Source organism: Gordonia aurantiaca (genome assembly GCF_039939235.1).
GTDB lineage: Bacteria > Actinomycetota > Actinomycetes > Mycobacteriales > Mycobacteriaceae > Gordonia.
Genome location: NZ_JBDUUF010000006.1, coordinates 114937 through 228908, shown reverse-complemented (window position 1 = coordinate 228908; position 113972 = coordinate 114937). Strand labels below are relative to the sequence as shown.

Below are 113972 nucleotides of genomic sequence, written 5' to 3'. Positions count from 1 at the left end.
ACCCAGCGGGACGTTGGTGGTGTAGCCGCCGTAACAGTGCGCCATCACGTACGGCGCCGGTTCGAAGGGCAGCGCCGCCAACAAGGTGTCGAAGGAGACGCCACGCCAGCGGGTCCCGAACTTCGACCATCGGGTGACGCAGTGGATGTCGGTGGTGATGTCGTCGTGGGGGAGCGCCTGGAACTCCGTCCACGACAACGACTTCGCGCGGTGATCGGCCGACTGGATGGCCAACGACCACTTGTCCAGCGAGATCGACGGCGTGGGTTCGGCCGACAGAACCGGGAAATCCACGGTCGTGTACTGGCCGGGTGGCAGCCGCCGGGCCTCGCGGTCGCGTCGACCCACGAATCCCCTGTTGACGATCGCCATGTCGCCGAAGTCTACGCGGGGATGCCGGTCCCGGTCGGGATCGCGAGCGGGTTCCGATCATCGTGAGTCGTGTGCCACCTGCGACGATCCTCGCCACCACGGCACACTCCGGTGTGCGACCATCGGGACGTACGCCGAGCCCCGAGGTGCGCATGTCCGACGATTCGTCCGTCACCACCGAGACACGGCCGACACTCGCGATCGAGGCGCGGGGGTTACGCAAGTCGTTCGGGAAGTTCGAGGCCCTGCGCGGACTCGACCTCGAGGTCCGGCGCGGCGAGGTCCACGGTTTCCTCGGCCCGAACGGCGCAGGCAAGTCCACGGCGATCCGAGTCCTCCTCGGGTTGCTGCGTGCGGATGCCGGGACGGTCCGGTTGCTCGACGGCGATCCCTGGCGCGATGTCGTCGAACTCCATCGGCGACTCGCCTACGTTCCCGGTGATGTGGCCCTGTGGCCGTCGATAACCGGTGGCGAGATGATCGACCTGCTCGGGTCGCTGCGCGGCGGGCTGGTGGAGGAACGACGCGCGGACCTCGTGGAACGCTTCGAACTCGACACCACGAAGCGGGGACGCCAGCACTCCAAGGGCAACAGGCAGAAGGCCGCGCTCGTCGCGGCCCTCGCCTCGGACGTCGAGCTGCTGATCCTCGACGAACCGACCACGGGTCTGGACCCGCTGATGGAGAACGTCTTCCAGCAAGCGGTCGCGGAAGCGAAGGCCCGCGGAACGACGGTGCTGCTGTCCAGCCACATCCTGGCGGAGGTCGAGACGCTCGCCGACCGGCTCAGCATCATCCGCGAGGGGAAGGTCGTCGAGACCGGAACACTCACCGATCTGCGCGGCCACACCCGCACCGCGATCCGCGCCGAACTCGACACCATTCCGTCCGCGGAGCGGCTCGGCGACTTCCACGACCTGCATGTCGAGCGGCACCGCCTCACCGCGACGGTCGACTCCGATCGCGTCGGGACCGCCATGGAGGTCCTCACCGCGCACGGACTCCGGTCGCTGACCGTCGCGCCGCCGTCGCTGGAGAGCCTCTTCCTCAGGCTCTACGACGACGCGGCGACCGCAGGGGAGTGACCGCACCATGGCGTCGACGTCGACCGCCGGAACCCGCCGACTCCTGCGCGCCTCGCTTCGACACGAGCGGCAATCGTTCGCACCGTGGATCATGCTGCCAACCGCGTTGTCGATGTCCTCGGTCCTCATCTATCCGTGGCTGTTCCCCGACATCGCGGACCGGAAGGCCTTAGCGGCAACCGTGGGATCCAACCCCGCGCTCGGACTCGTCTTCGGCCCCGCGTTCGACCTGTCCACCAGGGACGGGTTCAACGCCTGGCGCAGCCTGGCGCTCGGCGGCTTCATCGCGGCGCTCGGCATGATCTCAGTCGTCGTCAAAGCCACTCGCGAGCAAGAGGGTTCGGGCCAGGCGGAGTTGCTGGCCGCCGGAGTTCTCGGACGCTCCGCACGACCTTTGACCGCGCTGCTCATGGCGGTGCTGTGTTCGACGGCGATCGGGGTGGTGTCCTGGGTCGCGACCGCGCTGTGCGGCGGCGACTGGCAATCGTCGGCACTGCTGTCGGCCGGATTCACCGTCACCGGCTGGATGTTCGCCGCCATCGCACTGGTGGGTTCGCAGGTGGGGGCCGACGCCCGCGCGGCGATCACGATCTCGGTGTCGATCCTCGGAATCCTGTTCGTCATGCGGGGCTTCCTGTACTCCATCGACTCGCCCGCGTGGACGACGTGGATCAATCCCCTCGGTTGGATCGAGGAGACCAGGCCCGCGACGGGCGACCACTGGTCGCCATTGCTGCTCGGGGTGGGGCTCACGGCGATCGTCTCCGGCATCGGATTCGCGCTGCAGAACTCTCGCGACTTCGGGCAGGGGTTGATCGCGTCTCGTCCGGGGCCGGCTCGAGGCGCCGTGAAGTCACCACTCGGTCTGGCGTCACGGCTCAACCGCACACCGATCGCATCGTGGACTGTGGCTTTCGTCGGCCTCGGCGTGGTCTTCGGGTACTTCACCCGGTCGGTGCGGGGTCTGCTGACGACGAACCCGGAGCTCGCGGCGATCTTCGCGTCGGGCGCCGCGACACCGTCGGATCTGGTCTCGGCGTTCGCGACGACGATCCTGGGCATCATCGGGATCATCGCGTCGGTCGCGGGGGTGCAGATCGTCAACCGGGTGCGCACCGAGGAACTCGAGGATCGCGCGGAGTCCGTGCTGGCGACAGCCGTTCACCGGCTGCGGTACCTGGGCACCAACGTCGCGGTGGCGCTGGCCGCGTCCGGGATGTTCATGGTCATCGCCGGGGGCCTGGTCGGCATCTTCGCCTCGACCGCACACATCGGCATCGGATTCGGCGACGCCGTCCTGCAGGCCGTCGCGACGATCCCGGCGGTGTGGACGGTGGTCGCGTTCGCGGTCCTGGTCCTCGGCGGCAGACCACTCGTGCGCCCGGCGATCTGGTTGGGCGTACTCGTGTCGTTCGTCATGACGGTCCTCGGCCCGAGTTTCAAGTTGCCCGGCTGGGCCCTCGGGTTCAGCCCGTTCCACCATGTGCCGGATGTCGTTGCCGCAGGGTCGAATTCGTGGGGACTGCGGTGGGTGGGAGTCGTCGGAGTCGCCTTCCTCGCGCTCGGGTTCGCCGGGTTCCGGCGGCGGGACATCCCCTGACGCGAGAACGTGTGAGTCGCGAGGAGCGGTGACGGGCACCGCCCTTCGCTACTCCTCGTACCTGCGGACGGAAGGCCTCGTCAGCCCTGGCCGAGAGCCCGGGCGAGACGACGCCACTGCTCGCGGGGGAATGCCTTGAAGTCGGCCTGCAGGATCTGCACACAGACGTGATCGGCACCGGCCGCGCGGTGTTCGTCGATACGCGAGACGATGGCCTGCTCGTCGCCCCACGCGATGAGGGCGTCGAAGAGCCGATCGCTGACGGTCGTCAGGTCCTCCTCGGTGAAGCCCAGTCGACGAAGGTTGTTGGCGTAGTTGGGCATCGCGAGGTAGCCCTTGAGCCACTTGGTGCCGATCGCCCGCGCCTCGTCGCGGTCCTGCGTGAGGATGGCGGTCTGCTCGGGCGCGAGCAGCGGACCGGCCCCGAGCACCTCGCGCGCGGTGGCGGTGTGGTCCGGGGTCACCAGGTACGGGTGGGCGCCCCGGGTCCGGTCGGCGGCGAGTTGCAGCATCTTGGGTCCGAGGGCGGCGAGCACACGACTGTCGGCGGGTACCGGCGTCGGAGCGGCGTCGAGACCGTCGAGGAATGCACGAGTGGTGGCCAGCGGCTTCTTGTAGGTGCCGGGACCCTTCTGGTCGATCAACGGGGCGTGGCTGATGCCGAGCCCGAGCAGGAAGCGCGGCCCGAACTCGTCGACGAACCTCGCGTGCGCCGCGGCGACCTCCGCGGGCTCGTGCATCCACATGTTGAGGATGCCGGTCGCGACGACCGCCTTTTCGGTGGCGCCGAGGAGATTTCGCACGGAATCGAGCACCGGACCACCCACATCGGGGATCCAGAGGGCGGTGAACCCCAGCTCGTCGAGCTCGGCAGCGGCCTCCGCGGCCTCCGCGGCGTCTCCGTAACGTAGTGGCGAACTCCAGATTCCTACCCCGTCGAGATTCATGTCACCGACCTTACCGGTCGGTCCGGGGGCGATTCGACGCCAACGGACCCGCCGGGGGAGCCCCGGAGGACCGGACCGCGGACAGTTCGAGACGCTGATCCATCGCTGCGGTCAGCTTCCGGTAGATGTTGATGGCGACGATGCCGACGACGATCAGGACGATGCCGACCGTGGTGCTCAGCGACTCACTGACGAGCCCGGCTATGCCGACGATGAGCACGAACATCGGCACCCAGTCGAAGACGTGCAGGATCGACTTCGCCTTCTCGTCGGAGAGCCGGCCCTCACGTGACGCCGCCCGGAAGGTCGCGTAATCGGGGTAGAACTCGGTGAAGGAGATCGCGAACACCAGACCGGCGATCTGGATGATCCATCCGGTCCAGAAGTTGTTCGGGTCGTCGAGCACGGCGTCGCCGTAGGCGCCCGACGCGGCGCCCACCCCGAAGCCGATCACCCATGCCCACGTGATGACGTAGTTGATGTGCAGGAACAGGGGACTGGTCCAGAACTCCTCGGGCGTGTCCTCCTTCGCGTACTGGAGCGTGAAGGGCTGACGTATGACGATCGACCCCAACGCGAACACGACGAGTGCGATGTTGGTCATCTCGCCGCCCCACTTCTCCAGCCATTCGATCACCGGCTTGGCGGCGAACAGCGCGGTGAGCGCCATGGCGCCGAAGTAGACGACGTCGAAGACCTCGAGCAGTTTGATGCTCGTGCCCCGCTTGTGCGTGCCGATGACCAGCACCAGGGACAGTGCGAAAGCCGTCGCCGCGGCTTCCTCGAAGCGTCCCGGCCCCGACAACAGCGCCATGAGGATCCACGGCGACATTCCGGCGAAGGGGGAGTTCAGGAACTGGGTGAGAGCATGCCGCGCACCCGACATCCGGCCTGTCCTGTCCGCCTGAGGTGACCCGGCGGAGTTGTCGCGCTCATCAGTGGTCATGTCTGAATTGTGAGGTCACGGCCGCCATCGGCGCACGGTTCTTCGCGATTCTCATCACCTGGTCCCCCTAATGTGCGACCTCGTCACCGGCACCGATACCGGACCCCGCACAGCGGGCAGATGCCGCCGGCGTCCGGTTTGCGCCGAAATACGTACAACTGTGCGCCTTCGGCGACTCTTGCGTCCTGAGTGGGGGAACATGGACGTCGGGGTAGAGCAGGGCGGGGGGAGGGACTGACGGCGTGTCGGATGCGACGGACGGGATCGGCGGCGGTGGCTCGTCCGCACCGCACGCCGGGTCCGGGCCGCCCTCGGTCGACGCCGCGGTCGCCGACCGTTACCGTCTGTTGCTCGACCTCAGTCCAGACGCGATCGTCGTCCATCAGGACGGGGCGCTCGTCTATGCGAACTCCGCTGCTCTCACGTTCGCGTGTGCCGACCGCCCCCGCTCGGAGATGCTCGGACGACCCTTGAGCGACTTCGTCCATCCCGACGATGTGCCGCGGCTGCTCGCAGGACTAGAGGGCCTCGGGCCGACGATCGGGGAGTCGACGCCGCTCGAGGAGATCCTGATGATCGACGCACACGGGACGCCACGGCCCATGCTGATGACGTCGGTGCGGACGGTGTGGCTCGACCGGCCCGCGCATCAGGTGATCTTCCGCGACCTCACGGCACAGAATGGCGTGGGCCCCCGTCCGGAGCGGCCCCGCACGGCCTGGGATGCGGTCCATGATCCGCTCACCCGGCTGTACAACCGGACCGGCATCCTCGAGCGTCTCGACGAACGCATCGCAATCCTCGACGACGACCCCGCGTCGTGCCTCGCGATCTACTACATCGACCTCGACAGCTTCAAAATCGTCAACGACTCGCTCGGCCACGTGGTGGGAGACGAGGTGCTCTGCACGGTGGCCCGGCGACTCGCCGACGCGGCACCGCCCGACGGCACGGTCGGACGCGTCGGCGGTGACGAGTTCGTACTCGTGGCAACGCATTCCATCTGCAACTCGACGACCGAGATCGACCGGCAGGTCGACGCCGTACGCGCCGCGATCAACCGGCAGGTCCCGGTCAGCGTCCGGAATGACCCGCTCACCGTCCGCGCGAGCATCGGGGTGGCGACGCTCGACTCCGGCGACACCGCGACGCCGACGGACCTGCTGCGCGACGCCGACATCGCACTCGGACAGGCGCGCAAGTCCGCTCACGTGCCGTACGTGCATTTCCGTGTGCAGCACCGCGAGGAGCTCCAACGCCGGCAGCGGATCGAGGAGGAGCTGTGGCGCATCCTCGAATCCGACCCCGCACAGCTCGAGATCCACTACCAACCCATCGTGTCGACCGAGACCGGCGCCCTCGTCGCGCTGGAGGCGTTGCTGCGATGGAACCATCCCGAGCTGGGGGCGATCTCGCCGACCGAGTTCATTCCCCTCGCGGAGCGTTCCACGCTCATCGGCGAGATCGGCGCCCACGTGCTCGCCTCGGCCTCGGCGGAGGTCGCCGCGGTCGACGATCTGGACCATGTCCTGTTGAGCATCAACGTATCCCGCCGTGAGCTCACCGACGGTGAGTTCCTCGCACGCCTACGCACGATCGCCCGGGACAGCGGCCGCAGCCCCGGGTCGCTGTGTCTGGAGATCACCGAGAGCGCGTTGGCTCCCATCGACCACGACCTGTTGACCCTGCTGCACGACGTCCGGTCGCTGGGGGTGCGGATCTCGCTCGACGACTTCGGCACCGGCGCCTCCACCCTGAGCGAGCTATACCGCATGCCGGTGCAGATCATGAAGACCGCCAAGGGATTCGTCGACGCCCTCGCCGAGGGGCCGAACGCCCGCACGATCCTCTCCGGGATCGTGGCCGTCGCCCATTCGGTGGGAGTGCTCGTCATCGCCGAGGGCGTGGAGACCGTGGAGCAGGCCGACGTCGTGGCCGAGGTCGGGTGCGACTTCGCCCAGGGCTACCACTACGGACACCCGCGGCCCCTCGCCGAAGTTCTCGCCGACGTCCCGGTGATCGCGGCCACGGATGTTCCGTTCGAACGGAATTGATCACCAAAACAGATCCGATCGATACCCAGACGTGCCCAACCTGGTCCGTTCGCCGCGGCACCGCCTAGTACATTGAGCCCCGTCAGCCGTCGACGTCGACGGAGTTCAACGGGACAGCGAGGTCACGGACATGCCCCAGGTTTCCTGCTGCGGCGAATCAGCGATCGGGGCCGCGTGATGGCCGACGCGCAGGCGCGAGAGGTCGCCGAACAGCACACTGCGAAGGTCATCGGAGTCACCGTTGCGGCCGCGGTCGGCGGCTTCCTGTTCGGCTTCGACAGCTCGGTCGTCAACGGCGCGGTGGATTCCATCGAGGCGAACTTCGGGCTGGCCAAACTCATGACCGGCTTCGCCGTCGCGATCGCCCTACTCGGTTGCGCACTCGGCGCCTGGTTCGCCGGGCGCCTGGCCGATGTCTGGGGCCGCAAGCGCGTCATGTTGCTCGGCTCGGCGCTGTTCATCATCTCGTCGGTCGGCACCGGGTTCACCCAGACCATCCCCGACCTGCTCCTGTGGCGTGTCCTCGGCGGCATCGGCATCGGTATCGCCTCGGTGATCGCGCCGGCCTACATCTCCGAGATCGCCCCGGCCCGCTATCGCGGCGCACTCGCATCGCTGCAGCAGCTCGCGATCACCACGGGCATCTTCGCGGCCCTGCTGTCCGACGCGGTCCTGGCCGACAGCGCCGGCGGCGCGTCGAAGGACCTGTGGGCGGGTCTGGAGGCATGGCGGTGGATGTTCATCGTCGGCGTGATCCCCGCGATCATCTACGGCCTGCTCGCCCTGATGATCCCGGAGTCGCCGCGGTACCTGGTCGGCCGCAACCGCGATGACGAGGCGGCGCGCATCCTGCAGACCGTCACCGGCGAGGCGAATCCGCTCGATCGGGTCAAAGAGATCAAGCTGACGGTCAAGCGCGAGGCCAAGAGCTCCATCAAGGACATCACCGGGCCGTCGTTCGGACTGCACCCGCTCGTGTGGGTCGGCATCTGGCTCGCCGTCTTCCAGCAGTTCGTCGGTATCAATGCGATCTTCTACTACTCGACGACGCTGTGGCAGTCTGTCGGCTTCTCCGAGAGCGACTCGTTCCGGACCTCGGTGATCACTGCGGTCATCAACGTCGCCATGACCTTCGTCGCGATCATGTTCGTCGACCGGGTGGGCCGCCGGAAACTGCTCCTCGCCGGCTCGGTGGGCATGTTCATCGGCCTGCTACTGGCCTGCGTGGCGTTCACCCAACAGATCGGCGAGGGCGACAACGTCAGCCTGCCCGACCCGTGGGGTGTGATCGCCCTGGTCGGCGCGAATCTCTTCGTGATCGCCTTCGCCGCGACCTGGGGCCCGGTGATGTGGGTGATGCTCGGCGAGATGTTCCCCAACCGCATCCGCGGTGTCGCGCTGGGCGTGTGCACTGCGGCGAACTGGATCGCCAACTTCACCATCTCCATGCTGTTCCCGCAGATGACCGAGCTGGTCGGCCTGGGCATCATCTACGGCTTCTTCGCGTTCTGCGCGGCCGCGTCGTTCGTCTTCGTGCTGAAGAAGGTGGAGGAGACGAAGGGACTCGAGCTCGAGGACATGGACTCGGTCGCCGAGAACCGGCTGTCCAGGATCACCCAACCGAAGGTCTGACGCCGCCGATGTTCGATGTCCGCGACCTCACCCGACCGGTCGTCGCCGCACCGATGGCCGGCGGCCCGTCCACCCCTGACCTCGTGATCGCGGCGTCGGGAGCCGGGGGACTGGGGCAACTCGCCGCCGGTTACCTGAGCCCGGAGAAGCTCGCCGCCGATATCGCGACCGTCCGCGCCGGCGGGGTCGACGTCTTCGGGGTGAACATCTTCGTCCCGGAGACGAAGCCCGTCGATCTGTCGGCGGTGGCGCGCTATCGCAGGGCGCTCGCCGATCACGCGGCCGCGCTCGGGGTCGAACTGCCGCCGCTCGACGAGCTCGGTGACGACGACGATCACTTCGACGCGAAGATCGCACTCGTCTGTGATGAACGGATCCCGCTGGTGTCCTTCGCGTTCGGATGTCCGTCCGCCGACGCCGTGGCCGAGCTGCACCGGCACGACTGCAGTGTCGGGGTCACGGTGACCAGCGCCGACGACGCGGTGCTCGCCGCCGAGGCCGGAGCGGACTGGCTGTGCGTGCAGGGGCCCGACGCGGGCGGTCATCGTTCGGTGTTCGACCGGTACACCGCGCCACCCGCCGAGCCGCTCGAGGATCTTCTCCGCGCCACGCGCGAGCGGATCGACCTGCCACTGGTCGCCGCCGGCGGCATCTCGACCCGGGAGCGGGCCGACGAGGTCCGGTCGCTCGGTTCCACCGCGGTCCAGGTGGGCACGGTCTTGCTGCGGACCGACGAGGCCGGCACGAAACCCGCGCATGCCGACGCCCTGGCGGATCCGGCCCGGACCGAGACCGTGGTGACGCTCGCGTTCAGCGGCCGTCCGGCCCGTGCGCTGCGCAACCGGTTCACCGACCTGTTCTCCGATGTCGCGGTCCCCGAGTATCCGGCTGTGAACAAGCTGACCGGCGGGCTCCGGCGAGCTGCCGCCGCCGATCCGGACGGCATCAACCTCTGGGCGGGAACGGGTTACCGCGACGCCGTCGTCGAATCGGCCGCGGACACCATTCGCCGGCTCGGCTGAGATCGGGGCGACAACCCGGGCATCACGACGCCTAGACTCGGGGGACGACGTTAGGGGACGTCATGACCGAGCCACTGGTACCACCGTCGACACAACACGGCGCCGAGCGCCCGAGACAACACGGCGCCGAGCGCCCGAGACAACACCGCGCCGAGCGCCCGAGACAACACCGCGCCGAGCGCCCGAGACAACACGGCGCCGAGCGCCCAAGACAACACCGCGCCGAGCGCCCGAGACAACACCGCGCCGAGCGCCCGACACAACACGGCGCCGAGCGCCCGACACACCGGCCGCGATCAGCGATATGTCGGTTCGGGTAGGACGCTGCGATGGCCAGGCGCACGATCACCCAGCCGGTGGATCCCCCGCCCCGGGAGATCACCGACGACCTCGGTGCGGCCGGTTTCACCGATGCACGGGTGACCGGCCGCGGCGGTTTCGGCGTCGTCTACCGCTGCCGCCAGCCCTCCCTCGACCGCGACGTCGCCGTGAAGGTCCTGCGCGCCGGACGCGAGGAGACAGACCGTGTCCGGTTCTTGCGTGAGCAGCAGGCGATGGGCCGACTGTCAGGGCACCCCAACATCGTTCACGTCCTCGAGGCCGGTGTGACGAGATCCGGCCACCCCTACATCGTGATGCCGTTCCACGCCCGCGGATCGCTCGACACCCACATCCGGCGCAACGGACGACTCGCCGTCGCCGAGGTCCTCGACGTCGGCGTGAAGATGGCCGGGGCGCTGGAGACCGCGCATCGGGCGAACGTGCTGCACCGCGACCTCAAGCCGGCCAACATCCTGCTCACCGACTACGGCCAGCCCCAGCTGACCGACTTCGGCATCGCCCGTCTCGCCGACCGCGACGACACGACACGCGGCCTGGTGCTCGGCACGCCCGCCTACACCGCGCCGGAGGTGCTCCGCGGTGATCCGCCGTCGGTGATCGCCGACGTGTACGGGCTCGGTGCGACGCTGTACACCGCGCTGGCCGGCCGGCCCGCCTACGGACGCCGCAAGGGGGAGGAGCTGGTCGCCCAGTTGTTGCGGATCGCCACCGAACCCGTTCCCGATCTCCGCGACCGCGGCATTCCCGAACCCGTCTGCCGGGTGATCACCCGCGCGCTCTCCCGCGACCGGACCGAACGGTATGCAACCGCCGGGGAGTTCGGCGAGGCATTGCGGAGAGCCGGGCTCGAGATCGGTCTCACCGTTGCCGAGGTCCCGGTGCCGATGATCGACGTCGATGACCACGTGACGCCGGAGCAGCCGACGAACACCTCGATCGACACCTCGGAGTATCTGCGGCCCGGTGGTCGCGACGACGACAGCGCTGCCGGCTCGTCGCGACCACCGGTGGTCGCGACGAAGTACCGGCCACCGGTGATGGCCCATGCCATGGTCCCCAGAAACCGGTTGCTGCAGAGGCTGACCGCCGACACCCGGGCCCGACTCGTGCTGATCCACGGGCCCGCCGGATTCGGCAAGACGGTGCTGGCCATCCAGTACGCGCAGATGCTCGAGGAGAGCGAGGGCAAGACCGCGTGGCTGGCGATCGACGAGGACGACAACACCCCCGCCTGGTTCCTCTCGCATCTCGTCGACGCGATCAGCGTGGCCCTGCCCGGGCTGGGAACCGAGCTGACCCAGGCCCTCGAAGAGCATGGTGAGGGCGCCGAGCGGTATGTGCTGACCGCGCTCGTCAACCGGGCACACTCCGCCGACGAACACGTCCGGGTGGTGCTCGACGACTGGCATCGGATCACCAATCCGGCGAGCCGCGCCGTCGCGCTGTTCCTCATCGAGCACGGTTGCCGCCACCTCCAATTGGTGGTCACCAGCCGCACGCGCCTGCATCTACCCCTCAGCAGCCTGCGCGTGAGGAACGAACTCATCGAGATCGACGCCCGCGCACTGCGTTTCGACATCGATGAGTCACGCGAACTTCTCATCTCCGGCACCGGGCTGCCGATCGACGACTCCGACGTCGCCGAGCTCGAGGAGACCACCGACGGTTGGGTGGCGGCCCTGCAACTGGCCTCGCTGGCCCTCCGCGACCACGACGACCCGCGCGCCGCGATCCGCCAGTTCGCCGCGAACCATCGCGAACTCGGCGACTACCTCGCCGAGAACGTCCTCGGGAACCTCGATCCCGACCTGCTCGACTTCCTGCTGGCGACCTCGGTCAGCGAACGGATCTGCGCTTCGCTGGCGGCGGCCCTCAGCGGGCGTCGCCACACGCAACGAATCCTCGAGGACATCGAGGAACGCGACCTCTTCCTGACCCGACTGGACGCCGAGGGGCAGTGGTTCCGGTTCCACCACCTGTTCGCGGACTTCCTGCGCCGCAGGCTCGAACGAGAGGACCCGGACCGCGCGGACGGGTTACACCGCGCCGCGGCGGCATGGTTCGCCGAGCGCCGGATGCTCAGTGCCGCCGTCGACCAGTATCTGGCCGCCGGCGACGAAGCGGAGGCGATCGACCTCGTCGAGCGTGAGGCGTTCGACATGCTCGAACAGTCCAAGATGAGCACTGTGCTCGGCCTGGCGGCCAAGCTCCCGACCACCGCCCGCAGACAACGACCCGACCTGCAGCTGGCGATCGCCTGGGCACACGCACTGCTGCATCACCGCGCGGAGGCCAACGCCGCGCTCGCGTTCATCGGAGCGGGACTGCCGTCCGATCCCGACGACGACGACGAGGAGGCGGCCGACGTCCGAGCCGAGACGGCATTGATCCGGGCCGCGATGCTCGTGCTCGACGATCAGCTCGAAGGTATCGACGAGGCGCTGGAGGCGTGTCTCGTCCGCGCCGACCGGCTGCGACCCTGGCTGCTGGGCGGTATCGCGGCGATCGCGTCGTTCCGCGAGGTCCAGCGGTTCGAATACGACGAGGCGCGCGAGTGGCTGCGGTGGGCCCTGCCGCACCACCGCAGGACGAACGGCCCGTTCAGTGTGATCTACGGATACATCCTCGGTGGCGTCGCCGCGCGCGAGGAACTCGACTTCGATGGGGCCGAGGCGGCCTTCCGGCACGCGATGAGCCTGGCCCGGGCGTCCGACGAGGACCGCTCCTACGGTTCCCGACTCAGCGGGGCATTGCTGGGGGAGTTGCTCTACGAGCGGGGCGAGCTCGACGAGGCGATCGCGCTTCTCGACGACACCTATCACCTCGGGGCCGAGGGCGGGATCGTGGAGATCATCCTCGCCACCTACGTCACCGGCGCGCGGGCCAAACATGCGCTGGGACAGGATGATCAGGCCGCACGGCGACTGGACGAGGGCGAGCGTCTGGCGCAGACCCTGCACCTTCCGCGGCTGGCGGCGCACATCCCCGCCGAACGCCTGCGGTCCGGCATCGGAGCCGCGGGGCTCGCACCCGAGTCGTTTCCGGCGCAGATGCCGGACGACCTCCCCGACGCCATCGCGCAGGTGACCGCGGAGAAGACCGAGGAAGCGGCCATCCGCGCACTGCTGGCCGTCGGAACCGCCGACGCCGGCACCGAGGCGACCTCCCGCGCACGGTCACTGGCCGGCTCCATCGATCGACACCGGCGACCCCGCGCAGCCCTCAGCGTGCGGCTGCTGCTCGCCGAATGCCTCGCCGCGTCGGACGCTGCGGGGGAGGCCGAGCAGGTCCTCCGCCCGATCCTCGACGATTGTGCTCGACTGGGTCTCGTGCAGCCCGTACTCGACGCGGGTCCCGCGGTGCGGGGCCTCGTCCGCCGGCTCGGCACCACGGCGCGCGGCGACGTGGACCCGCGGATCCTGCCGTTCCTCGACCGGTTGCACGTCTCACCGGACGCGGACTGACGCCTCACGTGCCGGTTACGGTCGTACGGCGTGTCGATCGGCCTTGTCCAAGACGCGGACGACATCGGCGTAGTCGCCCCGGCTCTCGGAGTAGCGGAGGAACTTGACCCGTTCGACCTGGATCTCCGGGGAGCCCGGTCGCGTCTCGATGAGATGGACGACCTCGTCGACGAATTCGTCGAGGGGCATCCCGAATTCGTTGTCACGATGGCCGGGCATCAGGTCGGTCCGCACCGCCGGCGGCACGAGTTCGACGACCTCGACCGGGGTTCCGGCCAGCTGGAGTCGCAGCGACTCACTGAGGATGTGGATCGCGGCCTTCGTCGCGTTGTAGGTCGGGGTCACCCGCAGCGGGGTGAAGACCAGGCCGGAGGACACGGTCACGATCGTGGCGGCCGGGCGGGTCTGCAGGTGGTCGATGAAGGCCGCGATCAGGCGGATGGGTCCGAGCAGGTTGGTCGTGACCGTGGCCTCCGCTGTCTCGAGGAAACCCGCGGTCGAGGTCCAGTCCTCGGTCCGCATGATCCCGGCCATCGTCACCAGGACGTTCAGGTCTGGATGGTCGGCGAGTACCGAGGTGGCAGCGGCGTCGATGCCCTCGGGGCTGGTCGTGTCGACGCGGACCGTGTGGATTCCGGGATGGTCGGTGCGGATCCGGTCGAGCAGTTCGGTGCGGCGACCGCCGACGATGACGGTGTTGCCGCGCTCCTGCAGGCGCAGGGCGAGCGCGAGCCCGATGCCACTGGTGGCGCCGGGGATGAAGACGGTGTTTCCGGTGATGTTCATGACCTCAGTGTTCGCCCCGGCAACCGAGCCATCCAGAGCACGCTCATCCGGGGATCGACGATCCCTGGCTGTCGTCACCGTGGCCGGGCGATACTCGACGAGTGGACCGTGAAGCGCTGGCCGGGCTCCTCGTGAGCCGCCGCAACGCCCTGCAGCCGTCGGACGTGGGGCTGGCGACCGGTGCCCGCCGCAGGACCGCCGGGCTCCGGCGGGAAGAGGTGGCGCAGCTGGCGGCGATGTCCACCGACTACTACACCCGCCTCGAACAACAGCGCGGGCCACAACCGAGCACCCAGATGCTGTCGGCCCTGGCCCGCGCACTGCGACTCACCCCGGACGAGCGCGACTATCTCTACCGGGTCGCCGGGCACAGTGCACCCGACCGGTACGTCGGCACCGACTACGTGGCGCCGGGCCTGTTGCGGGTGCTCGATCGGCTGGACGGGACCCCGGCCCTGATCCTGTCGGCGCTGGGGGAGACGCTCGTCCAGAAAGATTGCGCGCGAGCGCTGTTCGGCGATGTCGGCCATCTCACGGGGTTCGAGCGGTCGGCCATCTACCGCTGGTTCGTCCATCCGGAGACCGAACGCCTGCGGTACCCGGAACACGACCGGGATCGCCAGGGTCGCGCCCAGGTCGCGGCCCTGCGTGCCGCGTACGGCGTGATGGGTGCCGATTCACGGGCCGGCGAGCTGGTCCGTGAACTGCGCCGCCGTAGCGACGAGTTCGCCGACCTGTGGGAGACGCACCTGGTCGCACGACGCTTCGAGGACCACAAGACGCTCATCCATGCCGAGCTCGGGCCCATCGAGGTCGACTGTCAGGCGCTGTTCACCGAGGACGAGGCGCAGGTTCTGCTGGTCCTCACCGCGGCGCCACGGACCGACGCGGCGAGCAAGATCGAACTCCTGAACGTTCTCGGCACGCAACGACTCACCGAGGGTTCACGTCCGGGTCGTTGATCCGACGCCCGATGGCGGACACCTGCCGCAGCTGTGCACGGGTGAGCCGATCGATGACCAGCCGGCGCACGTTCTCGACGTACCCGGGCGCGGTCGCGACGACCTTTTCCCAACCCTCCTCGGTCAGTACGGCATTGGTGTAGCGACCGTCCTCCGGGCACTGGAAGCGGCGCACCCAGTTGCGCTTCTCGAGCCGGCCCACCACATGGGACAGCCGCGACAACGAGCCGTACGACATCTCGGCCAACTGGCTCATCCGCAGGGTCCGGTCGGGCGCCTCCGAAAGGGCTGCGAGAACCTCATATTCGAAGTGGGTCAGTTGCGCATCGCGCAACAGCTGCGCATCGAGGGCGTGGGGGAGCCGGGCGAGGGCGATGGCCACCTGGATCCAGGCGTCCATTTCTTCCTCGTCGAGCCACCGCGGCTCCTGCTCGTTTGGCACGCGCGCAGTCTATCCGATCCGACACACTTGAAGCGTCACTTGACTCTTCAACTAAACGGACCTAGGTTTCACTTGACACATCAAGTGATCCTCGACACGAAGGCGGTTCCCTCCATGTCCAACCCGATCGTCCGCAGCATCGGAATTCTCCTCGCGCGCATCGCAGTCGGTGTCGTTTTTCTCGCCCACGGGCTGCAGAAGTTCCAGCAGAACGGCTGGGGCGGCCCGAAGGGCTTCTTCGAGATGATCGACGTCCCGCTTCCCGCGGTGTCCGCCTTTCTCGTGACCTGGCTGGAGATCCTGGGCGGCATCGCCCTGATCGTCGGCGTCCTGACGCCGGTCGTGGGCCTGCTCTTCGTCCTGGACATGGTCGGCGCGATCTTCTTCGCCCACATCGACAACGGACTCTGGGCGTCCGACGGCGGATACGAGTTCGTACTCACCCTTGGCGCGGCGTCACTCCTGCTGACCGTGGTGGGCGCCGGACTCTTCAGTGTCGACGCCGTAGTGGGCCGCAAGATCGGTTGGCTCGCCCCGGATTCCGCGACGCGGCGTGACACCGCCGGGGTCGCCGGCTGATCGGGTGGCCCATCCCCGGACCGGCTGCGGCGAGCAGCGGGTCCGAGCGGTGTTCGGGGTGGATTCCTCCGACAGCTCCCGATCCTGAAGAATTCTGACCATGCCCTGGATGTTGCTGATCGGCGCGATCATCGCAGAAGTGGCCGCGACCCTGTCCCTCAAGGGGTCCGAGACGATCCCCGCGCTCTACGCGGTGGTGGCCATCGGCTACCTGGCGGCATTCGCATGCCTGTCCGGCGCGCTCCGGCGCGGGATGAGGATCGGTGTCGCATACGGCGTGTGGTCCGCCGCGGGCGTCGCCCTGACCGCCGCCCTCTCGGCGGTCGTGTTCGGTGAGGCGTTCACGGTTCTCATGGGTGTCGGCGTCGTGTGCATCATGATCGGCGTTCTTCTGGTGGAGTCGGGGGCGCCCGCGCGCGTGACCGACGAGGCCGGGAAGGTCTGACATGGAGTACCTGTTTCTCGTCGTCGCGATCGTCTCGGAGGTGAGCGCGACACTCGCCCTACGGGCCGCCACCGACGGCCGGAGAGCCTTCTACGGTCTGGTCGTCGTCGGCTACGCCGCGGCCTTCGCCTCGCTGACGATCGGCCTTCGGCTCGGGCTCCCACTCGGCGTCGCCTACGGCATCTGGGCTGCCGCCGGGGTCGCGGCGACCGCGATCGGCGCACACTTCCTGTTCCGCGAACGACTGACCACCCGGATGGTGGTCGGTATCGGCGTCATCGTCATCGGCGTGTTGCTCGTCGAACTGGGAGCCGGGCACTGAACTCCGGAGCCGGGCACCGAGCCGGGAGCCGGGCACCGAGCCGGGAGCCGGGCACCGAGCCGGGAGCCGGGTACCGAGGTCACCCGAGACCGTGTCCCACGACTCGGACAAGTCGGTCACGCCGGTCACCTCACCCGGCAACCCATACCATGCCGTGCGAGACATGTCTCGGGGATCCGTGATTTGGGTCATCGGACCCAGTGCCTATTCTGAGGGGCGTGACCCCCACGACCAGCAGTCCCGTCTCCGCATCCTCGGGACGTATTCGCAATGCCGCGTTCGCGTCGAAGGTGATGTCCGCCGCCGACGCAGTGAAGTACATCCAGCCACACGACACCGTTGCCATCAGCGGTTTCGGCAGCGCTGGTACGCCCAAGGTGATGATCCCCGCGCTCGCCGACCGGATCCGTGAGGTCCGCGGCTCGGGCGCGAACTTCACCATCAATCTGCTCACCGGCGCTTCGGTGTCCGCGGACACCGAACGTGCGCTGGCCGAGATCGACGGCATCGGACTGCGCATGCCGTACCAGTCCGAGGCGACCGCGCGGAAGAAGATCAACGAAGGTCGCATGGACTACGTCGACATCCATCTGTCGCACGTCGCGCAGCAGGTGTGGACGGGTTATTACGGGACGGTCGACGTCGCCGTGGTCGAGGTGTCGGGGGTCACCGAGGCCGGCGAACTGGTCCCGTCCGCATCGATCGGCAACAACAAGACCTGGCTCGACGTCGCCAAGAAGGTCATCCTCGAGGTCAACTCATGGGTGCCCGAGGGCGTCGAGGGCATGCACGACGTGTACTACGGGACCGCGCTGCCGCCGAACCGCAAGCCGATCCCCCTGACGAAGGTCCAGGACCGCATCGGACAGCCGACGTTCCGCGTCGACCCGGACAAGGTGGTCGCCGTCGTCGAGACCAACCATCGCGACTCCGCCAGCGCGCTCACCCCGCCCGACGCGGTCAGCCAGGCGATCGCCGGTCACGTGCTCGACTTCTTCGACTACGAGGTCCGCAACGGGCGGCTGCCCGCAGACACGCTGTTGCCGCTGCAGGCCGGTATCGGCAACGTGGCAAACGCCGTGCTCGGGGGTCTCGACCGCGGCCCCTACCGTGGCCTGACCTGCTATTCCGAGGTCATCCAGGACAGCATGCTGCGCCTGATCAAGGACGGCACGGTCGCACACGCATCGTCGACCGCCCTGGCCCTGAGCGAGGCCGGTATCGAGGAGCTGACCGCGAACATCGACTTCTACCGCAATCACATCACGCTGCGGCCCCAGGAGATCAGCAACCATCCCGAGGTCGTGCGGCGCCTCGGCGTGATCGCGATGAACGGCATGCTCGAGGCCGACATCTACGGCAACGTGAACTCCACGCACGTCATGGGCACCAAGATCATGAACGGCATCGGCGGTTCCGGCGATTTCGCGCGCAACGGTTACGTGTCGATGTTCCTGAGCCCGTCAACCGCCAAGGGCGGCGCGATCTCGTCGATCGTGCCGATGACACCGCACGTCGACCACACCGAGCACGATTCCCAGGTGCTCGTCACCGAGCAGGGACTCGCGGACCTGCGCGGGCTGTCTCCGCGTCGCCGTGCCCGGCTGATCATCGACAAGTGCGCGCATCCGGAGTACCGGCCGTTGCTGCACGAGTACTTCGAGCGGGCCGAATCGCTTCCCGGCGCCGGTCACACCCCGCACCTCCTCGGCGAGGCGTTCAGCTTTCACCAGCGGTTCTGCGAGACCGGCTCGATGATGCGCTGACCGGCGGGGTCATTCGTCGGTCGGCCTGGTGCCATTCTCGCGCGGGTTGTCGAAGGTCACGTCGATCTCCTGGAAGCCCTTGTTCCGCTGTGCGCGCGCCTGCGCGGAATAGGCCCGCTCGTCGCCCTTGGTGAGGATGACGTTGTCGGTGAACGGCGTCAGCAACGACCGCGGATACAGGTGGTCGACGCGCACCGCGTTCGCCTCGAGGCAGAACACCAGCACGATCGAGGTGACGTAGAGGAACGCGAGCAGACCGAGCACGATCGCGAACACACCGTTGGTGGCACTCGCGTTGGTGATGACGCGTTCGACGTAGACCGCCCCGAAGGTCTGGATCGCCTGCCAGCACAGCGCCGCGGCCAAGGCACCGGGCAGGACGTCACGAGTGCGCAGGGCCCGCGTCGTGCCGAACCGGAACGCGACGATGAAGACCCCGGTGTTGAGCAGGATCGAACCGAGCACCGCGAACCACCGGTTGGCGACGCCGAGGTCGAGTCCGGCCGCGAAGCCGTTGACGACGGTCAGGCCGATCACCGCGAGACCAACCGTCGAGAGCAGCACCAGGCCGCGAAGTCGCGCGACGATGGGATCGGGTCGATCGTTGCGGGGGACCGCCCAGATGGTGTTCATCGCGTTCTGGGCGGCGACGGCGACACCGAGTCCGCCGTACAGCGACACCAGGACGCTGATGATGAGGGCGGGAATGCCGCCGCTGAGCTTCTCCGGTTCGCCGAGTTGCTGACCGATGACCGGGATCTGGCTCAGAGCCGACTCCAGGATCCGCTCCTGCAGGGCGGGATTGTCGGCGAGGACGATGCCCAGGATCGTCGAGAACAGCAGGAGCAGCGGGAACAGCGAGATGAACGCGTAGTACGTGCAGAGCGCGGCCAGATAGGCGCCCTGGTCGTCGAAGAACTTGTAGATGACCGCGAGCGGGAAGCCGGTCGCCGGATGTCGTCGTTGGAATTCGTCGATGCGTCCCGCCAGCGACACCGCTCACCTTCTGCTCGTAACCGGCCGCACTGCGCGGCACCCGCCGGTACGGCGGGTGTGCTGACCTTAACCCGAGATTCGTTGTGACGGCCGTAGCCGGGTCCGTGCCGCGGCGAACGGGTCCACCGACGACGCCCCCACGGCGCGTAGCGGCCGTCCGGCCTGCCACCAGACGAGACCGGCCAGGCCGTGGGGGAAGAAGCGGGTCGTGGTGGTGATCTCGGTGGTGGCGATCTCGGTGCGGTCGGCGCCGGGGCGGCCACGCAGGCGGAACTCGACGAATCCCTTGCCGCGCGAGTCGTCGTGGACGCGCAGCCGCAAGAGGTTCGGACGGTCCTCGACCACCGGATCGCCGTGCCGGGGGAGTGTCCGCCAGAGACCGTCGGGGGTACCGGTCTCCACGGTGGTCGTGCTCGACTCGAAGACCTCCTCGCCGGACCATGGGGGATCGGAGGGAATGGGTTCCGCAGCAGGCGTTCTCGCGCGGACGTCAGACCAGGTCGCCGGTGCCGCACCGCGATCGACCCGGTCGAGGGTCGCGGCGATCGCCTGACGGTAGGACGTGAGTCCGCCGGGTGGACGGGGGATGATCGTGTCGATGTCGCGGTTGCGACAGACCGCGTCACACTCGAGCGACTCGATGAGCGGCCGGGCGATCCGTCCGCGGATCGGGGTCACGAGCCGCACCCAGCGGCTCGCGACGGAGGGGGTCAGGAAGGGCAGGACCACCATGACCCGTCGACGCAGACCCGCGACCTCGGCGTAGATCTGCATCATGTCGCCGTACTCGAGCACGTCGGGACCACCGATGTCCCACGCTCGCGACCCCGGCACATCGGCGGTGGCGGCCTCGACGAGGTAATGCAGCGCGTCGGCGACGGCGATCGGCTGGATTTTGTTGCTGACCCAGCGCGGTGTCGTCATCGCCGGCAGACGTTCGGTGAGGTGCCGGATGAGTTCGAACGACGCGGAGCCGGATCCGATGAGCGTGCCGGCCTGCAGCGCGACGGTCTCGATCGGGGAGCCGACCAGGATGTCGCCGACCTCGGCACGGGACGCCAGGTGTTCGGACAGGTCGGCGCCCTCGGGATGGAGACCGCCGAGATAGACGATGCGGGACACCCCACACTGCCGCGCTGCCACGACGACGTTCTCGGCGGAGCGTCGTTCCTCGGCCGCGAAATCCCCGTCGGTACTCATCGAGTGGACCAGGTGATAGACCACGTCCACGCCCCGGAAGGCGGCCACGAGCGAATCACGTTCGGAAAGGTCGCCTTTCACCACCTCGGCACGCGGATCCGAGCTCCACGGGGCGTCGGACAGCTTCGCCGGGGTGCGGGCGAGGGCACGCACGCGATGGCCGCGGTCGAGCAGGCGGGGCACCAGGCGCCCGCCCACGTACCCGGTCGCGCCGGTGACCAGGCAGGTTCTCGTGGCGTCCACTCAGGCTCCCTCGATGTCGTCGACTCCTCCGGAGGCGATACCCCCGAGACCCCGACCGCCAAACGCGGTGCCGCCCACCCCGCCGTAGGTCGGTACCGAATCGTGGCCCGGGTGACGGGCGGATGACGCCGGGCTCAGCTCTCCTCAGCGCCCGGCACGTTCACGAACCACAGGCTCTCCTCGACGAGGCGCTCGCTCTTCCATCCGGTTCCGGTCCGCACCATCGAGTGGTGGTAGGTGCCGCCGCACGTGCTTAGCTCGCTCATCCCGACGAACTGCATCGGGTTGTAGAACATCGCACGCACGGCCGCGCGGTCGCCGTCGAAGTCATATTCGATGTTGGTGATGAAGTGCTGACTGACCGTGACGAATGCGAAACTCTCCTCGAGCCAGTCCGCGATCTCGTCACGGGACCCCGCCTTGCCGAAGGGCGTCGACGTGTAGTCGATGGTCGCGTCGTCGGTGAACACCGAGCGCCACAGTGCCCAGTCCCTGGTGTCGACGCCACGCGAATAGCGGTGCAGCACATCGGCGATCTCGAACCGGTCGGTGATCTCCTGCATGTTCATCGTCACTCCTCTTTGCTGGTCAACGCGGAAGCGCGGCCACCTTCTCGTTCAGCCATGACAACGCCCGCAACTCGGTGAGGAGCCCGATGCCGTGGCCGAGGAAGGTACCCGGCAACATCACCGGGAGGTGCTGGGTCTCGACGGTGACATCCGCGCCCTTGGCACGCCAGGAGCGGACCATGCGGTCGGTACCGCGCGGGTCGACGACGTCGTCACCGCGGTTCTGGCCCACCAGGACCGGCATCGTCGGGGCGAGGCGTCCCAGCCGCTGTTCGTCGACCGCGGTACGCCACGGCTCCTTGTCCAGATGGGCGGCGATGGGCCGGCCGTCCTTGGTGTAGAACGTCGTCGGCACGAACGGCAGCATCCGCACCACGTCGAACACGCAGTAGGAGTTGACATCTCGCAGGACGCTGCGTCCGAGCGAATTGAACACCGACAAGAATTCGTCCCGGTGTTGCGGGTAGGCGGCGATGAAACCGTTGACCACCCATCCGACGCCCCCGCCGAGCAGGCTTCCGTCACCGAGTCTTGCCAGATCGACCAGATCCGGCGCCGGCGCGCCCACGAACGCGGCGAAGACCGGGAGTTCAGGTGCGTACGACGCGGCGAGTTCGGCGGCGGAACCCGACGCGAACCCCCCCTCGGAGTAACCCCAGAACGCGACCGGTGCCTTCGCACTGACACCGAACCTCGGGTTACGCGCGACGCGGGCCATGTCGAGCATCGACGTGCCCAGGGATCGCCGGTTGAGATAGGGATGGTCGCCGGGTGTGCCGAGTCCCTCGTAGTCGGTCAGCGCGACCGCGTATCCGTTGGCGAGCAGCGCACCGATCGCCAACTCCTCGTACTCCTGTCCGTACCGCAGCAGCCGTGACGGCGCGCATTTGTCGCCCGCGCCGATGGTTCCGGAGCCGACCACGACCAGCGGCCGGTCCCCGCGTCCCTTCCATGGTTGTCGCGGCACCAGCACGCTGCCGGTGACCGCGGTCGGACGGTTGCGTGCGCCGGTGCTCGTGTACATCACCGTGGTCGTGCGGGCGTCGATGTCGGCCCCCGTGTACGGGATCACCGCGGCAAACGACGGTGCCGACCGGATCAGTGCACCGGGACGGGTGTCGAAGTGCGCGGGAGGGTCGTAGAAGCCGGGCCACGGATCGTCGGCCCAGGCGCCGCCTGCGCCGAGGACGGTGGCCGCAATGGCCGTCACGGATGCGACAACCAGCGACGACCACCCTCTTCGGCCCCCACGCACCCGGTCACTCCTCCGACGACCGACTTCACCCCGTGCTGTTCGACCCCGACTGGACATGTGTCCATTAGTCCGGTCCTGCTCCCGTTTGTCAGCGGATTCGGGAAAATTCCACGCGACCGGCGCGCGCGGCCGCAATCACCGGCGTCGAAGGCCGCGCGCCAGAGCCCGACCACTCGCCGCCGCGGCGACCAGCGCGGCGGCCCATGGGGCACCGACGAGGATCGGATCCATCCAGGCGTGATTGTTGTCGACGCGCTTGCGGCCGACTCGCGACGCCCAACCGTGGTGAGTGATTTCCGCCTTGATCCCGGTCTCGGTGATCGGATTGTCGGGCCGCCCTTCGGCGAACGACCACAGATGGGCTTCGCCCGCGGCGACCCGGTCCGCGGCGATGAGGATGAGCCAGTGCGCGGCCCGCGCCTCGCTGAAACGGTATGCCGACCTGCGGATGACTCCCGACAGGCCACTCATCGGGGTCGAAGTCCCGAACACGGGGGTCAGGAAGGCGTGTTCGTTGGAGCGTTCACGGGGACCGTGGCGAGGCTGGTCCTCCGGGATGTCCCAGTGCACGCCGGGCGCGGGACCGACCGGCAGCTCCCGGGGCACGGCGGGCCGGTCGGACGGCTCCGCATCGACGCCCCAGCCGGGTATCCGGCCGGCGAAGCCGGATGTGTCGGGGTCGTTCGGACGTTGCGCGGGGTACGCGGGCATGTGGTCTCCTAACCGGGGTCGACGACGATCACGGGCTTGATGCACTCGTCGAGCTTGGAGGAGAAGATGTGATAGCCCTCGGCAATGTGCTCGAGCGGGATGCGGTGCGTCACGATGTCATTGGGCTTGAAGTACCCGTTGCGGATGTGGTCGAGGAGGCGCGGCCATTGTCGCTTGACCGGACACTGGTTCATGTTGATCGTCAGCCCCTTGTTCATGGCGTCGCCGAACTTGACGGCGCTGAAGATCGGGCCGTACGCGCCCATCACCGAGACGGTGCCACCCTTGCGGACCGAATCGATGGCCCAGTTCAAGGCAACCGGTGAGCCACCCTGTAGCTTCAGTTTGGCCGCGGTGACGTGCTGGAGGAAGTTGCCGTCGGCCTCGGCGCCGACGGCATCGATCACCCGGTCGGCGCCGATGTTGTCGGTGATGTTCTTCAAGTGAACGACGATGTCGTCGTATTCGGCGAAGTTGTAGGTTTCCGCGAACGCGAACGACCGGGCCTTCTCGAGGCGGTATTCCAGATGATCGATGACGATCACACGTCCCGCACCCATGAACCACGCCGAACGCGCCGCAGAGAGCCCGACGGGTCCGGCGCCGAAGACGATGACCGTCTCGCCGGGACGGATGTCGGCCAGCTGCGCGCCGAAGTATCCGGTGGAGAGCGCATCGGTGAGCAGCAGCGCATCCTCGGGCTCCAGCCAATCCGGGATGACGCTGGGTCCGACGTCGGCGAACGGGACGCGGACGAATTCCGCCTGCCCGCCGTCGTACCCGCCGCATGTGTGCGAGTACCCGTAGATGCCGCCCACCGCGGTGGCGTTCGGATTCACGTTGTGGCAGTTGGAATAAAGGCCGCGCGCACAGAAATAACATGTGCCGCAATAGACATTGAACGGGACCATCACCCGGTCGCCGACCTCGAGATTCACCACCGACCCGCCGACCGCCTCGACGACGCCGATGAACTCGTGTCCGAAGGTCATGCCGGGCCGGGTGTCCGGCATCATCCCGTGATAGAGATGCAGGTCTGAGCCGCAGATGGCCGCGTGGGTGACCCGCACGATGGCATCGTCCGGATGCTCGATGCGGGGGATCGGTCTGTTCTCGACGCGGACCTTGTACGGTCCGCGGTACACCATCGCCCGCATCGTGTCGGAGGGTGTCGACGTCATGTGCCGCGGTTACCCGGCCCCATCGGTTGCAAACGTCCTGATATGTCGGTCACAGGAGATGTTGCCCCTGCGATCCGCGTTCTCGCGAAGGTGTAGAAATGGACGCGGTTCATGTCGAGAACCCCGAAAGGAACGAGCAATGTCAGTCGTGTCGTATGTGATCGCCGGTTCCGAGGCCACGGGTGGCGCCGGGATCCAGGCCGATCTGCGCACCTTCGCCCAGCTCGGCACCTACGGGGTCGGAACCATCACCTGCATCGTGTCGTTCGATCCGAAGGCCGACTGGGGCCACCGGTTCGTCCCGATCGACGCCGGTGTCATCGCCGACCAGATCGAGGCCGCGACCGTCGCGCACGAGCCCGAGGTCGTCAAGATCGGCATGCTCGGTACCCCGGCCACCATCTCGACGGTCGCCCGGGCACTGTCCTCGCGGTCGTGGCGCCACGTGGTCGTCGACCCGGTACTCATCTGCAAGGGCCAGGAGCCCGGCGCGGCACTCGACACCGACAACGCGCTGCGCGCCGAGATCCTCCCGCAGGCCACCGTGGTCACCCCGAACCTGTTCGAGGCGGCCATCCTCGCCGAGATGGACGAGCTGACCAGTGTCGACGACCTCGCCGAGGCCGCACGCCGGATCGCCGGGCTCGGCCCGAAGTACGTCGTGGTCAAGGGTGGGGTCGGACTGCCCGGTGACGAGGCGATCGACGTCTTCTACGACGGCAGCGACGTCACCGTCCTCCGTGCACCGAAGGTCGGTGACGAGCGTGTGTCCGGCGCCGGATGCGTGTTCGCCGCGGCGACCACCGCGGAACTGACCAAGGGCGCCGACGTGCTCGACGCGGTGCGCAAGGCCAAGGAGTACACCCACGCCGGCATCATCGGCCGCCTCGCCTCGACCGCGCCGTTCGATGCGGTCTGGCACGGGCAGAAGTAGACCGGAGAGACGAACCGCGTCCATCCGAGTGCACGGAAGGACGCGGTTCGTGTATCAGCGGTCAGGACGTCACCGTGTCGGCACGACCTTGCCGTTCACGGTCACCTCGACCTTGTCGGTCGCGGAATCCCAGGTGATCTTGCCGTGCTCGAAGGTGGATTCCTTCACCCCGTCCTTCTCGGTTTCATCACTGGTCGCGACGCCGAGCGGCCCCTGGGAGCCGCCCTTGCCGTCGGGCGAGGGATTGCCCTCGGCGTCGCGCGGAACGTTCCACGCGTCGCGGATCTTGCCCCAGGTGATGTAGGCGGGGGTGTCGGCGTCGTCGTCCTTCGCCGTGATCACGCCGCCCTCGAACTGCTGGAACACCACACCGTTGTCACCGGTGCCGGCGGCGTTCTCCCCGGTCAACGGAGCACCCAGGTCGGCCCTCTGCGCGTCGGTCGCGGACCCGTACTTCGCGGCGATCGACCCGGTCAGCGTGACCTTCGTGCCGTCGGGGGCGGTGAGCTCCACCTTCTTGTCATCCGCGTCGGCGGCCTCCGACTCCGCCGACGAGATGGCCGACTCGGCCTTCGACATCCCGGAGTCGACCGCCTCGGAGACCGCCGACGACGCCGATGAGGTCTCGTCGCTACTGTCATCACTGCATCCGGCAACACCGAGCGTCGCGATGGCAACACCCGCTGCGATTCCGACCAGGCGCCGCGTGGCGCTGTTCTGACTCATGATTTCCTCTCGTTGCACGGCGTTGTGACTCGAGAGCGGGCCGCGACCCGCCCATTTGCGACCCTAACGAAGACGGCGGACCGTCGTGGGCGTTCTCGGTCGGTTGTCCGAGTGGCTCCCGGGCGGGGGTGTGAGCGGTTACGGCATCCTGTAGGCAACACCATCGTCGTCCACCGGGGAGAAACAGGTGACAACAACTCCAGACCGCTTCGACGTCCTGATCATCGGAGCAGGTATCTCCGGCATCGGGGCAGCGCGATACCTGCGGACCGAACACCCGTCGAAGACGTTCACCATCGTCGAGGCGAGGGACACCGCGGGCGGCACCTGGGACCTGTTCCGATACCCGGGCATCCGCTCGGACTCCGACCTGCACACCTTCGGCTACGAGTTCAAGCCCTGGACCGACAAGCAGGCGATCGCCGACGCCCCGCGCATCCTCGACTACCTTCACGAGACCATCGAGGAGAACGGGCTGACCGATCACATCCGGTATCACCACCGCGTCGTGTCGGCGGCGTGGTCGTCAGATGAGGCACGCTGGCTGGTCGACATCGATCGCGACGACACCGGGGAGAAGGTCCGGCTCAGCGCCCGCTGGATCTTCTGCGGCTCGGGTTACTACGACTACGACGAGGGCTACAGTCCCGAGTTCGGCGGACAGGACCGCTTCCGCGGCGAGATCGTGCATCCGCAGCACTGGCCGGAGGATCTCGACTACGCGGGCAAGCGTGTGGTGGTGATCGGCAGTGGCGCGACGGCGGTGACGTTGTTGCCGGCCATGGCCGATGACGCCGCACACGTGACGATGCTGCAGCGCACGCCGACCTACATCATCCCCTTGCCGCGTGAGGATGCGATCGCGAACACGCTCAAGAGGGTGCTCGGCGACGAGCGCGGGTACGCGCTGACCCGACAGAAGAACATCTTCCAGCAGCGTGTCCTGTTCGAGCTGTGCCAGCGGTTCCCGAGCGTGGCCAGACGGATCATCCGCACCATCAACGCATCCCAACTCCCCGAGGACTTCCCGGTGGACACACACTTCAACCCGCCGTACAACCCGTGGGATCAGCGCCTGTGCGTGGTGCCCGACGCCGACCTGTTCCGCACCATCCGCCAGGGCAAGGCGTCGATCGTCACCGATCGGATCGAGACGTTCACCGAATCCGGTATCCGACTCGAGAGCGGCGCCGAACTCGAGGCCGACATCATCGTCACCGCAACGGGTCTCAACATCAAGATCATCGGAGGCATCGAACTGACCGTCGACGGGGAGCCGGTCTCGTTGCCGGACACGGTCGTCTACCGCGGCATGATGCTGTCGGGGGTCCCGAACTTCGCGCTGGCGATCGGCTACACCAACGCCTCGTGGACACTGAAGATCGGCCTGATCTGCGAGTACTTCTGTAAGCTGCTGCGCCACATGGATTCTCGTGGATACGACGCGGTGTGGGCGGAGGCCGATCCGGCCATGCCGACGCGACCACTCCTCGATTTCGGCGCCGGTTACGTCCAGCGCGCGCTCGACAAGCTCCCCAAGCAGGGTCCGAAGGCGCCGTGGGTGATGTCGATGAGCTACTACACCGACCGCAGACTGCTCCGCGGCGAGGTCGCCGACGAGAACCTGCGTTTCGCGCGGGCGCGGGAGGCCGAACCGGAGATGTCCGCCTGAACGCCGGCCCGGTTCGTCAGCGGCGACCGGGCAGCGACGGCCGGCGCCCCAGCCACTGCGAGATCAGACCCGCACCCACGCCGTGCAGAACCACGCTCGTGAGGACGGTCAGGGTCATCGTGTAGAGCGTCACGTCGGCGATCACGCCGTCGAGGTCGTTGAACTCGAGCAGGCCGAACACGATCGAGGCGGTGCCGCGCGGACCGAGGACACCGAGCAGCAACCGATCCCGGCGTCGCAGGTCCGTGCGCAGCAGCGACAGGTAGACCGGGACGATCCGCAGGATCGTGAGGGCGGCCGGCGCCAGTAGAACGATCTGCCAGACGAAGCCGAGTTCGAAGACCAACACGCAGGTACATCCGAAGACGAACCACATCGTCAGCGCGGCCAGCGCACCGACGTCGTCGACGAGGCCGAGCTGATCGTCGGTCGACCCCTCGGCACGGGCGGCCTTGTAGGCGATGCCGCACACGAACGCGGCAACGAAGCCGTTGCCGTCCAATTGCACCGAACATCCATAGGCGACCACCGGGATGAGCAGCAGGCTGATCCGGACCGACTGGGCGGTGGACAGTCCACGAGGTTCGGCGAAGGTCGTCAGGCGTGCCGCGACAAAGCCGATGACGCTCCCGGCGAGCACCGCCCACAATGCCGCGGGCACAGCATGTTCGAGTGCGTCGGCAGGCGACGACGCACTCGACCGGTCCCCGGCGAGGGTGAGGGCGAAGACGAAGAACGGGGCGATGATCCCGTCGTTGTAGCCGCTCTCCAGGTTGAGCAGATGCCGTACGCGGGTGGGGATCCGCCGATCCCGCACGAGTGCCGACGTCGGGGTGAGGTCCATCGGGATCACCACGCAGGCGATGAGCAACGCGACTCCCACCGACATCGACGGCAACAGCGCGACACCGAGAAGGGTGCACGCGATCACCGACAGCGGCATCGCGATGAACAACAAGCGCAACGACGTTCCGCGCTCACCGGCGAAGTAGCCACCGCGGACCTCGATCGCGTCGACGAACAGCAGGATCGCGAGGATGAGTTCGACGACGGGCTCGGCCGCATCCGTGTCGAGAGCGTTGCCGATGGGGTTGCTGGAGACCACACCGACGATGATCCCGGCGACGACCATGGGTACCGCACCCGAGACGCGGAATCGCGCCAACGCGCCTGCGACGAGCGACCATCCGATGATCACCACGATGGCGATGAGCACCGATGTCATCGACGACGCCCTCGTATCGACATCGATGCATGGTATCCCGACGAACCGACATGTTCACGACTCTCATGACACGTCCTGCGTAGGGTTTGCCCATGGACTTCGAAGAGGTGTTCAACGCAGTGGCCGTCGCCTTCGAGGCACTCGGCGCGGTCGCGATGGTCGTCGGTTTCGTCGTCGCACTCGTCCTCGGTGCACGGTCTCTGTCGCGCAAAGAGGGTGGGGGCGAGGCGTTCTCGGTGCTGCGGACCACGCTGGGGTCGGCGATCCTCCTCGGCCTCGAGATCCTCGTCGCCGCGGACCTCATCCGAACCATCACCTCGAAGCCATCCGTTGAGGACGCGATCATCCTCGGCATCATCGTCGTGATCCGCACCGTCTTGTCGATGTCGATCCAGATCGAGATCGAGGGCACCCTGCCGTGGCGTCGGGCGCTGCTGACGAGCGGCGGCCAGGCACTGGGCGCGGCCATCGCCCGCGACGTGGCGGCGTCGCGGGCCGCCGGGTCCGCTCAGGACGACACCGGGAACCGACGCCGGTGACTGCTGGGGGAGGTCGCGAACGCGGCGGCGAGGTTCTGGCGCATCGTGACGCTGCTGACGAATCGGCACCGCCGGGCGATGGCAGGCGAACGCTGCCGGGAAGGTGTCGGCCGAGCAGGTCCACAACACCCTCATGGCGCTCGTCGACTCGAACTTCGCAGCCGTCGCCACTACCCCGGAGTGGGTCGCGGCGGTGACCGCCGGAACGCCGCCGGCCAAGGACGACCTGCTGTTGTCGTCGATCGAGGGCCGCAACGTCTTCGGCGGCTGAGCACGCAGACCGCGATGTTGCCTATGCTGACCGTCATAGCGTAGCGTTCCCAGGAATATAGAGGCCGTCATAGTCGCGTGAGGAAGTCCCGCCATGCCCACACTCGCCGAAATCGTCTCGGGGTTCGATCCGGCAGCCGAGTTCGTCGTGCCCTGCGAATGGACTCAGGGTCGTACCGCTTACGGCGGACTGACCGCGGCGATGTCGGTGCTCACCGCGCAGCGCACCGACGGAGACCCGCTGCCTCCTCTGAAATCGGCGCACTTCCTGCTGAGTGCACCGGTGACCGACACGGCCACGTTCGCCGCGCGTCGCCTCCGCGAGGGACGATCGGCCTCGAGTGTCCACGTGGAGACAGTCAGCGGGGGACAGGTGGCCGCGCACGCATCGCTCGTCTTCGCCCGACCACGCCCCAGCGCGATCGCACATGACCACGTCGAGCCGCCGTCGGTCTCGGAGCCCGACCGGTGCCCGCCGTTCGGCGACTCGGATGCGCCGCTGCGCCCGGCATTCGTCGACAACGTGGAGATGGTGCGGGCCGGCGGCACGGTCCCGCTCGCCGGCGAGCATCCGCCGCGGTTCTTGGCCTGGGTGCGCCACCGTGGGGCGGAGGGCGTGGATCCGACGATCGCCCTGGTCGCGCTCGCCGACGCACTGCCGCCGGCGACAACCGCGGCATTCACCGAGTGGGCCCCGGTCAGCACCATGAACTGGTCGGTGCACGTCTGCACCGACCGGTTGCCGAAGCCCACCGACTGGATGCTGCTCGAGTCGCAGAGCACGTTTACCGGCGATGGCTACTCATATCAGTCGATGACGCTGTGGGACAGTGAGCTCCGGCCGATCATCCAGGGCTCACAGACCGCGGCCGTGTTCGCCTGAGGCCACCTCATCCGCGGGATTCACGCAGTGCGCGGCCTCGTTCGACGAATTCGCGGTCCTTCTCGGCGTTCTTGTCCGAGACCTTCGTGTCCCGTGCCGGGAGCTGGAGGTGCTCCTCGGCGACCATCCCGGCCTGCAGCTGGCGTCCCCGCTCGAGTTCGGCGTCGAATTCGGCGCCGAACAGCAGCGCGAGGTTGGTCAGCCACAGCCAGAGGAGGAAAACGATGACCCCGGCCAGCGCGCCGTACGTCTTGTTGTAGCTGCCGAAGTTGCCGACGTAGAGCGCAAAGGCGGCCGACGCGAGGATCCACGTGGCGATGGCGAGGACCGCGCCCGCACTGATCCACCGAAACCTTGGTTGTCTGATATTCGGCGTGGCCCAATACAGCACGGCGACGATGACGATGACGAACACCAGCACGACGGGCCAGCGGGCGATGTTCCACACCGTCACGGCGGAGTCACCGAGGCCGATCGTGTCGCCGATGCTCCGTGCGATCGGCCCGCTGATGGCGAGCATGAACGCCACCGCCGCGGCGAGGATCAGCGCCACAAGCGTCACGAGCAGCATCACCGGCCGCAGCTTCCAGATCGGCCGACCCTCCTCGACCTCGTACATCCGATTCATTGCGCGCCCGAAGGCGCCGACATAGCCCGACGCCGACCACAACGCGCCGGCGAGACCGAGGACGAGGGCGAAGCCAGCGCTCGGCGCGTCCACCAGTTGTTCCACCGGCCCGCGGAGTGTGTCCACAGCGGACGCAGGTCCGAGGCCCCCCACCATCTGCAGCACCGCGTCGACCGTCTTCTCGCCCTGACCGAAGACGCCGAGCAGCGACACCAGCGCCAACAGTGCGGGAAACAGCGAGAGCACCGAATAGTAGGTGAGGGCCGCCGCCAGATCGGTGCACTGGTCCCGACTGAACTCCCGCGCGGTCTTGCGCAGGACGAACATCAGCGACGGTGTGGTCAGATCCGTCGGTGACTCGGGTTTGCGCGGGTCGGGGTCGGCGAGCTCTGGGGCGTCCCGCAGGTCGGCGTCGGGTTCGACGTCGTGGGACGTCAGGGATCCGGACTGCCCGGCCGGGGCGTCGCCCCCACGTCCGGCCGTGCCCTGTTCTCCGGTCTTGCCCTGGTTTCCGGTCAGGCCCTCGTGTCTGGTCATGCCACGGTGTAGCCGCGCGGTTGCGGGGCCAAACACACGCACGGATCGAGGACCCGACCGATCGGCGGTAGCGTGTCTGGTGCCGTGCGTACGCGCACATCTGGGGGAGGAACCGATGCCGTCACCAGTCCGCGTCGGAGGCAAACTGATCTGCAAGAACCCGGCAGAGCTCGCAACCGTGCTCGAGTGCGTGCCGGGACACACCGCGCTCACCCGTGGCGAGCCGGGCTGCATCATGTTCGAGGTGCGTCGAACGGGAAATCCGCATCGGTTCGCCGTCGACGAGGAGTTCGTCGACCGTCGCCACCCTCAGGCGGCGATGCGGTACACGTCGTCGACGACGAGCTGGAGATCACCCTGGATGATCCGGGTGAGGGCGGCCGGAGTCTCACTCTCATAGCGGGTCAGATCGACCGGCTCGCCGAATTCGACGATCGGACGCGCGTGATCACCATCGGGGTAGGCGATGCCGGCAGAGATCAGCGAGATGTCGAGTCCGGCTCGCATCGCTCGGTGTGCGATGTGGCCGATGCCGGTGCCGAGCTTCTGCAGGCGGGTCACGTCGCCGTCGTTGCACGTCCCCTCCGGAAAGACGGCGATGCTGTCACCGCGCTTCATACGGTCGACGCACACGCCGAACATCTGACTGCCGGCCGCGGCAGCGGCGCGGACGCCGTGATCCTTGGGCCGGAAAACGGGGATACCGCCGAGCGTGTCGATCTTGCGCCGCTGTTCGGGATCCTCGAAGAGCTCGTCCTTCGCGAGGACACGCATGTGGCCGATCCGGCGGCGGATCGGAGATCGGAATCCGGCCGCCGCGAGGACGAGGGGATCCCGCTCCGAGACATGGTTGGCCGCGATGAGCAACGGCTTGCCACTCCGTGCCGCGCGGGCGAATCGATCCCGAGAGACGAACTCGACCGCGGGACGGATCCTCGCTGCGAGCATGCCGTACATCAGCCGCGCCCGGAAGCGATCCTGCTGGTGATCGCGATAGTGCGCGTATACGGCCTCAGACTGGGCGAGCTCTACATCCACCTAAGTTACGGTACCGTAAGTTAGGTGGCGAGACCATCTCAGTCCGGTATCACCACAGCACGACCCCGCAGTTCGTTGGCGCCCAGACGCCGGTACGCCTCCACGCCGTCGTCGAGGGAGAACCGTTCGACGGCCACCTCGATGACTCCGTCGCGAGCCAGATCGAGCACCTCGATCAGCTCGTCGCGGGCACCCCAATAGGGCGCCCGCACCGAGACCTCGAACGGCTGGGTGAAGAACCCGACCTTGGCCGCGGCGACACCGTCACCGATACCGACGATCACCACATCACCCATCGTGCCGACCATTCCCATCGCGGCGTCGAGCGTGGGTTGGAGTCCGACGAAGTCGAAAACCGCTGTCGCACCCTCGGTTCCGGTGATCTTCCGGACATTCGCGACCGCGTCGGCATCACTCAGGACGACCTCGTGAGCGCCGTACTCGCGGGCGAACGCGAGCTTCTCCTCGCTGACGTCGAGGGCGATGACGCGGGCAGGCGTCAGGTGTCGCAGCAGTTGGATGCCGACGTGGCCGAGCCCGCCGACGCCGATGACAACTGCCGTGGTGCCGCCGACCAACTTGGGCAACGTCGGCTTGATGGCGTGATAGGGCGTGAGGCCGGCGTCGGTGAGGGGGACGGCGGTCACCGGGTCGAGGTCGCCCAGCGGGACCAGGTGCCGCGGGGCGTCGATGAGCATGTACTCGGCCATGGCGCCGGGGTTTCCGAGGCCGGGCGGTACGATTCCGAGCTCGGCGGCGCGGCTGCAGTAGTTCTCGAGGCCGCGTGAACAGAAGTGGCAGGATCCGCATCCCCACGCGCCGTACACCGCGACCGAGGTGCCCTCCGACAGCCCGGTGACGCCTGTGCCGACCGCGGCGACGACTCCCGCACCCTCGTGCCCGAGGGTCATGGGCAGGGGATAGGGGAAGCCCTCCGCAGGCAGGTTGAGGACGAAGTCGTCGGAGTGGCAAGCGCCGGCGGCGGTGACCTTGAGGAGAACCTGGCCGGGACCGGGTTCGGGTTTGTCCACCTCACGCAGCTCCGGCGGAGTGCCCGGCTTGACGATCTGGATGGCCTTCATGCGCATACCCTTTCGATCCGGCGGACGGGGTCTGCTTTCCGGTCTACTCGGGGACGGCTCGCACCGACACCGCCTCGGACGAACTCGGCATGATCTGGTGGATGTCCCTCACACCGGTCGGCATGAATCCAGAGTCCTCCGGCTCACCACCGACCTGACGGGTTGCGCGCCGCGCACTTCACGCATTGTCTCGCGGCGGGGAGGACCTCGAGACGCTCGGCGTCGATTTCGTCTCCGCACGTCTCGCACCGGCCGTACACCCCTCGGCCGAGACGTTCGAGGGCGGCGTCGATCTCCTCGAGGCGGACCCGCGAGCGCTCGAGTTGTGCGACGAGTTGCCCGCGTTCGACGGCGAGTGTCGTGCCCTCGGGGTCGTGTTCGTCGTCGGATGCGGAGTCGGCGGTGGCCTCGATGACCGACTCGAGGCGCGCCGACAGGGATTCGATGAGCGCAGTCGTTCTGGCGCGTTCGTCGATCAGCGCGGCTTCGGTGTCGCTCATCGCGCGGTCACACCGCTCACCACTGCCAGCGGAGCAAGCCGTCGTTGGCCTGTCGGCAGGTCGCGACGCCATCGGTGCGGTATACGTAGGCGCGGGCGCCGAGCTGTGGACACTGATCGCCCAGGTTGACCTTCGGGGTTGACGAGAGTGCCTTGCTCGTCCAGGTATTGGTCAGGGCAGAGCAATACATTTCTCCGTTTGCAGAATCCTTGCCGAATTCGTGCACGTAGCAGGGGCCGCCGTCGCGCTGGACCGACGACGGCGCAGCCGACGCGGTACCGGCGCCGAAGGCCAGAAGGCTCATCGCAACAGCGGCGACGAGCGTGGATCCAAGTCGCATGCCATCTCCCAACGGTTACTCCTCTTCCATCCGGTTTCCATCCGATCTTCCATCCAAGGTCGGACGATGTGGATTGTGCCGGTTCCCACCGACAGGCCCGACGCGGTGAGGCCCTCCTACCATGCCCCGCGTCCCCCATCCGGGTCTTCGTCGTTCACATGTGCACGTTGCGGAGCCCGACCGCACCGCGGAGGCCCGAACAGTTCACACAGCCGATGCACCCGATGCAATCGCGGCACCGGAGGCACCCGATGCACCCGGCGCACCGGATACAGAACGCACTCGCGACCACTCCCGCGCTGGCGAGGACCGCGAAACTCATCAGGGTCCCGAGACTCCACGCGACGAGGGCGCTGCCCCCGGTCACCGCGGACCCGATGACGCCCGCGCTCGCGGCAGTCCCCGCGGAAGAGCTGACCCCGGCGCTGACCGCCGTCGCCGCCGACGCCGACACCGCGGCGCTCCGGGCGGTGGCGGCCGATGCCGCCACCGCCACGCTCGACGTGGTTGCGATGGACCGGACCACGCTCGGCGAGTTCTCCGCGGCCGCGGGCGCCCGGTGGCGGGCCCGATTCGTCGTGAGCAGTCGCATGCCGTTCATGTTCTCGCAATGCAGGACCTGCACACGGCATTTCGGTCTCGTCGGTACTCCGAAGAGCAGACGCCGTCACCGATCCACATGCGTTGCGGGGCCGCCCCCTGATTCAGGTGCCGCAGAACGTCTGGAACGTCGAGGTGAACTCCTCGGGCGCCGGGGTCGTGTACTTCACCCACTCGACGCGACGGTCGAACGGATGGGTGACCACCTCCAGCAACTCCTCGAACGGACCGAGGTCACCGTCGGTGGCGGCCCGCAGCGCCTCGTCGACCCGATGATTGCGCGGGATGTACAGCGGATTCACGCGGTCCATCGCGTCTGCGGTCGACGTCTCGTCGCAGCCATGCGTCGCGAGGCTCTCCCGCCAGCGGGCCACCCACGCGGCCGAGTGCTCACGCGGCAGAACCGCGTCGAGTGGACCGGGACGCCCGCGCAGCTCCTCGGCGAGTGCACGGAAGGTGCCGGTCCAGTCGGCTCGGTGTTCGGCGAGGAGGGCGAGCAGGTCATCGATGAGCTCGTGGTCGACAAAGGTGTCGGCGAGTCCCAGCTTGGCCGACAGCCCGGCGTTGAGGTGCTGATGGTAGTGCGTGTCGAAGGTCGCGAGAATCGCGGTCGCCACGGCGATCGCCTCGTCGGGTGTGGGGGCGATGATCCTCAGGAGTGTCTCGGCGAACCTCGCGAGATTCCACTTGAGGACGGCGGGCTGATTACCGAAGGCATAGCGCCCGCCGTGGTCGATGGAGCTGAAGACCGCTGCGGGATCGAAGGCGTCGATGAACGCGCACGGCCCGTAGTCGATGGTCTCGCCGGAGATCGTGGTGTTGTCGGTGTTCATGACCCCGTGCACGAAACCGACGAGCATCCACTGCGCCACGAGCGCCGCCTGACGCTCGACGACGGCTTCGAGGAACTTCGCGTAGCGGTTCCCGCCGCCCTTGACCGGAAGGTCGAGGAGCTCCGGGTAATGACGGGCGATGGCATGGTCGGCGAGAGGCTGCAGCAGGTCACCGGTGCGTACCGCGAGTTCGAAGGTGCCGACCCGCAGATGACTCGAGGCCACGCGGGCCAGTACCGCGCCGGGTTCGGGGCCTGCACGATGGACGTCTCGTCCGGTGGCGACCACGGACAGTGAGCGGGTGGTCGGGATGCCGAGCGCGTGCATCGCCTCGCTGACGAGGTATTCCCGCAGCATCGGACCGACCACCGCGAACCCGTCGCCGCCGCGCGAGAACGGCGTCGGCCCGGAACCCTTGAGCTGTAGGTCGACCCGGTTGCCGGCGACGTCGACGAGCTCGCCGACCAACAGGGCCCGCCCGTCACCGAGAAGCGGTGCGTAGCCACCAAATTGGTGACCGGAGTAGGCCGTGGCCACCGGTTTGGCGTCCGCGGGAGACGCGGAGCCGACGAGGATCTCGATCCCGTCGTCGGAGCGCAGGGCGTCCACGTCGAGTCCGAGGGACGTGGCGAGTGGTTCGTTGAGAACCAGGAGCCGCGGATCGGGAGCCTCGACTCCCTGCCACGCGACGGTGAGTTGGCTCAGTTCGTCGGCGAAGGTGCTCTCGAAACCGCCGAGCGCGGTGTTCGTGCGAGCGGGGGATGAGTCTGGGGCGGCCACACCACGAGCGTAACCACATGCAGACGAGTCGCGACCACCCCGATCGCACGCATGTGCGAACATGGACGCGTGAACGCTCAGAGAAAAGCCGGGCTGACGCCCGACGACCTGCGATCTCTGTCCGCCGGCCTGGACGCGGGCAAGCGCGTCACCGTCTACCTCCGGGACCCGATCCCCGCCCTCGGGATCGACGCCGGCACATCGGCCCGGGTGATCTCCGTCGACGGCGCCACGGTCACCGTCCGGCCGAAGGGCGTCGACGATCAGCTCCCGTTCGAGGCCGACGAGCTGTCGATCAGCCGTCCGAGCACCGGAGCGGCCCCGGCCCGCAAGCGCGCCGCGAAGGCAGCCCCCGCGCCGGCCGCTGCGCCCACGACACCCGTGCCGAGCCGAGGCGCTGCGACTCCCGGCGCCGGTGCACCCGCGGCGGGTTCGACGCCGACAGCGGCCCCTCGCACCGACTCGGTTGCCCAGGCTGCCCCGAAACCCAAACCAACACAGTCGAAGACGACTCGGCGTGGCAAGACGACCCAGGCGCCGGTGAGTGTCACCGTCACCTCGGCAGGCGAGAGCACATGGACGGTGACGGTGTCGCACGGCAGCAAGAAGGGCAAGGCCGGGGAGGTGACCGCCGATCGGGTGGCCCGGGCGATGCGCGAGCTCGGCGACGAGACGGCCATCGCTGCGGTCGACGAGGTGATCGAGTCGGCACGCGAGGCCGCCCAGCGACGTATCGAAGAACTCACCCGCGAACTGGAGAACGCCCGTGCCGCGCTGGCTCACCTCGAAGGTGATGCCATCGAGGACTGACGACGTGCTCGGCCTGCCGCATCAGTGCACCGCAGGTGAACCCACCTCACCCGGGCAGACTCCATCGAGTGCCTGTCGAACCATGGCGATGATCGTCGGGTGGCGCGGTGCGGTCGGATGTGGGCCGCGCCCTCGATGCCGTCGCGCCCGCAGACGCCGCGGTCGAGATGGCGGTTGCGAATGCCACGCGCGGCGGGGCGAGTCGTCGGCAACGGACCGAGGTGCACGACGCATCGCGTGGGGCGGTCGTGGACGCCGGTACGCTCGAAGGTGTCCGATTCCGCCGCCGAGACAACCCCCCGTCCGGTTGGGCTCGGATGACACCAGCCGGAGGAACTCATGGATGGATTGATTCTGATCGCCGTCATCGTCCTGGTGATCCTCGGGGTCGGATTGCTCGCGCAGAAGCGATCTGCCGCGAATGCGACCCGGAGCCTCGAGGACGCCAAGGCCGACGCCCGACAGGCCATCGAGCGACTGGGCGGACAGGTCTACATGCTCGTCGGCGACAACCCCGCGGCCAAGCAGGCCCTGGCAGACGCCTCCGAACGATTCACGGCGGCGTCGTCGCAGATCGAACAGGCCGCCTCGCCCGCGCAGGCGCGTCTCGCCAAACAAACAGCGCTCGAGGGGCTGTACTACGTGCGGGCCGCTCGGACCGCGATGAACCTGGACCCGGGTCCGCCGATCCCCGAACTCGAGGGCCAGCGCAGCGCCGGCGTCGTGACCGAGCACCGCAAGGTCGATTTCGAGGGCCGGCAGATCGAAGCCTCGCCGGAACCGTCCGAGAAGACCCCGAACTACTTTCCGGGTGGCCGCGTCGCGGGTCGCCCGGTCCCCGCCGGCTGGTACTCCGAACCGTGGTGGCGACCGGCACTGGTCGCGGGTGCCTGGGGCGTCGGTTCGATGCTGCTGTTCTCGTCGCTGTTCTCGGGAATGGCCGGCGTCCCGTACGACGCCCAGGCCTTCGAGAGCGGTGTCGGCGACGGTTCAGACGGCGGCTTCGACGACGGGGGCGTCAACGACAGCGGCTTCGACGGGGATGCCGGAGGGGGAGACGACGCCGGTGGTGACTTCGGTGGTGACTTCGGCGGCGGCGACCTCGGGGGTGACGGAGGCGGGTTCGACTTCGGCGGGTTCGACTTCTGACAGCGGCGTAAGACCCGCGGCCGGCACCCATCCGGGGCGTGGCACGCATCGACGACCTGCTCCCGGTGTCCAATACCGATGCCGCAACGCACCTTTCGGCGTCTGACGAACCGCAGGGCACCCGCCCCGAAACCACCCCGCGACCGAGACCGCGAGGTGTTTGGGAGACCGGGATCAGCCGAACGGATTAATCGCCCGGGTTCGCGTCGTCGCTCGAACCGGTCATGATCGTCTCGATGATGTGCTCGAGAACGCCGTCGCTCGAACCATTGCCGAGTTCGGGAGGTGTGAAAGGGAAGCCGCCCATGTCTTCTCCGATGCTGGGGGAAATGCAATCCGGAATCCGACCCCCTGCGAGTATGCAGCCCGACCGCGCGTCCGGCACCGTGATGTGCGAGTTCGTCCCGATTTTTGGCCGCCGGGATCTGCGCGACTCGCGTGTGAAGCGTTGTCGACATGACTCCGCGCGCACCCGGGGCGTATTCAGGCCGACGACCGGCAGCGCGTGGTATCACTTGACCATGCAGACGATCCTCGACGCCGTCGCGGGATCACGCCGGTTGACCGCCGACGACATGACGATCACCCTCGATCTCCTCGAGAGCTGCCTTCACGAGGTACCGGTCTACCGCTGGTTCCTGGGGGAGAAGGCCCGGGCCGACGCCTATCGATGGCTGGGCCAGGTTATGTTCGAGACGAACATCCATGGACTCCACGGAGTATTCGAGTCGGACGAACTCATCGCACTGGTCGCCGTGACCGAACCGGGCACGCCACCGGCGACGGTCTCGGATGAACTCGAGACACTCAACCGCCACTACATGACGTCCATTCCGGGCTTCGTCGACCGTTTTCGGGAATTCGGCCGGGCCTGCGTCGACGCAGCCGTACCCGGCGCCATCGACATCCCCATCAATGTCGTCCACCACGATCATCGGCGCCGCGGTCTCTCCGTCCAACTCATCGAACCCGTGCTCGACTACGCACGCCGTACAGGAGCGTCGGTGACAGGGAGCACGACTCACCGCCACATGTCGGACTTCTACTCCCGGCGAGGCGGTTCTGTGTACGCGGAGTACAGGCTCACCGGAGGGCCCACGCTGTGGATGCATCGGTGGGACCCGCCTGTTACCGCCGAATCCTGATCGGAGAGGGAACGCCCGACCCGCGACACATCGCCAACGGCCGGGATCGTCAACCCCCGCAACAAATCACCAAGCACGACGCCGGAACGGCAGGTGCACCGACCCCGGGCGGCATGGTTGTCGTGACCTACCCGCACATCGACCGATCCGTCACCTCGGCTCTGATCGGGTCAAATGACCCGGAAACATTTCGGTGACACAGGTCACTCTTCGTCATATGGTTAACCCAATGTCACTAGTCATCTAAGTGACAGAGGACGTCAGTTCAGGGTCGCCGTCACCCCTCAACTGAAAAGGACAGTCGATGAAACCGTTCAGAGGCTCGCGGGTCGCCAGACTGGTGGCCGCATCGATCGCGGTGGTCGCCGTGAGTGCATCGGTCGCAGCGTGCAGCAGCGACGACAGTGACACCAGCTCCGCGTCCCAGAGCGTCGCGGCACCCGAGGGATCGTTCCCGGGGGAAGCGGCCACCGGCGAGCCGGTCAAGATCGGACTCATCAACAACGAAGGCGGACAGGCAGTCTCGATGCCCGAGAACCGCGAGGCCGCCGAGGCCGTGGTCGGATACGCGAACGAGAACCTCGGCGGCATCGGCGGACGTCCCATCGAACTGGTCGTCTGCAAGCAGGGTGAGGACGCCAACCAGGCCCGCGACTGCGCCAACAAGATGGTGGAGGCCGGCGTCTCCGCAGTCCTGATGACCAGCAGCGGCCAGGGCAATTCGATGGTTCCGATCATCACCGGCGCCGGAATCCCGTACGTGTCCGCAGCCGGCCAGGCGTCGTCGGAGTTGACGACCCCGAACGCCTTCATGTGGACCGCCGGCCTGCCCGGTCTGCTCGGATCGATGGCCAAGTACTCCGCCGAGCAGGGCATGAAGAACGTCACGGCCTACGCCATCGACGTCCCCGCCGCCACCGCCGGTCTGCAGGCGATGGGCACCCCGGCTTTCCAGGCCGCCGGCGTGAACCTCGAGATCGTGCCGATACCGCCGGGCACCCCGGACGCCACCCCGCAGGTGAGCGCCGGACTGGACGGAAACCCCGACGGCGTGGTCGTGATCGGTGAATCGACGCTGTGCACCTCGGTGTTCAAGGCACTGAGCACCCTGTCGACCACCGCTCGGAAGATGACCATCCAGCCGTGCTCGGATCCGAAGGTTATCGAGGCCGTCGGCGCACAGAACCTCAACGGCACCAAGGTCTTCACGTCGTCGGCGGTCAACTCCGATGACCCGGAGACACAACTGTACAAGGCGATCATGGCCGAGTACGCACCCGAGACCGACACCGAGGGCTTCGCGGTCATCGGCTACCAGGGCATGCTCGGCCTGATCCGCGCCACCGGGTCCGTACAGGGATCCGACACCTCACCCGCCGCACTGATCTCGGCGATCAAGAGCGCCAAGGACGTCGTGCTGCCCGCCGGGTACGGACTCACCTTCACCTGCAACGGGCAGGCCATGCCGCAGATGCCGTCGGTGTGCGGAAGCGGGGGAGTCGTCGAGACCCTAGAGGACGGCAAGCTCGTCGATCCACAGCTCATCTGATCGGGCGGATCTTCACCACACCAGAGCGCCGGTGACCGCCGAGGGGACCAAGAGCCCCGACCGAAAGCCCTACCGGAAGTCCCTCTGACCGAAAGTCACTGATGACCCACGACATTCAGTTTCTCCTGTTGGGACTGGGCAACGGCGCCGTCTACGCAGCGCTGGCACTGGCTCTGGTCATGACCTATCGGAGCTCGGGTGTGGTGAACTTCGCCACCGGCGCCGTCGCGCTGTACATCGCGTACACCTACGCGTACCTGCGTGATGGCGAACTGCTCGTCCCCATCCCGGGGTTCGGCAAGACGATCGATCTCGGGGGACCGCTGGGATTGGCTCCGGCGATGACGATCTCGCTGGTGATCGCCGCCGCGCTCGGCGCCCTGTTGTACTTCGCGGTGTTCCGGTTCCTGCGGACCGCACCCGCCACGGCCAAGGCGGTGGCGTCGATCGCGGTCATGCTGGTCATCCAAGCCGTGCTCGCGGCACGAGTGGGCACCAGTCCGGTATCGGTCGACGCGATCCTGCCCACCGAGATAGTGGAGATCGGCGGGATCCGTGTTCCGGCGGACCGGATCTGGATCGCCGCACTCGTCGTGGTCCTCACCATCCTGCTCGTGCTGGCCTTCCGGTTGACCCGCTTCGGCCTGGCAACCCGCGCCGCGGCCGAATCCGAGAAGGGCGCGATCGTCACCGGTCTCTCACCCGAACGCATCGCCTACGCGAACTGGGCGTTGTCGACGATGATCGCCGGCCTGTCGGGCATACTCATCGCTCCGATAGTCCCGCTGATCCCGGTCTCCTACACGCTGTTCATCGTGCCCGCCCTCGCGGCGGCGCTCGTCGGGAACTTCAATGCGATCGGCCCCGCCGTCGCCGCCGGCCTGGCCATCGGGATGTTGCAGTCGGAGATGACCCACCTCCAGTCGACGGTCAGCTGGATCCCGCAGTCCGGCATGGCCGAACTCATCCCGTTGGCGATGATCCTCGTGTTCCTGATCGTGCGCGGCCGACCATTGCCGACAAGGGGTGCGATCATCCAGAACAACCTCGGTGCGGCACCACGGCCGCGAAACCTGCTCGCCGCCACGATCGTCGGCACCCTCCTCGCCGTGGGATTGCTGTTGGTCACCGATGGCAGCCACCGCGGGGCCGTCATCGCCACCTTCCTGGTCGCGATCATCGCGCTGTCGCAGGTGGTCATCACCGGGTTCGCCGGCCAGATCTCGCTGGCCCAGTTACCCCTGGCCGGCGTCGCGGCTTACATGATGGCGCGACTCACCACGCACTGGGGAGTGCCGTTCCCGATCGCCCCGCTGATCGCGGCGACGGTGGCGATGGTCGTCGGCGTCGTGGTCGGGCTGCCCGCGCTGCGGATCCGCGGACTCCCGGTCGCGGTGGTGACACTCGCTCTCGCGGTGTTCCTGGAGGCGTTCTGGTTCCGCAACAACAAGTTCAACGGCGGCATCGACGGCGCGACGGTGAAGGACCCCACCCTCTTCGGTCTCGACCTCGGGATCGGTTCGGGCAACAGCTATCCCACCATCGCGTTCGGGATTCTGTGTCTGATCGCGCTGGTGTTGGTCGCGGTGGGTGTCGCGAAACTGCGCACCAGCCGGCTCGGAGCGTCCATGCTGGCCGTCCGGGCCAACGAACGCTCCGCGGCGGCCGCGGGCGTCGACGTGTCGCGCACCAAACTGACCGCATTCGCGATCGGCGCGTTCATCGCCGGGATCGGCGGTGCGCTGATGGCCTACCAGCAGACCGTCGTCGTGCCCGAGTCCTACGGCGCCATCGCAGGAATCGGCATGTTCGCCATCATCTACCTCGCGGGGATCACCTGTGTCTCCGGCGGCATCCTCGGCGGCATCATGGGTGCCGGAGGCGTGCTGTTCGTCTTCCTCGACCGTGCGATCGACCTCGGCGACTACTACCACGTCATCACCGGCGTCCTGCTGGTCATCACGATCATCGCCAACCCCGAGGGCATCATCTCCGAGCTGCACAGAGCAACGAATTGGCTGGCAACGAACCGGCTGGCAACGAACCGGCTCCGCGGCATCATCGCCGGACGCAAGAACGTCGACACCGCAATTGATCTCACGATCCCGTCTGAATCCGCCACCGGCCCCACCCATTCCGGATGGCCACTCGGCGACGTCATCCTGTCGTCGAGGTCGGTCGGTGTGCGGTACGGCGGTGTCATCGCCGTCGACGACGTGACCATCGATGTGCGCGACGGCGAGATCGTCGGACTCATCGGACCCAACGGTGCCGGCAAGACCACATTCATCGACGCCATCAGCGGATTCGCCCACGCCACCGGCTCGGTCACACTCGACGGCGAGAGCCTGGACGGAAAACGCCCTCACGAACGCAGCCGTCACGGCCTGGGCAGGACGTTTCAGGGCATCGAGCTCTACGACGACCTGTCCGTCCGCGAGAACGTTGCCGTCGGCACCACGGCCGCGCGACACCGGCGCGGCACCCAGGCCCTCGGCGAGGACGACCTCCTCCGGCTCTTCGAGTTGTTGCACCTCACCGATGTGATCGACCGTCCGGTGAAAGAGCTGTCGCAGGGACAGCGACAGCTGGTGTCGGTTGCCCGTGCGCTGGCCGGACGCCCTCGCGTGGTCCTGCTCGACGAACCGGCCGCGGGCCTCGACAGCACCGAGAGCATGTGGCTCGGGCACCGCCTGCGCGCCATCCGCGACGCCGGGTTGACCATCGTGATGGTCGACCACGACATGGACCTGGTCCTCGAGGTGTGCGACCGAATCGTCGTGCTTGATCTCGGCAAGGTCATCGCCGTCGGGACGCCGGACGAGATCCGCCACGATCCGGCGGTCACCGGCGCCTACCTCGGAGCAGCGCACACCGAACAGGAGCTGAAGACGTGAGCACCGTGCTGAGCTGCACCGGCCTGGATGCGGGATACGACGAACGACCCCGTGTCCGGGGGTTCGACCTCGAGCTGGCGTCAGGAGAGGTGCTCGCGCTCCTCGGACCAAACGGTGCCGGGAAGACGACGGTGCTTCTGACGCTGGCCGGGCTGTTGCCGAGCCTCGCAGGCGAGGTCGTGATCGACGGCCACCGGGTGAGATCCGGGCACGCCCGCAGCGCCGCCAGGGCCGGCCTGGTTCTGGTACCGGACGACCGGTCGCTGTTCACCACGTTGACGGTCGAGGAGAACCTCCGACTGGCCGTCTCGTCGCGACGTGCATGGACGGCCGAGAAGGACTCCGTGCTCGGGACCTTTCCGCAGCTGGCGGATCGATTGAAGGTGCAGGCGGGCGCGCTGTCCGGCGGTGAACAGCAGATGCTGGCGATCGGGCGCGCCCTGGTCCGGCATCCCAAGGTCCTGCTGATCGACGAACTGAGCATGGGCCTGGCGCCGGTCATCGTCGAACGCCTGCTGCCGGTCGTGCGCGGTGTCGCCGACACGACCGGCACCGCGGTGGTGCTCGTCGAGCAGCATGTCCAGCTCGCCCTCGGCGTCGCCGACACCGCACTCGTCATCCGGCATGGACGACAGGTGTTGAACGGCAGCGCATCCGAGCTCGCCGAAACGCCGGAACTCATCGAGAACGCCTACCTCGGAGAGACGGTCCCGTCTTGACGCCCCGCTAGCGCGCGGCCACGTCGGCTCTCGGACGAGTGGATGCGAGTTGCGAGGCGATCGGCACCGACAGATCCGCGAGTTGCCGCGGATCGACCGGCAGGCCCTGTGACAGCACCCGTTTGGCGAACATGAACTCCTGCGGGCGGTTGACGCAGTCCGCGGCGATCAGCTCTCCCTCACGCAGGTAGAAGCAGGCGAACTCGCGCTCCGTGGCCGGGTCACCGCGCAGGACGACCTCGTCGTATCCGGTGTTGAGGCCGGCGATCTGGAGTTTCAGGTCGTACTGATCCGACCAGAACCACGGCAGGGCGGCGATGGCGGCGTCCTTACCGCACATGGTTGCCGCGGCGACCTTCGCCTGTTCCCCGGCGCTGGGCACGGACTCCAGCCGCAACCTGCCGTACCGTGCGTCGTCGTAGTTGGCACAGTCACCGGCCGCGGTGACGAGGGGATCGCTGGTCCGGCCCTGCGCATCGATGACCACGCCGTCGTCGACCGCGAGTCCGGCCTCCTGCGCCAGTTCGATGTTCGGCCGGACGCCGATTCCGACGATCACGAAGTCCGCCGGGATCCTCTCGCCGTCGGCGAGGTGCACCCCGGTGACGCGTCCGGAACCCTCGAATCCCTCGACCGCGGCCCTCGTGCGGATGCGGACGCCCTCGGCCTCGTGGACGCGCTGGAAGAACCCGGAGACCTCCGGCGCGGTCACCCTTTTCAGAACACGGTCGGCCGCCTCGACGACGGTGACGTCGAGCCCGAGCTTGCGAAGCGATGCCGCGGTCTCGAGGCCGATGTACCCGCCACCGACGATGACCGCGCGCGTGCTGCCCGGGACGTCGGCACGGATGGCCTCGACGTCCTCGGCGGTTCGCAGGTAGTACACGCCGGCGAGGTCGGCGCCCGGGATCCGCAGGGCCACGGGGCGCGCGCCCACGCAGAGTGCGAGCCGGTCGTAGGAGAGCGACTCACCGCCCGCGAGGAACACCCGCTGCGCGTCGCGGTCGATGCGTTCGACCCGCCCGCGTCGGAACTCGATGGCCTTCTGCTCGTAGAACTCCGCGCCACGGATGAGCAGATCGTCGATCCCGACGCTGTTCGCCAGATACGTCTTGGACATCGGCGGACGGTGGTAGGGCAGGTACGGCTCCTCACCGATCATGACGATCTCGCCGGCCCAACCCGACGACCGCAGCTGGGCACTCAGTTGGGCGCCGGCATGGCTGGCACCGACGATGACCGCGCGCCCCGTGGTCATGACTGCTTCTTCGGCGTCAGCTCGACCATCAGCTTGCTGTAGCCACGGACGAAGTTCGACTGCACGTACTCGGGCTCCTCGACGACCTTGATGTCGTCGAAGCGCCGGAGCAGCTCCTCCCAGAGGATGCGCAACTGCAGTTCCGCGAGACGGTTGCCCATACAGCGGTGCACGCCGAACCCGAATGCCATGTGGTTGCGGGCATTCGGCCGGTCGATGATGAGTTCATCGGGGCTGTCGAACTTGGTCTCGTCCCGATTTCCCGAGGCATACCACATCACGAGCTTGTCACCCTTGCGGATGTACTGGCCGTTGAGGATCGTGTCCTTCTTGGCAACCCGGCGCATGTAGGCCAACGGGGTCTGCCAGCGGATGATCTCCGAGACCATGTTGGGTATCAGGCTCGGATCGGCCTTGAGCTTGTCGAACTCACCGGGGAACTTGTTCAGCGCGTAGACACCACCCGACATCGAGTTGCGTGTGGTGTCGTTGCCGCCCACGATCAGCAGGGTCAGGTTGCCGATGAACTCCATCGGACGCTTCACGAGGTCCGCGGTCTTCGGGTCGGACTGCAGCATGCTGATGAGGTCGAAGCCGGGCGCCTCACCGGCGGCACGCCGTGCGGCCTTGTCGTGCCACAGCGCACTGAATGCTCGACACATCTCCAGGGCCGCCTTGTAGACCACGTCGGGATCGCTGGCGCCGCCGGTGGCCTCCTCGCTGCCTGCGGCGAGATCGGACCAGCGAACGAGGTTGCGGCGCTGCTCATACGGGAAATCCAGGATTGTCGCGAGCGTCCGCGCGGTGATCTCGACCGAGACGCGGTCGACCCAGTTGAACGGGGTGCCGACCGGCAGGTTGTCGAGTACCTCCTGCACGCGCTCCCGGATCAGGCCCTCCATCTCCTTGAGGTTCTTCGGCGCGACGACGCCCTGGACCGCCCGACGCTGCTCGTCGTGTCGCGGCGGATCCATCGCGATGAACATCTCGACGTCGAGACCCGGCGGGGGAGTGCCGATCACGATGAATGGTTCCGCCGAGAAGGTCTCGTGGTCCTTGTCGACGGTGAGGATGTCGTCGTAGCGGGTTATCGACCAGAACGGACCGAAACGGCTGTTCGGCTGGTAGTGGACGGGCGCCTCCTTGCGCAGGCGCGCGAAGTACGGAAGCCACTGTCCCTGCCGGTACATGAACGGGTTGCTCATGTCGATCTCGTCGAGCGAGACCTCGTCGACCGGCGGGATGGGTTTCTCCACAAAGGATTCCGGCCGCGAGTCGCCGAGCAGCCGGGCACGCGCCTTGTGGTAGAACTGGAGCCCCTGCACCTGGCGATCGATCGGGACGTTGGCCTGCACCGTTTCGACGACGCGGTCGAGGATCTGCATCAGTGGTTCTCCGATCGGCTCAGAACTGGAACTCGGGAAGGTTGACGATCAGGCCGTCATGCTCGGCCTTCAGCGCGATCTGGCACGACAGGCGCGACGTCGCCTGGCAGTCGGGATTCATCTCGAGCATCTGCTCTTCGTCAGGCGTGCGGCTGCCGGTCGCGGCCGCCCACTGCTGGTCGACGATGACGTGGCAGGTGCCGCAGGCGGCGTCGCCGCCGCAGTCGCCGTCGATTCCCGATATCCCGTTGTCGGTCGCAACCTGCATCAGGTTCTGCCCCTCGACGAACGGGACCTCCTGCTTTTCGCCGTCGTGCGTGATGAAGGTGACGGTGGCCATGACTTCCTCCTCGGGTTGGGCTGCCCCCGGTGTGACGGTCACCACTAGGTGTTGGCAGTGTCAACATTAGAATGGACCACGATGTTGTCCTTGTCAACATCCGTTGGCAAGAAAGTCGCCGGCGACGCGTTCAGCCTGGTCGGACAGTGGCCCCACCTCGGTAGAGTGACCCTCATGGCATCGGAGCGCAGCACCTACCACCACGGCAACCTTCGCAGCGCCCTCATCGACGAGGCGTGGGAGCTGGCGCGCACGAGTGCACCCGAGAAGGTGACCGTGCGGGAGGTGGCGCGTCGAGCCGGGGTGTCCCACAACGCCGCGTATCGACACTTCGCCGATCGTCAGGAGTTGATGACGTCCATCGCCGACCGGGCGTTGGCGACACTCGCCGACCTCATGCGCGAGCGGATCGCCACCGTGCCGTCGGACCAGGACCCGGTCGAGGTCGCACGCGCCAGATTCCGTGAGACCGCACGGGCCTATGCGCTCTTCGCCATCGAGGAGCCGCATCTGTTCCAGGTCGCGTTCCATGCCGAGTTCTCGCGACCCGGTGTCACCGCGGACCTCTCCGAGCGCACGGAGGGGCCGTACGCGATCCTGCACATGATTCTCGACGAGATGGTGGCGGTGGGGGAGATCCCCCCGGAGCGCCGATCCGACGCCGAGGTGATCTGCTGGGCGGCGGTCCACGGCTTCGCCGAGCTCTGCATCAAGGGCCCGCTGGGATTGCTGCCGGAGGCCGAGCGGGAGATCACCTTCGAGCGGTTGCTGAACACACTCCTACACGGACTCAAGGCCCCCGTCGGCTGACCCACCCCGGAATGCGGGACTTGCACCCAAAGGACTCGTCCCACGCCGCCGGGAGGGGTGGGTAGCGGAGTGCTGACGACGGCGCGGGACGAGCGGCCTGTCACTCGGTCTCGATCTTGACCTGCTTGCCTTCGGCCTTCTCCTCGGCGACCGGCACGCTGACGGTCAGAATCCCGTCGCGGTAGCCGGCCTTGACCTCGTCCTCGACGAAGCCCTGGGGCAGGGTCAGCGACCTGGTGAACTCGCCGTAGGAGAACTCGGAGTACCCGTCGCGGGTCTCGCGCTGCTCTCGCTTGGCGTTGATGGTCAGCGTGCCGTTGCGGATCGTCACGTTGACGTCCTTGTCCGGATCGATGCCCGGGAGCTCGGCACGGACGACGTACTTGCCGTCGGCGAATTCTTCCTCGACCTTGATCAGATGGCCGTTCGAACGGAGCAGATCAACGGAGGGAAAGCTGTTGAAGAAATCTGCGATGTTCGGGAGCAGAGAACGTGTCGCCAATTGGTTCGTGGTCATCGTCAACCTCCTATCCAGAAACAGCCTTCACCTTCTGTTCTACGCAGTTCCCGACAGGTTTCGAGGGCCCAAGGTCTCGAGGTCCCGAGCCCGTCGCCTCTACCGACGAAACCGTTCTCTGCTTTATTCCTGAAATCCGTTTCGCGAATATCCGCGCGGCGCACCCTTTCGGTCGAGATCGAGCCGATCCGATTCGCCGGGGTCGGCCCGGGTCACGAGACGGACGATCGGGCCCCACACAATGGTGCGTATGAGCGACTGGGACGACATTCCGGATTCTCTGGCGACGGAGCTGCGCCGGACCACCGCCGAATTGATGCGGCGACTACCGTCCTACGCCGACGACATGCTGGAGTACATCGTCGAACGCATCCCGGAAGTGGCGAACGACGACGAACTCCGCGGACTGACGCTCGGGTCGTGCTCGTCGAACCTCGAGGCCGCATTGTCGATGCTGCGCAACGGCATCGACGTTTCCGCGGCGGTGGCGCCGGTCACCGCACTGGAACACGCCCGGGCGATGGCGGCACGTGGGCACAGCGTCGACGTCATGCTGCGGTTCTATCGGCTCGGGCATGCGTACGCCAGTGAGCGCATCCTCGCGCGGCTCGACGACCTCGTACCCGACCCGGCGCTCACGGTCGAGCTCGTGTCGCGACTGCAGAGCTACGCGTTCGCCTACATCGACCGCATATCGAGCGAGGTCGCCGCCGAGTACATGGCCGAACTCGACCGCCTCCAGAACCGGGCTCGGGCAGCCCGTACCGACGCGGTCCGCCGACTCCTCGCCGGGGACCGCATCGATCTGCGACGAGCGGAGAGCACCCTGTCGCACCGGCTCACGGGTTGGCAGACCGCGTTCGTCTGCTGGTCCGACCGCGACGACGCGGACCTGGCGCGGGTCGGCCGAGCCGTCGGCGCCCGTCTGGGATCCGATCATCCGCTGCTCGTTCCCGACGGCACCCAGACCCTGTGGGGCTGGACGGCTACAGCGAGCGCTCCGACGATCACCCGCGCCGTTCTCACGCCCCTGGGCACACAGCTTCCCGCGTCGGTGCGGATCTCGCTGGGACGACCGGCCCAGGGACCCACCGGGTTCCGCGACTCCCATGCGCAGGCGCTGCGCACCCGCCGGATCATCGAGCTCGGTGGCCGGCAGGCGCCGGTGACGTCCTACGACGAGATCGCGTTGGTGGACGTCCTCGCCGGCGACCTGGACCTCGCCCGTGCCTTCGTATCCGCCGAGCTCGGTGCGCTCGCCACGGCGGGGCGTCGCGAGGACGAGGAACGGCAGGCCCTGCTGGCGGTACTCGACGCCCAGGGCGGCCTCGCCACGGCGGCCGACGCACTGGGGATCCACCGGAACACCGTGCTCCAGCGCGTCCGGCGCGCGGAGGAGCGGCGCGGGCGGCGGGCCACCGAACGCGTTGCCGAGCTGCACGCCGCGCTGCGGCTGGCCGACGTGCTCGGAAACGCCGTCCTGACCACCGAAGAGACCCCGAGCCCCTGATCCCCGAGCCCCTGATCGGTGTGCGGAGCGCACACGTCGGTGGGCGCTCGACCTCTGGTGGCACCATGCCGGACGTTCGTACAGTCCCGGGTCATGGCAACACCCACCGCATCGCCGGTTCGCGACGCACCCCATCAGGCGCTGCCGGATCCCGGCGAACGCATCCCCGTCCTCTCGTGGCCGATAGTCGGCATCTTCAGCGCCGCCATCGCACTGTTCGTCGGGTCGACCTGGGCGGCGGTCACCGACACGCTTCCCGCTGTCGTCACCATCCTGCTGAGCGCGACGTCGATCTTCGTGCTGTTCACCGTGCTGCACGACGCCTCGCACCACTCGGTCAGCACGCACCGGTGGGTCAACGCCGCCTTCGGTCGCGTCGCGATGTTCTTCGTGTCCCCGCTGATCTCGTTCAAGTCGTTCGCGTTCATCCACATCGAGCACCACCGGAACACCAACGACGGCGACAACGACCCGGATCATTTCGTCAGCGGCGCACCTCGCTGGCAGGTGCCCTTCCGGTTCGCGCTCATGGATGTTCCGTATCTGTCGTTCTGGTTGCGCAACGTGCGGCGCCGGCCCACGGCAGAGGTGGTGGAGACCTCGCTGCTGCTGGTCACGAGTGTCGCCGTCCTCGTCGGTTGCACACTGACCGGACATCTGTGGACGCTGGCGCTGGTCTACCTCATCCCGGAACGGGTCGCGATGTTCGTGCTGGCGTGGTGGTTCGACTGGCTGCCCCATCACGACCTGGCGGACACCCAGCAGGAGAACCGGTATCGCGCGACCCGCAATCGCGTCGGTGCGGAGTGGATTCTCACCCCGCTTCTGTTGTCGCAGAACTACCATCTCGTTCACCATCTGCATCCGTCGATTCCGTTCCACCGGTATGTGGCCGCGTGGCGCCGGAACGAGGACGCCTACCTCGAGCGCGATGCGGCGATCAGCACGGCCTTCGGCCGTGAGCTCACGCCGGAGGAGTACCGCGAGTGGAAGCAGTTGAATGCGGGACTGGCACCCGTTCTGCCGCTGCGGAATCCACCACGCGCGATCTCGAGGGCCGGTCGGTTCCATGCGCTCCCGATCGCTGCGGTGGACAGGCTCACCGCGGACAGCGTCCGGATCCGATTCGACGTGCCAGAGCACCTTCGGGACGTGTTCGCCTTCGATCCCGGCCAGCACGTGACCGTCCGGGCCACGATCGACGGCGAAGTGGTTCGACGCACCTACTCGATCTGTTCCTCACCCACCTCGGGGGACCTCTCGATCGGGGTCAAACGCGTTGCCGGCGGCGTGTTCTCGACCTTCGCCGTGGAGCGGCTGCGGGCCGGGGACGTGCTGGAACTGTCGTCGCCGGCGGGTTCATTCGGGGCGGCGTTCGATCCCCTTGCCGAAAAGTCTTATGTCGCAATCGCGGTGGGGAGCGGAATCACACCGATCCGCTCGATCCTCGAGACTGCACTCGCCCTGGAGGCGACGAACCGGTTCACCCTGATATATGGAAACCGGGACGCCGAGACCACCATGTTCCGCGCGGAGCTGGAGGATCTCGCCACTAGGCACCCGAGAAGATTGCGCATCGTCGATGTGCGGTCCCGTGACACCGACCACCCGGAGTCTCTGCGCGGACGCATCGACCGCGCCAGACTGAACCGCTGGCTCGACACCGAGATCCCGGCGGCGTCGGTGGATGACTGGTTTTTGTGTGGCCCGGTGGATATGGTCACCGGCATTCGCGACACGCTCCTCTCCCGCGGAGTCGACTCGGAGCACGTCCACGTCGAGGTGTTCACGGGCCGAACGCCCTCGCACACCGATGGTTTCGCGCGGGCGACGGTCACCGTCGGACTCGACGGCCGGCAGCGCGACATCGAACTCGCCGCCGGCGACACGGTTCTGGAGGCCACGCTCAAGTCCGGACTCGACGCACCCTATGCCTGCCTGGGCGGTGCCTGCGGCACGTGTACGGCGCGGCTCACACAGGGCACGGTCGACATGGAGCAGAACTTCGCGCTGTCGCCCGCCGAGGTGGCCGACGGGTTCATCCTGACCTGCCAGTCGCGCCCGACCAGCGATTCGATCACGGTGGACTATGAGGGTTAGTCACTCCGACAACGTCTGTGGCACGACCTGATGGTAGAGACGGTCGATGTCCTCGGGCCGTGGCGGTTCGGTGCCCGGGGTGAGCATGGCCGCCGCCCCGGCCGCGTTTCCGTAGCGCACGGCGTCGACGATCGACCACCCTCTGGCAAGGGCGACAGTTGTCGCGGCGACCATGCTGTCACCGGACCCCACGCCCGTGCCCGCGGACTCAACCGGCACTCCGGGTATCTCGTGGGCCTCTTGGTCGGTGACGGCCAGCGCACCCGCCGCGCCCAGCGAGACCAGCACGACCTGGCTGATGTTGCGGGCGATGAGGTGGCGTGCGGCGCGGATCTGCGAGGCGCGGTCGGGCAGGGGCTCACCGACGAAATCGCGGAGTTCACGCACGCTGGGCTTGATCAGGTACGCACCCGTCACCCAGTGCAGGGCGGCACCGCTGGTGTCGACGACGAGCAGGCACCCGCGGTCCCGGGAGATCCGGGACACCGCGCCGAAGAAGCCCGGTGAACATCCCGGCGGCATACTCCCGCTGACAACCAGGTGCGACGCGTCGGCAGCACAGGCGTCGATGGCCCGGAGGGCGCGGAACTCGTCGTCGGCGCGTAGATGCGGACCGGGCAGCACGAACCTGTAGCACTCGCCACTGGTCTCATCGACGACGATCAGCGACTCGCGCGTCGGTTGCTCGACCTCGATGACCCGGAGGTCGAGACCGTCGGCCTCCAGCAACGACTCGATGCGGTGGCCGGTGAATCCGCCGCTGACGATGATCGCCGTCGATGAGATCCCGAGACGCTGTGCGGTGCGGGCGACGTTGATCCCTCCGCCCCCGGGGTCGTATCGGGGTGCGCTGCACCGCATCTTGGAGCCGGGAATCAGTTGCGGGACCGTCGAGTGGATGTCCAGCGCGGGGTTCATGGTCACGGTGAGGATGTGCGGCATCGGCTCGACCTCCCGATGTGATGAACTCTGTTCGGACGCTGGGGCTTCGCTCTTGACTCTGCTCCCCATCGACGCGGGTGGAAAGAGTCTTTGGCCCTGCAGGGCATCCACGCGACACCTTATACCCCAGGGGGTATACTCCCATATGAACGTTCTCGGTCTCGCCCTCGGAGAGGAACACCCGGATGTGCTACGCGACCACCTGCACGACGTGCGGCAAGACGACGTGGGCCGGCTGCGGAGACCACGTCGACGAGGTCCGCGCACAGGTACCCGCAGGCCGGTGGTGTGACGGTCACGGAGACGCCGACACCTCCGCGGACGAGACCGACACGGGCATTCGAGAGCCGTAGACGACCTCTGCGCGGGCGGATCGTCAGCGATCCACCCGCACCGCGAGAAAACGAAACACGGTCGAAACCTCCACGCCGTATCGTGGTCGTCGCCCGAGTTCAACAAGACAGCAAGGCCTCCTCCTGGCCGGGAAAGCGGACACCTCCGGGCGCGTCAGCGTTTGCACCGAACAAGCGTCAGCGCTTGCACCGAACAAGGAGAGTTTCGTGAGCACATTCGAAGTTCCCGCTGTCGACATCAGCCCGTACACCCGGGGTGGCACCGACGAGGAGCGCGCAGCCGTCGCTGCAGCTGTCGACTCCGCCTGCCGCTCCGTGGGTTTCATCCAGATCCTGGGACACCGCATCGCTCCGGAGGCACATGCGGGCCTCATGTCGGCCATCGACGACTTCTTCGGCCGGCCACTCGAGGAGAAGTGCCGGTGGCGTCGCCCGGCGTCGGCGAACCGCGGCTACACACCTCCGAGGTCCGAGTCGCTCGCATTGAGCGCCGGCGTCCAGTCCGAGACGCGGATGAAGGACTTCTTCGAGGCCTACAACGTGGGGTCCTCGGTCTCGGACCACCCGGGCACGACATTGATCGAGCACCACTATGCCGAGAACACCTGGCCCGACGTCGACGGGTTCCGGGACCGCGTGCACGCGTGGTTCGCCGAGGCCGGTCGCGTCGCCCGGACGATGGTGACGATCTTCGAGGACGCCCTCGTCCTGCCGCGGGGCACGATCGCCGGCCTGGCCACCCACCCCATCGAGGTGCTGCGCATGAACAACTATGCGTTGCCCGAGGGCACCCATGTCGATATGAACGACGACCTCATCGGGATGGGCGAGCACACCGACTTCGGAATCGTCACCATCCTGTGCGCCGACCAGGTCACGGGCCTCCAGGTACTCCACGGCGGCCGGTGGCATGACGTCAGTCCGGCCGACGACGCCCTCCTGATCAACCTCGGTGACCTCACCACCCGCCTGACCAACGAGCAGTGGCTGTCGACGCTACATCGGGTCAAACCGCCGATCGTCGACGGGACCATCCGGCGACGTCGGTCCGCGGCCTTCTTCTTCGACGGAGACGCCGAGGCCGTGGTCGGACCGCTCGAGAAGTTCGTCGACCACGAGCACCCACGGCTCTATCGCGACGTCACCGTCGACGAACACATCGCCGCCAAGCTCGCGGGTTCACGGGCGGGCGTGCTGAACACGGCGGCCGAACGCGAAGCGGATCGGGTTCTGTCGGCCGGCGGATGAGATGTCGGCCGCACCCGGGCGTCACCGTCGGCGTTCCTCGTGAATCACCTGCGCGAAGTAGGAGTCGAGACGTTCGAACAGGCCGAGGTGCGCCTCGAGGTGGTCATCGGCCGAGTCCGCATAGACCGCAGCAGCCATCTCCCGATGCATGGCGTTCACCCCGGCAGCAACCCGTGCTCCGGCATCGGTCAGCCGCACCACCCTGGCCTTGCCGTTTCCCGGTGCACTCTCGACGCTCACCAACCCGTGGACGCGCATCTTGTTGAGCGCCTGGGAGATCGCCGGGCGGCTGACGCCGGTGCGCTCGGCGAGTTCACTGGGGGAGACCGACCCCAGCGAGTCGATGAGCTGGCAGACCTCCGCCTCCACCATCGTCAACCGGTCACCGGTGCCGTAGTCCCTGGCCAGGCGCCGGGAGCGCTGGACCTTGTCGAACACCCTCAGCATCGAGGCCGTGACCGCGGCCTCGAGGGCGGTGCGCCGGCGCGAATCGGTCATGGGTTCCTCCGAAGTCAGGACGTGCCGGCGTCGAGCACCCTATGGTTAAGTAGCTTAATCGCAGTGGGGTGATCGCCGTGGGTGAACGTCGGACTCAGGATGGAACCGGGCCGATGACCGGCACCGCATCCGGAAGCGATCAGGAGCAGATCGCGCGTGAGTCCGGCTTGTCCTCGCTACAGAAGGGTCTCTTCGGCCTGGTCGCGTTCTTCATCGTGATCCAGCCGACCTTCTGGTTCCTCGAGACGAAAATGGGTGTGCCGCACAACATCGCATCGTCGGCCCTGGTGGTCCTGGTGGTCCTCACGTTTGTCACCGCACTCACTCTTCCCTGGCTTCCGCTCCCGGATCGACGCGACCGGTCACGCTCGGACCGACTGGGGGCAATGATCATCGTGTGGGTCTTCATCGCCCTCGCTCCGAGATTCATCTGGGAACTTCCGTGGTTGTTCTTCTACGACCAGATCAAAAAGGGTGTGCTGAACGGATCCGTCTGGACCTACATGTGGTCGCCATATCTCCTCGGCGGGGACGCCCGCTACCTCAACGGCGACCCGCTGGTCGTGACCCTCGAGTGGATCGCGTTGTTCGTCGGCGTGTTCGAGCTCTACGCCCTGGTGCAGTTCTTCCGCAACGGCAAGCGCTTCACGAGCACGCAGCTGTCACTGATCATGGGCGGAATGATCGTCGAAGTGACGCTTCCGGCAGTGTATTTCGGCACCGAGATCGCGAACGAACTCGGCAACGTCGCAAGTCCCGCCGACCTGTGGATCAAGTTCGTGCTGCTCAACCTGCTGTGGTGCACCATGCCATTGCTGACCTACTTCTGGGGCGTCCGACGCCTCGCGACGCAGAATCTCTCGGTCAGGTTCTAGGTTCGGGGGACCGCGGTACCCGACGTCATTCGGATCGCGTCGATCCGCGGCGCCGGTCGGTTGGGCGCCGGTTGGTTGAATGTGACCATGACGATGTCCGGGCGATCCGGTCGCGCCATGCGCGTACTGATCTGGGTGCTCCCTCTTGCGATCTACGTGTTCTTCGTCCTGGGGCGCGAGGTTCTCGGTGGGGATGCGGGGTGGGTGTCGGTTCTTGCGATCGTGTACTCGCCGGCGGTCCTGGTGGCGCTGTATCTGCCCGTCATCGTCCAGGCATTCGATCGGGATGCACGCGAGGCGCGGAGTGTGCGGCGCTCGTTCGCGGTCACCACATGCTCCTGGTATCTGTGCGCGGCCATGGTGACCATCGCGATCCCCGACGGCGGGGATTCGGGCGACTGGTCGTCGCCGCTGATGTCGTGGACCGGGATCTCGTACTCGGCCGCGAACGCGCTCGCCATCTCTGCGCTGGCCGCGCTGGCGGTCGCAGTGGCCGCGAGCCTGGCGACCGCAGTCGCCGGGGTCGTGGCGAGCCGACATCCAGGCCCGGCCCGCGCGAACCACCCCGCAGAGAGCTGACCGCCGGCCGCGAGACCTCCGTCGCCGCTTCGGTTGCCTCGCGACCGCATCGGCGAAAGCCACGACGTGGCAGCGGTGCACCACGAAATCGCGGTTCCGATACCTGCACGCGGGTCAGACGTCCAGGACCGGCGCGTCGCTTTCGGAGAGTTGGCCGCGTGAGGTGTCCTTCAGGGCAACGCCTGATCTCCCGAGCTTGCGGGCACCGTCGACCAATGCTGCGGTGATCGCGGCAGCGGTTGCGTAGTCCAGACCGTCGGGCGGGTGGATGTTGGAGATGCAGTTGCGATCTGCGTCGGTGCGGCCGGCTCGCGGGTGATGAGTAAGATAGATACCGAGACTGTCGGCGACAGACAGGCCGGGCCGTTCACCGATGATCATGATCATGGTCTGGGCTCGCAGGGCCTCGCCGATGTGGTCGCCGAGGGCAACACGAGCCTGGGTCGCGATGACCGGGGGAGAGAGCGTGTACGCCGACCCGAAGACGTCGAGAAGCGCTTGCAGCAGTCCTCGTCCGTGGTCGGTGAGTGCGCGCGGCGACAGTCCGTCGGCCAGGACGATGGCGATGTCGGTGCCGGTCTCGGGCAGGTGCGACAGGTCCGCGGGCTGCCGCCCGAGGTCCGGACGCCGCAGGTACTCGCCACGGCAGTCCGCCCGGCTCTGGACGTGCAGGGGCGGCCCGACGTCGAGATCACCGATCTGCTCGGCCAGGTTGTCGACGTCGAGCGGTTCGTGCACGGCGTCGCGGGCCGCGGAATGGGCGGCCTTGAACTCGAGGACCCGACGCGAGGGCAGGGAATTGCCGACCCGTCCCAGCCCTATCCGCGCTCGAGTGGCGGAGCGCAGCTCGGCCCAGTGGTCTTCGACGGGTTGGCGGGCGGGATCGTTCATCGGGCCGCCGCCAGCGCACGTAGGGGAGAACTGACCAGGTCGACGGGCAGGATACGACCATCGGTGTCGGCCATGCCGAGTCCGGCCAGCCATTCCTCGAACTCCGGCGCCGGACGCAGGCCGAGCGCCTGGCGCACGTACAGCGCGTCGTGGAACGCGAGACTCTGGTAGCCGAGCATCACGTCGTCGGCGCCCGGGACCGCGATGACGAAGGCCGCGCCCGCGACGCCGAGCAGGGTGAGGAGAGTGTCCATGTCGTCCTGGTCGGCCTCGGCATGATTGGTGTAGCAGACGTCGACGCCCATGGGCAGCCCGAGCAGCTTGCCGCAGAAGTGATCTTCGAGTCCGGCGCGGATGATCTGTTTGCCGTCGTAGAGGTACTCGGGACCGATGAACCCGACGACGGTGTTGACCAGGAGTGGTTCGAGCACTCGCGCCACGGCGTATGCACGTGCTTCCAGTGTCTGTTGATCCACCGGTTTGCCGTCGGTGCCTAGGTGTGCACCCGCAGAAAGCGCTGATCCCTGCCCGGTCTCGAGGTACATCAGGTTGTGACCGACGGTGCCGCGGTGCAGTGACCGCGCCGCTTCGTCGGCCTCTCGCAGCATCGCGAGGTCGATGCCGAAACTGCGGTTGGCGCCCTCGGTACCGGCGATCGACTGGAACACGAGGTCGACCGGAACGCCTTTCTCGATCAGGTCCACGGTGGTGGTGACGTGGGACAGGACGCAGGATTGCATCGGGATCTCGAAGCGTTGCCGGATGTCGTCGAGCAGGTAGAGCAGATCCGAGGTGGCGTGAGGGGAGTCGGTTGCCGGGTTGATGCCGATCACCGCGTCCCCACATCCCATCAGCAGGCCGTCCAGGATCGCCGCGGCGATGCCGCGAGGGTCGTCGGTCGGATGGTTCGGCTGCAGACGCGTGGCGATCCGGCCCGGCAGGCCGACCGTGGTGCGGAAAGCCGCGGTCACCGTCGCAGCCGAGGCGACCAGGATCAGGTCCTGGTTGCGCATGATCTTCGACACGGCGGCAACCGTTTCCGGTGTCAGCCCCGGCGCCACCGCGGCGATCTGAGCGGCACTGTCTGTGCGAGACGAGGTTTCGAGCAACCAGTCACGAAGTCCGCCGACGGTGAGGTGTGCGATCGACTGGAAGGCCGCGCGGTCGTGCGTGTCGATGATCAGCCGGGTGACCTCGTCGGTCTCGTACGGGACGACCTGCTCGTCGAGGAAGGTCGTCAACGACACGTCCGCGAGTTGCCATGCGGCTGCGGCACGTTCGGCGTCGGACTCGGCAGCGCACCCGGCGAGTTCGTCTCCGGAGCGTCGGGGAGTGGCCTTGGCCATGAGTTCGACGAGGCCGTCGAAGGTGTAGGTCGTGCCCGATATCGACTGGGTATAGGTCATCGCAGGTCCTCCTCGGCCTGGGCGAGGGCGGCGAATTCCTCGTCGGGCGAGTTGGCAACGAGCCGATGACGGCTGTACATCGCGAAATAGAGCATGAACGCAGCGAACACCCCGAGGCAACACAGGGCGGCCACGACGTCGACGAGGAACGTCGCAATGACGGCGATGACCGCGATGACGAGCGCGAAGCCGGTGGTCACGACGCCACCGGGAGTGCGATAGGGACGCTTCATGTCCGGTTCACGGCGCCGCAGAACGATGTGGCTGACCATTATCAACACGTAACTCGAGGCGGCACCGAAGACGGCCATGTTCAGCAGCAGATCGCCTTTTCCGGTGAGCGACAGCAAGAAACCGATGATCCCCGGCACGATCAGCGCCAGCATCGGTGCCTTGCGGCGGTTGGTCACCGACAGCACCGTCGGGAGGTACCCGGCCCGCGAGAGTGCGAACAACTGGCGCGAGTAGGCGTAGATGATCGAGAAGAAGCTCGCAACGAGGCCGGCGAGTCCGATGTAGTTGACCACCTTGGCCATCGACGAACCGCCCAGGGCCTCGACCAGGGGATTCCCCGACTCTGACATCGGACCTGCGCCACCCGCGCCGGTCGTCAGGAACAGCACGGTGACACAGGTGACGAGCAGGACGCTGATCGCGGCGATGATGCCCCGCGGAACGTTGCGTTCGGGATCGGCGGTCTCTTCGGCCGCCAGCGGCACACCCTCGATCGCCAGGAAGAACCAGATCGCGAACGGAATGGCCGCCCAGATCCCGATGTAGCCGTACGGCAGGAAGGACGATGCACCGGCAGCGTCGTTGGGTGCGATGTCGGTGAGGTTGGCGACCTCGAAATGCCCGATTGCGCTGATCGCGAAGATGACCAGACCGACCAGAGCGATGGCGGTGATCGCGAACATCACCTTCAATGCCTCACCGGCGCCCGACAGGTGGATGCCGATGAAGATCGCGTACACGACCAGATAGACCCACCAGCCGTCGGTGATCCCGAACAGGTTCAGCGATTCGACGTAGGCGCCGATGAATGTCGCGATGGCAGCCGGGGCAATCGAATATTCGATCAATATCGCTGTACCCGTGGCGAATCCGCCCCACGGACCGAGTGCGCGGCGGGCGAACGTGTATCCGCCACCGGCCGCGGGGAGCGCCGAGGACAGTTCGGCCATCCCCAAGACCAGACACAGGTACATCGCGGCGATCACGACCGCGGCGATCGCGAGGCCACCGAAGCCGCCGTGTCCGAGTCCGAAGTTCCAGCCCGAGTAGTCGCCGGATACCACGTAGCTGACTCCCAGCCCGGCGAGCAGGCGCCACCCGGCGGTGCCGCCCTTGAGTTGACGTTTCGCAAGATAATCCGCAGACTCCGCGTGACTGTCCACTCCGCCTACGTGGTGGTGATGTTGGTGCGAACTCGTCGACTCGTCGACAGCCATGGTGGGCCTCCTCGGGACACGACCGGCGCCCGGTTACCCAGGCAACACCGATCCATAAACGTGACGCCCGACACTAGAAGGGCCAACGTTGCAATCGGGTTGGCCAGGAGGCCACCTGGCCGAGCGGACAGGGATCGTCGCGAAGTGGCGAGAACTCACCGATCAATATCCACAGGGAGCGTCCGGGCTGTGAGCCCGATCTTCGGCGTGCTGCCTCAGCGCAGTGCTGCGACCACCCGATCGGCCATCGCTTGCTGCCCGCGTACATTGGCGTGCATTGCCGGAAGGCTGGCCGCACCAAGGTTCGGCTCGACCCATCGCCGGTCGCCCGCGCAGGCGTCGTGGCCGGCGGAGACTTTGATCATGTCAACATAAGTTGTGCGTGTGACCGCGGCGGCGCGGCGCATGGCGTCGCCGAGGGCGAGGAACACACGATGGAGGTATTCGGTGTCTCCGGGCGTCGTGAGCAGGGCCGCCGAGCACGCCAACGAGCCCCGGGCCGGGTACATCTGCGGATACCCCACGAGGACCACGTGTGCGCGCGGCGCGGCCCGTTTGATGTCGCGCAACGCCTCCACCAGATCGGGATAGATCGAGGAATTGATCTTCTCGACCAACGATGTGCCGAACTTGTCGCGGCACGGAGTGGCCGACAACGGAGCCGCCAGCCATGCCTTCGGGCAGGCCGAGGTCGCGGTGGCGAAGAGGCTGTGGTTGTTCGCACCGATCGTGAGGGTGACCAAGCGGGTGGCCGGGCCCACCGCGTTGATCTGAGGTCCCTGCCACCGATACTGCGCCCGGGTCAGGTTGTCGGTCGACGCACCCGAGCAACTGACGTCGGTCACCGAGGTTCCGAGTCGAACGGCGACGAGTTGGGAGTAGTTCACCAATGAGTTCGAGCAGAACGTCGCCGCACTGGTCGACTGGGGAAACACGGATGCGCCCGCGCTGTAGCTGTCACCGAGGTTCACGTACGGGTCACCGTCCGCCGCTTGGGAGCCGTGAGCATGGGCAACTCCACTGGACACGGCAACAGCAGTGGCCGCCGCGATCAGCGCAGCTCGGATGCCGAGGCGCCGACGGAGACTTCGGCCGCGCGGCTGGGGCATTCAGCGACTCCAGATCGTGGTACGCAAGTGACTGATGGTGTTGATGAGACCAACTGTACCGGACTCCCGCATCTACGTGAACCGTGCGATCAGCGATGAGAACCTCGATGAACTGATCAACCAACGGCATCGCGAAGGCCCGGACATCGGTCTTGATGTAGGCCCCCTGATGCCGGCACCGGGCATGCATCGACCGACTCCCGAGAGAAAAGGCGAGCGATGGCCGCCGCACTCGGTCGTCCGCGCCGCGCCCGTGAAAATACCCAGTTGCTACCAGACGTTGTCCGTCTTCGATACGGGATGGCCACGCCGCCCGGCAGCAATCCTGACCACAGCGACGAGATCACAGAGTTTGTTGGTAAGACAAACAGTCAGCTGGTCTGGTAGCAGCTTTCTCGGCGCTCAGTGACCGCAGGAACGTCGAGTTGCGAGCCGCCATGGGGACCGTTGGAAGGGTCGACAGCCCGATAAGGACGACCCCCGGAATACAGGAAAGGTTTGGCGAGCATGTTCCGGATACCACTTGGACGGGTCTGCAAAGCGGAGGCGTTGGCGCAGATTTCCGTGAGCGCCTTTCGGCGATGCTTGCTCACGGATTCTTTCCACTCGGTTTTTCGTCACTGTGACGCTTCTATGCTGGATCCGCATCCGCTTGAAGCCTGCAGATACCGATACGCAGACGGCCGCGGTCGAGCAGTAAGCGTGGCCGACTTGCTGCTGCACGAACCTTGGGTCGTATCGCGCCACGAGGAGCTGCGTGACGCACAAGGGCACAGGTAATGCATCTCGAGTTGCTTCGCCCGGAGTCGGTCATGTTGCGACCCGAGCGAGCGCGGCCCACACATACACCAGCGCAACCTGCACGGTCACTCGAGATGACCTGGGTCGAGTCCTCGCAACTGTTTCCACTCAGCCTCTTTGAGTGCCGATAAGATACATTATGTCAAGTAGAACACTGCATATTGCATCAGATGCATCAACTCGCGCACGGCTCCGGCTCTCGGCTTGCTCGGGGCCGACCTCTACCCGGAACTGTCTCCGTTCCACAGATTTCCGGGGATCGTCGGTGTACTTGTCAGTGTTCCGGCACCGTTCCTGCTCTTATGGTACGCGCATAAAGTGCGCCACTCCGGCGCACATCTAGCCCTGCTCGACGACGGCCTTCGCGTCCGAACACCTGTCGGCAAGCAGTACTTCATCACCAAAGCCCAACTCTCCCAGACCCACGTCACGGTCAAAAGTAGACTTCAGATAGTGATTCACCCTCCACCAGACGGAGCACGCGCGATCACAATCGCCCTCATGAACTCCGGCCCCACACCGCCTCGGTTCTACACGTACTCGTCCGTTACCTCATCGACAACGGTGCGCACGTCCGTAGCACCCGGCTCTGATCAGGAGCTGGACAAGTGACCTTACTGATCGGAGCCCTTCTTACCTGCCTGGGGCTCGCACTCCTCGCCTACCGCCCCACAATCGACACCTCAGGAGCCTTCGACGAATCCTGGACCCTGAAAACGCCACGAACGCTCACCTGGTCTGGAACCCTCTGCGGAACGGGCATGACGCTGGCGTCGGCATGGCTGGCCTTCGGCGACAAAGCCGCTGTCGTCGGCGACGTACCACTGCCCCGGTCGCCATCGGCTCCGCGGATCTGTCGGCCCCCTCGGTGTGATCTTCTTTGGCGCAACAGCACTCGGCGGTATCGCAGTCATTCTAGTCAACCCAAATCACGCGCTGTTGGTGCTCTCGATCGACGACGAGCACCTGACCGTGCAGTACGCCTACGCAGACCCAAGACCGTCCACTGGGACGATGTCGTCGATCTGGAAATCAGCGGCCCGGAACGCTCCGAACTCACCTCCGAGCTGACCGTCTATAACCAAACCGGCCGCCGCAGCCTCCACCAGCTACACCTATCCAAAGTGGCCACCGGACTCTTCCCCGAAGAACTCGAGCCAATTCTCAGAGCCCGATGGCAACCCGACGACCGGACAGAAGCCTCAACGTAGCCGGGATCGTTGTGACGCTCGCTGATGAGTTGCCCCAAGCTGCACATAACCATTTCAAGTCCGCCGCCAGAATGCCACCCTGAATGTGCACCTATTGCGATGACACCTTGTTGAGCCAGAGCACGGCCGCCGACACGGGTTCCGTTTCGCCGTCAGTGTTGCCGCTGACCTTCAGCCGAAATCTACCTGCGCGAACCCACATCTCGGCGTTGACCACTCGGCCATTTGGCGTCTCAATCGCGCGACGCTCCTATGACAACGTGGTTGAATGCGATACGCGTTGACTCCGCACAGGGAAACCTTCGACTGCCAGATAGAGATCTGGCGAAGAGGTGGGTGCTCCCCCTCTTAACGCTGCCCGCCAAGCCTTTTCGCGCCGGTCCATTGATCCCGCGCGAGAAGTCACTCACTCGAGACGGTTATTCTTGCACCGTTCGTGACGCGAAGGGAACCCATGACCACTCCACCAACACCACCATCGGGCTGGTACCCGGACCCGCACGGAGGGGCCGGCTCTCGATACTGGGACGGGAGAAAATGGAGCGCAATGGCAGCGCCGGCCCCGGCGCCACCGTCATCCGCATATGGTGGTCCGGCGCAACCTCGACCAGAACCCGGCAAGCAGATTGTAGCCAAGCCGCCGCGCACCGTGATCAGCCTGCGAGACTGGCGGACAGTCGTCGTGCTCCTCATAGTCGGCGCGATCGCCGTGACGGGAGCGGTAGTGATGTATGAACAGCCGCCAGACGAAGACGCCTACTTCGCCGAAGTCTTCCCTTCAAAGTTTGAATCCATGTGGCTCCAGGAGGAGCGTTATGTCGAGCAAGGTTACGCCGCTTGCGATCTGCTGCGGGACGGGCACTCGGAACAGGATGTGGCCAGGTATTTGGGGGAACAGTACAGCGACAAGTATGAAGCTGAGGTGCCGCGGTCGGTACGAGAACAACACCAACGGCAGATCGCGGCCGCTCGGAAACATCTCTGTCCAGGCGTGTAGCCTGGGTCGTCCGCGAAAACCCCGTTGGCAAACCTGCAGCGATCGAATATGCAGGGTTACCAGTGAACCCGCTCATGTTGCATCAGACGCAGCGAACACGCTCCCGTAGGCATCCAGCCATCTCACCGGGATCCTTCGACGATCCGTCTGGACATCTTGCTGCGCGGCGCCAGTCCACACGGACCTAGCAGCAACCAGTGGTCACCGCCAGCACGTTGCGTAGCGCCTCGAGAGAATCGGCGCGCGCCCGATAGTAGACGTTCATCCCTCGGCGGTCCGGTGTCACCATGCCGGCTTTCCGGAGTTGCCCGAGGTGGTGACTGGTGGTCGCTTCGGTGAGCCCCACAGCGACTGCGAGGTCACAGGTGCAGACCCCGTCCCCGGACTCGTCGGTGAGCAGAATCGACAGCAGTTTGATACGCACCGGATCAGCCAATGCCTTGAGCCGCAGCGCGATCTCGAGTGCCGTCTCGTCGTCGAGTGGCGCCGCAGAGACCGGCGCGCAGCAGATGGGTGCGCTGATATCGACCATCGGGAGCGCCTTGGGCATACCCGCCACCATACCGAGGTTCTTGACATAAGTCGAAATAGTGCCATGCTACGAGTGCCCACCAATTAGATATATGTCTCACAAGTGGAAGGTGGCTCCCATGTCCCGGATGCAGCTCGCACTCAACGTCGACGACCTCGACGCCTCGGTCGAGTTCTACTCGAAGCTGTTCAACGCCAGTCCGGCCAAGCGCAGGCCCGGCTACGCGAACTTTGCGATCGCCGAGCCGCCGCTCAAGCTGGTGCTGCTGGAGAACCCCGGCAACGGCGGCACCATCAACCACCTCGGAGTGGAGGTCGAATCGAGCGAGAAGGTCCACGCCGAGATCGCCCGCCTCACCGGAGCAGGACTGTTCACCGAAGAGGAGATCGGCACCACCTGTTGCTTCGCCACCCAGGACAAAGTCTGGGTCACCGGGCCTACCGGTGAGAAGTGGGAGGTCTACACCGTCCTCGCCGACTCGGACACCTTCGGCACGAGCCCGCAGCATCTCGACGAGCCGACCACCATGGACGACGCCGTCTGTTGCGGAACCTCCTCGGCCACGCCCGAGGACGGACAGGTCGAGAAGGCCGCGTCGACCTGCTGTTGAGCTGCACGGTCCGAGGTCGGCCACTCGAGGACGCCGGTGGCCGACATCGTCGTGTCAGCGGCCCTCGACCGTCATCGGTCGGCTTCTGATCGACGTCGATCCCGGCACTCCACCCGACCGTCATCATCATCCTCGCGAACCATTTCCCTCGGCGCTCGACCATTCACCGCGCGCGTCCGGCCCTTGTCTTTTACACGCCGTTGCGTCGGAAGTGACGAGCCAGAAATGGTCCACCGCGAGCCTGTGCCCATGACAAGCGCGCGGGAGGGCGCACGAACGGCGGGGTCGACGAAAGAGGAGATGATGACCGAGCACTCGACGGACACGAATGGAGCGGCCCTCGACTTCCTGTCCGACTTCCGGACGATGTCGACCTTCGGCGCCACCCCGGCGGGCGGAGTCGAACGACAGGCCGCAACCACCGAGGACGGACAGACGCGACGCTTCCTAGCCGACTGGTTCGATCGTCACGGCTTCACGACCAAGGTCGATTCTGTCGGAAACATGTACGGGCTCAAGGAATTCGTACCCGGCTCCCCCTACGTCCTCGTCGGGTCACACCTCGACAGCCAACCGTCAGCCGGTCGGTTCGACGGCGCCTACGGCGTCCTCGCCGCAGCGTATGCAGCGCTCGACGTCGCCGAACGCATCGACCATGGCTCGCTGACTCCGCGGTTCAACGTCGCCGCCGTCAACTGGTTCAACGAAGAAGGCGCACGTTTCGCCCCCAGTCTCATGGGTAGCGGCGTCTACATCGGGAAATTCGACGCCGACGACACCCTCAAGCTCACCGACCGAAACGGAATCACCGTCCGCGAGGCCCTGTCGGCGATCGGTTTTCATGGCGAAGACGAACCGCCGACGGCAGTGTCGTACGCCGAGCTCCACATCGAGCAGGGCCCGGTGCTCGAGCGCGAGAACATCGCGATCGGCATCGTGACCGCCAACTGGGCCGCGCGGAAGTACACGATCAGCGTCCACGGCGAGCAGTCCCACACCGGAGCGACGCACATCGCGCAACGTCACGACGCCCTGGTGGGCGCCTCCCGCGTGGTGCTCGCCGTCCGGGAGCTGACCAGCATGTTTCCCGCCGAGATGGTGCTGGGGTCCGTCGCGCAGTTCGACGTCGAACCAAAGGTCGCCGGCGTCGTGCCGTCGAAGGTCACGATGGCCGTCGACGTTCGCTCCTCTGATGCAGACACCTTGGAGAAGGCCCACGCGCAACTGCTCGAGGCGATCGCGGAGATCAACACCGATGGAGAGGTCCACGTCGAGATCGGCTCCTCGGCACTTCGTCCGTCGACCAGTTACCAGAGTGAGGGAATCGAACTCGCCGAACGGGTTGCGCAAGATCTGGGCCTGACACACCGGCGGATGCTGACGATGGCCGGCCACGACTCGGTCAATCTCAAGGACATCGTGCCGACGGTCATGCTGTTCGTGCCCAGCGTCGACGGAATCTCGCACAACGAGAGGGAATTGACGTACGACGCCGACCTCGTCACCGGAGTCGAGATGCTGAGCGAGACCGTCGCCCGGATGGTCCGCGGCGACATTCCGGCCCCCGCCAGGGACTGAACCCAGATCACCCGCCCGGCGATGGGTTCCATCGAGCGAACCCATCGCCTGCTCCACTCCTCATGGGAGTTGCTCCCTGAGGGACATGCCGCATGGGTAGGTGATCGCGCTTCGGGGTCCGGCGACCGCGCCGCACTCAACCGAGCGGCCTCGACCCGACCGGCAGCCAGGATGTGCCACACCACCTCGTCCCGTGCGAGCAGATGATCGGCGATGATGCACCGGTGGCCCCCCGGTGATCGCCGCCGCCGTCAGCGACGCGCCCCCGCCACCACACAGCCTCGGAGCACATCGGCACGGCGCGGGTTGCGAACCCTTTCTCGCAACTCGGCGACGGCGCTCGCGAATTCGTATCGGACAAAGCATGATCGGCGTAGTTGTGAAAGCTCCGGTTGGACCACCAATCGTTGACGTCGATCGGGACATCCCTGTTCGGGGCGCCGGCCGGTGAGGCCCTCCGCCCACCAATACGCGACTCCCGCGTCTGCCGGATCCGATGCCAGGGTGTCCTGGTCGAGGCATGGATACCGCTTCGATCCGGGAGTTTCCGAACGTCGACAACCAACTCGATCCCGCTCGCCTGCAGTAGGTCAGGCACTCTTTGAAGGTCCGATTGGAGGGACCGATGGTGAAAGGCGCTCGCCTGGCCGACATGGCCCCATGGAAGAGAAATGACCGCCACCACACGGCCGTCGCGGGCGGCGTCCACGCAGATCGTCGTGTCGATGGACGGGCGCACCAGTGAGACGGACTCGACGAATTGTCCCAATTCGGCCGTGGCGCGCCGACGAACCTGATCCAATGACCGGAGAAACAGTTAGGACTGTCTGAGAGGTCGGGATGACGCACTTCTACCCGGGGCTGGCCGAGCGGGTCGCACGGCAGGCCGAGGAATTGCCCGAGCTGTACGGCGACTTCGACTTCAGCATGACCCCGGAACGCTTCACCACCGATCTGCATGTGAGGTCTGCCCTGCCGAGCCGGCTGGGCGATCGCTCGAGGTACCTGAACGATCCCCGACTCATGGAGCTGGTCCGCACGGCCACGTTCCTGGCCGATGTGCCCGCCGACCGGGTCGCGGCACTCTCCGCGGACTATCCGGTCTCGAAGCTGATCGATCTGGTTCGACGCGTCTGCCGGGAGGGCGCGGAGAACGTCCCCGAAGCACCGTCCGAGATCGGTGAGCTCATCGAGCTGATGCAGCAGAAGCCGGACTGGATCGATTTCGACCTCATCGAGGACGGCGCCGCCTACTCACGGCTCTACGCCGCGCTGGTCTCCCCCTTCATGACCCGCGGCGCCTTTCTCGCGACGTTCACCAACAGTTATGCGGCACTGCCGATGACGCTGACCGGGGCACTGTCCGGCCCCCGGGCCGCACGCCGCGTCAACGAGACAACGGCCTACTTCGCGGTCACGACACTGCCGGGAGGGCTCGAGCGGTTCAGTCCGGGCTTCGAGGCCACCGTCATGGTGCGGCTCATGCACTCGATGGTCCGCTACAACGCACTGCAGCGGACCGGACGAAGCGCCAACAGCCGAAAGCGCAACTGGGACACCGCCGTCTACGGGCTGCCGGTACCCCAGATCGATCAGTTCCCGGCGGGGATGATCGGCCCTTACCAGAAATCGGAGAAGGCGGTCAGGGCCGGCCGCGAACTCCCCTACGACGAGCGTGCGATGGTCGAGTTCCACCGATACCGCGGCCACATGCTAGGCCTTCCCGAAGAGCTGCTGCCCGGGTCCGCCCAAGAGATCGTCGACCTGTTCAACGCGCGGGCCGCGACCCTGCGATACGGGTTCGACGACAGTTGTCGCACACTTGTCACGTCCACGATGACGGCGTACCTACGACCCAACGAGACTCCGTACGACAAGGTTTCCGACGCCGTCGAGAAGAGTTACAGCAAGCTCGCTTTCGCCGCGGCGTTTTGCGAGGGCAATCTCAAGCAGGCAGCCGACATGGGTGTGAAACTCTCACTCACCGATGTCGCGCGCGCCGCGGCAACCGCGCCGTTCCTGACCAGCCGGTTCGCCGCCGTCCGCATCGCCGGCCGACTGCCGGTGCTGCGCGACGTCGCCGACCAGTACGTCACCGACCTGGTCCGACGACGCCTCGACGACTATGGGATCCCGGAATACACCACGGATTCCCGCGAGTACACCCTTTGACGCACGCATCCCGGCGAGTGGTGTTCCGCGGAACACCATTGGCCGGGATGTGTGCCGCTGCCGAGTTACTCGGTGGCCTCGGTCGCGGGGCCTTCCTCGGTGGCCCCGCCCTCGCCGGTCCAATCGCCGGACTCCTCGCCGTAGGCGGGGTCGGACTGGACGTCGGGTTCTGCACCCTTGGGTGAGGTGTCGACTTCTCGGGTCTCGGGATCGGTCTGCTTCTTCGTCATCCGACAGCCATACCCCCGAAGCCGGTGCCTGAACCCTCGCCCGCCGGTGGTGCGGTCACCGGTGCTGCGGCGTCCGGTACCGGATCACCTGCAGCGGTTCCATCACCAGCACCACCCGTCCCAGGTCGTCGATGAGCCGACCGACGCAGTGCAGGTCCGCCCGGTCGGTGGTTGGCTCGTCGCCGCGAAAGCGGGGAACGACATCGCAGATCTCGATGGTGGCGGCGTGCACGACGCCGGGACGCAGCGGATTTGGAAGACGCAGCCGCTCGATACCCTTGCCGGCCACCAGCGCCAGACGAGGGACGAACACACGCGACGCCAGGCCCGAGTAGAGCGAGAGAGTGTGTGCCGCGCATCCGACGATCACGCCGAACGGACCGGCTTCGGCAGCCGCACGGTCGACGTGCATCGGCAGCGGATCGAACCGCTGCGCGAACTCGACGATCTCCGCTTCGGTGACGCTCGTGGTGCCGAGTTCGTCGGTCGCACCGACTGTGAGGTCCTCCGCGTACAGCTGCGGCTCGGCCGATACACGGCTGGTGTTCAATCCACCGAATTCAGACTTCGACGCGGGCACACACCTAACGTACTTAGTTTAAATGCGGGCCGCGAGACCCGGGTCCCCGTGTCGGAATCCCGCGGGTAGCGTGGAACGCGATGCTGATCTGGATCAACGGGGCGTTCGGAGCCGGGAAGACGCAAACAGCTCACGAGCTCCATCGGCGCCTGACGACCTCGCATGTCGCCGATCCCGAGCTGATCGGATTCGCCATCCACAACATGCTCCCGGCGGCCGAGCGCGGGGACTTCCAGAACCGACCACAATGGCGCACCGCGGATCGAAACACTCGTGCAGGCAGAATCCACCTGCAACGGACCACTGATCGTCCCGATGACGCTCGTCGACGAGCGCTACCACGAAGAGATCCTCGGCACCCTGGTCGACCGCGGGATCGACGTCCATCACTATTCCCTGATCGCATCGCCGGAGGTCATCAGACGGCGTTTGAACGGCCGGGTCGGCTACGCAGTGGGCCGGTATCTCGGCTTCGAAGAGACCTGGGCGATGCAGCAGGTCGATCGATGCGTCGCAGCACTGTCGCGGCCGCGGTTCGCAACGCATGTCGACAACGACCGTCGGAGTGTCGACGAGGTGGTCGAGGAGATCGCTGAGGACGCCGGGCTTCCACTCGTGCGGCCGCGCCTCGATCCCCTGAGGCATCAGGTCCACCGGTTGACGGTCGCGATGCGGCATCGTCGCAGGTAGGAACCGCCGGCTCACCGGACCGGGTCGCGCGCGACATCGGTCCGCAGTTGCGACCTCGTCCCAAGTCGCACAGACGCATTCACGTCGCACGCGACATCGTCTCGCAGATTCGCAGGGCACCATCTGACTGCGCGCACGAAGACGCGGATCTCGATCGTCAGGACGACCACCGTGAAACGGAGCGCCGGGTCTCGAAGACAAGCGGCTGTCCGCCTCACCCACTCGGGAGTCGGGTAACCAGTAGTCTCTGGACATCGCCCGACGAAGTTCCGACTCCGTGAGGGAGCGTTCGATGAACTTGCAGAACGACCAAGAGTCAATCGACTTGCGCAGGTTCTGGATTGCACTCGTTGCGACGACGATCCCGTTCTACCTGTGGGGCGCCCTCGTCGGCGGCACGGTGACCATCGGGGGCGGCGAATTGTCGGTGAGTGCGCTGATGTTCATCAGCCCGGCATTCGCCGCCTCGGCTGCGGGTGGCATCGGGCCGATCCGACGCATGTGCACCAGTCGTCCTGGGCTCGTCGCCGTGGGTGTGGCGGTAGCCGCGCCGGCCGTCACCACCCTCGGTTCGTCCAGCGCCCTCGCCGGTGTATGGCCCACCGTCCCCGGTTCCCTCTGGTACGCGGCACTCCTGTTCGTCATCGCCGCATTCTGTGAGGAACTCGGTTGGACCGCCGTGCTGATGCCTCGCTTGCTCAAGCGGCAGAGTGCGGTCACCACAGGTGTGGCCATCGGTGCCGTCTGGGCCCTATGGCATCTGCTCCCCTACTTGCAGAGCGGTTATTCCGCGACGGATCTCATGTGGCAACTCGCCTTCTCGGTGGTCTTCCGGGTTGTGTTGGTGCAATTGACGATTCAAGGTGCGAGTGCACCGATCCTCGCGGTATTGGGTCACGCCTCCTACAACGTCGCCTGGGCGGCACTGGATGCGAACGACACATACAGCCCGGCAGCAGCGACGATGGCGATGGGACTCCTCGCCGTCCTCCTGTCGCGGTGGCCCCGCTTTTCCCGCGATGAACCCGACCATGGCGGCGATCCCCTGCAGACCACTGCGTGAATCGCCGAGAGACAGTCGCCACGCTGTGTCGACGACTGCAGGATCGGCGCGACCAACGCCTGCGAGACCGACGGGTATCGATCTACCCCAACGCGATCAGGTCGGCAGGCATCACCACCGAACCGCGACGTGTCTCGTCAACGTCTGTGGTTTCGGTGGGAATGTGATCAGCGCGCATCGATCCGGAACACTCCGCACCTGCCGGCCACCGCAGCGAATGCCTCGGGTGTCACATCGCTGACGACCCCGGCGTCCTTCATCAGCCGCGGACCGTCGCTCCCGGCGAGATCCGGCCAGGCTCGAAGCACCGGGACCGCTTCGTCGGCGGGAAGCTCGGTGAGTCGGACGTCGGTCACCTCTCCCCTGATCGACAGTTGCGCGAGTCCATGTGCGGCGCGGACGTTCTGGGCCCAGTCAGCTCCGGGGAACCCCTCCAGCAGGTAGCGCTGACCGTTGAACTCCCCGATGGTCAGGGGCGTCCGACGCGGTCTACCGCTCTTGCGTCCGGGCACGATCAGGACCGGCAGCTCCTTCATGGCCCCGAACCGCTGCAGGAACAGGAAGGTCTTGTTCATCGGTTTGAGCCATCGCGGTGGCGTGATCCGGCGCGAGGAGGCCATGGTGAGTCCTTCCGACAACTACTCCGTACACCGTACAGGAATACGGCCGGGTCGTCCGCGGATCAGCGTCGCACGTCGATGACCAGGCGCGTCGGGTTGGTCAACGCGACCACCGTGAAGGGCGCGCCGTATTCGGTAACACCGATGAACGACTGGGTGATGCCTTCGAAAACGAGCGCGCCATGCACCTCCACCACCGCGCCTCCCGACTGCGCGCGCACGGGATCGGGTCCACCATAGGGCTCTGCGCCACTGTCGTGGGGATATGCAGAACCGAGGATCCGAACCTCGAGGACTCCATTGCCGTCGACCTCTACCGGGCGGCCACTGCCGTCCTGGATGGCCTCATCGACGTATGCCACCCGCCAGCCCGGGGTACCGGCGCCGTCGAGTTCGTAGACGACCCGATCGAATCCGTCGTGCACGCCCGTCCGGATGTCGGTGACGGTGAGTCGCGCGCCGGCGGAGGCCGGTGCGGTTGCGGGGCCGGCATCACCCGATGACGCGTCTGACCCGGACGCGGACCGAGGCGGCGAAGTCGATGTGACCGTTTCGGTCACGATCGTGGTGGCCACAGCGGTAGCATCATCTCCGTCGGTGGTCGAACAACTCGTGAGTGCCGCAGCACCAACGAAGACGGCACTCACGAAGACGGCGATCGCGACGACCGCGGAGCGTCCACTTCCCATGGACGGCGACGCTACCGCCGATCAGGGCCAGAAGATGGTTCCGTTGAGGAAGTCCTGGGCGAAGCGGTTGCCGATGCGATACTCACCGCCGAGCGGCACGCCGTAGTACCCCTTGGCCCCGCCCGTGGCCCGCCACTTGTTGAGGATCTGACCCCAGACGATCTGCGCACCGCCACGCTTGGACCAGGCGACGACGCCACCCTGGAAGTCGTTCAGGCGTGCACTGCCCTGCTTGTATTCGTCGCTCGTCGGGTAGCCCAGGGCACTGCGCTCGGCTCCGGCGCGCTGCCACTTGTATCGGATGGCTCCGCCCACCTGGTGTGCGGTGCCACCGTCGACGGCCCAGTGCCAGTAGAAGGACGCATCCTTCGTGAACGTCTGGTAGCGGCCACCGCGTGCAGCGGGGCGTTCCGGCCCGGTGGGCGCGCCCCACTTCCAGAAACCGCCCGACGCCGCGTATGCCTCCTCGATCTTGCCGCCCACGATGTAGCCGTTGATGAAGCGGTCGGCGTGCGCGTTCGGCGCAATGACCAGCAGCGACAACGTCATCGCCACAACCGCGACCCCCAGCGTCGTCAGGCGGACACGGGTCCGGCCGGCGAAGGAGGGGGCGCTACGTCGAAGCGATGAGGTGACTCGAGACATGACGGGGATCTTACGGGCAGCACAAGCCGCATGTCGTTAGGAGCACTCACAGTTGGCGCAGACCTGCAGTTCCCGGTCTAGTCGAAGAGGACTGCGCCACCCGCTCGTCGCAACGCCTCCAGGCCGGCGCGGAAGCGCCTCAGGTATTCGGGCGGGTGCGGCTGCCATCCGGTGATCTCCCCGACCACCCTCACCGGCTGGTCCGAACGGTAGGAGTGCGTCGGGTTGCCGGGGAACTTCTTGTCGGTGACGTTCGGGTCGTCCTCGATCGCGCCCAGCGGTTCGACGATGTACACACGCGGGGACCCATCGCCCGCCGCCATCTCCGCCGCGAGGACGGCACCGTCGAGGACCTTGGTGAAGTAGACGTGATTCGCGATGTGGTCGGACCGGTAGTTCGAGCGGAATCCCGGCGTCAGATGATCGCCGACCCGGAGGTCGGCCCTGGTGCCGTGAAACCAGGCACCGGACTCGTGAACCCTGAACCGCTCCGGAGTGTCTGCCATGTGCGCCATCGAGCCCTCCCCGACCGTCGGTTGCCGACCCAGTGTGCACCGGATGAGTGCCCTTGCGGCAAGCCCCACCGGCCGCGCTACCATGAAGGTGGAAAGAGACGTTCTGCTGGTCTCAGATCTCCGGGCCCACTCTTCGGTCCTCGTCCATTCCGTGCCGCCATGGTCGGCCGAAGCGCGTCGATGACACGGACTCATCGGCCAGACGCCGCAAACACCCGACGAATCGATTCTCGTGATTCAATTCCGATCGTGCGTGGAAAACACCTGATCGCAACCGTTGCATCGTTTTTCGTCCTGGTCGGATTCGCAGGATGTTCAGCGGACACCGACGACTCGGCGTCGTCCCCATCGCCGACACAGCAGACGACGCAATCCCCCACCGCGGCACCTCCCGTGCCGCCGAGCAACGAACGTGTGATCGTCGAGCGGATCAACTACCTCGATCCCGACGAGTCGAACCCGGCCGAGAACTGGGCCAATCTGTATCTGCCCGTCGGCGAACACGCCGACGGCTCGGTTCCGCTGGTCACGATCATCCACGGCGGTGGTTGGGAAAGCCGGTTCGGCGCAGAGCAGTTCGACGAGATGGCGCGCGACCTCGCCGACCGCGGCCTCGCCGTCTACAACGTCGAGTACCGACGCTACGGCACCGGCGGCGGGTGGCCGACCACGTTCCATGACGTCGCCCGCGCTCTCGACCACGTCCCCGCACTCGCCGACGATCACCCCGAACTCAGCATCGATGACGAGCTCGTCGTCGGACACAGCGCCGGCGCGCAGCTCGCGGTGTGGGGAGGGACCCGGCACAAGCTCGAGGACGACGAGGTCGGTTCGCGGCCGGCGTTCGTCCCGTCGCGCGTGGTGTCCATCTCCGGACCGCTCGACATGAAGTACGCGGTCGACCACGGCAACGGCCGGGTGATCAAGCAGATCCTCGGCGGCACACCGGAACAGGTCCCCGAGCACTACGAGTCGGTGGACCCGATCGAGAACCTCGATCCGGAGCTGCCGGTCATCCTCTTCCACGGCCTCGCCGACGACGACGTCGATCCGGAGAACTCGCGACGATACGCAGCGGCCCTGCGCACGGCCGGAGGAGATCCCGACCTCGTCCTCTTCGAGGGCGAGACCCATACCTCGCTGGTGCACCGGCAATCCCCCGCCTACCAGAAGATCGTCGACCGCATCGAGGACGTGGCACGCGCCCGACTCGAACTGCTCCGCGAACAATAGGCGCCATTCGTCGCGGTGCGGTGTCCGCACTCATTCACCTGATCGACAGAGCCCGATAACAGAGCGGTTGCTCTGTTATCGTTCGGCGCATGCCCCGCCCACGTGTGTACGACGTCGACCGGCTCCTGGATGCCGCGGAGACCCTCGCGGTCGAATCCGGCCCGGCCGCGGTAACCGTACGGGCGCTGTCGGACCGGACGAAGGTCTCCAACGGCGCGATCTACCACACGTTCGGGTCGCGCGCCGGACTGCTCGGTCAGGTCTGGTTGCGGGCCGCACAGCGGTTTCTCGGGGCCCAGCGCGACGCTGTGAACGCCGTCCTCGACGCCGGATCCGGTCGCGACCGCGCGATCGAGGCCGTCGTCGTCGCAGCCGACGCGCCGGCCCGGTTCCTGCTCGAACACCCGACCTCGGGGCGGTTCCTGCTCACCGTCGAGCGCGACGAGTTGATCGGTTCCGCGGATCTCCCCGACGAGTTGGCCCACGACCTGCAGGCACTCGACCAATCGCTCGTCGACCTGTTCGTCGCGCTGTCCCGGGCACTCTGGGGCCGGGCCGACCGCTTCACCGCCGAGGTGATCCGCGACTGCGTCGTCGAACTCCCGACCGCCCTCCTACTCCGCGGCCGGCGGCAACCAGAGCCCCGCGTGCGCGAGCGTCTCGCGACCGCCGTCCGCGCCGTCCTCGAACTCGAACTCGAACTCGGACCCCCCAGCCGCACTGCGTGATCCACTGCCGAGACGTGATCGACCACCGAGACCTGATCGACCACCGAGACCTGGTCCGCCCCCGTCAACATCCATCACCGCATCCGGAGAGACAGGAACCATCGCCATGGCACCAACGCTCGACATCCGCGACGACATCGCCGTACTGATCCTCGGCGAGGACGAGAACCGTTTCTCCCCCGACCATCTCGACGACCTCGGCGACCTGCTGACCGAGGCCGAGGACTCCGCACGCGGCCTGGTCACCACCGGCACCGGAAAGTTCTACTCCGACGGCCTCGACCTCGAATGGTTACTGTCCAACCCCGACCGCACCGAGTGGTACGTCGAAAGGGTCCAACAACTGTTCATCCGCGTGCTGACCTTCCCGCTGCCCACGATCGCTGCCGTCAACGGCCACGCCTTCGGCGCCGGCGCGATGCTCGCCATCGCCCATGACTTCCGGGTGATGCGCGCAGACCGCGGTTTCTACTGCTTCCCCGAGGTCGACATCAACATCCCGTTCACCACCGGCATGGCTGCGCTCATCCAGGCCAAGGTCACCCCGCAGACCGCGATCGAGTCCATGACAACCGGACGCCGCTACGGCGGACCCGACGCACTCGCCGCGGGACTGGTCGATGCCATCGCCGACGAGGACGCCGTCATCTCTACCGCACTAGACCGACTGAAGCCGTTGCTCGACAAGGACGAGAACACCCTCGCGACGATCAAGAAGACCATGTTCCGATCGACCGTCGACGCCCTGACCGAGGAGGGTCGTACCGGCTGAGAACCGGCGCTGCCGGGACATCCTCCTCCACCCAACGCGCCGCCGAGTAGGGTTGCCCACCAAACAGTCGCCGTGACTCGCCCCGGGAGGTGACATGACCGTAGAGCCCACGCGCCGCGGTCGGGGCCGCCCGCCCGGGCCGCCGGTGGACATCGCCGCGCGCCGTGAACAGTTGCTCGACGCCGCAGAGGCCGCGATCCGCCGGTCCGGCGCAGCCGTCGGGCTCGCCGAGGTGGCCAGGGAGGCCGGGCTCACCAGATCGGCGGTGTACGCGGCCTTCGCCGACCGGGACGCCGTCCTCGCCGCACTCGCCGCGCGCCACGCCCGCCGCATCGTCGAGAGACTCGCCGGCGTCATCGAGGGCATCCCCGACCCGGCGGAGCAGACCCGCGCGGCGATCGACATCCTGGCAGCCTGGTTCGACGATGAACCCGAACTCGCCCCGCTACTGGCCGGGCGACTCGACCAGGCCGGGGGCCGGTCGGGGGCGATCGTCACCTCTGTCGCGGACACCCTCCGGGCGGGTTTCCGCGCGCGGGGCGCGGACGACTCCCCCGCCGATTCCTGGGCGCACGCGCTGGTCGGCGCCGTGTCGTCGGCGGTGACCTGGTGGTCACGCAGCCACGCCATACCGCGCGAGACGCTCGTGGATCACCTGCACCGGCTCATCTGGTCGGGTTTCGAAGGCGCGGGCGGCGCCGCACCGACGAACGATTCCTTGACCTCGGGGCAATAAAAAGACACACTGTCTTTTATGACACTCGGGGGAACGGTCAGTCCGGAACGCGCCGCCGCGATCACCGGCGCACGCAACTGGTCTCAGGTCCGTGCCAAGCATCCCGAGGCCGTCGACGCGATGGCCGACGGACTGATGCTCGGCGACGATCTCGCCGACGCCGTCGTCGCCGAGATGCACTCCGGCCACGGCTGGTCGTGGACCGATATCACCGCCGCGATCGACGATCCGGAGCGCGGTTCCGCCGCTCCCCCCGCGCTGCACCGGTTCCTCGACACGGTGTCCACCCCGCCGCCGTGGTACGACCCGGCGATCGCCCGGGCAGGCGCCGAGGCATGGTGGCGGTTCGGCTCCCTCCAGTCGAGCACGCTGTACCAGTCGCTCATCTACGGTTACCAGGCCCCGGGCTTCACGCGACCCCTCGTCGCGACCGGCCGGTTCACCGAGGGCACATGGGATCGCGTGGTGGCCACCGGGCGGTGGGTCACCCTCGCGACCGCGCCCGGGATGATGGAACCCGGCAGCCCGGGATGGACGGAGTCCCTGCGAATCCGCTTGGTGCATGCGCTCGTTCGGCACCATCTCCACACGCGCGACAATTGGGACGACGACCGTTGGGGTGTCCCGATCAACCAGACCTACTCTCAGCTGACCATCACCGCGGGATTCCTCGCGTTGCCGATGCGGGTGGCCAAGGACTTCGGGATCCGTTACTCGAAAGCCGATCTCGAGGCGATCACCCACCTCTGGCGCTGGATCGGCTGGGTGATGGGCGTCGACGAGCAGCGACTCCCCCGCGGCTTCGACGACGCACGGCATACCGACCGGATCGCCCGGGACTTCCGGATGCGGCCCCCACAGGAGGCACGGCAACTGGTCCGAGCACTGCTCGACGACGGCTATCGCACCGACATCGGGCTGCCCGGTCCGCTCGACGACCTCGTCCACGTGCTGACCCGGCCGTTCCTGCGCACTCTGTTCGAATCCGTCTCCCGGAGGTGGGTCGACGCCGAGGTCGCGTCGGCGATGGGCTTGCGCTACACACCGCTACAGCATCTGGTCCCGCTGGCGCGACCCGTTGTCCGGTCGCGCGAACTCGCGCGCTCGATGGGTCTGCTCGGTTCCGAGCATGCCATCGCGCACCGCGAACTCGGGTTCGTGACCTCTCGACTGGGCCTGGACCTCAGCCGACTCGAGTCGACCCGCTACGGCGCCGCCGACCGAGGACACCTGGAGACCGTTGCGTGACCGCCACTTTCACGCTCCGGCAGCAGCTCACGTGCACTCCGGAGGCCGCCTGGCAGCTGCTCACCGACCCCGATCAGATGTGCCGCTGGTCGACGGCCCCGATCACGCTGATCTCACCGGGACCGCACGAGCGCGCGGACACCGCAGGCGCACTCCGTATGGTGACCCTGCCGGGCGGCAGGGTGCGCCTTCGCGAGGTCGTCGAACAGGCCGAGTTCCCCCGACTCTTCCGCTACCGCGTCTACGCCGGCGGTCCGCTGCTGCTCGATCATCGCGGTGAACAGCGCATCGTCGAGACCGTCGACGGCGTCGAGGTCCGGTGGCGTGTCGACATGTCGCTGTTCCCGGCGCCGCTGTCGCGGGTGATGGCGAACCGGATCCGACGCGAGGTGGAGCACTCGCTGCACACCATGGCGTCGCTGGCCGGCGATGTCGACCCGGCGGTCGTGTCGTACCCCGCGTCCTCGACCCCATCCGCCCCTCCGGATCTCGACGACCTCATGTCCTCCGCGCTCGAGGTACGAGAGCTGCAACAGAAGATCGCCGACGACATGGCGGGCACCGGGGACCCCAAGCAGTGGTTCGCCCGGGTCTACCAGTACGTGACCGAGACGATGATCGACGCCGCCACCGGACGACTGGATCTCGGTCTGACACATCCGGATTGGGTCCTCGCACTGATCCCCGTATTCCACGGGTACTACGCCGGGAACCTCGACGCGTACCGCTTCGGGGGCGACGTGGAGGAGCCGTGGCGGATCGCGTGGTCGACGTGCGAGATCGTCGACCACGAGAGACCTCATGTGCCGGTGATGAAGGGGCTGCTGGCAGGAGTGTCGGCGCACATCGACGCCGACCTCCCGCGAGCACTGGCCGCGCTGCACCGGGACCGCTACCCGGATCGGGACCTACGCGAGTTCCGCCCCGACTACCTCCGACTCGCACCGGTGTTCACCGTCGCGTCCGACCGACTGCTGGCCGACCTTCCCCGCAGCCACAAACCCTGGTGGACCGGGATCGCCGGACGCGTGAACACCCAGGTGCGCGACGCTCTCCTTGCGCGGACGGGATTCGACGTCGCGCGCCACCGAGTGCACGCGTTCGACCGCGCGGTGCGGCTGCTGGCGGAGTGAGGGGACTCAGTCGAGCAACTCGTAGATGGTGGCGTTCGCCAACCCGCCGGCCTCGCACATCGTCTGCAACAGGAACCGTCCGCCGCGTTGCTGCAGGGCGTTGAGTCCGGTCGTGGCCAGCCGGGCGCCGCTGGCACCCAACGGGTGGCCGAGTGCGATCGCACCCCCGTGGACGTTGACCTTGTCCAGGTCGACACCGAGTTCCCGGGCCCACGCCAGCACCACCGGTGCGAACGCCTCATTGACCTCGAACAGGTCGATGTCGTCGAGGGACAGACCACTGCGCGCCAGCACCTTGCGGGTCGCCGGGATGATCGCGGTCAGCATGAGCAGCGGGTCGTCGCCGGCCACGGCGATCGTGTGCACCTTCGCACGCGGACGCAGGCCGAGTTCGCACGCCTTCTCCTCGCTCATGACCAGGACGGCGGCCGAACCGTCGCTGATCTGGCTCGCGTTCGCCGCGGTGATGTTCCAGCGGATCTCCGGGAAGCGCCGCGCCGTCGCCTCGTCGTAGTACGCCGGGCGAAGCCTCGCGAGATCCTCGAGCGTGCTGCCGAGTCGGATGCCCTCGTCGGCCGTCAGCCCGGCGATCGGGGCGAGTTCGGCGTCGAACAACCCGTTCTTGGTCGCCTGGGCGGCCAACTCATGCGAGCGCAGCGAGAACTCGTCGATCGCGGTGCGGGGGATGTTCCAGCGCGCAGCGATGAGTTCGGCGGAGATCCCTTGTCCGACCAGGCCATCCGGATAACGCTCGTCGAACGCCCGCCCGTTGGGATCACTCGTGCCGGACGCCGACGACCCCATCGGCACCCGCGACATCGACTCGACACCGGCCGCGACCGCGACTTCGTAGGTACCCGCGATCACACCCTGCGCGGCGAAGGCGATCGCCTGCTGACCGCTGCCGCACTGCCGGTCGATCGACACGCCCGGCACCGATTCCGGGTACCCCGCGGCCAGCAGGGCACGGCGCGCGATGTTGAAGCCCTGCTCACCCACCTGTCCGACGACTCCGGTGATCACGTCGTCGACGACCGCCGGGTCGATACCCGTGCGGTCGACGATCGCGCGCAAACTGTGTGCGAGCAGGTCGACCGCGTGAACGCCATGCAATGCCCCCGTCGGCCTGCCCTTGCCGATCGGCGTACGAACCGCATCCACGATGACTGCCGTTGCCATGACTGTCCTCCCATTCATCAGCGGACCGATGGTGCGGCCCGTCGTCCACTGACTTTTGTCAGCCATAGTCAGATCAGTACGCCCTGACTACGCTTTTGTCAAGCCAGGATAGGATGGAGTCATGATGAAGCTGATGGGACCGCTCGCCGACCGCGACCGATGGCAGGCGACGCAGTGCTCGATCGCCAAGGCCGTAGACCTCATCGGCACGCGGTCGGCGATCCTGATCCTTCGTGAGGCCTTCTACGGCGCGACCCGCTTCGACCAGTTCGCCCGCCGGGTGGGTATCACCGACGCCGTGGCCTCGGCGCGGCTCAAGGAGCTCACGGAGGCCGGCGTCTTCACCAAGGTCCCCTACCGGGAGCCCGGCCAGCGGGTCCGCTACGAATACCGGCTCACCGAGATGGGCCAGGACCTGTTCCCCGTCGTCATGTCGCTATGGCAGTGGGGCAACGAATACCTTCAGCCCGACGGCGCGCCCCTGGTGGCGACCGACTCGTCGAACAAACCGGTGCGGGTGGGCGTGGTGGCCGAGGATTCCGCGACACTCGATCCCGAGGATGTCGAGGTCCGGGTGACCCGCGTGGCTTGGGCCCGGCAGCGCCGCGATTCGTCCACCGACACGTCGGACTGATAGCCTCGACATCACGTTCGCGCGGTGGAGTAACCCGCATGTCGAACCAGAGGCCGGGGCCGCTTACTCCGAACCCCCGGTCTTGTCCAAACTTCCCGGGCCGATCCATCGAGCCCCACGTCGCCGGCGTCGAGAACTCCGAGGTCTCCGCCGCGACAGGCATCCCGACACGTGGCGGGCACCGGTTGGGCCGGGCCCCGCGACCCGGCCCAACCGGCTGTCACCCGGTCATCGCAGCGGATCTCCGCGAGCGGCTGCGAACCGGACGATGCGCCCCCGATGGTGGTTGTTGGACGTCGAGCATCCGGCGCGCGACCTCCAGGTGGTCACGGGCGATTCCGAGTGCGGCGAGATAACCGACCCGGAACTCGCTCCCATCGGCCCCGACCGCCCAGCACCGCTCCTGCTCCAGTCGATCCTCGAGGCCCTGCAAGGTCTCGAATTCGCGACGCAGGTCACCCGCCGACCCGTTCACGCCGATGAATCCATCCGCTCGTAACGACTCACTGGTGAGCGCGTCGACGACGCACACCCGGGCGAACGTCAGGCCGGCCCGGTACCCGCGCAGCAGCTCGCACGTCCCCTCGTCCCCCAGGGACGAGAAGCGGTCGTGGAGGTAGGAGAGAACGTCCGCGATACGGCTCCGACCCCCCACCTCATCCCTCGCTCCGCCGTTTGCGAATGATCGAGGTGTCCTCGCTCGCCCGCTTGCGTTCGCGCCGCAACTTCAATTCTTGTCGACGTTTTTTCGGACTCGAATTCTTGACTGCCATGATTCCTCACTGACATGAAAATCGACTGCACCGACATCGAGTGTCGCTCACCAACGCGACCATAGCCGAGAAAAGACAAAAGTCCAGTCGCCCTCGACGCCCTACCGATCCGGCGACCTTCGGCTACCCGAATCGTTTGCAGTGGAGCGCATTTCGTCACATCGGCGGGACCGACTGGCTTTTTTCTTTTTTTCGGATAGAGTCCGGGTTGCCGGCCCGGAAGGCCGGATCCAGCGAAAGGAACGGTGGCCGTGAAAACGGTTGTCATGGAATGTCGCGTCCGCGTTTGCGGTTCACGCAAGCGAATCGAAGAGTTTACCGGCAGGACGGCGGAGATCGCGTTGAAGAAGTTCCCGGCCTCGGTGAGGTGCTCGATCTCGGTCGATGACTGCGATTCGGTGTTGCTGCGCCGGCAATGGCATCGGGAGAACGACGTCGACACGTTCGGCGTGCCGGTGGGCCGGGAGGTGTGCTTGGCCTTCGCCGATCCCACCGGCCGACTCACGGCTGCGAAGCTGGAGAGTTTGTCGCTGGACATCCTCTCGGAGCTCCAGCCCGATCCGTGGGAGACCGAATCGTCACCCGACGACGAACCAGCCGAGCAGGTCCCGTGGATTCTCACGCTCGAGACGGAGGTGGACCGGACCGCCCAGCGCGAGATCGCGACGCGTCACCCCATGCTCGGACTGAGAGTGGCGCCGCTGTTCGCGACCTCGTGACCGGCGGATGTCACCACCACGAACGGTGGCACCACATGGGAAAAGAACACCGCAGCGCCGGCGTGTGAGAGGCCTCCTGCGTGCGCCGGCGTCCTGATCGTCGGCGCACGCGGCGAGCTGACCTCGCTGCTCGCCGCACGACTCCGCGATCTCGACCTGGTCGTCGCCCTGGCCGAGGTTGTCGATGACCGGACCCCGACGGCCCCGACGGGAGCGCCCCGGGCGGTGATCGTCGTACTCGGTTCGGAACCGCAGACCGCGCGCCGACGGTGGGACTGCCGACCTCGACGTATTCGACATCATCGAGATGATCTGCTGAAGGACGCCGTGGTGGGGATGGTGTCGGAGCGGCCGGATTCGCGACTGCTCGTCGTCGCCGAGTCGACCCCCGGCACGACCGGTGCCGCCCGACGGCGCGCACAGCGGTTCGCCCGGACCGTCCACTACGAGACGGCGATCAACGGCGACGCCCCGGCCTCGGTGGTCTTCGCGACCATCGACCCGGCGGAACCGTGGTCGGACACGATGTCGGCGGTCGGCCGGTGGGCAATACACGGACCGGTACGTAGGCCATTTCCTGTCGATCGATAGGCTAACGGTGGCGGCGACCCAGAACTCACGGTGAGCCGCCGTTTCCCCGAGTTATCGCAGAAGGAAGTGGTGGGCCACCGTGGCCGTGCTCGACGAGAAGATCAGCGACCTCTACGACCAGGTGGTCGCCCGCAACCCTGGAGAGGCCGAGTTCCATCAGGCCGTCCGAGAGGTGTTCGACAGCCTCGGACCCGTTCTCGCGAAGCACCCCCACTACGCCGACGCCGGCATCATCCGCCGACTCACCGAACCCGAACGACAGATCATCTTCCGCGTCCCGTGGGTCGACGACCAGGGACAGGTGCAGGTCAACCGCGGCTTCCGCGTCGAGTTCAATTCGGCCCTCGGCCCCTACAAGGGCGGTCTGCGCTTCCACCCCAGCGTCTACCTGGGCGTCGTGAAGTTCCTCGGTTTCGAACAGATCTTCAAGAACGCCCTCACCGGCCTGCCCATCGGCGGTGGCAAGGGCGGCGCGGACTTCGACCCCAAGGGCCGTTCGGACGGCGAGATCATGCGGTTCTGCCAGTCGTTCATGACCGAGCTTTACCGCCACCTGGGCGAGCACACCGACGTCCCGGCCGGCGACATCGGCGTCGGCGGCCGCGAGATCGGATACCTGTTCGGCCAGTACAAGCGCATCACCAATCGCTACGAATCCGGTGTGCTCACCGGTAAGGGCCTGTCGTGGGGCGGTTCGCAGGTGCGCACGGAGGCGACCGGTTACGGCGTGGTGTTCTTCGTCCGCGAGATGCTCGCCGCGGTCGACGACAAGATCGACGGCAAGACCGTCGTCGTCTCGGGTTCTGGCAACGTCGCCATCTACGCGATCGAGAAGGTCCGGCAGCTCGGCGGCAGCGTGATCGCCTGCTCTGATTCGAGCGGTTACGTCGTCGACGAGGCCGGTATCGATCTGGAACTCCTCAAGGAAATCAAGAACATCCGGCGCGGCCGGATCAAGGAGTACGCCGAGACCCGTCCGTCGGCCCGGTTCGTCACAGACGGTTCGATATGGAACGTGCCCACCGACATCGCGATCCCCTGCGCGACGCAGAACGAACTGAACGGTGCCGACGCCTCCGCGCTGGTGAAGAACGGGGTCAAGGTCGTGGCCGAGGGCGCCAACATGCCCTGCACGCCCGAGGCCGTGCGCATCTTCCACGATGCCGGGGTGCGCTTCGCACCGGGCAAGGCCGCCAACGCCGGCGGTGTGGCCACGAGCGCACTCGAAATGCAACAGAACGCCTCTCGTGACTCGTGGTCGTTCTCCTACACCGAAGAACGACTCTCGGAGATCATGACCTCGATCCACGATCTGTGCCTGCACACCGCCGATGAGTACGGCGCCGCCGGCAACTACGTGACCGGAGCCAACATCGCCGGCTTCATCCAGGTCGCCGACGCCATGCTGGCGCTCGGCCTCATCTGACGGACGACGAAGATCGACGACCGCCGGTTCGTGCCTTTCGCCGCGAACCGGCGGTTTGTCGGCCACCCGGACGATTGACACCCACGCCGACCACGGGCTTCACTGAGCCAACCCGTACCTTCGGCCGATGGGCAGGTCCCCCGTATGCGTACCGCGGACTCGACACTCACCGATCACCTGCGTGCGCATCGGACACGCCTGACGGCACTCCTGGCGGTCTTCGCCGCAACGGTCCTCGGGATCGCGACCGCGCCCTCGGCCGGCGCAGCGCCCGGCTCGGACACCGGCTTCGCACTCCCCTTCTCCGGCGCACCCGGCTTCGAGTACCTCGCGCCGCCGAAACTCACCGATCCCGCACAGCTCAACCGTCCCCTCGGTCAGGCGGCCGCCGAGCGGATCGCCGCCGGGATCGGACTGTCGCCACGAGATGCGTTGAACGACACGCAGTACCGTGAACTACTCAGCGGCGGGGGCATCGGCGGGAGCCGTGCGGCGGCCAAGCTCATCGACGCCTGCCTCATCATCCTCACCAACACCAACGGCCGTCCGATGTTCGGTGACTCGGTGGTCGGCAGCTACGGCCTCTACGTCGACAAGGACGGTATGCTGCAGAGCCCTGCCAATGCGAGCGCTCCCACCCGCCAGGTCAACGAGCTCATCGCACCCGGCGGATACGTCGGGAACTGGTTGCGCGCCAACGGCGCGACCCACACCCTGCTCGCCCTGTATCGGTCGGCCTACACGGTCCAGGTGCCGTTCGGGTTCGTCTCACAGCAGATCTCCGGCACACCCCAGCTGGTGACCAACACCAAGGGCGGTGTCACGTCGACCGTCGGCATGTCGATGGCCCCGCCGCTCTGGCTGGTGAATTTCGCACTGCTGTACATCGTGAAACCGTCGCTTGCGGCCGCGATGCCCGCGTACTGGGCGCCCATACCCGAACCCGTCGCCGCGGCGATCAAGGCGAGCCCCACCGGACAGGTGCCGTGGAGCGAGTACAGGTCGTACTTCGAGTGAATCGGTGGGCCCCCGCTCAACGGCCGGGCCTTGCGAACCACGAGAGAAACCGTCCCCGCGACCAGCACCTGCCGACCGCGGTCGCATCCACACGGGCGGGTCCGTAGAGCGCGACAGCCATGATCGAGTGACCGGATGCCGGACGATCGCCGAGGGTGGGAACCGTCGGCGCCACGCCGACACCTTCGACGGAGACCCAGGCCAGGGTGCGCGAGGTGGAGGCCCCGACGAGTGCGTCCACGAAGCGCGCCCGCCGCGGCCGGCCGAACCGCGACAGTGACCACGTGGTGAGAACGACCGGCAGGACGTCGTCGGGGACGGCGGCCACCGCGGCCGACACCCCGACCACCGGGTCCGCCGCCACCCGTTGTGCGGGAAGCGTTGCCACGAGCTCGATTTCGGCGGCCAAGCGCGCCGACCGGCCTCCCGCCGATCGTAGGATCTCCGCGCGGTCGTTCGGGTCGGCGGGGTTCAGGGGTGCGCGGTGCACCACCATCCTCTGCTCGACGACCGGGAGCGGTGTCATGGGTATCGACTCGTCGCCGACCACCGAGCACTCCACCTGCACCGGTGAGGCGGCGGCGGCGACCGGCGTGCCGTCATAACTGATCGCGACCCGGTCGACGCCGAGGTTGAGTCCGGCCGGACGGCCGACGTCTATCAGCGCCACGCGGTCCGCGGCGGCGCGTCGGGCCGCCTCTGCGACCGTGAGATGGAGAACTGCGTACCGGCCGTCGTGCTCGATCATCGGCGCCGATCACCCTCTGCGGGCGACCATCTCCCGGATCCAGATCGGCGCGTACGGCGAGATGCAACCGGGCGAGGTCGGGTAGTCCTCCAGGACCCCGAGTCGCTCCCCGATCCCGACGGCGCGGTCCCGCAGGTCGGCGTGCACGATGCCGATCGTGGCCAGGCAGGTGTTCATCGCCCACTGCAGGCGGTCGGGCGCGTCCTTCATCTCCACCTCGACGGTGTCGAGCAGGGTGGCCAGGTCGAGACCGTCGGGATTCTTTGCCACCCGGTCGGACGTGAGGGCCCACCCTGCGCTGCGCACGTCGGGGTCTGGATCGTCCATCCACGCCGCCCGCAATTCCTCGGCAAGCGGGCTCTTCTTGATCACGTAGTTGACGAGCCAGTCGTACACCTTCGGGCGGTGTGCCTCGCGGATCATCGCGTCGAGCGCAGCTGCGTCGAACTTCTTCGGTCGGCAGATCAGCAGGGCCACCAGCCGGGCTGCCGTGTCACCGGTGGCCCACAGCGCGAGGGCGAGGTCATGGTCGGTCTTCAGCGGTTTGGCCACCGCGCGGAGTCTGGTCAGGTTCACGCCGTGATCGTCGCCGTGCCGCTCGTTGACGGCGCGAATCCTCGGGTCCTCGAGCGCGGCGAGCTCACCGAGGATCGCGGCGACCCTCGCGTCGAGGTCGATGGGGTCGGTCATGGCTGCTCCCGTCTGTGTCGGGTCCAGACTAACGGCCCACGGTGACCACCCGATCGGCCTACGCTGAGCGAATGGCCTTGATGCTCGGCCCCATCCTGCGGCACGTCGACGAGACGTCGGCGCTGCTCTGGGTACAGACCGACACTCCTGCGAAGATCGAGATATGTGGTTGTCGGACACAAACTTTCGAGGTTCTCGACCATCACTATGCACTCGTCGAGGTCTCGGGACTCGCTCCCGATTCGACGACGGAGTACCAGGTGCTCGTCGACGGCGTCGTCGAATGGCCGCTCGCCGACTCGGGCTTCCCGCCGAGCGTCATCCGCACCCGGGGTCCGGCGAGCGCACACCGGCATCGATTCGTGTTCGGCTCATGCCGTTACCCGAAGGCCGAGGATCCGCAGGTCGACGTGGAACTCGGTCTCGATGCGCTGGACCGCTACGCCGTGCGGATGCGGAACCTGCCGGTGTCCGACTGGCCGGACACGTTGATCCTGCTCGGAGATCAGGTCTATGCCGACGAGCTGACCCCGCAGGTGAAGGAGAAACTGGCGTCGAGTCGCTCGTCGGCCGTCGGCCCGTCGGACGAGGTGGTCGGCTTCGAGGAGTACGAGGGGCTCTATCGCCACACTTGGGGCGACCCGGAGATCAGGTGGATCATGTCCACCGTCCCGACCGCGATGATCTTCGACGACCACGACATCCGAGACGACTGGAACACGTCAGACGTCTGGCGGCGCGAGATGGACACCCTGCCGTGGTGGCGACAACGCATCCGCGCAGGCCTCGCGTCCTACATCGTCTACCAACACCTGGGCAATCTCTCCCCCGCCGAACTCGCCGCCTCCGACGACTTCCACCGGGTCCTCGAGTCCGACGGCGATCGCTGGCCGCACCTGGTGGATCTGGCCGATCGCGCCGATGCCGAGACCGACGGCGTCAAGGGCGTGCGGTTCGGTTTCCGGTGGGACCTCGGGGCGTCGCGGCTGGTGATGCTCGACTCCCGCAACGGACGCATCCTGTCCGGCGGAGCCCGGAAGATGTTGAGCGACATCGAGTTCGATTGGGTCGAGCAGCAGGTCGCCGACGACGTGGAGAGCCTCGACCACCTCGTTCTCGGATCGTCGTTGCCGTGGCTGCTGCCACCCGTGCTCAGCGATGCCGAAACGCTCGACGAGATCGGCGCGCGCCGGGGCGGCCGGATCGGCCGGGTCGCCGAGCGCATCCGGCAGGGCGCCGACCTCGAACACTGGCCGGCGTTCTTCGCCTCGTTCACCCGGTTGAGCCGGATGATCCGCGGGGTCGCCGACTCCGGATCCCACGGACCGTCGTCGGTCACGGTGCTGTCCGGCGACGTCCACCACAGTTACGCCGCCCGGGCGGACTTCCCCGAACCGGTCGGCGCGCCGGTGTATCAGCTGGTGTGCTCGCCCGTACACAACGCGATCCCGTCGTACATGGAGCCGGTGTTCCGGCTCGGATGGTCGTCGCGACTCGCGACGCTCGTCCGCCGATGTGCGCGGTGGTGCGGTTCGCCCGACCTCCCGGTCACATGGCACAACGCCCTGGGCCCGCTGTTCGGCAACACGATCGCGACCCTGGCACTCGACGGCCGGCACGCGACGGTCGTCTTCGAACAGCCGGACCCGGACGGAGCGCTGCAGGTCGCCGGTCGGCTCCCGATCTCGTAGCAGACAGCGGGACATGGCACCGATTTCTGCTACGAAATCCCGTCAGTCCAGGCAGAATTCGTTGCCCTCCGGGTCTTGCAGGACGATGTGTCCGGCCTGCAACGGCGGCTCCGGCTCGTGACGCCCGATGCGCGTCGCACCCAGGCCGACGAGCCGGGCGGCCTCTTTCTCGAGCGCCGCCATGCGCTCGTCACCGACGAGTCCCGGAGCCGCCCGGACGTCGAGGTGCACGCGATTCTTCGCGGTCTTCCCCTCGGGGACCCGTTGGAAGAAGATTCGCGGTCCGTGTCCGTCCGGGTCGATCACCGCCGACGCGTCGTTGCGTCGTTCCTCGGGGACGCCAAAGGCATCGAGTGCGGCGTCCCAACTGTCGAAACCGGGCGGCGGGCCCTGGATCCGATAGCCGAGTACCTCGGCCCAGAACGCCGCCAGCGATGCGGGATCGGCAGAGTCGAATGTCACCTGGAATTCAGCAGCCATGCCGACCACCCTGCCGCACATCGAGGACGGAGCGGGTCCTCATTCGCGAGATGGGTTCCGAATCAGCGGAGCTTCTGCCCGTACACATGGGTGACCGCGAGGACCATGAGCACGCGACGGTCGGAGACCATCACGCTGCGGTACTCGTCCCAGTCGGGATGCTCGCCCGCGGCCTTGCGGTAGTAGTCGACGAGCGCCTCCACCTCGGGGCCGTACGGGTCGGTGCCGGGCCCGATGAGGGCGACCTCTCCCTCGGCGGTCGCCCAGGTGTAGCCGTCCGGGCTGGTCACCTCGATCGCCGCGCGCGGGTCACGTCGCAGGTTCTTGGTCTTCGCCCGGCCGTCGGTCATCGAGACGAGGATCGTATCGGTCTCCCGGTCATAGTGCTGGGTGACCGGCGACAGCTGCGGCAGTCCCGACGACTTGATCGTGGCGAGGATCCCGATCCTGGTCGTGGCCAACAGGTCACGGGGATCATATTCGGTGCTGGTCATGGAACCGGCAACTGCGGACCGCGGAAGACTATTCCGGACCGGATGACGATTCCTTGCCAATCCTCCCGGCCGTCGTCGCATCGACCGGCGAATCCGGTTACCTTCTAGCGGTGTTCACGATCGGGATAGTCGCGGCCACGCTCGCCGCGGTGGCCTACGGTTTGTCGACGGCGCTTCGTGCCCTGGGAGCCCGGAATGCGGCGATGCCGGGCGAGGAGGCGACGACGGCCACCGGCGGGCCATCGCTGAAGTCGACCCTGGAGACGTTCAAGGACCCCACGTTCCTCATCGGAACCCTGATGGTCGTCCTGGGATTCGGCGGCGGTGCGGTCGCCGCCCGACTACTGCCGCTGTTCCTGGCGCAGACGATCGTCGCCGGGAATCTGATCGTCACCGCGCTGCTGGGCAGCGCATTGCTGGGCACCAGGCTGCGGGGTCGAGATCTCGCTGCGATGGGTGTCGTGATCGCCTCGCTCTGCATGCTCGGAGCGTCGGCCTCCCACGAGGCGGAGACCCAGCACAACACCGCATTCCACTGGGCGCTGTTCGGCATCTCGACCGCCGTCGCGGTGATCGGCCTGGCCGTCGTCCACCTGCTCGGTCGGCGGGGCGCGATCGTCGCGGGAGCGCTGGCCGGTGCGATGTACGGCGCGCTGGCCGTCGCGGTCCGGGTGCTCGACGGCGTGCACCCCTTCGACCTCGTGGAACTCATCGAGGACCCGGCCGCCTGGACCATCGCCATCGCCGGGGCAATGGCGTTCTACGTGCAGACCGTGGCGCTGCAGTTGGGTCCCGTGAATGCGGTGACGGCGGTGCTCGTCGTCGGCGAGGTCGGGATCCCGGCGGTGATCGGGGTGCTGTTCCTCGGCGACCGCGCCATCGACGGACTCGGGTGGCTCGCCTACGTTGGTTTCGCCGGCGCGGTGGCGGGCGCCTTCGCGGTGGCGTGGCTTACGTCGTCGGAACCCGAAGACCGCCCGAGCGGGGTGGAACCGGCCCGGGCATGACGGCCCGCCGGACAATTGCGTGACGATCTGGACCAAAGGCACAGACTTCGATTTCTGTGTCATCGCCCGTAGGATCGGTGTCATGGAAGCCCGCGACATCCTGACCACCATCCCGACCGACACCGCGTCGGCGATCGAGTTGTTCGATTCCCTCCCGGCGGTCGAACCCGAGTCGATGTTCGGCACGTGGCGCGGAGCCGAGGTCCCCACCGAACATCCGCTGGACGGATTCCTCGCCGCGAGCGGTTGGTGGGGTAAACAGTTCATCGACGCGGAGAACGTGCATCCTCTGCTGTTCCCGACGCGCGATGGACGCGCACTCTGGGCGATGAATCCGGGTCTCGCGTTCGGCGCTCTGACCCTCGCCGAGAAAGCGCCGCAGACCAAGAGCATGTCGTTCGCCGCACCGATCGCCACCGGCCGCCTGCTCGTCCGGACCCGCAGGTCGCGGGCTCGGCTGCGGACCACCCGCTACCGTGGCGTCGACACCGCGACCATGATCTACGACCAGTTGCCCATCAACGACGTCTTCCGACAGGTCTCCGACGACGCGGTACTCGGCGCGATGGACCTGAAGGGCTCCCCGGCGCCGTACTTCTTCGCGTTGAAGCGGGACGGGTCACTGAAGGTGCTGTGAGCGGGGTCAGTCCAGCTCGGCCAGCGCGGCACGGATCTCGTTGACCGCGGCGACCGCCTCGCGCAGCGCCACCTTCGCCTCCGACCTGCCCTTCTCCACGGTCGACAATCGCTGACGCGCGAACCGCAGCTCGTCCTCGACCCGCGAGAGCTGCTCACGCAGTTCCCGCGCGCGATCGGCGAGCTCGTCGACCTCCGACGACGCCTCATCCACCGCCGACGATGCCTCGGCCAGGGCTGATCGGGCCTCCTGTTCCACGTCCTCGGCCCGGGCGAGGCGCTCCTCGAGCGCGCGTCGCGCCGCGGCGTCCTCCTCGGTCGCATCGGCACCCGACCGTCCTGTCGCGGTGTCGTCGGAGTCCTCGTCTGCCTCGCGGGTCTCGGCATCGGCCTCTGCGGCATCGGTCTCTGCGGCATCGGTCTCTGCGGCATCGGTCTCTGCGGCATCGGTCTCTGCGGCATCGACCTCGGCATCCGCGGTCCCGGTCGGCGGGTCGGGCACGACGAACACGCCGGCCGGCCCGAACCCGCTGTATTCGACCGCCGAGACCAGGCGTCCGTGCCGGAGCAGTCCGAGCGTTTCCGCATCGGCGATCGCCGCCCGCAGGGTCTGCACGATCTCGCGGATCATGCTCTCCGACAGTGACACACCGAGATCCTCGGCGGTGTCGACGACCCCTCGGGCGGCCCGGTCGACCAACTCCTTGCGCCGCGCGGACAGCTCGCGGATGGCATTGACGGCCGAACGCCGTTGCGCAGCAGTCAGATCCGCAGCGAGTTCACTGATCAGTTCACAGTCATCAGGATTGGCCCGCACCCACTGGTTGACCGCCCACGCCGACTGCGTCGGCCGGCGGAGACCCGAAATCCGCGTGGCGAGCTCGCGATCGCCATCCGTTCTGACCTCCTTGGCGAGCTCGTTACGCCGCGACACGAACTCGTTCGGCGTCAATCCGTAGAGCTCGTCTGCGATCTCGTCGAAGCGGGACATCATCGCACCTTCGGCGATCTGGTCATGGACCGATCGTACGTCCGCCCGCGGGCGATGATCTGAAACACAGCCGGCAGCTTGATCTTGAATCATTCCAGAAACGGGGGCATACTCGGTGCCATGCTCACCGACGACGACTGCGCCGCACGACTCCGTGCAGCACGCCTCCGCGTGACCCGACCGCGGGTCGCAGTCATGCGTGCGGTGCATGCACACCCCCACGCCGACACCGACACCGTCCTGCGCACCACGCGCGAGGAAGTGCCCGACGTCTCGCAGCAAACCGTCTATGACGTGTTGTCCGCGTTGACATCTGCCGGCTTGATCCGCCGCATCCAGCCCGCGGGACATGTCGCGCGGTACGAGTCGCGGATCGGCGACAACCATCACCATGCGGTCTGCCGCAACTGCGGTGCGATCGGGGACGTGGACTGCGCCGTCGGCGCCGCCCCATGCCTCACCGCATCCGACGACCACGGTTTCGTCATCGACGAGGCCGAGGTCGTGTACTGGGGCCTCTGCCCGAACTGCCGTTCCTGACCTTTTCCGTTCACACCCCGCTCACCACCACCCCATCCCGGGAATCGCTGTACCCCTGCGACCGATTCGCACCCGCGGACCGGCCGTGCGCACGCGCGTGGCCGGCGTCGCCTCGCGACACCACCAGGGCGCCGCCCCCCGTCCTTGAAAGGAAAGTCATGACACAAGAACACCCGCCGATCGCCGAGGCCAACACCCAGCCGAACGCCGGTGGCTGCCCGATCATGCACGACCGGGCCAGCAAGCCCACCGAGGGTGGCGGCAACCGGGACTGGTGGCCGAACCGGCTGACTCTCACACCGCTGCAACACAATCCGGACGTCGTGAACCCGCTCGATGAGGATTTCGACTACCACGAGGCGCTGAAGGACCTCGACGTCGAGGCCCTGAGAGCGGACCTGACGGTGCTCATGACCGATTCGCAGGACTGGTGGCCGGCCGACTTCGGTCACTACGGCGGCCTGATGATCCGTATGTCGTGGCACGCCGCGGGCACGTACCGCGTCCAGGACGGGCGCGGCGGCGCCGGCGCAGGTATGCAGCGGTTCGCACCGCTGAACAGCTGGCCCGACAACGCCAACCTGGACAAGGCCCGTCGCCTCCTGTGGCCGATCAAGAAGAAGTACGGCCAGGCGATCTCCTGGGCCGACCTGCTGGTCTTCGCGGGCAACGTCGCCCTCGAGTCGATGGGCTTCAAGACCGCCGGCTTCGCATTCGGACGAGTCGACGAATGGGAGCCCGACGAGGTGTACTGGGGCCCCGAGCTGGAGTGGCTCGCCGACCGGCGCTACCGGGGAGATCGTGAGCTCGAGAATCCCCTGGCCGCCGTCCAGATGGGACTCATCTACGTCAATCCCGAAGGGCCCAACGGCAATCCGGATATCCTGGGCTCGGCGCGCGATATCCGCGACACCTTCGCCCGGATGGCGATGAACGACGTCGAGACCGCTGCCCTGATCGTCGGTGGCCATACCTTCGGCAAGACCCACGGCGCGGGCGACGCAAGCCTGGTCGGCCCCGAGCCCGAGGCCGCCGCTCTCGAGGACGCGGGCCTGGGCTGGCGCAGCTCGCACGGCAAGGGCAACGGTGCCGACACCATCACCAGCGGCCTCGAGGTCACCTGGACCCCGACCCCGACGCGTTGGGACAACTCGTTCCTGGAGACCCTCTACGGCTACGACTGGGAGCTGTACAAGAGCCCGGCAGGCGCCAACCAGTGGCGCCCGAAGGACGACGCCGGCAACGGCACCGTGCCGATGGCATTCGGCGACGGCTCGACCCACCCGTCGATGCTGACCAGCGACCTGGCGCTGCGGTACGATCCCGAGTACGGCAAGATCACCCGTCGCTGGCTGGACCACCCGGAGGAGTTGGCCGAAGAATTCGCCAAGGCCTGGTTCAAGCTGCTGCACCGAGACATGGGTCCGGCGATCCGTTACCGCGGACCGCTGGTCCCCGAGACCACCTACGCCTGGCAGGGCAACGTTCCGGCGCACACCGGTCCACTGGTGTCGGAGGCGGACATCGCGACGCTGAAGACGATGCTGCTCGACTCCGGTCTGTCCGTCTCGCAGCTGGTCAAGACAGCATGGGCAGCCGCATCGTCGTTCCGCGGCAGCGATTTCCGCGGCGGCGCCAACGGTGGCCGCCTGCGTCTGCAGCCGCAGGCGAGCTGGGAGGTCAACGAGCCCGCACAGCTGGCCGGCATCGTCGCTGAGCTCGAGGCCATCGCCGAGTCGTTCACCGGTGAGGCCGGGGCGAAGATCTCCTTTGCCGACCTCGTGGTCCTCGGCGGCGTGGCCGCCATCGAGAAGGCCGCCCGTGAGGCGGGCATCGACGTCACCGTGCCGTTCACGCCGGGTCGTACCGACGTGACGCAGGACGACATCGACGTCGACTCCTTCACCTACCTGGAGTCCACGGCCGACGGCTTCCGCAACTACGTGAGCGAGGCCCGCACCGGCGACCTCGACCAGCCGGCCGAGTTCGCGCTGATCGACAAGGCGAACCTGCTCACACTGTCGGCCCCCGAGATGACCGTTCTGATCGGAGGCATGCGTGTCCTGGGTGCCAACCACCAGGACTCCGAGCTGGGTGTCCTCACCGACACGCCGGGTGTGCTGACCAACGACTACTTCGTCAACCTGCTCGACATGTCCACCAAGTGGACGAAGACAGAGGACGTCAACGTCTTCGTCGGCATCGATCGTGCGACCGGCGAGCAGACCTGGACCGGCAGCCGTGTCGACCTCGCGTTCGCCTCGAACTCTCGGCTGCGCGCGCTGGCCGAGGTCTACGCCTCCGACGACGCGAAGGAGAAGTTCGTCAAAGACTTCGTCGAGGCGTGGGACAAGGTCATGAACCTCGACCGGTTCGACCTCGAGGCACAGTAGTCTCTCGCTCGCCCGACTCTCACACGGCGGGTCACACCGAAGCGGGTGGCACCTCTTCCCGGGGGTTGCCCGCTTCGGTGATCTCGGCACATCTCCGCAGCTGATCCGCGGGTGCCCGGTTCACCCGGCGGGATCGCGAGATCGTGACTATGCTGGCGCTTTCCCTCGAGGTGGCGGGTCACCGCCTGACAGAAGGAGAGCGCGATGTCCGGCGTACACAAGTCCCTGGGCCACATCCGTCTGACCTCGCACAGCGGTGGTTTCGACGCGCCGCCGATCAGGTGGGGCGCACCCGCCCCCGCCGAACGCGGACCGGTGATCGGGACGACCGCAAACCGGTCGCACCGCAACGTGATCGGGACGCACAGCGGGTCGTACAGCGTCTACCGCGCGCTCGCCGTCGCAGCCGGGGCGCTGTCCCGTGACCACCGCGCGGATCTCACCAACACCTCCCCCACCGACCGCATCGGCCCCTACCCCCAATGGGCGGATCCGAAGGCGATCGTGTCGCTCGACCCCTGGGGCGCGACCGTCGCCGAGAACTGGCCGGAGCTGCTCGGCGCCGGTCACGACATCCGGCCCACCATCGCCGTGACAAAAGCGCACGTCATACTCCCGGAGATCACCGACGCCATCGAGAGAGGACGACTCATCCCCGACGGCAAGGTCCTGCTGTCGAGCGGTGCAGCGCTGGTGACCAAGGCGGCCGTCGAACCCGTGTGGTATCTGCCCGGCGTCGCCGAGCGATTCGGGTGTTCGGAGGCCGAATTGCGCCGCACCCTGTTCGAGGAGACGGGCGGCATGTACCCCGAGCTGGTCACCCGGTCGGATCTCGAGGTGTTCCTGCCGCCCATCGGCGGGCAGACCGTCTACATCTTCGGAGATGCGCGTGACCTGGCCGATCCGTCGGTCGAACTCACCGCCCGCGTGCACGACGAGTGCAACGGTTCCGACGTCTTCGGCTCCGACGTCTGCACCTGCCGGCCGTATCTCACGCACGCGATCGAGGAGTGCATCCGCGGTACCCAGAACGGCGGAGCCGGGCTGGTCGCCTACTCCCGCAAGGAGGGCCGCGCCCTCGGCGAGGTCACCAAGTTCCTCGTCTACAACGCCCGCAAACGTCAAGAGGGCGGTGACACCGCCGACCAGTATTTCGCGCGCACGGAATGCGTTGCGGGCGTCCAGGACATGCGCTTCCAGGAGCTCATGCCCGACGTGCTGCACTGGTTGGGCATCACGAAGATCCACCGTCTGGTGTCGATGAGCAACATGAAGTACGACGCGATCACCGGTTCCGGCATCGAAGTCGGTGAGCGCATCAACATCCCGGACGAACTCGTCCCCGCCGACGCCCGCGTGGAGATCGACGCCAAGGTGGCCGCCGGCTACTTCACGCCGGGCCCCGTCCCCGATCCGGAGACGTTGCGGAAGGTCAAGGGACGGGGGCTCGAATGAGCAGCGCGGTGACCCAGACCCCGTCGTGCGAGGACGCCGCGGCCGCCGCCGCCTCGCTGCGATCGGCGGCCGCGGTGCGCGAGCGGTCGCGCCAGCTCCTCGTCCGGGCACGGGCCGGACGATCGGCGTGGTTCGCCGTGGACGACGCTGCGCTGGCAACGGCCGCAGACGTCGTGGTCGAGACGACGCGGGAGCGATATCCGGACGGGGACATCCCGTTTCACAGCCGCTGGCGACACTTCGAGGCCGGCGGTGTCGATCGTCTCACCGCGCTCGACGACGCACTGCCCGGCGACACCGCGGATCGCAGCCGCGCCCTCATCGATGTCGTCGTCGTGAGCGTGCTGCTCGACGCCGGCGCCGGTCCCGACTGGCGCTACCACGAGGCGTCGACCGGCCGGGAGCTGACCCGGTCCGAGGGACTGGGCGTCGCCAGCTGGGACGCGTTCCGGTCTGGCCTGTTCTCCGGCGACCCCACGCATCCGCTGCGCGTCGACGCCAAAGGCCTGCGGTCGATCTCCGTCGACAGCCTCGGTGCGGCGTTCCAGGTGACCCGGTCGAATCCGCTGGCCGGACTCGAGGGACGCGTGGAACTCCTGCGCCGACTCGGTGACACCCTGGCCGGAAGGCCGGAGATCTTCGGCGTGCCGGGACGTCCGGGCGGCCTGTTCGACCTGTTCTCCGGTGACGGTCGCACCACCTTACGGGCACCCGACCTGCTCGCGGCGGTACTGACCCACCTGGCTCCGATCTGGCCGTCGGACAACAGGATCGGGTCCGAGCCGCTCGGCGACTGTTGGCGTCACGAGGCGGTCTCCGGCCCGGGCATCACCGCCGGATGGGTGCCCTTTCACAAGTTGTCACAGTGGCTCACCTACTCACTCCTCGAGCCGTTCGTGTGGGCGGGCGTGGAGGTCACCGACCTCGACGGACTGACCGGCCTGCCCGAGTACCGCAACGGAGGCCTGCTTCTCGACACCGGTGTCCTGGCCCTGCGGGACGAAGCCTGGGCGCGGGTGGAGTGGGAGGTCGGCGATCCCCTCGTCGTCGAATGGCGGGCGTTGACCGTCGCCCTGCTGGACGAGATCGCCGACCTGGTCCGCGAACGCCTGGGAGCCGACCCCGCGACCATGCCTCTGGCCTGTGTCCTCGAGGGCGGGACCTGGGCGGCCGGGCGCATGCTGGCCGCACGACTTCGGAACGGTCTGCCCCCGTTGACGATCCGTTCCACCGGCACCGTCTTCTGAACGGCACCGTCTCCAGATCGCGAGAGAGGAAGCCATGAGCGCCGCTACGAGCACCGTCGTCGTCATCGACCACCCGCTGGTGCAGCACAAGCTGACCCTGATGCGTCGGAAGGACACCTCCACCAACGATTTCTGCCGTCTGCTGACCGAGATCTCCACACTGATGGCCTACGACGTGCTGCGGGACATCCCGATGCACGATGTCACGATCGAGACCCCGCTCGAGACCACCACAGCCGCCGAGATCGATGGAAAGAAGCTGGTCTTCGCCGCGGTCCTGCGCGCCGGGGCCGGCATCGCCGACGGCATGCTCACGGTCGTCCCGGGCGCCCGGGTCGGGCACATCGGGCTCTACCGTGACCCGAAGACGATGGTCGTCGTCGAGTACTACTTCAAGATGCCGTCGGACCTCGACGAACGCGACGTGGTGATCGTCGACCCGCTGCTGGCGACCGGGTTCTCGGCGGTCGCGGCGATCGACCGCGTGAAGGAGTACGGCCCGAAGTCGATCAAGTTCGTGTGTCTGGTCGCATGCCCGGAGGGCATCGCCGTGTTGCACGACGCCCATCCGGAGGTACCGGTCTACACCGCGAGCGTCGACCGGGAACTCGACGAGAACGGTTTCATCCGACCGGGACTCGGGGACGTGGGTGATCGGGTGTTCGGGACTGCGTGAGCAGCCCTCGTTCCGAGACATGCCGTGCCACGGCGACCGGGCTCCCGACGCGGTGTGGGCGACGCCGCTCGAACGCTGCACGATCACGTCACCGCGACCGGGTGCGCAACGAGCAGGGGTCACGACGAGCGGGGACGTCGTGGTGCCGCCGGGGCGGTGCGGCCACGGCGCCCGGCGTCGCGCCCATGCGCGACCCCCGACGGACGAGTGCGCCGACGTGACCGAGAATGATGCAATGCCCGCCGCCGCGACCGTCGCCGAACGCCTCGAACAGCACCAGGTCGCGCTGTATCTCCTGGCCATCGGCGCAGGTGTCGCACTCGGGTTCGCCGCGCCGTCGGCGGCGGGGTCCCTCGACGTCGTGGTCACGCCGTTCCTCGCCGCACTGCTGTACGTGACCTTCCTGCAGGTGCGCGCCGCCGACCTGGTGGCCTCGCTTCGGGACCGGCGGTTCCTCGGCGCCGTGCTGCTCGTGAACTTCATGGTGGGTCCGCTCGTCGTCGCGGCGCTGTCTCCGCTGTTGCCCGCCGATGACGCGATCCGGGTCGGTGCGCTATTGGTGCTGCTGTGCCCGTGCGTGGATTACGTGGTGGTGTTCAGTGGTCTGGCGGGTGGCGCGAACCAACGCCTGCTGGCCGCCACCCCGTTGCTGTTGCTCGCCCAGATGGTCCTGGTGCCGGTGTATCTCACGCTCATGCTCGGCGACGGACGCGACGTGATCGACCCCGGACCGTTCCTGTGGGCGTTCATCGTGCTCATCGTGCTGCCACTCGCGGTGGCATGGCTGACCCAGGCGTGGGCGGCGCGCAGCACCGCCGGCCGATGGGTGAGCGACGCGGCGTCGCCCACCATGGTGCCGCTGATGATGGCGGTCCTCTTCACCGCGGTGGGTTCGCAGGTGCCGCGGATCGATTCGCGGATCGCCGATCTCGCCGGCGTGATCGCCGTCTATGCGCTGTTCATCGTCGCCATGTGTGTCATCGGACTTCTCGTCGCACGTGGCCTTCGACTGCCGGGCGATTCCGGAACCGCGGTGGTGTTCTCCGGCGTCACCCGCAACTCGCTCGTGGTCCTGCCCCTCGCACTCGCACTTCCCGTGGACGCCGAACTCGCCGCGGCGACCGTGATCACTCAGACGCTGGTCGAATTGATCGCGATGGTGACGATGGTGTGGGCGTTCAAGCGTGCGGCACGTCGACGCTGAGACCCCCGTCCATCGAACTCCGTCCCGTCGCATTCGACTTCTCTTCGCCGGCGAGAAGTCCACGCAGATCGAGACCTCGATGACCTGCGCGGCACGCCGGACCTGCCGCTGATGGCCTGACCGGCCCTCACACCTCGCCCGCATCGTGCATGAGGATCGCCACCTGCACGCGGTTGGAGGCGTCGAGCTTGGTGAAGATGTGGGAGATGTGGGCCTTCACCGTCGCGAGACTCATGTAGAGGCGTTCGGCGATCTCGGCGTTCGACGCGCCGCGCGCGAGTTCGACCGCGACGTCCTTCTCGCGCGCGGTGAGTGTGGCGATTCTGGTTGCCGCAGAGGCGGATCGGGCTCCCCCACCGTCGACGACCTGTTTGATCAGCGCCGCCGTGACCGAGGGGCTCAGCGCGGGTTGTCCGGCGAGCACGTTGTGGATGGCGGCGACGATCTCGTCGGGCGGGGTGTCCTTGAGGAGGAAGCCGTCGGCCCCCATGGCGAGTGCGCGGACCACGAAGTCGTCGGCGTCGAAGGTGGTCAAGACGATCACCGCGGGCGGATTCTCCGTCGCCTTGAGGCGGCCGGTGGCCGCGATTCCGTCGAGCACCGGCATCCGCAGGTCCATCAGCACCAGGTCCACCGGATCGGCACCGTGGCTGTCGAGGGCCTCCTGGCCGTTCGCGGCGTCGGCGACGATCTCCAGTCCCGGGTCGCCGCCGAGGAGGAGCCTGAGGCCCGATCGGACCAACGGGTCGTCGTCGACGATCATGATGCGCGCGGTCATGCCTGCCACGGTAGCCAGACGTGGAGCAGGAATCGCTTGTCCTCGCTGACCGTGGCCGACTGGCGGCCGCCCTGCAGGCCGACGCGCTCGGCGAGACCGACCAGACCGAACCCGGGGACCGGGGCGGTGGCGGGCGCCGACAGGGGCAGGGGGTTCTCCACGAGCAGGTCGATGCCATGGTCCTCCCCGCCGCGGATGTGCAGCGTGACCGGCACGTTCGGCGCGTGCCTGCGAGCGTTGGTGAGCGCCTCCTGGACGCACCGGTACAGGGTGCGGGCGATCGCCGGGGGAAGTGTGGCGACGTCGATCTCGCAGCGGGAGTCGATCCGCATCCCGAGCGTGCGGGCCTCTTCCACCAGAGCCGGGATGTCCGGGGCCTGCTGCTGCGGCTCCTCGGGCTCGGCGTCGCCGGGCCCCTCACGCAGCACTCCGAGGACCTCGCGCAGTTCGGTCAGTGCCAGGTGCGAGGTCTCCTGGATCGTCTTGGCGGTCTCGCGAACCTGTTCCCCGGTGAGATCGGTGCGGTATGCGAGCGCACCGGCGGACATACTCATCGCCGAGATCCGGTGGGCGAGGATGTCGTGCATCTCGCGAGCGATCCGTGCCCGCTCCATCGAGCGTGCCTGCTGAACCCGGGCCTGCTGTTCGGCCTCCGACGCCAGCGCCCGGGCCCGCCAACTGGCCAGCAGTTCACGGCGAGACCCGATGTACATGCCCCAGGCCACCATCGCCGCCGTGGCCGCGGCGGTGACGGCGTACTGCACGAGAACCGGGTCGTCCTCCTCGGCGGGCGTGGAGAAGAACTCGACGGCAACCACGTTCGCGACGAGGCACAGGATCGCCAGCGGGATGATCTCGCGCCATCGACGTCGCGTCGACACCGATACCAGCGCGAGGACCGCCGGCCCCAGTGAGGTCGCCGACACGACGCCCACGACGTTGGTGAACACGGCGACGGCGACCGGAAACCGGCGTCGCCACCAGATGACGGCGTACGACACCGCGCCGAGCGCGAGGTCGAGGAAGAACCACCACCGCACCTCGTCCCAGAGATAATCGGCGCGGGAACCGAAGGCGACCACCGAGATCAGCAGCATCAGGGCCAGCCGCCAGGTGTGACCGGCCCACGTCAGCCGGGGTTGGTACTGCTCGGGTTGCACGTCCACAACCGTAGTCGGATTTGTCGGTTCCGGCGTCCGACCATCGTCTGGCGCGCTCTACGACTTTCGGCTGATGGACTTCCGTCCCCGCGGCCGATGTGTGCGGGACCCGCGGCGGACCACGATGGACGCCATGATCACAGTCCAGAACCTCACGAAGCGCTACGGCGACCACGTCGCGGTGGACGATGTCTCGTTCACGTGCCGGCCGGGTCAGGTGACCGGGTTCCTCGGCCCGAACGGGGCGGGCAAGTCGACGACGATGCGGATCATCGCCGGGCTCACCCCGGCGACGTCGGGAACCGCGCAACTGTACGGCGTGGACTACCGGTCGATCCCGAATCCCGCCACCCAGGTCGGTGTTCTGCTCGACGCGTCCGCACAGCACGCCGGCCGCACCGGCGCAGAGATCCTGCGGCTCGCCGCGATGACGATGGGCATCGGTTCCGACCGCGTCGACGAGATGCTCGAAATGGTCAGCCTCACACCGGAAGAGGCGAACCGCCGGGTCCGCAATTATTCCCTCGGCATGCGGCAGCGGCTCGGTATCGCGGCCGCGTTGCTCGGCGACCCCAAGATCCTCATCCTCGACGAGCCGGCCAACGGACTCGACCCGGCCGGCATCCACTGGATGCGAACCCTGTTGCGCGACTACGCAGATCGGGGCGGAACCGTTCTCTTGTCGTCGCACCTGCTGCACGAGATCGAGATCATCGCCGACGACATCGTCGTCATCGGCGGCGGGCGGATCGTCGCGCAGGGCACGAAGGCAGAACTGCTCGCGGGTGCGGGCACCCGGGTGCACTCGCTCGACGACGAGGCCCTACTGCAGGCGCTGACGGCCGCGGGGATCGTGGCACGCCCGTCCGCCTCGGGCGGTCTCGACGTCGAGGCCGAGCCCGTCGAGGTCGGGCGGGCCGCCGCCGCGATCGGCGTCGTCCTCACCGAATTGCGGCCCGCCGACGGCGCGCAGCTCGAGGAGATGTTCCTGCAGCTCACCGCCGACACCCAGCGTGAAACCACCACCCTCGAAGGAGCCCTCCGATGACCGTCGCCGACTTCCGGGCACCGCTTCCGCCCACCGCCGGGATCGATGTCGACCGCCCGGGTATCCCGTTCACACGTCTCGTCAGGGTCGAGCTGAGGAAACTCGTCGACACCCGGGCCAGCTTCTGGCTGACCGCGTCGATCGCGCTCATCTCGGTGATCATCACCGTCGCGATGCTGATCGCGAACCGGAACACCCCGGAGAACCTCGATCTCGGTGAGTTCTTCGGCATGATGAACATCCCGACGGCGATCATCCTGCCGATCCTGGCGATCCTGCTGGTCACCGGTGAATGGAGTCAGCGAACCGCGTTGACCACCTTCACGATCGAGCCGCGCCGCCAACGCATCATCGGCGCCAAACTCGTGGCGTCGGTCATCACCGCGGTGGCCGCGGTCGCGATCGCGCTGGTGCTCGGCGTGATCGGCAACGGCATCGCGGCGATCGCCTTCGCCGACCCCGCAGGAGCCTGGGAGCTCGGGATGGCCGGGTTCGTGAATTCCTTTGTGATCCAGGCGTTCGGACTGTTGCTGGGATTCGCCTTCGCGGCACTGATCCTCAACACCCCGGGTGCGATCGTCGCCTACTTCGCGCTCCCGACCGCCCTGTCGGTGGTCAGCGAACTGGTCCCCTGGTTCAAAGACAATCTCGGCCAGTGGATCGACACCACGCTCACGCAGATGCCGTTCCAGTCCGGCGAGTGGGCCACCGGCGGTGAGTGGGCCCGCCTGCTGGTGTCCGCGATCGTGTGGATCGTGATCCCCCTCGGACTCGGCATCGTTCGGGTGATGAGGTCGGAGATCAAGTAACCCGACGACAAACGGCCGGCGCGGGTACCACCGGTGACGAGGGGTCGCCGGCGGTACCCGCGGTGTCGGCACCGGCCCGGTATCACCGGCGAATTCCTCGCGATCCCGGCCACCTGGACGAAGATCCGTCGCCGCCCGGCCGGACGCCGGAGAAGACCGAGACCCCGTTGGCGAACCGGGACCGTGCGCGGGTGGCAACCGAGTGCGTCTCTCACGCCGAGACGGGACACTCCCCCATCCACCGTGGAGCAGAGATCCCCGGTTCCCGACGACGTGTGGTGTCTGGGGCCGTATGTGTCTGGGGCCGGTGTATCCGACGAGCGGGGAGGCGGGGCGTTCCCCTCTTCTCACCGGGTCAGTGTCCTTCGTGCGTGGCGAGGTAGGACGCGATCATGTCGCGTGCGCACCCTCCTCATCAGAACCGGTTCAACCGGTTCCGGATTACTTGCACACCTTCCCGCCGACAAGCCACATCCCGGCCGTCAGCGCGTGGAAGCGCGCAGGTTCTGCTTCTTCTGCCGGTTGCCGCAGTAGTTCATCGAGCACCCACGGCGCGTGCCCGCACGACTCGTGTCGACGTACAGGCCGCGACACTCCGGCCGCGCACATGCGCGCACCCGCGTTCGCGACTCGCCGCCGAGCACCCGGACGGCGTCATCGGCGATGACCCCGAACAGACTGTCGACCCAACTCCTCGAAGGCAGGCACCAGGTGGCGCGGCCGTGTTCGAGGGTCAGGTGGCCGGCCCCGGCGACGGAGAACTCGTTGAGCCGGTCGACGTCGGCGGGGTCGGATTCTCCGTCGGTCGACGTCGGCGGGGTCGGATTCTCCGTCGGTCGCCGTCGCCGTTCCGATCCGGTGGATGACCTCCCGCAGCTCCCGCGCGCGCACCAGGTCGCCTTCGGCGAGTTCACGGGGCGGGGCCCGAAGCCGTTCAGCTCGAACCAGGTCGCCGGCGACGTCGGCGTGACGAGTCGTTCCACCGCGACACCGAAGCTGTCGATGAGTGTGGCCGTGAACCGGAACGCCGGCACGGGGTTGTCCAGCCGGAACTGCGAAGCACGGCCATCCATGCGATCGCTCCCCTCTCGGTCGAACCCACTCCAACAATCGATCCCGAACCACCTTGAGGAGTTCGGCGAGAGGGCTGAGGAGTTCAGAGGGCGCGGTTCCACGACGACGGGTCCGACCGTCGATGCCCGCACGGGGTCTCCGAGACGGGGAACCTCGCTTTCGTCGGCCTGCCCGCCGTCAGGTGCGACCGGCGTCAGGCGCGGACGGCGGGAGTCCAGGCGAGGATCAGATCGACGAGCCCGGGGAAGCGGGCGTCGAGGTCGTCGAGGCGGACCCGACTGCGGCGTTCGAGGCCGTACTGGCGTTGCGTGATGACACCGGCTTCGCGCAGGGCCTTGAAGTGGTGGGTGAGGGTGGACTTCGGACGGTCGAAGCCAAACCAGCCGCAGGTGTGGTCGTAGTACTCGGATTCGGTGAGAAGCCGCTGCACGATCGTCAGGCGGAGCGGTTCGGAGAGTACCGCGAAGACCTTCTCCAAGCGGATGTCCTCGCGAGCCGGTTCGGGCAGCGGCGCCGGCAGGTCGTCCGGAGTCTTCTCGTCGCGGTAGGTCATCGCGAGTGCCCTCATGCCCTCATCATACCCGTTGTACGACTTGATTCGTACCGTCGATTCTGTTCGACTATTTCCGAACCGATACGAATCAACTCGAACTGGAGGTGGGATGAGAACGGACACCAGCGGGCGCGCTGGGACACGGCTGGGGTGGTCGGTTGCGGCGGCGGGCACGGTTACCGCGGTGTTCGCGCTATCGAACGCGCCGACACCGCTCTACGTGCGATGGCAGGACGAGTGGGGGTTCTCCTCGGCCACGCTCACGGTGATCTTCGCCGCGTACATCGCCGGGCTCATCATCACGTTGTCGGTCGCGGGGCGGATCGCGGACCGGTACGGCAGGCGCCTCGTGCTCGTGCCCGGTGTGCTGCTCGCGGTGTTTTCCAGCGTGCTGTTCCTGCTCGCGCGGGACGTGGTGTGGTTGCTGGTCGCACGCCTGCTCGCCGGAATCTCCGTCGGCGCCGCCGTGACGGCGGGGATGGCGGCGGTGGTCGACCTCGCTCCCACCCGCTCCCGACATCAGGCGTCGCTGCTGTCCTCGGCCTCGATGGTCTTCGGCGCCGGTCTGGGGCCGCTCGTCTCGGGACTACTGGCGCAACTACTCGACCGTCCGCAGAGCACGGTGTTCGTGATCATGACCGCGGCCACCTCCGCGGGCGCGATCCTCGCCCTGCTTCTGCCGTTGATGCGCCCCGCGCCGACTCCCCGGCGCCGGTGGCAGTTCCCGAGCCCGCCGCCGGAGCACCGCCGCGAGGTGGCGTGGGGCATTGCGACGTTCGCCCCCGGCATCACCGCGACCTCCTTCGTGCTCTCCCTCGGCCCCTCCGTGTTGCGTGAGGCGATCGGGGTCACGAACTCACTCGCGGCGGGCGCGATCGCGTGCGCGATGTTCCTGGCCGCCACGGGTGTCCAGTTCGCACTCTCCCGGCTGACCACCCGTACGCACCTGTTGCTCAGCTCGGTGGCCGCCGTCGTCGGTATGGTCCTGCTCGGACTCTCGGTGACGGTCCTGCCCTCCCCCGTCGTGTTCGCGGTGTCGGCGCTGCTCTCCGGTGTCGCGCAGGGCCTCGGGCAGCTCGCGGGGCTGACGCTGATCGCCACCCGCATCCCCGTCACCCGGCGCGCGGAGTCGAACGCGGCCCTGAACATCGCCGGTTACATCCCCGCCGCCGCGCTTCCCATCGCCACCGGCCATCTCGCCGACACGTGGGGACTCCCCTCCGCGGTGCTCGCCTTCGCCGGCATCCTCGGTCTCACCGCCATCGTCGCCCTGGTCGTGGTCCGCGCGCGCACCGGCTCTCATCCGGACGTCGTCGAGCCCGAACCGGTCGCGGCGGAACGGAGCGAACAGCGGTCGGAGTAGCACTCGTCGTCGTGGCCCATCGGGACCTGTCGCGGTCGCGCGTCAACGCGGCCTCGACCCGCGCGCTGCCGGAAGACGGCCGCACCACAGTTCGCATCCCGGCCGACACATTCGTTCGGCGACGGGTTCGACGCGGTCGAGGTGACGGCGCTGCGGGTGGGCATGGGCTCGGTATTGCAGTCGAAATCCCCGGATCCCGGTGACCTGGACGAAGATCCGTCAACGGTGCGGCCGGACACCGGGAAGACCAAGGAGCCCCGTCGCCGAACCGGGACCGATGCCGGCCCAGCGTCCGGCCGACCGCAGCAATTTCGGTCGGGTCGAACGGAACCCCGGCCGGCCATACTCGATGCGTGACGACCTCCGACACCCCGACGCCCGGTGATCGCGACCGACTGCGCGAGTTGCTCGAAGCCGTGCTGTCCGACGAGCACTCGACACTCGAGGAAATGGCGACCGGCGCCTACTCGTCACCGTTCCATTTCGCGCGGCAGGTCAGCCGGGGAGCGGGTGAATCGCCGGTGGCGTTGCGCAGGCGGGTTCTGCTCGAACGTGCGGCGTGGCTGCTGCAGCGTGGCAGGACGGTGACCGAGGTGGCGTTCGAGTCCGGATACGAGTCGGTCGACGGGTTCGCCCGCGCCTTCGGCCGTGCGTTCGGGTTCAGCCCGAGTCGCGCGGCGTCGGAACGAGCGCAGTCGTCCGGTGGACACAGCCACTGGTTGCCGGCACCCAACGGCATCCACTTCCACTCCCCCACGGCGCTGTACGTCGACAGCGGCACGCCGACGGTGGAGAGCGCCGGCGACATCGTGATGCTGATGGTCCGACACGACCTCGACGACGTCGACGCCCTGCTCGATGCCGCGAAAGCCGTCGACGACGCGGAGTGGACGCGCAGACGTCTGCCAGGTCATCAGAACCTGGTGTGGAGTGGGCCGGAAGAGTCTCTCGCGCAGGTGTTCTCGCATCTCGTCGCCGACAAACTACCCTGGCTGGCGACGATCGAGGGCGCCGACACGCCGCCGGATCCGCCGTCGGACCTGACCGGGCTCGTCGAACTGCACCGGCAGATCACTCCCCGGTGGCTCGCCCTGATCCGGGACATCCGTCGTCGAAATGCCTGGCAGGACAGTGTTATCGACGCACTGTGTGATCCACCCGAATCGTTTCTGCTCGCCCAGATCGTCGCACACGTCCTGACCTTCTCCACGCATCGCCGCCAGCTCGCGCGGTGGATGCTGCGCGACGCCGGCGTCGACGTCGCCCATCTCGACCCCGATCCGATCACATGGCACCGCAAACATTCCGGAGGATTCTGATGGCATTTCGCTACTACACCGCGACCACCCTCGACGGGTTCCTCGCCGACGACCACGACAGCCTCGACTGGCTGCTCGGCCAACCCATCGACGAGAACGGCCCGATGAGCTACGACGACTTCTTCGCGAACGTCGGGATTGCGGTGATGGGATACACGACCTATCGGTGGCTGCTCGACAACGAGCTCGCGGAGGGCAAACCGTGGCCGTACGAGATCCCGTCCTTCGTGTTCACACATCGGGCGATCGAGCCCGTCCACGACTCGATCACCGTGGTCAGCGGCGATCCCGCCGAGCATCGGGAACGTCTGCTCGATGTGAGCGGCGGCAAGGACGTGTGGATTGTCGGCGGCGGTGATCTGGCCGCTCAGTTCGCCGAGGCCGGGATGCTCGACGACATGATCGTGTCGATCGCGCCGGTCACCCTGGGATCCGGGCGTCCGCTCTTCCCGCGCCGATTCGACCTGGATCTGCAGGAGTTCGACCGCAACAAGGCCTTCCTGTGTGCGCGTTACTCGATCGTCGGCCCGCGGAAGGCGCCCGGCGACGCCGCCGACACGGCGTCCGCGGGCGCGTCGGCCACCTAGCCCTCGCCCACCGACCGGCGCAACACCTCGGATTTCTCCCCGCGCGCCCACTTCGGCAGGATGAAGATGCCCTCGGCCTCGGCGGTGACCTTGTCTCCGACCGAGATGGAGCCGGTGACAAAGGTTTTCACGCCCTCGACCCGGTTCACACGCGCCTCGCCGCGGATGCGGCCGAGCGGGGTCGCACTCCGGTAGCGGACGGTGAGGGTGCCGGTCATACCCGGGACCTGCTGGTACTCGGCGGTCGAACCGAGCAACTGGTCGAGGATCAACGCCAGCACCCCGCCGTGCACGAGACCGGCCGGGCCCTCGTACGCCGCCCCCAACTCGACCTCGGTCCAGCTGAGGTCGGGTTCGTGGTTGAGCACCACCGGCGGGGCGATCGGGTTGCGCCGACCAAGGACCGCGTTGCCCCACGACCGCTTGGTGCCGTCGGCGTTGAACCGGATGCCGAATGCGCCGGGCAGTTGTTCCTTGCGGAGAATCGCCGTGGCGGCCTCGATCAGGCGGCGCGCTTCGGCGATGTCGGTCTCGTCCACCTCCGTGCGCACCGTGGCGTCGATCAGCTCCCGCACGCTTTCCGCGATCGACGACGCGAGCTCCGACTTGTGCGCGAGCTCCTCGGGAGAGAGATCCTCCTGGATGTATCCGCTCATGCGTCCATCTAACAGAGGTCCCGGCGGTCATGCCCGCGGGGGTCGGCGCGGCGGGAAATCGCGGCGCCGGTCCGGGCACGAGACCTACTGACCGCCGAGTAAGCTGCGTCGCATGACTGACCAAGCCTGGAATGACCGTGACTGGATCGCGTTCGACGTCACCGTCGCCGACGACATCGCCGAGGTCTCCCTCAAGGGCCCCGGCAAGGGCAACGCCATGGGCCCGGACTTCTGGCGCGAGCTGCCGGAGATCTTCGGGCACATCGACACCGATCCCGCGGTCCGCGCGGTCGTGCTGACCGGGTCGGGCAAGCACTTCTCCTACGGGCTCGACCTCGTCGCCATGGGCGGCACCCTCGCCGGCGTCCTGGCCGACAATGCCAAGGCCGCGGCGCGCACCGAGTTCCTGGATTCGCTGCGCAAGCTGCAGGCCGCGATCACCGCGGTCGCAGACTGTCGCAAGCCGGTCGTCGCCGCCGTCTCGGGCTGGTGCATCGGCGGTGGCGTCGACCTGATCTGCGCCGCCGACGTCCGTTACGCCAGCGCCGACGCCAGGTTCAGCATCCGCGAGATCAAGGTCGGCATGGTCGCCGACGTGGGCACCTTCGCCCGGCTGCCGTTCATCATCGGCGACGGTCACATGCGCGAGCTCGCCCTGACCGGCCGCGACTTCGACGCCGCGCACGCCGAGAAGATCGGCCTGGTCAATGCGGTCGCCGACGACCAGGCCGCCGTGCTGGCGCAGGCGCGCGCCACCGCGCGCGAGATCGCCGACAACCCGCCGCTGGTCGTCCACGGCATCAAGGCCGTGCTCGACCACACCCGCAGTGCCGCTGTCCACGACAGCCTGCGGTATGTGGCGGCCTGGAATTCGGCGTTCCTCCCCAGCGAGGACCTGCAGGAGGCCATCACCGCCGTCTTCGAGAAGCGCAAGCCGGAGTTCAAGGGTCGCTGAGACTCAGAGCCGTGCGACGTGCACCTCGGCCGACAGCGGATGGCCGGCGTCGAGATCGATGAGCCCCCGTACCCCGTCGAGGGGGCGACCGTACGGCGGCGCGACGTCGACGCCGGGCGCCCGCTCGGAGACGACCTCGACGAACCGCTCGCGGAGCCTGTCGTTGGCCGTCATGACACTGCCCATCCAACTGATCCGCGCCGACTCTCCCGGGCGGTGACCGCTGCGCGCCAGCGCGGTCACCGCCGAGTGGGCGAGTTCGGCCGCGGCGTCGTCGACGATGCGCCGGGCGACCACGTCACCGGACCGTGCCGCCTCGTCGACCATCCTCGCGAAACCCGCGACCAGCGCGACGCGCGCCGGGTCTCCCTGGACCACCATGTAGAGCTCGGGCAGCGGACCGAACAGGTCGGCGGCGTGCTCCTGCAGCACCGTGGCGTCGCCGCGTCCGTCGAGAGCCCGTAACGCGGCGTCGATCCCGGCCCGGCCCATCCAGTAGGCGCTCCCGGCGTCGCCGAACAGGTATCCCCAGCCGTCGACCCGGTGCACGCCCGCCCGCCCGACGCCGAGCGTGACGACGCCCGTGCCGACCGCGGTGACCACACCGGGTTCGCCGGCGTTGGCGGCGAGATATGCGGTCACCGAATCATGGGACAGCACAACGGCATTCACCCCGATATCGGTCAGCGACGCGAGCAGCGCCGACGGCCGCGCGGCCTGCGGGGTGAGACCGGTGATCCCGGCGGCCAGGATCCAGTCGCCGGAGCCGATGCCGGCCTCGTCCACGACGCCGCGCACGGCCTGCCCGATCTGCTCGACCACCGGACGGTCGGTGCGGACCGGCCCGAGTTCCCGATCGTCGATCACCCGGCCGCCGTCACCCGCGGACGACTCGATGCGCAGGCGCGTACCCGTCTGACCGCCGTCGATGAGGAAGTATCCCGTCGCATGCTCGCCCACGATCGCAACGGTATCCCCTCCGGCGGGCCGAGCGACCGATCGTCGACTGTCGACGCGTCGAGTGGTCGTGTAAGACTGGGCAGATGAAGGTGCGGCGCAGCCTTGCGATCAAGATCGGATCGATTCCCTGGATGCCTCGTTATCTCCCGCAGATCGTGATGGGTGACAACGCCATTCAGACGGTCACCCGCAATCGGGTGACCCTCCTCGACATCGCCGACCTTCCCAACATCACCATCAAGGTCCCCGGCCGCAAGACCGGCGCCCTCCGCGTCACCCGATTGCTC

At 67.3% G+C, this 113972-nt stretch carries 112 protein-coding genes (2 of these 112 only partly in view); 61 read left to right on the top strand and 51 right to left on the bottom strand.

The genetic code is table 11. From position 1 onward, the window contains the following. Window positions 1-372, bottom strand: partial view of a sulfite oxidase-like oxidoreductase gene (locus ABFT43_RS13850; protein WP_347960936.1) — the 5' portion only. Its footprint begins 225 nt before the window's first position; 372 of the gene's 597 nt are visible here — the first part of the coding sequence; it begins with the start codon at window positions 370-372; the stop codon falls past the left edge of the window. 152 nt (window positions 373-524) lie between these two features. Between ABFT43_RS13850 and ABFT43_RS13845 the strand changes: the two genes are divergently transcribed. Together ABFT43_RS13845 and ABFT43_RS13840 are read left to right on the top strand one after the other, a co-directional pair. Further along, a complete protein-coding gene (locus ABFT43_RS13845; RefSeq protein WP_347960935.1) occupies window positions 525-1457 on the top strand; it encodes an ABC transporter ATP-binding protein in 933 nt (310 codons plus the stop codon). Between the two features lie 7 nt (window positions 1458-1464). Beyond that, entirely contained in the window at window positions 1465-3057 is a 1593-nt protein-coding gene (locus ABFT43_RS13840; RefSeq protein WP_347960934.1) for an ABC transporter permease, read from the top strand. An 80-nt stretch (window positions 3058-3137) separates the two neighbouring features. Here the strand turns inward: ABFT43_RS13840 and ABFT43_RS13835 are convergent, their stop codons facing one another. Together ABFT43_RS13835 and ABFT43_RS13830 are read right to left on the bottom strand one after the other, a co-directional pair. Then, on the bottom strand, window positions 3138-4004 hold the full coding sequence (locus tag ABFT43_RS13835; RefSeq protein WP_347960933.1) for an LLM class F420-dependent oxidoreductase: 867 nt from the start codon (window positions 4002-4004) through the stop codon (window positions 3138-3140). Window positions 4005-4014: 10 nt separating this feature from the next. Further along, window positions 4015-4950, bottom strand: a complete 936-nt coding sequence (locus ABFT43_RS13830) for a hypothetical protein (RefSeq protein WP_457590153.1) — start codon at window positions 4948-4950, stop codon at window positions 4015-4017. A gap of 242 nt (window positions 4951-5192) precedes the next feature. Here ABFT43_RS13830 and ABFT43_RS13825 point away from each other — a divergent pair, with 242 nt between their 5' ends. The 4 genes from ABFT43_RS13825 (at window position 5193) to ABFT43_RS13810 (ending at window position 13464) form a co-directional block, all read left to right on the top strand. After that, entirely contained in the window at window positions 5193-7004 is a 1812-nt protein-coding gene (locus tag ABFT43_RS13825; protein ID WP_347960932.1) for a putative bifunctional diguanylate cyclase/phosphodiesterase, read from the top strand. Between the two features lie 177 nt (window positions 7005-7181). Beyond that, complete coding sequence (locus ABFT43_RS13820; RefSeq protein ID WP_347960931.1) at window positions 7182-8636, top strand: sugar porter family MFS transporter; 1455 nt, start codon at window positions 7182-7184, stop codon at window positions 8634-8636. 8 nt (window positions 8637-8644) lie between these two features. Next, on the top strand, window positions 8645-9658 hold the full coding sequence (locus ABFT43_RS13815; RefSeq protein WP_347960930.1) for an NAD(P)H-dependent flavin oxidoreductase: 1014 nt from the start codon (window positions 8645-8647) through the stop codon (window positions 9656-9658). 329 nt (window positions 9659-9987) lie between these two features. Further along, entirely contained in the window at window positions 9988-13464 is a 3477-nt protein-coding gene (locus ABFT43_RS13810) for a protein kinase domain-containing protein (protein WP_347960929.1), read from the top strand. Between the two features lie 15 nt (window positions 13465-13479). Here ABFT43_RS13810 and ABFT43_RS13805 read toward each other — a convergent pair whose 3' ends face one another. Next, complete coding sequence (locus tag ABFT43_RS13805; RefSeq protein WP_347960928.1) at window positions 13480-14250, bottom strand: SDR family oxidoreductase; 771 nt, start codon at window positions 14248-14250, stop codon at window positions 13480-13482. 101 nt (window positions 14251-14351) lie between these two features. Between ABFT43_RS13805 and ABFT43_RS13800 the strand changes: the two genes are divergently transcribed. Then, entirely contained in the window at window positions 14352-15212 is an 861-nt protein-coding gene (locus ABFT43_RS13800; RefSeq protein WP_347960927.1) for a helix-turn-helix transcriptional regulator, read from the top strand. Here the strand turns inward: ABFT43_RS13800 and ABFT43_RS13795 are convergent. After that, window positions 15184-15654, bottom strand: coding sequence for a MarR family winged helix-turn-helix transcriptional regulator (locus tag ABFT43_RS13795; protein WP_347960926.1), 471 nt, complete (start codon window positions 15652-15654; stop codon window positions 15184-15186). The two genes, ABFT43_RS13800 and ABFT43_RS13795, sit on opposite strands and share 29 nt — an antisense overlap. Before the next feature lie 114 nt (window positions 15655-15768). On the opposite strand from ABFT43_RS13795, the gene ABFT43_RS13790 reads away from it, so the two are divergent. The 4 genes from ABFT43_RS13790 to ABFT43_RS13775 all read left to right on the top strand — a co-directional run bounded on the left by ABFT43_RS13790 (window position 15769) and on the right by ABFT43_RS13775 (window position 18766). Further along, entirely contained in the window at window positions 15769-16233 is a 465-nt protein-coding gene (locus ABFT43_RS13790; protein ID WP_347960925.1) for a DoxX family protein, read from the top strand. A gap of 100 nt (window positions 16234-16333) precedes the next feature. Next, entirely contained in the window at window positions 16334-16678 is a 345-nt protein-coding gene (locus ABFT43_RS13785; RefSeq protein WP_347960924.1) for a DMT family transporter, read from the top strand. 1 nt (window position 16679) lies between these two features. Further along, window positions 16680-17000, top strand: a complete 321-nt coding sequence (locus tag ABFT43_RS13780) for a DMT family transporter (protein WP_347960923.1) — start codon at window positions 16680-16682, stop codon at window positions 16998-17000. 218 nt (window positions 17001-17218) lie between these two features. Then, window positions 17219-18766 carry an acetyl-CoA hydrolase/transferase family protein gene (locus ABFT43_RS13775; protein ID WP_347960922.1) on the top strand — a complete coding sequence of 516 codons (1548 nt, stop codon included), beginning with the start codon at window positions 17219-17221 and terminating at the stop codon, window positions 18764-18766. A 9-nt stretch (window positions 18767-18775) separates the two neighbouring features. Here the strand turns inward: ABFT43_RS13775 and ABFT43_RS13770 are convergent, their stop codons facing one another. The 6 genes from ABFT43_RS13770 to ABFT43_RS13745 all read right to left on the bottom strand — a co-directional run bounded on the left by ABFT43_RS13770 (window position 18776) and on the right by ABFT43_RS13745 (window position 24897). Beyond that, entirely contained in the window at window positions 18776-19762 is a 987-nt protein-coding gene (locus ABFT43_RS13770; protein WP_347960921.1) for a YihY/virulence factor BrkB family protein, read from the bottom strand. 66 nt (window positions 19763-19828) lie between these two features. Next, complete coding sequence (locus ABFT43_RS13765; RefSeq protein ID WP_347960920.1) at window positions 19829-21205, bottom strand: NAD(P)H-binding protein; 1377 nt, start codon at window positions 21203-21205, stop codon at window positions 19829-19831. A gap of 134 nt (window positions 21206-21339) precedes the next feature. Continuing rightward, entirely contained in the window at window positions 21340-21774 is a 435-nt protein-coding gene (locus ABFT43_RS13760; protein ID WP_347960919.1) for a nuclear transport factor 2 family protein, read from the bottom strand. A 19-nt stretch (window positions 21775-21793) separates the two neighbouring features. After that, complete coding sequence (locus ABFT43_RS13755; RefSeq protein WP_347960918.1) at window positions 21794-22984, bottom strand: lipase family protein; 1191 nt, start codon at window positions 22982-22984, stop codon at window positions 21794-21796. 180 nt (window positions 22985-23164) lie between these two features. Further along, window positions 23165-23740 (bottom strand): hypothetical protein, encoded by a 576-nt coding sequence (locus ABFT43_RS13750; RefSeq protein ID WP_347960917.1) that lies wholly within the window; start codon window positions 23738-23740, stop codon window positions 23165-23167. An 8-nt stretch (window positions 23741-23748) separates the two neighbouring features. Beyond that, window positions 23749-24897, bottom strand: a complete 1149-nt coding sequence (locus tag ABFT43_RS13745; RefSeq protein WP_347961014.1) for a zinc-dependent alcohol dehydrogenase — start codon at window positions 24895-24897, stop codon at window positions 23749-23751. A 163-nt stretch (window positions 24898-25060) separates the two neighbouring features. Here ABFT43_RS13745 and ABFT43_RS13740 point away from each other — a divergent pair, with 163 nt between their 5' ends. Next, window positions 25061-25855: a hydroxymethylpyrimidine/phosphomethylpyrimidine kinase gene (locus ABFT43_RS13740; protein ID WP_347960916.1), complete on the top strand. Its 795-nt coding sequence runs from the start codon at window positions 25061-25063 to the stop codon at window positions 25853-25855. A 69-nt stretch (window positions 25856-25924) separates the two neighbouring features. On the opposite strand, the gene ABFT43_RS13735 is transcribed toward ABFT43_RS13740, so the two are convergent. Then, window positions 25925-26581 (bottom strand): LGFP repeat-containing protein, encoded by a 657-nt coding sequence (locus ABFT43_RS13735; protein ID WP_347960915.1) that lies wholly within the window; start codon window positions 26579-26581, stop codon window positions 25925-25927. 187 nt (window positions 26582-26768) lie between these two features. On the opposite strand from ABFT43_RS13735, the gene ABFT43_RS13730 reads away from it, so the two are divergent. Next, entirely contained in the window at window positions 26769-28253 is a 1485-nt protein-coding gene (locus tag ABFT43_RS13730; protein WP_347960914.1) for a flavin-containing monooxygenase, read from the top strand. A 16-nt stretch (window positions 28254-28269) separates the two neighbouring features. On the opposite strand, the gene ABFT43_RS13725 is transcribed toward ABFT43_RS13730, so the two are convergent. Next, window positions 28270-29478: a cation:proton antiporter domain-containing protein gene (locus ABFT43_RS13725; protein WP_347960913.1), complete on the bottom strand. Its 1209-nt coding sequence runs from the start codon at window positions 29476-29478 to the stop codon at window positions 28270-28272. Window positions 29479-29570: 92 nt separating this feature from the next. On the opposite strand from ABFT43_RS13725, the gene ABFT43_RS13720 reads away from it, so the two are divergent. The 3 genes from ABFT43_RS13720 to ABFT43_RS13710 all read left to right on the top strand — a co-directional run bounded on the left by ABFT43_RS13720 (window position 29571) and on the right by ABFT43_RS13710 (window position 31170). Beyond that, complete coding sequence (locus ABFT43_RS13720) at window positions 29571-30017, top strand: DUF1622 domain-containing protein (protein ID WP_347960912.1); 447 nt, start codon at window positions 29571-29573, stop codon at window positions 30015-30017. A gap of 103 nt (window positions 30018-30120) precedes the next feature. Then, window positions 30121-30288, top strand: coding sequence for a hypothetical protein (locus ABFT43_RS13715; RefSeq protein ID WP_457590152.1), 168 nt, complete (start codon window positions 30121-30123; stop codon window positions 30286-30288). A gap of 93 nt (window positions 30289-30381) precedes the next feature. Then, window positions 30382-31170, top strand: coding sequence for a thioesterase family protein (locus ABFT43_RS13710; protein ID WP_347960911.1), 789 nt, complete (start codon window positions 30382-30384; stop codon window positions 31168-31170). A 7-nt stretch (window positions 31171-31177) separates the two neighbouring features. Here the strand turns inward: ABFT43_RS13710 and ABFT43_RS13705 are convergent, their stop codons facing one another. The 7 genes from ABFT43_RS13705 to ABFT43_RS13675 form a co-directional block, all read right to left on the bottom strand. Continuing rightward, window positions 31178-32335 carry a YihY/virulence factor BrkB family protein gene (locus ABFT43_RS13705; protein ID WP_347960910.1) on the bottom strand — a complete coding sequence of 386 codons (1158 nt, stop codon included), beginning with the start codon at window positions 32333-32335 and terminating at the stop codon, window positions 31178-31180. 309 nt (window positions 32336-32644) lie between these two features. Continuing rightward, window positions 32645-33373: a lysophospholipid acyltransferase family protein gene (locus tag ABFT43_RS13700; RefSeq protein ID WP_347960909.1), complete on the bottom strand. Its 729-nt coding sequence runs from the start codon at window positions 33371-33373 to the stop codon at window positions 32645-32647. A gap of 38 nt (window positions 33374-33411) precedes the next feature. Continuing rightward, on the bottom strand, window positions 33412-34455 hold the full coding sequence (locus ABFT43_RS13695) for an NAD(P)-dependent alcohol dehydrogenase (protein WP_347960908.1): 1044 nt from the start codon (window positions 34453-34455) through the stop codon (window positions 33412-33414). Between the two features lie 143 nt (window positions 34456-34598). Then, window positions 34599-34955, bottom strand: a complete 357-nt coding sequence (locus ABFT43_RS13690; protein WP_347960907.1) for a TraR/DksA family transcriptional regulator — start codon at window positions 34953-34955, stop codon at window positions 34599-34601. A gap of 16 nt (window positions 34956-34971) precedes the next feature. Next, window positions 34972-35295, bottom strand: a complete 324-nt coding sequence (locus ABFT43_RS13685; protein ID WP_347960906.1) for a hypothetical protein — start codon at window positions 35293-35295, stop codon at window positions 34972-34974. A gap of 154 nt (window positions 35296-35449) precedes the next feature. Next, a complete protein-coding gene (locus ABFT43_RS13680) occupies window positions 35450-35887 on the bottom strand; it encodes a hypothetical protein (RefSeq protein WP_347960905.1) in 438 nt (145 codons plus the stop codon). Window positions 35888-35999: 112 nt separating this feature from the next. Then, a complete protein-coding gene (locus ABFT43_RS13675) occupies window positions 36000-37508 on the bottom strand; it encodes a protein adenylyltransferase SelO (protein WP_347960904.1) in 1509 nt (502 codons plus the stop codon). A 51-nt stretch (window positions 37509-37559) separates the two neighbouring features. Here ABFT43_RS13675 and ABFT43_RS13670 point away from each other — a divergent pair, with 51 nt between their 5' ends. From ABFT43_RS13670 to ABFT43_RS13645, 6 genes are all read left to right on the top strand, one after another. After that, the gene (locus ABFT43_RS13670; protein ID WP_347960903.1) at window positions 37560-38318 is read left to right on the top strand and encodes a DUF6319 family protein; all 759 of its coding nucleotides are present in this window, start codon (window positions 37560-37562) and stop codon (window positions 38316-38318) included. Between the two features lie 339 nt (window positions 38319-38657). Further along, window positions 38658-39467, top strand: coding sequence for a DUF1542 domain-containing protein (locus tag ABFT43_RS13665; protein WP_347960902.1), 810 nt, complete (start codon window positions 38658-38660; stop codon window positions 39465-39467). Between the two features lie 521 nt (window positions 39468-39988). Continuing rightward, window positions 39989-40612 (top strand): GNAT family N-acetyltransferase, encoded by a 624-nt coding sequence (locus ABFT43_RS13660; protein WP_347960901.1) that lies wholly within the window; start codon window positions 39989-39991, stop codon window positions 40610-40612. 304 nt (window positions 40613-40916) lie between these two features. After that, window positions 40917-42161: an ABC transporter substrate-binding protein gene (locus tag ABFT43_RS13655; protein ID WP_347960900.1), complete on the top strand. Its 1245-nt coding sequence runs from the start codon at window positions 40917-40919 to the stop codon at window positions 42159-42161. 101 nt (window positions 42162-42262) lie between these two features. After that, window positions 42263-45058: a branched-chain amino acid ABC transporter permease/ATP-binding protein gene (locus tag ABFT43_RS13650; protein ID WP_347960899.1), complete on the top strand. Its 2796-nt coding sequence runs from the start codon at window positions 42263-42265 to the stop codon at window positions 45056-45058. Next, a complete protein-coding gene (locus ABFT43_RS13645) occupies window positions 45055-45777 on the top strand; it encodes an ABC transporter ATP-binding protein (protein WP_347960898.1) in 723 nt (240 codons plus the stop codon). The genes ABFT43_RS13650 and ABFT43_RS13645 overlap by 4 nt, the downstream gene beginning before the upstream one ends. 7 nt (window positions 45778-45784) lie before the next feature. Here ABFT43_RS13645 and ABFT43_RS13640 read toward each other — a convergent pair whose 3' ends face one another. Genes ABFT43_RS13640 through ABFT43_RS13630 form a run of 3 tightly spaced genes read right to left on the bottom strand, consistent with a single transcriptional unit; the run spans window position 45785 to window position 48760 of the window. Then, complete coding sequence (locus ABFT43_RS13640; protein ID WP_347960897.1) at window positions 45785-47035, bottom strand: NAD(P)/FAD-dependent oxidoreductase; 1251 nt, start codon at window positions 47033-47035, stop codon at window positions 45785-45787. After that, window positions 47032-48420 (bottom strand): cytochrome P450, encoded by a 1389-nt coding sequence (locus ABFT43_RS13635; RefSeq protein WP_347960896.1) that lies wholly within the window; start codon window positions 48418-48420, stop codon window positions 47032-47034. The genes ABFT43_RS13640 and ABFT43_RS13635 overlap by 4 nt, the downstream gene beginning before the upstream one ends. Window positions 48421-48439: 19 nt before the next feature. Next, complete coding sequence (locus ABFT43_RS13630; protein ID WP_347960895.1) at window positions 48440-48760, bottom strand: 2Fe-2S iron-sulfur cluster-binding protein; 321 nt, start codon at window positions 48758-48760, stop codon at window positions 48440-48442. 174 nt (window positions 48761-48934) lie between these two features. On the opposite strand from ABFT43_RS13630, the gene ABFT43_RS13625 reads away from it, so the two are divergent. Further along, the gene (locus ABFT43_RS13625) at window positions 48935-49570 is read left to right on the top strand and encodes a TetR/AcrR family transcriptional regulator (protein ID WP_347960894.1); all 636 of its coding nucleotides are present in this window, start codon (window positions 48935-48937) and stop codon (window positions 49568-49570) included. A gap of 100 nt (window positions 49571-49670) precedes the next feature. On the opposite strand, the gene ABFT43_RS13620 is transcribed toward ABFT43_RS13625, so the two are convergent. Then, on the bottom strand, window positions 49671-50087 hold the full coding sequence (locus ABFT43_RS13620) for an Hsp20/alpha crystallin family protein (RefSeq protein WP_347960893.1): 417 nt from the start codon (window positions 50085-50087) through the stop codon (window positions 49671-49673). Between the two features lie 250 nt (window positions 50088-50337). Here ABFT43_RS13620 and ABFT43_RS13615 point away from each other — a divergent pair, with 250 nt between their 5' ends. Next, window positions 50338-51597 (top strand): PucR family transcriptional regulator, encoded by a 1260-nt coding sequence (locus ABFT43_RS13615; protein ID WP_347960892.1) that lies wholly within the window; start codon window positions 50338-50340, stop codon window positions 51595-51597. A 93-nt stretch (window positions 51598-51690) separates the two neighbouring features. Then, entirely contained in the window at window positions 51691-53697 is a 2007-nt protein-coding gene (locus ABFT43_RS13610; RefSeq protein WP_347960891.1) for a fatty acid desaturase, read from the top strand. Here the strand turns inward: ABFT43_RS13610 and ABFT43_RS13605 are convergent, their stop codons facing one another. Next, complete coding sequence (locus tag ABFT43_RS13605) at window positions 53698-54639, bottom strand: 1-phosphofructokinase family hexose kinase (RefSeq protein WP_347960890.1); 942 nt, start codon at window positions 54637-54639, stop codon at window positions 53698-53700. 560 nt (window positions 54640-55199) lie between these two features. Between ABFT43_RS13605 and ABFT43_RS13600 the strand changes: the two genes are divergently transcribed. Continuing rightward, the gene (locus ABFT43_RS13600) at window positions 55200-56240 is read left to right on the top strand and encodes an isopenicillin N synthase family dioxygenase (RefSeq protein WP_347960889.1); all 1041 of its coding nucleotides are present in this window, start codon (window positions 55200-55202) and stop codon (window positions 56238-56240) included. Window positions 56241-56261: 21 nt separating this feature from the next. Here ABFT43_RS13600 and ABFT43_RS13595 read toward each other — a convergent pair whose 3' ends face one another. Beyond that, window positions 56262-56738 carry a MarR family winged helix-turn-helix transcriptional regulator gene (locus ABFT43_RS13595; protein ID WP_347960888.1) on the bottom strand — a complete coding sequence of 159 codons (477 nt, stop codon included), beginning with the start codon at window positions 56736-56738 and terminating at the stop codon, window positions 56262-56264. A 113-nt stretch (window positions 56739-56851) separates the two neighbouring features. Between ABFT43_RS13595 and ABFT43_RS13590 the strand changes: the two genes are divergently transcribed. Continuing rightward, window positions 56852-57613 (top strand): hypothetical protein, encoded by a 762-nt coding sequence (locus tag ABFT43_RS13590; protein ID WP_347960887.1) that lies wholly within the window; start codon window positions 56852-56854, stop codon window positions 57611-57613. Between the two features lie 117 nt (window positions 57614-57730). Next, window positions 57731-58192 carry a hypothetical protein gene (locus ABFT43_RS13585; RefSeq protein ID WP_347960886.1) on the top strand — a complete coding sequence of 154 codons (462 nt, stop codon included), beginning with the start codon at window positions 57731-57733 and terminating at the stop codon, window positions 58190-58192. Window positions 58193-58306: 114 nt separating this feature from the next. Here the strand turns inward: ABFT43_RS13585 and eutC are convergent, their stop codons facing one another. The 4 genes from eutC to ABFT43_RS13565 all read right to left on the bottom strand — a co-directional run bounded on the left by eutC (window position 58307) and on the right by ABFT43_RS13565 (window position 63049). Then, window positions 58307-59083, bottom strand: coding sequence for an ethanolamine ammonia-lyase subunit EutC (gene eutC, locus ABFT43_RS13580; RefSeq protein WP_347960885.1), 777 nt, complete (start codon window positions 59081-59083; stop codon window positions 58307-58309). Next, on the bottom strand, window positions 59080-60489 hold the full coding sequence (locus ABFT43_RS13575) for an ethanolamine ammonia-lyase subunit EutB (protein ID WP_347960884.1): 1410 nt from the start codon (window positions 60487-60489) through the stop codon (window positions 59080-59082). Before ABFT43_RS13575 ends, eutC begins: the two co-directional genes overlap by 4 nt. Continuing rightward, window positions 60486-61940, bottom strand: a complete 1455-nt coding sequence (gene eat / locus ABFT43_RS13570) for an ethanolamine permease (protein WP_347960883.1) — start codon at window positions 61938-61940, stop codon at window positions 60486-60488. Before eat ends, ABFT43_RS13575 begins: the two co-directional genes overlap by 4 nt. A 215-nt stretch (window positions 61941-62155) precedes the next feature. Next, window positions 62156-63049 (bottom strand): SGNH/GDSL hydrolase family protein, encoded by an 894-nt coding sequence (locus ABFT43_RS13565; RefSeq protein ID WP_347960882.1) that lies wholly within the window; start codon window positions 63047-63049, stop codon window positions 62156-62158. Between the two features lie 2466 nt (window positions 63050-65515). On the opposite strand from ABFT43_RS13565, the gene ABFT43_RS13560 reads away from it, so the two are divergent. Beyond that, window positions 65516-66058: a DUF2510 domain-containing protein gene (locus ABFT43_RS13560; RefSeq protein WP_347960881.1), complete on the top strand. Its 543-nt coding sequence runs from the start codon at window positions 65516-65518 to the stop codon at window positions 66056-66058. Window positions 66059-66242: 184 nt separating this feature from the next. Here the strand turns inward: ABFT43_RS13560 and ABFT43_RS13555 are convergent, their stop codons facing one another. Continuing rightward, the gene (locus tag ABFT43_RS13555) at window positions 66243-66608 is read right to left on the bottom strand and encodes an Rv2640c family ArsR-like transcriptional regulator (protein WP_347960880.1); all 366 of its coding nucleotides are present in this window, start codon (window positions 66606-66608) and stop codon (window positions 66243-66245) included. Window positions 66609-66708: 100 nt separating this feature from the next. Here ABFT43_RS13555 and ABFT43_RS13550 point away from each other — a divergent pair, with 100 nt between their 5' ends. Together ABFT43_RS13550 and ABFT43_RS13545 are read left to right on the top strand one after the other, a co-directional pair. Beyond that, complete coding sequence (locus ABFT43_RS13550; RefSeq protein WP_347960879.1) at window positions 66709-67200, top strand: ArsI/CadI family heavy metal resistance metalloenzyme; 492 nt, start codon at window positions 66709-66711, stop codon at window positions 67198-67200. A gap of 249 nt (window positions 67201-67449) precedes the next feature. After that, a complete protein-coding gene (locus tag ABFT43_RS13545) occupies window positions 67450-68778 on the top strand; it encodes a M20 family metallo-hydrolase (RefSeq protein WP_457590151.1) in 1329 nt (442 codons plus the stop codon). 136 nt (window positions 68779-68914) lie between these two features. Here ABFT43_RS13545 and ABFT43_RS22695 read toward each other — a convergent pair whose 3' ends face one another. Beyond that, window positions 68915-69376: a DUF488 family protein gene (locus ABFT43_RS22695; RefSeq protein ID WP_457590150.1), complete on the bottom strand. Its 462-nt coding sequence runs from the start codon at window positions 69374-69376 to the stop codon at window positions 68915-68917. A 242-nt stretch (window positions 69377-69618) separates the two neighbouring features. Here ABFT43_RS22695 and ABFT43_RS13540 point away from each other — a divergent pair, with 242 nt between their 5' ends. Next, window positions 69619-70950, top strand: a complete 1332-nt coding sequence (locus ABFT43_RS13540; RefSeq protein WP_347960878.1) for an oxygenase MpaB family protein — start codon at window positions 69619-69621, stop codon at window positions 70948-70950. A 65-nt stretch (window positions 70951-71015) separates the two neighbouring features. Here the strand turns inward: ABFT43_RS13540 and ABFT43_RS13535 are convergent, their stop codons facing one another. Together ABFT43_RS13535 and ABFT43_RS13530 are read right to left on the bottom strand one after the other, a co-directional pair. Further along, window positions 71016-71180 (bottom strand): hypothetical protein, encoded by a 165-nt coding sequence (locus tag ABFT43_RS13535; RefSeq protein WP_347960877.1) that lies wholly within the window; start codon window positions 71178-71180, stop codon window positions 71016-71018. A gap of 55 nt (window positions 71181-71235) precedes the next feature. Continuing rightward, window positions 71236-71730 carry a MaoC/PaaZ C-terminal domain-containing protein gene (locus ABFT43_RS13530; RefSeq protein WP_347960876.1) on the bottom strand — a complete coding sequence of 165 codons (495 nt, stop codon included), beginning with the start codon at window positions 71728-71730 and terminating at the stop codon, window positions 71236-71238. Between the two features lie 303 nt (window positions 71731-72033). On the opposite strand from ABFT43_RS13530, the gene ABFT43_RS13525 reads away from it, so the two are divergent. Both ABFT43_RS13525 and ABFT43_RS13520 read left to right on the top strand, forming a co-directional pair. Further along, a complete protein-coding gene (locus ABFT43_RS13525) occupies window positions 72034-72450 on the top strand; it encodes a hypothetical protein (RefSeq protein ID WP_347960875.1) in 417 nt (138 codons plus the stop codon). A gap of 292 nt (window positions 72451-72742) precedes the next feature. After that, window positions 72743-73513: a CPBP family intramembrane glutamic endopeptidase gene (locus ABFT43_RS13520; protein WP_347960874.1), complete on the top strand. Its 771-nt coding sequence runs from the start codon at window positions 72743-72745 to the stop codon at window positions 73511-73513. 167 nt (window positions 73514-73680) lie between these two features. On the opposite strand, the gene ABFT43_RS13515 is transcribed toward ABFT43_RS13520, so the two are convergent. The 4 genes from ABFT43_RS13515 to arr all read right to left on the bottom strand — a co-directional run bounded on the left by ABFT43_RS13515 (window position 73681) and on the right by arr (window position 75973). Further along, window positions 73681-74133 carry a nitroreductase/quinone reductase family protein gene (locus ABFT43_RS13515; protein WP_347960873.1) on the bottom strand — a complete coding sequence of 151 codons (453 nt, stop codon included), beginning with the start codon at window positions 74131-74133 and terminating at the stop codon, window positions 73681-73683. A 62-nt stretch (window positions 74134-74195) separates the two neighbouring features. Next, the gene (locus ABFT43_RS13510) at window positions 74196-74822 is read right to left on the bottom strand and encodes an AMIN-like domain-containing (lipo)protein (protein ID WP_347960872.1); all 627 of its coding nucleotides are present in this window, start codon (window positions 74820-74822) and stop codon (window positions 74196-74198) included. Between the two features lie 21 nt (window positions 74823-74843). After that, the gene (locus ABFT43_RS13505; protein WP_347960871.1) at window positions 74844-75467 is read right to left on the bottom strand and encodes an LGFP repeat-containing protein; all 624 of its coding nucleotides are present in this window, start codon (window positions 75465-75467) and stop codon (window positions 74844-74846) included. Window positions 75468-75544: 77 nt separating this feature from the next. Then, entirely contained in the window at window positions 75545-75973 is a 429-nt protein-coding gene (gene arr, locus ABFT43_RS13500) for an NAD(+)--rifampin ADP-ribosyltransferase (protein WP_347961012.1), read from the bottom strand. A gap of 273 nt (window positions 75974-76246) precedes the next feature. Here arr and ABFT43_RS13495 point away from each other — a divergent pair, with 273 nt between their 5' ends. From ABFT43_RS13495 to ABFT43_RS13470, 6 genes are all read left to right on the top strand, one after another. Beyond that, window positions 76247-77215, top strand: a complete 969-nt coding sequence (locus ABFT43_RS13495; RefSeq protein ID WP_457590156.1) for an alpha/beta hydrolase — start codon at window positions 76247-76249, stop codon at window positions 77213-77215. Between the two features lie 89 nt (window positions 77216-77304). After that, window positions 77305-77943 carry a TetR/AcrR family transcriptional regulator gene (locus tag ABFT43_RS13490; RefSeq protein WP_347960869.1) on the top strand — a complete coding sequence of 213 codons (639 nt, stop codon included), beginning with the start codon at window positions 77305-77307 and terminating at the stop codon, window positions 77941-77943. Window positions 77944-78049: 106 nt separating this feature from the next. Then, a complete protein-coding gene (locus ABFT43_RS13485) occupies window positions 78050-78715 on the top strand; it encodes an enoyl-CoA hydratase/isomerase family protein (RefSeq protein WP_347960868.1) in 666 nt (221 codons plus the stop codon). Window positions 78716-78809: 94 nt separating this feature from the next. After that, the gene (locus ABFT43_RS13480; RefSeq protein WP_347960867.1) at window positions 78810-79451 is read left to right on the top strand and encodes a TetR/AcrR family transcriptional regulator; all 642 of its coding nucleotides are present in this window, start codon (window positions 78810-78812) and stop codon (window positions 79449-79451) included. 18 nt (window positions 79452-79469) lie between these two features. After that, window positions 79470-80699, top strand: coding sequence for an oxygenase MpaB family protein (locus ABFT43_RS13475; RefSeq protein WP_347960866.1), 1230 nt, complete (start codon window positions 79470-79472; stop codon window positions 80697-80699). Then, window positions 80696-81832, top strand: a complete 1137-nt coding sequence (locus tag ABFT43_RS13470) for a DUF5995 family protein (protein WP_347960865.1) — start codon at window positions 80696-80698, stop codon at window positions 81830-81832. The genes ABFT43_RS13475 and ABFT43_RS13470 overlap by 4 nt, the downstream gene beginning before the upstream one ends. Before the next feature lie 6 nt (window positions 81833-81838). On the opposite strand, the gene ABFT43_RS13465 is transcribed toward ABFT43_RS13470, so the two are convergent. Continuing rightward, window positions 81839-83011 (bottom strand): thiolase family protein, encoded by a 1173-nt coding sequence (locus ABFT43_RS13465; RefSeq protein WP_347960864.1) that lies wholly within the window; start codon window positions 83009-83011, stop codon window positions 81839-81841. Between the two features lie 121 nt (window positions 83012-83132). Between ABFT43_RS13465 and ABFT43_RS13460 the strand changes: the two genes are divergently transcribed. Next, window positions 83133-83645 (top strand): winged helix-turn-helix transcriptional regulator, encoded by a 513-nt coding sequence (locus ABFT43_RS13460; RefSeq protein WP_347960863.1) that lies wholly within the window; start codon window positions 83133-83135, stop codon window positions 83643-83645. A gap of 220 nt (window positions 83646-83865) precedes the next feature. On the opposite strand, the gene ABFT43_RS13455 is transcribed toward ABFT43_RS13460, so the two are convergent. Beyond that, on the bottom strand, window positions 83866-84300 hold the full coding sequence (locus ABFT43_RS13455) for a hypothetical protein (protein ID WP_347960862.1): 435 nt from the start codon (window positions 84298-84300) through the stop codon (window positions 83866-83868). Window positions 84301-84759: 459 nt separating this feature from the next. Here ABFT43_RS13455 and ABFT43_RS13450 point away from each other — a divergent pair, with 459 nt between their 5' ends. The 4 genes from ABFT43_RS13450 (at window position 84760) to ABFT43_RS13435 (ending at window position 88171) form a co-directional block, all read left to right on the top strand. Beyond that, window positions 84760-85137 carry a hypothetical protein gene (locus ABFT43_RS13450; protein WP_347960861.1) on the top strand — a complete coding sequence of 126 codons (378 nt, stop codon included), beginning with the start codon at window positions 84760-84762 and terminating at the stop codon, window positions 85135-85137. A gap of 330 nt (window positions 85138-85467) precedes the next feature. After that, the gene (locus tag ABFT43_RS13445) at window positions 85468-85728 is read left to right on the top strand and encodes a hypothetical protein (protein WP_347960860.1); all 261 of its coding nucleotides are present in this window, start codon (window positions 85468-85470) and stop codon (window positions 85726-85728) included. 79 nt (window positions 85729-85807) lie between these two features. Next, a complete protein-coding gene (gdhA, locus tag ABFT43_RS13440) occupies window positions 85808-87154 on the top strand; it encodes an NADP-specific glutamate dehydrogenase (RefSeq protein WP_347960859.1) in 1347 nt (448 codons plus the stop codon). Between the two features lie 144 nt (window positions 87155-87298). Next, window positions 87299-88171, top strand: coding sequence for a hypothetical protein (locus tag ABFT43_RS13435; protein ID WP_347960858.1), 873 nt, complete (start codon window positions 87299-87301; stop codon window positions 88169-88171). 16 nt (window positions 88172-88187) lie between these two features. Here ABFT43_RS13435 and ABFT43_RS13430 read toward each other — a convergent pair whose 3' ends face one another. Together ABFT43_RS13430 and ABFT43_RS13425 are read right to left on the bottom strand one after the other, a co-directional pair. Next, window positions 88188-88919, bottom strand: coding sequence for a DUF2332 family protein (locus tag ABFT43_RS13430; RefSeq protein WP_347960857.1), 732 nt, complete (start codon window positions 88917-88919; stop codon window positions 88188-88190). Between the two features lie 9 nt (window positions 88920-88928). Further along, entirely contained in the window at window positions 88929-89609 is a 681-nt protein-coding gene (locus ABFT43_RS13425) for a DNA alkylation repair protein (protein WP_347960856.1), read from the bottom strand. Window positions 89610-89680: 71 nt separating this feature from the next. On the opposite strand from ABFT43_RS13425, the gene ABFT43_RS13420 reads away from it, so the two are divergent. Further along, window positions 89681-91300 (top strand): alkaline phosphatase D family protein, encoded by a 1620-nt coding sequence (locus ABFT43_RS13420; protein ID WP_347960855.1) that lies wholly within the window; start codon window positions 89681-89683, stop codon window positions 91298-91300. 42 nt (window positions 91301-91342) lie between these two features. Here ABFT43_RS13420 and ABFT43_RS13415 read toward each other — a convergent pair whose 3' ends face one another. After that, on the bottom strand, window positions 91343-91780 hold the full coding sequence (locus ABFT43_RS13415) for a VOC family protein (protein ID WP_347960854.1): 438 nt from the start codon (window positions 91778-91780) through the stop codon (window positions 91343-91345). A 62-nt stretch (window positions 91781-91842) separates the two neighbouring features. After that, on the bottom strand, window positions 91843-92274 hold the full coding sequence (locus tag ABFT43_RS13410) for a PPOX class F420-dependent oxidoreductase (protein ID WP_347960853.1): 432 nt from the start codon (window positions 92272-92274) through the stop codon (window positions 91843-91845). Between the two features lie 110 nt (window positions 92275-92384). Between ABFT43_RS13410 and ABFT43_RS13405 the strand changes: the two genes are divergently transcribed. Together ABFT43_RS13405 and ABFT43_RS13400 are read left to right on the top strand one after the other, a co-directional pair. Then, window positions 92385-93281, top strand: coding sequence for a hypothetical protein (locus ABFT43_RS13405; RefSeq protein WP_347961011.1), 897 nt, complete (start codon window positions 92385-92387; stop codon window positions 93279-93281). A gap of 82 nt (window positions 93282-93363) precedes the next feature. Beyond that, window positions 93364-93918, top strand: coding sequence for a DUF4334 domain-containing protein (locus tag ABFT43_RS13400; RefSeq protein ID WP_347960852.1), 555 nt, complete (start codon window positions 93364-93366; stop codon window positions 93916-93918). A gap of 6 nt (window positions 93919-93924) precedes the next feature. Here the strand turns inward: ABFT43_RS13400 and ABFT43_RS13395 are convergent, their stop codons facing one another. Continuing rightward, window positions 93925-94908, bottom strand: a complete 984-nt coding sequence (locus ABFT43_RS13395; protein WP_347960851.1) for a hypothetical protein — start codon at window positions 94906-94908, stop codon at window positions 93925-93927. A 120-nt stretch (window positions 94909-95028) separates the two neighbouring features. Here ABFT43_RS13395 and ABFT43_RS13390 point away from each other — a divergent pair, with 120 nt between their 5' ends. From ABFT43_RS13390 to ABFT43_RS13365, 6 genes are all read left to right on the top strand, one after another. Next, window positions 95029-95448 (top strand): Fur family transcriptional regulator, encoded by a 420-nt coding sequence (locus tag ABFT43_RS13390; RefSeq protein WP_347960850.1) that lies wholly within the window; start codon window positions 95029-95031, stop codon window positions 95446-95448. A gap of 158 nt (window positions 95449-95606) precedes the next feature. Continuing rightward, a complete protein-coding gene (katG, locus tag ABFT43_RS13385) occupies window positions 95607-97841 on the top strand; it encodes a catalase/peroxidase HPI (RefSeq protein ID WP_347960849.1) in 2235 nt (744 codons plus the stop codon). 204 nt (window positions 97842-98045) lie between these two features. Then, window positions 98046-99296 carry a GTP cyclohydrolase II gene (locus ABFT43_RS13380; RefSeq protein ID WP_347960848.1) on the top strand — a complete coding sequence of 417 codons (1251 nt, stop codon included), beginning with the start codon at window positions 98046-98048 and terminating at the stop codon, window positions 99294-99296. Next, window positions 99293-100543 carry a URC4/urg3 family protein gene (locus ABFT43_RS13375; RefSeq protein WP_347960847.1) on the top strand — a complete coding sequence of 417 codons (1251 nt, stop codon included), beginning with the start codon at window positions 99293-99295 and terminating at the stop codon, window positions 100541-100543. Before ABFT43_RS13380 ends, ABFT43_RS13375 begins: the two co-directional genes overlap by 4 nt. A 34-nt stretch (window positions 100544-100577) precedes the next feature. Next, window positions 100578-101219, top strand: coding sequence for a uracil phosphoribosyltransferase (gene upp / locus ABFT43_RS13370; RefSeq protein WP_347960846.1), 642 nt, complete (start codon window positions 100578-100580; stop codon window positions 101217-101219). 235 nt (window positions 101220-101454) lie between these two features. Beyond that, entirely contained in the window at window positions 101455-102423 is a 969-nt protein-coding gene (locus tag ABFT43_RS13365; RefSeq protein WP_347960845.1) for an arsenic resistance protein, read from the top strand. Between the two features lie 127 nt (window positions 102424-102550). Here ABFT43_RS13365 and ABFT43_RS13360 read toward each other — a convergent pair whose 3' ends face one another. Continuing rightward, on the bottom strand, window positions 102551-103201 hold the full coding sequence (locus tag ABFT43_RS13360; RefSeq protein WP_109239470.1) for a response regulator: 651 nt from the start codon (window positions 103199-103201) through the stop codon (window positions 102551-102553). After that, on the bottom strand, window positions 103198-104361 hold the full coding sequence (locus ABFT43_RS13355) for a sensor histidine kinase (RefSeq protein ID WP_347960844.1): 1164 nt from the start codon (window positions 104359-104361) through the stop codon (window positions 103198-103200). The genes ABFT43_RS13360 and ABFT43_RS13355 overlap by 4 nt, the downstream gene beginning before the upstream one ends. Before the next feature lie 124 nt (window positions 104362-104485). On the opposite strand from ABFT43_RS13355, the gene ABFT43_RS13350 reads away from it, so the two are divergent. Next, window positions 104486-105409, top strand: coding sequence for an ABC transporter ATP-binding protein (locus ABFT43_RS13350; protein WP_109239469.1), 924 nt, complete (start codon window positions 104486-104488; stop codon window positions 105407-105409). Beyond that, window positions 105406-106218 (top strand): ABC transporter permease, encoded by an 813-nt coding sequence (locus ABFT43_RS13345; RefSeq protein WP_347960843.1) that lies wholly within the window; start codon window positions 105406-105408, stop codon window positions 106216-106218. The genes ABFT43_RS13350 and ABFT43_RS13345 overlap by 4 nt, the downstream gene beginning before the upstream one ends. Before the next feature lie 482 nt (window positions 106219-106700). Here ABFT43_RS13345 and ABFT43_RS13340 read toward each other — a convergent pair whose 3' ends face one another. Together ABFT43_RS13340 and ABFT43_RS13335 are read right to left on the bottom strand one after the other, a co-directional pair. Beyond that, window positions 106701-107291: a CGNR zinc finger domain-containing protein gene (locus ABFT43_RS13340; RefSeq protein WP_347960842.1), complete on the bottom strand. Its 591-nt coding sequence runs from the start codon at window positions 107289-107291 to the stop codon at window positions 106701-106703. Between the two features lie 194 nt (window positions 107292-107485). After that, window positions 107486-107860, bottom strand: coding sequence for an ArsR/SmtB family transcription factor (locus tag ABFT43_RS13335; RefSeq protein WP_109239466.1), 375 nt, complete (start codon window positions 107858-107860; stop codon window positions 107486-107488). A 94-nt stretch (window positions 107861-107954) separates the two neighbouring features. Between ABFT43_RS13335 and ABFT43_RS13330 the strand changes: the two genes are divergently transcribed. From ABFT43_RS13330 to ABFT43_RS13320, 3 genes are all read left to right on the top strand, one after another. Next, complete coding sequence (locus ABFT43_RS13330; protein ID WP_347960841.1) at window positions 107955-109208, top strand: MFS transporter; 1254 nt, start codon at window positions 107955-107957, stop codon at window positions 109206-109208. 353 nt (window positions 109209-109561) lie between these two features. Next, the gene (locus tag ABFT43_RS13325; protein WP_347960840.1) at window positions 109562-110527 is read left to right on the top strand and encodes a helix-turn-helix transcriptional regulator; all 966 of its coding nucleotides are present in this window, start codon (window positions 109562-109564) and stop codon (window positions 110525-110527) included. Further along, window positions 110527-111114: a dihydrofolate reductase family protein gene (locus tag ABFT43_RS13320; protein ID WP_347960839.1), complete on the top strand. Its 588-nt coding sequence runs from the start codon at window positions 110527-110529 to the stop codon at window positions 111112-111114. Before ABFT43_RS13325 ends, ABFT43_RS13320 begins: the two co-directional genes overlap by 1 nt. On the opposite strand, the gene ABFT43_RS13315 is transcribed toward ABFT43_RS13320, so the two are convergent. Then, window positions 111111-111770 (bottom strand): PaaI family thioesterase, encoded by a 660-nt coding sequence (locus tag ABFT43_RS13315; protein ID WP_347960838.1) that lies wholly within the window; start codon window positions 111768-111770, stop codon window positions 111111-111113. The two genes, ABFT43_RS13320 and ABFT43_RS13315, sit on opposite strands and share 4 nt — an antisense overlap. A gap of 112 nt (window positions 111771-111882) precedes the next feature. Between ABFT43_RS13315 and ABFT43_RS13310 the strand changes: the two genes are divergently transcribed. Further along, on the top strand, window positions 111883-112725 hold the full coding sequence (locus ABFT43_RS13310) for a crotonase/enoyl-CoA hydratase family protein (RefSeq protein WP_347960837.1): 843 nt from the start codon (window positions 111883-111885) through the stop codon (window positions 112723-112725). A gap of 3 nt (window positions 112726-112728) precedes the next feature. Here the strand turns inward: ABFT43_RS13310 and ABFT43_RS13305 are convergent, their stop codons facing one another. Continuing rightward, window positions 112729-113685, bottom strand: a complete 957-nt coding sequence (locus tag ABFT43_RS13305; RefSeq protein ID WP_347960836.1) for an N-acetylglucosamine kinase — start codon at window positions 113683-113685, stop codon at window positions 112729-112731. A gap of 83 nt (window positions 113686-113768) precedes the next feature. Between ABFT43_RS13305 and ABFT43_RS13300 the strand changes: the two genes are divergently transcribed. Continuing rightward, window positions 113769-113972, top strand: partial view of a nitroreductase family deazaflavin-dependent oxidoreductase gene (locus ABFT43_RS13300; protein ID WP_347960835.1) — the beginning only. Its footprint extends 264 nt past the window's final position; only the first 204 of its 468 coding nucleotides appear in the window; the start codon lies at window positions 113769-113771; the stop codon falls past the right edge of the window.

Coding starts and splice junctions, on each gene's coding strand:
- ABFT43_RS13845 (WP_347960935.1), top strand. CDS start 525: ATGTCCGACGATTCGTCCGTCACCACCGAGACACGGCCGACACTCGCG.
- ABFT43_RS13840 (WP_347960934.1), top strand. CDS start 1,465: ATGGCGTCGACGTCGACCGCCGGAACCCGCCGACTCCTGCGCGCCTCG.
- ABFT43_RS13835 (WP_347960933.1), bottom strand. CDS start 4,004: ATGAATCTCGACGGGGTAGGAATCTGGAGTTCGCCACTACGTTACGGA.
- ABFT43_RS13830 (WP_457590153.1), bottom strand. CDS start 4,950: ATGACCACTGATGAGCGCGACAACTCCGCCGGGTCACCTCAGGCGGAC.
- ABFT43_RS13820 (WP_347960931.1), top strand. CDS start 7,182: ATGGCCGACGCGCAGGCGCGAGAGGTCGCCGAACAGCACACTGCGAAG.
- ABFT43_RS13815 (WP_347960930.1), top strand. CDS start 8,645: ATGTTCGATGTCCGCGACCTCACCCGACCGGTCGTCGCCGCACCGATG.
- ABFT43_RS13810 (WP_347960929.1), top strand. CDS start 9,988: ATGGCCAGGCGCACGATCACCCAGCCGGTGGATCCCCCGCCCCGGGAG.
- ABFT43_RS13805 (WP_347960928.1), bottom strand. CDS start 14,250: ATGAACATCACCGGAAACACCGTCTTCATCCCCGGCGCCACCAGTGGC.
- ABFT43_RS13790 (WP_347960925.1), top strand. CDS start 15,769: ATGTCCAACCCGATCGTCCGCAGCATCGGAATTCTCCTCGCGCGCATC.
- ABFT43_RS13785 (WP_347960924.1), top strand. CDS start 16,334: ATGCCCTGGATGTTGCTGATCGGCGCGATCATCGCAGAAGTGGCCGCG.
- ABFT43_RS13780 (WP_347960923.1), top strand. CDS start 16,680: ATGGAGTACCTGTTTCTCGTCGTCGCGATCGTCTCGGAGGTGAGCGCG.
- ABFT43_RS13760 (WP_347960919.1), bottom strand. CDS start 21,774: ATGAACATGCAGGAGATCACCGACCGGTTCGAGATCGCCGATGTGCTG.
- ABFT43_RS13750 (WP_347960917.1), bottom strand. CDS start 23,740: ATGCCCGCGTACCCCGCGCAACGTCCGAACGACCCCGACACATCCGGC.
- ABFT43_RS13745 (WP_347961014.1), bottom strand. CDS start 24,897: ATGCGGGCGATGGTGTACCGCGGACCGTACAAGGTCCGCGTCGAGAAC.
- ABFT43_RS13740 (WP_347960916.1), top strand. CDS start 25,061: ATGTCAGTCGTGTCGTATGTGATCGCCGGTTCCGAGGCCACGGGTGGC.
- ABFT43_RS13735 (WP_347960915.1), bottom strand. CDS start 26,581: ATGAGTCAGAACAGCGCCACGCGGCGCCTGGTCGGAATCGCAGCGGGT.
- ABFT43_RS13725 (WP_347960913.1), bottom strand. CDS start 29,478: ATGACATCGGTGCTCATCGCCATCGTGGTGATCATCGGATGGTCGCTC.
- ABFT43_RS13720 (WP_347960912.1), top strand. CDS start 29,571: ATGGACTTCGAAGAGGTGTTCAACGCAGTGGCCGTCGCCTTCGAGGCA.
- ABFT43_RS13710 (WP_347960911.1), top strand. CDS start 30,382: ATGCCCACACTCGCCGAAATCGTCTCGGGGTTCGATCCGGCAGCCGAG.
- ABFT43_RS13705 (WP_347960910.1), bottom strand. CDS start 32,335: ATGACCAGACACGAGGGCCTGACCGGAAACCAGGGCAAGACCGGAGAA.
- ABFT43_RS13695 (WP_347960908.1), bottom strand. CDS start 34,455: ATGAAGGCCATCCAGATCGTCAAGCCGGGCACTCCGCCGGAGCTGCGT.
- ABFT43_RS13690 (WP_347960907.1), bottom strand. CDS start 34,955: ATGAGCGACACCGAAGCCGCGCTGATCGACGAACGCGCCAGAACGACT.
- ABFT43_RS13685 (WP_347960906.1), bottom strand. CDS start 35,295: ATGCGACTTGGATCCACGCTCGTCGCCGCTGTTGCGATGAGCCTTCTG.
- ABFT43_RS13680 (WP_347960905.1), bottom strand. CDS start 35,887: ATGCGACTGCTCACGACGAATCGGGCCCGCCACCGGGCGCCCGCGGCC.
- ABFT43_RS13670 (WP_347960903.1), top strand. CDS start 37,560: ATGTGCGAACATGGACGCGTGAACGCTCAGAGAAAAGCCGGGCTGACG.
- ABFT43_RS13665 (WP_347960902.1), top strand. CDS start 38,658: ATGGATGGATTGATTCTGATCGCCGTCATCGTCCTGGTGATCCTCGGG.
- ABFT43_RS13660 (WP_347960901.1), top strand. CDS start 39,989: ATGCAGACGATCCTCGACGCCGTCGCGGGATCACGCCGGTTGACCGCC.
- ABFT43_RS13655 (WP_347960900.1), top strand. CDS start 40,917: ATGAAACCGTTCAGAGGCTCGCGGGTCGCCAGACTGGTGGCCGCATCG.
- ABFT43_RS13650 (WP_347960899.1), top strand. CDS start 42,263: ATGACCCACGACATTCAGTTTCTCCTGTTGGGACTGGGCAACGGCGCC.
- ABFT43_RS13640 (WP_347960897.1), bottom strand. CDS start 47,035: ATGACCACGGGGCGCGCGGTCATCGTCGGTGCCAGCCATGCCGGCGCC.
- ABFT43_RS13635 (WP_347960896.1), bottom strand. CDS start 48,420: ATGCAGATCCTCGACCGCGTCGTCGAAACGGTGCAGGCCAACGTCCCG.
- ABFT43_RS13630 (WP_347960895.1), bottom strand. CDS start 48,760: ATGGCCACCGTCACCTTCATCACGCACGACGGCGAAAAGCAGGAGGTC.
- ABFT43_RS13625 (WP_347960894.1), top strand. CDS start 48,935: ATGGCATCGGAGCGCAGCACCTACCACCACGGCAACCTTCGCAGCGCC.
- ABFT43_RS13620 (WP_347960893.1), bottom strand. CDS start 50,087: ATGACCACGAACCAATTGGCGACACGTTCTCTGCTCCCGAACATCGCA.
- ABFT43_RS13615 (WP_347960892.1), top strand. CDS start 50,338: ATGAGCGACTGGGACGACATTCCGGATTCTCTGGCGACGGAGCTGCGC.
- ABFT43_RS13610 (WP_347960891.1), top strand. CDS start 51,691: ATGGCAACACCCACCGCATCGCCGGTTCGCGACGCACCCCATCAGGCG.
- ABFT43_RS13605 (WP_347960890.1), bottom strand. CDS start 54,639: ATGCCGCACATCCTCACCGTGACCATGAACCCCGCGCTGGACATCCAC.
- ABFT43_RS13595 (WP_347960888.1), bottom strand. CDS start 56,738: ATGACCGATTCGCGCCGGCGCACCGCCCTCGAGGCCGCGGTCACGGCC.
- ABFT43_RS13590 (WP_347960887.1), top strand. CDS start 56,852: ATGACCGGCACCGCATCCGGAAGCGATCAGGAGCAGATCGCGCGTGAG.
- ABFT43_RS13585 (WP_347960886.1), top strand. CDS start 57,731: ATGCGCGTACTGATCTGGGTGCTCCCTCTTGCGATCTACGTGTTCTTC.
- eutC (WP_347960885.1), bottom strand. CDS start 59,083: ATGAACGATCCCGCCCGCCAACCCGTCGAAGACCACTGGGCCGAGCTG.
- ABFT43_RS13575 (WP_347960884.1), bottom strand. CDS start 60,489: ATGACCTATACCCAGTCGATATCGGGCACGACCTACACCTTCGACGGC.
- eat (WP_347960883.1), bottom strand. CDS start 61,940: ATGGCTGTCGACGAGTCGACGAGTTCGCACCAACATCACCACCACGTA.
- ABFT43_RS13565 (WP_347960882.1), bottom strand. CDS start 63,049: ATGCCCCAGCCGCGCGGCCGAAGTCTCCGTCGGCGCCTCGGCATCCGA.
- ABFT43_RS13560 (WP_347960881.1), top strand. CDS start 65,516: ATGACCACTCCACCAACACCACCATCGGGCTGGTACCCGGACCCGCAC.
- ABFT43_RS13555 (WP_347960880.1), bottom strand. CDS start 66,608: ATGCCCAAGGCGCTCCCGATGGTCGATATCAGCGCACCCATCTGCTGC.
- ABFT43_RS13550 (WP_347960879.1), top strand. CDS start 66,709: ATGTCCCGGATGCAGCTCGCACTCAACGTCGACGACCTCGACGCCTCG.
- ABFT43_RS13545 (WP_457590151.1), top strand. CDS start 67,450: ATGACAAGCGCGCGGGAGGGCGCACGAACGGCGGGGTCGACGAAAGAG.
- ABFT43_RS13540 (WP_347960878.1), top strand. CDS start 69,619: ATGACGCACTTCTACCCGGGGCTGGCCGAGCGGGTCGCACGGCAGGCC.
- ABFT43_RS13535 (WP_347960877.1), bottom strand. CDS start 71,180: ATGACGAAGAAGCAGACCGATCCCGAGACCCGAGAAGTCGACACCTCA.
- ABFT43_RS13520 (WP_347960874.1), top strand. CDS start 72,743: ATGAACTTGCAGAACGACCAAGAGTCAATCGACTTGCGCAGGTTCTGG.
- ABFT43_RS13515 (WP_347960873.1), bottom strand. CDS start 74,133: ATGGCCTCCTCGCGCCGGATCACGCCACCGCGATGGCTCAAACCGATG.
- ABFT43_RS13510 (WP_347960872.1), bottom strand. CDS start 74,822: ATGGGAAGTGGACGCTCCGCGGTCGTCGCGATCGCCGTCTTCGTGAGT.
- ABFT43_RS13505 (WP_347960871.1), bottom strand. CDS start 75,467: ATGTCTCGAGTCACCTCATCGCTTCGACGTAGCGCCCCCTCCTTCGCC.
- arr (WP_347961012.1), bottom strand. CDS start 75,973: ATGGCAGACACTCCGGAGCGGTTCAGGGTTCACGAGTCCGGTGCCTGG.
- ABFT43_RS13490 (WP_347960869.1), top strand. CDS start 77,305: ATGCCCCGCCCACGTGTGTACGACGTCGACCGGCTCCTGGATGCCGCG.
- ABFT43_RS13485 (WP_347960868.1), top strand. CDS start 78,050: ATGGCACCAACGCTCGACATCCGCGACGACATCGCCGTACTGATCCTC.
- ABFT43_RS13480 (WP_347960867.1), top strand. CDS start 78,810: ATGACCGTAGAGCCCACGCGCCGCGGTCGGGGCCGCCCGCCCGGGCCG.
- ABFT43_RS13475 (WP_347960866.1), top strand. CDS start 79,470: ATGACACTCGGGGGAACGGTCAGTCCGGAACGCGCCGCCGCGATCACC.
- ABFT43_RS13465 (WP_347960864.1), bottom strand. CDS start 83,011: ATGGCAACGGCAGTCATCGTGGATGCGGTTCGTACGCCGATCGGCAAG.
- ABFT43_RS13460 (WP_347960863.1), top strand. CDS start 83,133: ATGATGAAGCTGATGGGACCGCTCGCCGACCGCGACCGATGGCAGGCG.
- ABFT43_RS13435 (WP_347960858.1), top strand. CDS start 87,299: ATGCGTACCGCGGACTCGACACTCACCGATCACCTGCGTGCGCATCGG.
- ABFT43_RS13430 (WP_347960857.1), bottom strand. CDS start 88,919: ATGATCGAGCACGACGGCCGGTACGCAGTTCTCCATCTCACGGTCGCA.
- ABFT43_RS13425 (WP_347960856.1), bottom strand. CDS start 89,609: ATGACCGACCCCATCGACCTCGACGCGAGGGTCGCCGCGATCCTCGGT.
- ABFT43_RS13420 (WP_347960855.1), top strand. CDS start 89,681: ATGGCCTTGATGCTCGGCCCCATCCTGCGGCACGTCGACGAGACGTCG.
- ABFT43_RS13415 (WP_347960854.1), bottom strand. CDS start 91,780: ATGGCTGCTGAATTCCAGGTGACATTCGACTCTGCCGATCCCGCATCG.
- ABFT43_RS13410 (WP_347960853.1), bottom strand. CDS start 92,274: ATGACCAGCACCGAATATGATCCCCGTGACCTGTTGGCCACGACCAGG.
- ABFT43_RS13400 (WP_347960852.1), top strand. CDS start 93,364: ATGGAAGCCCGCGACATCCTGACCACCATCCCGACCGACACCGCGTCG.
- ABFT43_RS13395 (WP_347960851.1), bottom strand. CDS start 94,908: ATGTCCCGCTTCGACGAGATCGCAGACGAGCTCTACGGATTGACGCCG.
- ABFT43_RS13390 (WP_347960850.1), top strand. CDS start 95,029: ATGCTCACCGACGACGACTGCGCCGCACGACTCCGTGCAGCACGCCTC.
- katG (WP_347960849.1), top strand. CDS start 95,607: ATGACACAAGAACACCCGCCGATCGCCGAGGCCAACACCCAGCCGAAC.
- ABFT43_RS13380 (WP_347960848.1), top strand. CDS start 98,046: ATGTCCGGCGTACACAAGTCCCTGGGCCACATCCGTCTGACCTCGCAC.
- ABFT43_RS13375 (WP_347960847.1), top strand. CDS start 99,293: ATGAGCAGCGCGGTGACCCAGACCCCGTCGTGCGAGGACGCCGCGGCC.
- upp (WP_347960846.1), top strand. CDS start 100,578: ATGAGCGCCGCTACGAGCACCGTCGTCGTCATCGACCACCCGCTGGTG.
- ABFT43_RS13365 (WP_347960845.1), top strand. CDS start 101,455: ATGCCCGCCGCCGCGACCGTCGCCGAACGCCTCGAACAGCACCAGGTC.
- ABFT43_RS13360 (WP_109239470.1), bottom strand. CDS start 103,201: ATGACCGCGCGCATCATGATCGTCGACGACGACCCGTTGGTCCGATCG.
- ABFT43_RS13350 (WP_109239469.1), top strand. CDS start 104,486: ATGGACGCCATGATCACAGTCCAGAACCTCACGAAGCGCTACGGCGAC.
- ABFT43_RS13345 (WP_347960843.1), top strand. CDS start 105,406: ATGACCGTCGCCGACTTCCGGGCACCGCTTCCGCCCACCGCCGGGATC.
- ABFT43_RS13340 (WP_347960842.1), bottom strand. CDS start 107,291: ATGGATGGCCGTGCTTCGCAGTTCCGGCTGGACAACCCCGTGCCGGCG.
- ABFT43_RS13335 (WP_109239466.1), bottom strand. CDS start 107,860: ATGAGGGCACTCGCGATGACCTACCGCGACGAGAAGACTCCGGACGAC.
- ABFT43_RS13330 (WP_347960841.1), top strand. CDS start 107,955: ATGAGAACGGACACCAGCGGGCGCGCTGGGACACGGCTGGGGTGGTCG.
- ABFT43_RS13320 (WP_347960839.1), top strand. CDS start 110,527: ATGGCATTTCGCTACTACACCGCGACCACCCTCGACGGGTTCCTCGCC.
- ABFT43_RS13315 (WP_347960838.1), bottom strand. CDS start 111,770: ATGAGCGGATACATCCAGGAGGATCTCTCTCCCGAGGAGCTCGCGCAC.
- ABFT43_RS13310 (WP_347960837.1), top strand. CDS start 111,883: ATGACTGACCAAGCCTGGAATGACCGTGACTGGATCGCGTTCGACGTC.